Source organism: Elusimicrobiota bacterium (genome assembly GCA_026388095.1).
Classification (GTDB): Bacteria; Elusimicrobiota; Elusimicrobia; order UBA1565; family UBA9628; genus UBA9628.
On sequence record JAPLKL010000014.1, the window covers coordinates 57,672 to 141,861 of the forward strand.

Sequence of the window (84,190 nt, forward strand, 5' to 3'; positions counted from 1 at the left end):
GCCGGACTGGCGCCGCCTGCCCGGCTACAAGGACGTGTCCCAGAAGGAGTGGGAGAGCGCCCTGTGGCAGCGCCAGCACACGGTCAAGAACCTCAAGGAGCTCAAGGCCGTCCTGGGGATCTTCCTCGATGATGCTTTGCTCGCGGACCTTGAGGCGGACCAGCGCGACTGGGCCACCATGTCCATCCTCATGCCGCCCCAGATGATCAACTGCATGGACGAGCGCGACCTGCGCGCCGACCCGGTGCGCCGCTACATGCTGCCCGCGGCCAGCGACCGCCATCCCCAGTGGCCCTCCCATCCCATGGCCTCGCGCGACAGCCTGCACGAGAGCGAGATGTGGGCGGTGGAAGGCCTCACCCACCGCTACCCCACCAAGGTCCTGGCCGAGTTGGTCGCGACCTGCCCCCAGTACTGCGGCCACTGCACGCGCATGGACCTCGTCGGCCTCTCTACCGCCCAGGTCAAGAAGGGCAAGTTCCAGACCCCTCCCAAGGAGCGCTTTGAGAGTATCCTCGAGTATCTGCGCAAGACCCCCGCGGTGCGCGACGTGGTGGTCTCTGGAGGCGACATCGCCAACGTGCCCATCGCCCAGCTTGAGCCTTTCGTGTCCGCGCTCATGGACATCCCCAACATCCGCGACATACGCTTGGCCACCAAGGGCCTGCAGGGCCTGCCCCAGCACTTCCTGCAGGACGAAGTCCTGCGCGGGCTGGAGCGCTTGGCCAAGAAGGCGCGCGAGCGCAACATCGACATCGCCATGCACACGCACATCAATTGCGCCTCCCAGGTCACTCCTTTGGTGGGCAAGGCCGTGCGCAAGATCCTTGACGTCGGGTTCCGGGACGTCCGCAACCAGGGCGTGCTCATGCGGGGAGTCAACAGCTCGGTCCAGGACATGCTGGAGCTCTGTTTCATGATGATCGACCACGCCCGCATCATGCCCTACTACTTCTACATGTGCGACATCATCCCGAACTCCGAGCACTGGCGCCTCTCCGTGGCCGAGGCCCAGGCCCTGCAGCACGACATCATGGGCTATCTGCCGGGCTTCGCCACCCCTCGGGTCACCTGCGACGTCCCCTTCGTGGGCAAGCGCTGGATCCACCAGCTGGCGGACTACGACCGGGTCAAGGGCATCTCCTACTGGACCAAGAACTACCGCACCTCCATCGAGCATGACGACCCCGAGGCGCTCTCGCGGCGCTACGAGTACTACGACCCGGTCTACACCTTGCCGCCGGAAGGGGTCGCGTTCTGGCGCTCGCACAAGGCGAAGGCCCCGGCGCATCCCTGATGCCCTTCAAGTCCACGCCCTACCGGCTCCCGGGGCTGCTCCTCATCGATGGGCGCTCCTTCCCGGACGAGAGGGGCTTCTTCATGGAGAGCTCCCGCGAGGACGAGCTGCGCGGCCTGGGACTGCCCCCCTTGTTGCAGGACAACCTCTCCCGCTCCCGCCAAGGCGTGCTGCGCGGCCTGCATTTCCAGAAGCCTCCCCGCCCCCAGGGCAAGCTCGTACGCTGCCTGCGCGGGCGCATCTTCGACGTGGCCGTGGACCTGCGCCGAGGCTCCCCCTCCTACGGGAAGTGGACCTCCGTCGAGCTCTCGGACGAGGGCAACCGCATGTTCTGGATACCGGCGGGCTTCGCCCACGGCTTCTGCGCGCTCTCGGAGCAGGCGGACGTGATGTACAAGGTCACGGACTACTGGGCGGCCGAACAGGATGCCGGCATCCGCTGGGACGACCCGGCCTTGGGCATAACCTGGCCCGAGCCGCGGCCGCTGGTCTCGGCGAAGGATCGCGGCCTGCCGTTGCTCAGAGAGGCCGACCCCGGCTTCGTCTATCCCTAGCCCGGCCTAAGTCCCCGCCAAAACGAACAGCCCCCGCTTGCGCGGGGGCTGTTGTTTCGGATCTCAGGTCTTACTTGGTCGCCGGGGCGGCCGGGGTCGCGGGCGTCGCCGGGGTGGCGGGCTCAACGGCCTTCTCGTCCTTCATGCCCTTCTTGTGGTGCTTCTTGGCGGCCTTCTTGGCTTCCTTCTTGGCTTCTTTCTTGGCCTTCTTTTCAGCCTTCGGCGCGGGCTGGCTCTGGTCAACCGCCGGGGCGGCGGCCGGGGTGGCCGGGGCTTGGGCGAACGCGGCGCAGGAGAAGCCGAGCAAGGCAACGACGCTAACGAGGAGCTTGAACATTTTTACAGGTACCTCCATCATGATGTAGCCACCTCTGAGAGGGGCTGTGTTGTGCACATATATAATACGGATGACCCTTGAAAAAGTTCGAACCCGGTTCAGGGATTGGCCTGCCGCCAGTCGTTCTCTGCCAGCAGGAAAGCCACGAAGCGCTTGTTGGCGATATCCTCATCCTTCCGGATCGAGAGCAGCATCTCCCGGGCGGGGTCGTTGGCTTGGAGCTTGGCCAATTGGGCGTCGGTCTCGGCCATGAGGTCCGGCAATTCGCTGGTCTTGGTCTCCTGGGCGATGCGGTAGAGGGCCATCTCGGATTTGTTGTCGAGCCAGACCTTGAATTCCTTGGCCAGGGCCGCGTCCGCATAGCCGTCCAAAGGCTCGATGACGGGCAGGCGGGTCCTGTCGCCGCCCAGTTCGAGCCAGGAGCGGACCTCGATGGAGCGCTCCATGTAGCGCCGCTCCGCGCAGTCCATCATGTCGCCGACCATGAGCTTGGCCATCTCCCGCGCGATGAGCGGGGCCAGGACGCGGGGGTAGAGGGACACCGTGTCGCTGATGTAGAGGACGCGGGCACAGCCCTCGTGGGGGTCGACCGCGCCAGCCGGGCAGTCCATGACCGAGCTCTGGGACTGCTTGCGGAAGTCGATGAGGGTGCCCTTGTCCCTGACGGCAGCGACCACCTGGCCGCCGATCTCCGGGCCGTCGTTCATGGCGAGCAAGGCCCGGCTCACGGCGTTGATGCGCTGGACCTTCATCGGGTCCTGGATCGGGGTCTGGGCGCGCATATCGGCCAGCGCCTCGCCGATCTTGAGGCTGAACAAGGACTCCACATCCAGGTCCTTGGCTGAACCGGGGACCGTGCAGACGACGGCGGCCAGAGCGGCTAGGAGCAGCGTCTTTCTCATCCGTGACCTCCTAAGATAGCGACACCATCATTCTATCAGGATGCGCGCCATCCCCCCTGGGACCATAGGCCCAAAACCACCCTGGAAAACGGCCTATAGCGACAGGCCGTAGCGTCCTAGGACCCCAAGGAAATCCGCTCCGGGGGCAGAGCAGAGCCGGTAGGAGGCCCGGTCGAGCTCGAAGTCGAGCCGCCAGGCGTGGAGCATGAGGCGTCCGACGCCTCCCACGGGCCGGTCCTGGCCGTAGAGCGGATCTCCCAGTATGGGATGGCCGAGGCTGTGCAGGTGGACCCGGATCTGGTGGCGCCGGCCGGTCTCGGGAGCGGCCTCAAGCAGGCTGGCCTGCTCGGCGCGCCCCAGCACCCGGTAGCGCGTCAGCGACGCCTTGCCCGACCCCTTCGCGCAGAGGCCCATGCGTCCGGAACCGAAAGCCCGCAGGGGCCGGTCCACGACGCCGCCTCCTTCGAGGCGCCCCTGGACCAAGGCCAGGTAGAGCTTGCGCATGCGCCCGCCTTCGAAGAGCAGGCTGAGGTCCCGGTGCGTGGCCGCGTCCTTGGCGAAGATCACCAGGCCGCTGGCGCCTCGGTCGAGGCGGTGGACCACGAAGGCCTTGCCGCCGACAGCGCGGCTGGCCTGCAGGCTCAACGGCTCTTCCGCCAGCCCCCTCCCGGGGATGACGGCCAGGCCCGCGGGCTTGTCCACGGCCAGGATGCGGCCGTCCTCGTAGACGATGCGCAGCCGCGCTTGTTCCATCGCAGCCGCAGTCTCAGTAGCCGGTCAAAACGGTATCGGACAATCCGCCCAGGGGCTCGGGCCGGACTTCCGGCTCCTGCGCCGCGCCGAGCTCGTCGGCCGCGGCTTTGGGGACCATCCTGCGCAAATAGCCGGCGAGCTCTCCGAGCTGCACTTTGCCCTCGTGGTCCGCGTCCGCCTCGCCCTGGAGGCCCGCCAGCAGAAAATAAGTGAACAGGCCGTGGCTGGAGTCCTTCTTCTCGTTGCTGGTCTGGCTGCCGGAAGAAGCGGCCAAAAAAGCGGACCCGGGAGGCAGGGACAGCCTCTGGGCCGGGATCAAAGGCCGGCCCAAGGCCGCCAAGGATCGGCCGCCGCCGGCGAAGCACGAGTCCAAGATGACCACCGCGGCTCTGGCATGCGCCTTCTCCAAGGCCGCGAACACCCCGGCCAGCGGGAAGAGCCCCTCGCGATGCTCCGCGCCGCCTTCGAACGGCACCACCAGCTGGTAGTCTCCGCTCAAAGGGTCCGGGGTGCCGTGGCCGGCGTAGTAGACCACCACCTCGGCCCCGCCGCCCGCCGCCTTGACCATGCGCGGCAGCCAACTCTCGAAGACTTCCTTGAAATCAGTCATCAAAGCGTTCTCGTCGACGAGCACCTTGAGGTGTTCCTTGCTGACGCCCCCGGCCTCCTGCAGGTAGCGGGCCACGGTCTCGGCGTCGTGGCGCGCATTGGCCAGCGGAGCTATCCCGGCGTCGCGATGCTTGCCCACGCCGATGACCACGGCGAAGCGCTCCGGCGCCCGGAAGGCGCTGCTCGGCACCAGGTCCACGTCGACCACTCGCTGCACCGAGGTCGCGGCGCTCTTGAAGGAGAAGGAGAGCCGTTTGATCTGCGCCGGGGCGTAGCCCAGCATCTCGGAGACCCGGATATCCAGGCTCGCCTTGGCCGGCAGGACACTCGGCAATGTGCCTTTGAGGACTATCGTCTCCTCCTGTCCGGGCGCCATGTCGCCCACGGCCCGCCCGTTGCCCAGCAGTTCCACGAGAGGCTTGCTGCCGGCAAGGGCCAGGGCCACGCCCCGGGCCACGCCCGTCCCGGAGTTCTTGAGGCGGACTTTCAAGGCGAGCTCCTTGCCGCCTTCGAGTATGCCGCTGCCGTCGCTGTCCTGGCGGGAGATGTCGTATTCCAGTCTGGGCGGCTGGCGGGGACCGGCGGAGACGGTGCGCAGGGTCGCCAGCTTGGCGCCCAGGCGCAAGGGCAGGCGCACCGCCGGCTTGCTGAAGAGCGGGTGCTTCTCGCTCAACACGGCGAAGACCGGCAGGTCCAGCGAACCCTTGTAGTGCTTGCTCAACGAAAGCTGGAATGCCGCTTCGCGCGAGCCGAAGGGCGCCAAGTCGCCGAGATCCACCTGTTCGGGCGCCGCCAGGTTGATGTCCTGGTCCTGGGCCATGAGGCGGACTTTGACCTCGCGGGCTAGGCCTTCCCCTTTGTTGGCCACGCGCAGGCGCAGGCTGATGGGAACGCCCAGAGCCAGTTCCTGGGCTCCCCTGCCCAGACCGGTGTCCGAGACCTCCAGGTCCGGCGCGGGCAAGGCGGCGGTGGGGATGACCAAAAGTATGGGGTCCGCGTCGTAGCCGAGCTCTTCCTTGGCTTCGACGCGCAGAATGAGGTTTCCCCCTGACAAAGCTTCCGCCGCGGAGACCGGCACCCGCACGGAGCGCGTCCGGCCGGCGGGAAGGTCGCCGAGCTCCGGGGCCTCGCCCAATTCGACATCGAAGGGGCCGCTCTCCCTCTCCACGAAGAGCGAGACCGCATGCGCCGGGCCCGTGCCTTCGTTGCGCACGGTCAGGCGCAGGCCAGCGCTCTCCTCGGCGTCGAGCATGTTGTTGCGCTTGGCGCCTTTGGAGCCGCTGTCGTCGAACTCGGCCGACAAGACCAGTTTGGGCGGGGTCCCGGCCGCGACCTCCTTGAGTTTGGCCCGGCGCCGCTGGGCCTTGGCGATCTCGCTGTCCAGAGAGCGGCTGGCGGCCAGGGCCTCATCGCGCTCCGCGCAGCGCGGGCCTGCGTTGTAGACCGCCCGCAGCGGGAAAGCCAGGACGTCGAGCACCGCGCAGCCGGCGTAGATGGGCAAGGAGATGACGGCCATGGCGGCGCGGGCCCCGCCTTCGCCGGGCGCGGGCAGCTGGGTCATCCACCAGGCCTGGGCCTTGTTGTAGGGCTTGGGTGGCCGGCACTCGGGGACCTGCACGCCCGCGGCGCGCAAAGAGGAGGCGGCCAGCAGCAGGCCCAGGACCGCGGCCGAGCGCCTCATATAAAGAGGGACACGACCTTGAAGTTCACGGCGTCTATGATGCCGCGGTCCGTGATCTTGAGCTCGGGTATGGGCGGCAAGGTCAGGAAAGACATGGCCATGTAAGGGTCCTTGAGCCTGGAGCCCATGGAATGCGCCGCGGCGATGAGGCGGTGCAGCTTCTCGCGCACGAACTCCGAGCTGCGGTCGGACATGAGGCCGGCGATGGGCAGAGGCAGAGCCTCGATGACTTGGCCGTTGGAGGCAGCCACGATGCCGCCCTGCATCTTGACCACCTGGACCGCGGCGGTGTACATGTCCCCGTCGTGCACCCCGATGACCACGATGTTGTGCGAGTCGTGCGAGATGGACGAGGCGATGGCGCCTTTCTTGAGGCCGAAGCCTTTGACCAGGCCCTTGGCGATGCGGCCCGAGGCCATGTGCCGCTCGATGACCGCCACCTTCAGGATGTCCCTGGCCGGGTCCGCGGTGACGAAGCCTCCGTCCGTCTTCACGGGGCAGACCAGGCTCTTGGTCACGATCTGGTCCGGCACCACGCCGATGACGCGGGCCTTCTTGCCTTCCGCCTTGATGGCGAAGTCCTCGTACTCGATCCAGCGCACGTTCATGGTGCCGCGGACCTTCCCCTTATAGTCGGTGACGGCAGAAGGCTTGAGCACGCCGTTCTCGGCCACGAGCCTGCCGTCCTTGATGACCTTGGAGATCTTGAGCTTCTTGAAGTCGTCGAACACGATGAGGTCGGCGCGGTAGCCCGGCGCCACGGCGCCGAGGTCCTTGATGCCGAAGTACTCGGCCGTGTTGATGCTGGCCATCTGGATGGCGCGGATGGGTTCCACCCCCAGGCGGATGGCGCTACGCACGAGGTGGTCCATGTGGCCTTGGGCGAAGATGTCGTCGAGGTGCCGGTCGTCCGTGACAAAGAGGCACTTGCGCGAATTCTCGGAGTTGACCAAGGGCAGCAGGGCCTTGAGGTTCTTGGCCGCCGTGCCTTCCCGGATCATGATGAACATGCCGGCCCGGAGCTTCTCGCGGGCTTCCTCGACCGTGGTGCACTCGTGGTCGGACTTGATGCCGGCCGAGACGTAGGCGTTGAGGTCCTTGCCGCTGACCATGGGGGCGTGGCCGTCGATGCGCTTGCCGCGCGCGATGGAGATCTTCTCCAGGACGTCTATGGCGCCGTGGACCACGCCGGGGTAGTTCATCATCTCGGCCAGGCCCAGGACGCGCTCGTCGTTGAGCAGGAGGCTGAGGTCGTGGCCGGAGAGTTCCGCACCCGCGGTCTCCAGCGCGGTGGCGGGCACGCAGGAGGGCAGCATGATGTAGACGCCCAGCACCGAGTTGAGGCTGGAGGCGAGCATATAGCGGATGCCGTCTAGGCCGAGGACGTTGGCGATCTCGTGGGGGTCGGCGACCACGGTCGTGGTGCCGCGGGGGACGATGATGCGGCCGAACTCGGGCACCTTGACCATGGTGCTCTCGATGTGCACGTGGCCGTCGATGAAGCCGGGGGCCAGGTAGGCGCCGCGCAGGTCGAGGCTGCTCTTGGCCTTGTACTTGCCGAAGCCGACGATGCGGCCCATGTGGATGGCGACGTCGGTCTTGTGCACGTCGCCGGAAAAGGTGTTTATGACGCGGGCGTTGCGCAGGAGGAGGTCCACGCGGCGCTTGCCGCCGGCGATCTCGATGGTCTCACGGATGTCCGACATGGCCTTGTCGATGATGGGATGGAGCATTATGGTTGACCCCCGCCAGTGGATTCTATCAAATGAGGGGTCAGACCCTCACAAAGTTCACAAACCCGTGCGCGACGGGCTCGATTCCCGGCTTAATGCGGCAGCTTCTTGACGACGGCATCCAGGAACTGGCGATGGTCATCCACCTGCACCACTTCCCCCGCCGCGCCCTGCCTCACCACATCGGCATCCCGCGTCCCAAAGAAGATCCCCTGCGCCCCCGCGCCATGCGCCGCGGCCAGGTCGCCCAGCTCGTCTCCCACGTACCACACATTGCCGCCCGCCACGCCCATCGCCTTCATCGCCTCCACGATCGGCTGCGGCGAGGGCTTGAGCTCGCGCGCTTCCGTATGGCCTTGGACATAGGAAAAAGCATCCTCGAGGCCCAAAGTCTTAAGCTCCCGCACCAGCTGCTCATGCGGCTTATTGCTCACCACCGCCAGCGGCACCCCTTGCCGTTTGAGCGCCGCTAAAGTCTCCTTCACGCCCGGCAGAAGCGGATTGAGCGGCTCGCCGCTGCGCTCCTTCTCCCGGCGCACCCGTTCCATGATCGCATAGTAAGTCGAGTTCACCTTGTCCCTTGAGATCCCAGGGAAGTATCCGTCATAAAAGGCGTCCCGGTCCGTGCGCCACATCCGGTTCGCCTCTTCAAGGGTAGGCGTCGGCACGCCCAGCTCGCTGAACAGCCGCATGCGGATGGCATCCACAACGCCCCGCTCGTCGACCATAGTATTGTCCCAGTCAAAGAGGACCGCATCAGGCCTGCGGCTGGTCAGCTTGGAGATAGGGTCCGAAGCCCGGACAGCCTTCTCGGCCTCCTGCAATGACTTCCCGGCGGAGACCTGTCGGTGGAAGGCCCAGGCGTCCGCCCAGCGCCCGGTCTGAAACGCCAGCTCGTAAGCCGCACCAGCCAAGAAGCCCTTCCAGTAAAGCCCATGCCCCTCGGCCCGCTGCTCGGACCGCATCCACTTCTGCCCCTGATCGAAACCAGAGAGGACGCTCTCCGTGATGAAGCCGATCAACCCCTGCCGCAGACCCTCCAGCCCCACCAACTCGATGCCCCGCAGGATCTCCGTGCCCACAGGCGGGATCTCCATGCCCAACTTCTCGGTCACGTGACCCTCGAACTGCAGCCGGTGCGTGTACTCATGCGCGAAGAGCGCGCGGTAAAAGGCCGTGAAGGAAGGCATCTTCTCCCAGCCCTTCTTCACGTGCAGATTGATGGACAGATCCTCGCGTTGGGCCACGCCATCCGCCTCAGGATGCACGATCCCCGGCAGGAAGTGATGGTACCAGCGCACATCCTGATACGCCGTCTTGGAGGCCACATCCTCTTTTCGGGCCGCTGAAATCGCTTGATTCCGCAAGCGCGGCTCGACCAGCTCGACCTCATCGCGCACGATCAAAGCCTGCAGAGCCTTGCGCAGATGCAGGGCCTTCGGAGCCGATTTCGCGGCGTCCTCCAGCCCGGCCAGCACCGCCCCCCTCTCGTCATGGGACATCCCATCGAAGCGGGCCGGCAGCGAAGCCAGGAAGCCGCGAGTCTCCTCGGAGTCCGGAGCGGACTTGGCGCTCGCCAGGAAAGCCGAGACTTCCGAAGGGAGCTCAGCCTGGGATTGCGGAGGACCCCGGGCGGTCGGGAAAGGCATGGCCGGAGACTGCGGGATCACTGCTGCCGGGGCCGGCGCGCCCGAGATCGGGACCAGAGGCGTAGGCAAAGCCGCCGGCGCGTTGATGGCCACCACCGGCTTGAGGTCCGGATGAACCGCCGGGACCAATCCCAAGTTGCCGGAGAGAGTCGTGTTCAGGACGAGGGAAGAGGTGATCCCCTGGCCCACTCCCGGGGTCTGCATGCCGCTGACATTCCCGAGGCGCAACTCGCCTACGGGCTCCACAACGACCTTGCTCTGGACCCCGGCCGAGCTCGGCAAGGCCAAGGCCCACAGCAGGCCGAAGAGCATCTGTCTGCGCCAGCCCATGTTCATCTTTATAGTAAGCGTAGCCCCCTGCCCCGCTCCTCGGGAGGGGCCTAGGGCCCACGCCATCTAGGCCCGGGCCTAAGCCGAAAAGTCAAAAAGTTAAGAAAGTTGACCCCCGGCACCCAGCGGGCCTACCCGCCATAGGCCCCATGCCAAGACCCCCGTTCCCCAACGGCCCAGGCCGGACCAGCCGCCGCGTGCTACTCTAATCTCGTGCTCATAGCCGGATTCCTGGCCGCGGCCGTCGCCGCGGCGCCCGTTCTTGCGCAGGACGCGCTGTCCCGCGCCGGGGACGCGTCCGCCGTCAGCGTGGCAGCGGCATCGGCGCGTTCGCCGGCTGACGCCAAGGAGCTTGGAGGCACAGCCTTCCAAGGCGGCCAGGTCGCGCAGACCACGGTCAGCGCCGACGGCCGCGGCCTGCAGCGCTCCAACCTCACTCTCCAGAAGTCCGCTCCCGACACCAGGGCCAAGGCCGCCTCGGTCCCCGGGCCAATGAAGCTCGCCTCGGCCGGGCCGCCCCTGCCCGGCCCCTTGAGCTTCCTGAGCAAGACCGCGCTCGGGATCGCGGCGGGCGCGGTCACGGGCTTCGCCGCGGCCTGGCTCTTCACCAAGAAGCATTACGCGGCCGGCGCGGGCGTCGCCGTGGGCAGCATCGTGGGCGCCCTGGTCGCAGGCCCCATCGGCGCCCTCATCGGCGGGCTCCTGGGCGGCCTGCTCGGACACTCCGCGGCCCCGCTCTTCAAGAAAGGCTAGGACGGCTCGGCTTCCCCCCGATATCCCGCCAGTTCCCTTCTTTGCTATACTGCGTCCTCGATAGGATCATCTCTTTTCGGAGGACATCACATGCCTGCCAAGAGCCACAAAAAGAACATCATCATCATGGGCGCCGCCGGGCGCGACTTCCACGACTTCAACGTGTACTGGAAGCACCAATCGGATTATCGGGTCGTCGCCTTCACCGCGGCCCAGATCCCGGACATCGCCGGCCGGGTCTATCCTAAGGAGCTCACCGGCCCCGACTACCCCAAGGGCATCCCGATCGAGAACGAGAGCGACATCATCGAGCTCATCAAGAAGCACAAGGTCGACGAGGTGACCTTGGCCTACTCCGACCTCAACCACCTCGACGTCATGCACAAGGTCTCCATCGTGAACGCCGCGGGCGCGGACTTCCGCCTCATGGGCTGGAAGCAGACCATGATCAAGAGCCGGAAGCCCGTCATCGCGGTCTGCGCCGTGCGCACCGGCTGCGGCAAGAGCCAGACCACCCGCAAGGTCTGCGAGTACCTCAAGGCCCTGGGCAAGAAGGTCGCGGTCATCCGCCACCCCATGCCCTACGGCGACCTCACCAAGCAGATCTGCCAGCGCTTCGAGAAGCTTTCCGACATGGACCTGCACAAGTGCACCATCGAGGAGCGCGAGGAGTACGAACCGCACATCGCCGCGGGCAACATCCTCTACGCGGGCGTGGACTACGGCGAGATCCTGCGCCACGCCGAGGCCGAGGCGGACGTCATCCTCTGGGACGGCGGCAACAACGACCTGCCCTTCTATAAGCCCGACCTGCACATCGTGGTCACGGACCCGCACCGGCCCGGACACGAGCTGGCCTACTACCCCGGCGAGACCAACCTGCGCATGGCCGACGTGGTCATCATCAACAAGGTCGACACCGCAGAGGCCGCCAAGGTGGAGCTCGTGGAGAAGAACATCCGCGCCGCCAACCCCCAAGCCAAGATCATCCGCGCCGACTCCCCGGTCACCGTGACCGACCCCGCCTTAGTCAAGGGCAAGCGCGTGCTCGTCGTCGAGGACGGCCCGACGCTCACCCACGGCGAGATGCGCTACGGCGCCGGACATGTGGCCGCGCGCGCCGCGGGCGCCAAGGAGATCGTGGACGCCCGGCCCTACGCCGTGGGCTCGATCAAGACCACGTTCGAGAAGTACACCCACCTCACGGACATCCTGCCGGCCATGGGCTATGGGGACAGACAGATGGATGAGCTGCGCCAGACCATCGACGCCACCCCCTGCGACCTGGTCATCATCGGCACGCCCATCGACCTGACCAAGCTGCTGAAGATCAACAAGCCCTCGGTCCGGGTCACCTACGACCTCAAGGAGACCGGCGCGGGGCTGCGCGACAGCGTCGCCAAAGCCGTGCGCGCCAGCGTGGCCAAGGCCATGGCCGCCTGAACCCCCAATGGAAACGACAATGGAACCGACCACGATCACGACCGCGACGCCGGACAGCAAGACCCCCACCCAGGAGTTCATCGAGTTCTCGGAGAACTACGGCACTCCCAACTACAAGCCCCTGCCCGTGGTCATCTCCGAAGCCAAGGGCGTCTGGGTGAAGGACCCGGAGGGCTGCAAGTACCTGGACATGCTCAGCTCCTACTCGGCCCTCAACCACGGCCACCGCCACCCGGAGATCATCAAGGCCTTGATAGACCAGGCCAAGAAGGTCACGCTGGTCTCGCGCGCCTTCCACAACGACCAGCTCGGGCTCTTCCTAAAGGAACTCTCCGAGCTGACCGGCTTTCCGCGCGCCCTGCCCATGAACTCGGGCGCCGAGGCCGTGGAGACCGCCATCAAGACCGCGCGCAAGTGGGGCTGTCTCAAGAAGGGACTGCCCCAGGACAAGGCCGAGATCATCGTGGCGGCCAACAACTTCCACGGCCGCACCGTGACCATCGTGAGCTTCTCCACCGACGAGCAGTACCGCAAGGACTTCGGGCCGCTGACCCCCGGCTTCAAGGTGGTGCCCTTCGGCGATGCCGAGGCCCTGCGGGCCGCGATCACGCCCAACACCGTGGCGTTCTTGGTCGAGCCCATCCAGGCTGAGGCCGGCATACTCATCCCGCCCGCGGGCTACCTGCAGAAGGCGCGCGAGATCTGCACGCAGAACAACGTCCTGCTCATGCTCGACGAGATCCAGACCGGCATGGGCCGCACCGGCAAGACGTTCGCCTTCGAGCACGAGGGCATCCGCCCCGACGTGCTCATCCTGGGAAAGGCCCTGGGCGGGGGCGCCATGCCCGTCTCCGCGGTCTGCGCCTCCAACGAGATCCTGGGCGTGTACCAGCCCGGCGACCACGGCTCCACCTTCGGCGGCAACCCGCTGGCCTGCGCCGTGGCCCGCGCCGCCATCCGGGTCCTCAAGTCCGAGAACCTGGTCGAGCGCTCGGCCCAGAGGGGAGAGTACCTCATGGGCAAGCTGCGCACCCTCAAGAGCGGCTACATCAAGGAGGTCCGCGGCCGCGGCCTGCTGGTGGGCATCGAGCTGCACGCCGCCGCGGGCGGGGCGCGCCGTTTCTGCGAGGACCTCATGCGCCGGGGCATGCTCTGCAAGGAGACCCACGAGCACGTCATCCGCTTGGCGCCGCCGCTGATCATCACGGAGAAGGAGATCGACTGGGCCTTCTCGCGCCTCAAGAAGGTCCTGGGGACCTGAACGCCGGCAAAGCCATCATCGGAGGAATTCCATGACCAAGAGCAAGCATATGACCAAGACCCGCAAGGACCTCGCCAGCCTCTCCGACGTGACCAAGGCCGAGCTGGAAGCCTGGTTCGACCTGGCGCTCAAGCTCAAGGCGGAGCAGAAGTCGGGCAAGGCCCACCACATCCTCGCCGGCAAGAACCTGGCCATGATCTTCCAGAAGTCCTCCACCCGCACGCGGGTCTCCTTCGAGATCGCCATGCGCCAGCTGGGCGGCGGCGGGCTCTACCTTTCCGGCAACGACATGCAGTTGGGCCGCGGTGAGACCATCGCGGACACCGCCCAGGTGCTCTCGCGCTACTGCGACGGGATCATGGCCCGCGTCTTCGCCCACTCCGACATCACCACGCTCGCCAAGTACGCCAGCGTCCCGGTCATCAACGGGCTCTCCGACTACTCGCACCCCTGCCAAGCCGTGGCCGACTACCTGACCGTCCTGGAGCACAAAGGACGGCTCAGGGGCCTGACCTTAGCCTACGTGGGCGACGGCAACAACGTGGCGCACAGCCTGCTCTTCGGCGGCGCCAAGCTGGGCGTCAACGTGACCATCGTCTGCCCCAAAGGCTACGAGCCGCAGAAGTCCGTGGTGGACCAGTGCATCGTGGACGGGAGAGAGTCGGGCGCGCGCATCCTGGTCACAGATGACACCGCCGCGGTGAAGGGCGCCGACGTCGTCTACACGGACGTCTGGGCCAGCATGGGCCAGGAGAAGGAGCACGCGGACCGCGTGCGCCTGTTCAAGGATTATCAGATCAACGCCGGGCTCATGGCCAAGACCGGCAAGAAGGACACCTTGTTCATGCACTGCCTGCCCGCGCACCGCGGCGAGGAGGTGACCGACGAGGTGGTGGACAGCCCGAACTCCGTGGTCTTCGACGAGGCGGAGAACCGGCTGCACGCGCAGAAGGCCATCCTGGTCAGCCTGATGGCGAGATAGGAGGGAGGGCCCTTGAAGACCTCTCGGCTCCTTCCCGGTTTCGCTGCTGCGGCATTCCTGGGCTTGACCGGCTGCGCCGGCCTGCGCTACCAGCCCGAGGTCCCGGTCCTGCCCCGCTCTGCCGGCGAACCGGTCCCGCTCAAGGTGGGGCTGGTGGTGGAGAACACCAACCCGCAAATGGACGCGAGCGGCTTTGCGGCCATGTATGTGGCCAACCAGAGCCAGGTAGACTTCGGCCGGCTCCTAGCCGACGGCATACGCGGATCGCATCTCTTCGAGGATGTGCGCTATCCCATGCCGCACACCATGGAATCCCTGCAGAACGCGGACCTGGTCTTCAACGCGAGCTTCACGCGTTCATTCAACGCCGACCCGGCCAAGGGCCCCAAGGCCTTCCTGACTGGGTTCCTGCTCTTCCTGCCGGTGTGCTTCATCGAATACGACGACCACTACGGCGCCACAGGCCGCGTCACGGTGGATGACACGCACGGCAAATGGGTCAAGGAGTATTCCCAGACCCTGGACCTGACCGCTTCCTGGAAGCTCTTCAGCGAGGGTCGTTCCTACAAAGAAGGCCCCCCCACCGCGGCCAGCGGCCTCGTGGCCCAGCTGGTGCAGGCCATGATCGCGGACCGGACGCTGTTCGAGAAGCTGGCGCGCGACAAGACCTCGCGCCCGGCCCGCAAGGCCGCGCCGGTTCCGGCCCCGGAAGAGGCCGCGGCGCCAGCCCAGGCCGAAGCCCCGGCGCAGACCGCTCCGTCCGAGGGCCCGGCCGCCGAGCCGGCGCCGGAGCCTGTCCAACCGGCCGAGAAGCCCAAGCCGAAGAAGCCCATCACCAGCAACGACGACCAGCTCTGAGCGGATGAGATCCGAAGCCGAGCGCGAGAAGCGCGCCGTAGCCTTCCTCTCGGTGAGCGCCGCCATCCTGCTCACCGCGACCAAGCTCGCGGTCGGGCTCTGGACCAACAGCCTGGGCATACTCTCCGAAGCCGCCCATTCCGGCCTCGACCTCCTGGCCGCGGGCATGACCTTCTGGGCCGTCTCGGTCTCGGGCCGGCCCGCGGACGAGGACCATGCCTACGGACACGGCAAGGTCGAGAACCTCTCCGCGCTCTTCGAGACGCTGCTGCTGCTGCTCACCACCGTCTGGATCGTCTGGGAGGCCCTGGAGCGACTCTTCTTCCTGGACGCGCGCGTGGAGGTCAACGTCTGGTCGTTTTTGGTCATCGGACTCTCCCTCGTGGTCAACACCGTGAGCTCCCGGGCCCTCAAGCGCGCCGCGGTCAAGCACTCCAGCCAGGCCCTGGAAGCCGACGCCCTGCATTTCTCCACGGACGTCTGGTCTTCCTGGGTGGTCATCGTGGGCCTGGCCGGCGTGCTCGCGGCCCAGCGCCTCGGCCTGCCCGTCCTGGCCAAGGCGGACGCGGTGGCGGCTATGGGGGTGGCCCTCATCGTCCTGTGGGTCTGCTGGCAGTTGGGCAAGAAGTCCGTCGACGACCTGCTCGACGCCACCCCCAAGGAGCTGCATGACAAGGTGTCGGCCGCGGCCCGGGTGGAGGGCGTCTCCCAGGTCCGCCAGGTGCGCGTGCGCCGCAGCGGCCCCGCGGTCTTCGCGGACGTCATCATCACCGTGAGCCACGACACGCCCCTGGAGCGCGCCCACGAGACCGCGGACCGCTCCGAGGCGGCGGTGCGCGCCGCCCTGCCCGGCGCGGACGTGCTGGTGCACGTGGAGCCCAGCGCCGATGACGACGGTCCCCTCACCATGGCCCGGGTCCTGGCCGCGCGCCACGGCCTGGGAGCCCACGGCATCCGCGTCATCGAAGAGGACGGCCAGCTCGGCATGGAGCTCCACCTCGAGGTCCGCGACGACCTTTCCCTCGACCAGGCCCACGCGCTGGCCAGCCGCTTCGAAGCCGACCTGCGCGGCCGCGTGCCGCGGCTCTCATCCGTGGTCACCCACATCGAGCCGGCCGGCGAGTGCCGTCTCAGCCAGCCCGACCCGGAAGGGGAGAAGCGAGTGGTCGCCAGCCTGGAGCGCTTCGCGGCATCCGAAAAGTCCCCCTTCATCCCCCACGAGCTCAAGGTGAGCGTCTCGGGCGAGGAGCTCTCCCTCTCCCTGCACTGCATCATGGCCCCGCAGACCGCGATCAAGGAAGCCCACGACTTCACCGTGCGCCTGGAGAAGCACCTGCGCGCCGCGGTCCCGGAGCTGGGCCGCGTGGTCATCCACGCCGAGCCGCCCGAGGCGCCCTAGCCCTTATCCCAGGAACGACTCAACACTGGATTGATACAACGATACGTCGAGCGGCTGTCCCGGTCAACTGCACTCCTGGTGGGCTTCGCATTGGTGGGGCTGCTTTGGGTTTTTGAGTATGCCACCGGCCTGGAGATGAGCACTTCTTTCTTCTGCATCATCCCGATCGGCCTGGTGGTCTGGCGGGTCGGGGGCAGATGGACCCTTGGCATGCCTGTGGTCGCCACCATCGCTTGGTACTCAGCCGAATTCGTCGAGGGGAGGGTCTACTCTCATTTCTGGATCGAAGGCTTCACCGCGCTGACCCGGCTGGCCTTCTTTCTCATATTCGCCTACCTGCTCACCACCCTGCGCAAGAACTTCGCCATAGAGGAATCATCTCGGCGACAGGCAGAGGAGATCTCCCGCCTCAAATCGAGCATGATGGGCCTCGTCAGCCACGAATACGGCAATATGCTGACCCACTTGAAGTTGGCGACGTTCCTGCTTCAGCAATCGGAGCTGGCCCCTGTGCCGGAATCCCGAGCGGACTCTTATGAGATGATCGAGAGAGCCATCGAACATTTGAGACTTACGACCCGGAACTTCCTAAGCCTCAATCGTCTCGAATCCGGGCAGCTCCAGCTTGACCTGCGCGCCACTCCCATGGGCTCCGTGGCTTCCGAGACGCTGAGGTTCATGCAGCCGCTCATCAAAGCCAAGAAGCTGAAACTTGAGATGGACTTCCCTGCGGCCCCGGTTTCCGTAAAAGCCGATCCCGAGGCGCTCTCGATCATCGTGAGCAACCTCATGACCAACGCCATCAAGTACACGAATGCGGGCACCATCACCGTCCGGATCGCTCGGGACGAGGGGCCGCCGCCGCGAGCCTTGTTCTCGGTCCAGGATACGGGCATCGGGATCTCCGCCCAGGATCGGGAGAAGGTATTCAACGGCTTCCGTACGGATGAGGGTCAGAAGGTCGCCAAGGGCTTTGGATTAGGCCTGAGGCTCATCAAGGAGCTCGTCGAACGGCATGGCTCCCATCTGGAGGTCGAGAGCGAATCAGGAAAGGGCTCACGGTTCTTCTTCTACCTCCCCCTCGAGTCGGAGCCATGAAGACACCCGCGCCCCGCGCCGTCTCCTGGCTGCTCTTCGCGGTCCTGGCCCTGCTGGTCGTGGCCTTCCGGCTCGGGCCGGCCGTGGTGGCCGGCTTCTTCGCCTACACCATGCTCGACGTCGTCCACCGCCGGTTGGCGGCGCGCACGGGCCCGGTCCGGTCGCGCTGGCTGTCTTTGCTGGCCTTCCTCGCCGCCGCCGCCGTGATGACCTGGCTGTCCGGACGCCTGCTGCGCGAGAGCCTCACCTCCATCCCCGACATCCTGGACCGGGCCCTGCCCCGCATCAGCGAGCTGTCCCTGCGCTACGGCATAGAGCTCCCGTTCGACACCACGGAGGAACTGCACCAGTCGGCGGTCAAGTCCCTCTTCGAGAACGCCCACGCCCTCACCCGCGGCACCGGCTTGCTCACCAAGAAGGTGTTCCGTATCCTCATGGCCCTGCTCATCGCGGTCTTCTGTTTCATGAACTCCGAGGGGAACGGGGACCGGGAGAGCCTCTACGACGCCTGGGGCCTAGAGTTCAAAGAGAGGATCGCGAGTTTCGTGCGGAGCTTCGAGCTCATCCTCAAGGCGCAAGTCGTCATCTCCGCCATCAACACCTGCTTCACGGCCGTCTTCCTCGTCGTCCTGGATTTCCCGCATGCGGCCTTCCTGGTGCCGATCACCTTCGTACTCGGGATATTGCCCATCGTCGGCAACCTCTTGAGCAACACGATCATCATCGGGGCCGCGCTGGCCATTTCTCTGCGCCACGCGGCCCTGGCCCTCGCATTCCTGGTCCTCGTCCACAAAGGGGAATACTTCCTGAACAGCCGGATCGTCGGTTCGACCATCCAGGCCCCCATGTGGCAGACCTTGTTGGGCATCCTCATGGGGGAGGCCCTCCTGGGTGTGCCCGGCATCATCCTGGCCCCGGCAGTCCTGCACTACGTCCGGGTCGACATGCAGGAGATTGCCGCCGGGGGCTGAGGCCGGCTCAGTACCGGGCCTTGGCGGCGTGCGCCAGGAGGCGCACCACCGTGAAGAGCTCCTCCGGGTCAACCGGCTTGGGCAGGAATATCTGGTAGCCCGCGGTCAGGGCCCGGGCCCGGTCCTCCGCCGTGGCGTAGGCGGTCACGGCCGCGGCCGGGACCAGCCCCCCCTCCTGGGGCCGCAGGGCCCGGATGCGGCGGATGAAGGCATAGCCGTCCTCGTCGGCCATGGCGATGTCCGAGATGACCACGTCCGGCCGCGCCTGATTGAAGGCCGCGAAGCCTTCCAAGGCGGAGGCCGCGCCGCGGGCTTCGGCCCCGCCGTGCGTCAGCACCGCGGTGAGCATCTGGCGCGTGTCATCGTCGTCCTCCACCACCAGGATGCTCACCCCCTTGAGAAGCTGCAGCGGCTCATCCTCGGTCTCCGCTCCGCGCGCCGGCGCCGCGGCTGGGCGCGCGCCCGGCGGCGGCGCGGCCAGGGGCAGGACCACGGTCAGCCTCGCTCCCTTCCCGGGCGTCGGCGGGTCCACGGTGACGGAGCCGCCGTGCAGGTCGAGCAGGCGCTTGACGATGGTCAGACCCAGGCCCAGGCCCCGGTGCTCGCGCGTGAAGGTCTCCTCGTGCTGGCGGAACACGTCGAAAAGATGGGGATAGAACTCGGGGCAGATGCCCGGGCCCGTGTCCTCCACGGTCACCACGGCGCGCTCGCCTTCCCGGCGCATGAGCACCGTCACCTTGCCCCCGGCCGGGGTGAACTTGAGCGCGTTGGCGATGAGGTTCCAGAAGACCTGGCTCAGCCGCAGCGGGTCGCCCTCCACCCAAAGACCGGCCGCGGGCTGGCAGACCAAGCGCTGGTTCTTGGCCTGGGCCGGGGACAGGAAGTGGGCCACCGCGTCCGAGACCGCGCCGGCCAGGTCCACGATCTGCTTCTTGAGGGCCAGCTTGCGGCGCATGAGGCCGGAGATGTCGAGGAGTTCCTCGATGATCTGCCGTTCCGACTCCATGTTGCGCGCGATCACCTTGAGGGCGTAGTCGCGTTGGCCGGAGTTCATCTCCCCGGAGCGCAGCAGCCAAGTCCACCCCAGGACCGCGGTCAGGGGCGTGCGCAGCTCGTGAGAGACCAAAGCCAGGAACCGGTCCCGCGCCTGGTTGGCCTCCTCGGCTTCGGCCCGCGCGGCCTTCTCCATGTCCAGGCTGGCGGCGTTGCGCTGGAGGGCCTCGCGCAGGGCGTCGTCGAGGCGCTGGTGCTCGGTGATGTCCCGGCCCGCGGCGTAGATGAGCTTCTCTCCCGGCGCCGACCGGGCTTCCCACATGAGCCACCGGTAGGAGCCGTCCCGGCAGCGCCAGCGGCTCTTAAAGGACAGGGCGGCCTCGCCGTCCGCCAGTTTGCGCGCCGCGGCCATCGTGGCTTCCCGGTCCTCGGGATGAACGTACTCTATGTAGGGGGTCGCCAGGAGATCCTGGCGGGCGTGGCCCAAAGTCTCCTCCCAGGCCGGGTTGAGCTCCTTGAGATAGCCGTCGAACCCCGCGATGCAGAGCAAGTCCAGCGACAAATCGAAGAACTTCGCGTAGCGCGCCGCAGCGCCCCCCTTCATGAAACCTCCCGCTGCCTCATTGTACCCTCGCGCGGTCAACTTTGTGTCAAATCCCCCGGGCCCGGCCGGTTTGACGGGCCTTTGACAACCAGGGCGTAAAATGTTCTCCTGAAGCAAGGATCCGGAGACCCACCCAGCCCAAGGAGGCCGAATGACCTACCTACTGCCCGAACTGCCCTACGCCAAGGACGCCCTGACCCCGCACATCTCAGCCGAGACCATCGATTTCCACTACGGCAAGCACCACAAGACCTACGTGGACAACCTCAACAAATTCCTGGCTGGAAATCCCCTGGAGAAGGAGACCGCCCTGGAAGACGTGGTCCGCAAGGCGCCGCAGGGGCCGCTCTTCAACAACGCGGCCCAGGTCTGGAACCACACCTTCTACTGGAACAGCCTCAGGCCGCAGGGAGGCGGCGAGCCCAAGGGCAGGCTGGCCGAGGCCGTGGCCAAGGCCTACGGCTCATTGGCCAAGCTCCAGGAGGAGTTCACGGCCAAGGCCGTCGGCCATTTCGGCTCCGGCTGGGCCTGGCTGGTCCTCAAGGAGGGCAAGCTCTCCGTGGAGACCACGGCAAACGCGGGCACGCCTCTGACCTACGGCTGCACCCCGCTGCTGACCTGCGACGTCTGGGAGCACGCCTACTACATCGACTACCGCAACGCGCGGGCCAAGTACGTGGAGAGCTTCTGGAAGATCGCGAACTGGGAGTTCGCTGAGAAGAATCTCGAGGCCGCCTCGGTTAAGAACGGCTAGCAGCTTGCCGTCCAATGGACTTCCGGGCCCGTAGGGCCCGGAAGTCGACTCCCGAGCCGCTGCGCGGCTCGGGAGTCCATTCTACGGCAGGCAGCTATCCGTTGTAGCGCTTGAACAGCAGGCAGGCGTTCGTCCCGCCGAACCCGAAGGAATTCGACATGGCGTACTCGACCGCGGTCTCGCGGACCTTGTTGGGCACGTAGTCGAGGTCGCACTCCGGGTCCGGGTTCTCGTAGTTGATGGTGGGAGGGACCTTCCCGTGCAAGACCACCAATGCCGAGAGGCCGGCTTCCACCGAGCCGGCCGCGCCCAGCAGGTGCCCGGTCATGGACTTGGTGGAGCTGACCAGCAACCCGCTCTTGGCGTGAGCGCCGAAGACCTTCTTGATGGCCATGGTCTCCAGCTTGTCGTTGAAGGGAGTCGAGGTCCCGTGGGCGTTGATGTAGCCCACCTGCTCGGGCTTGATGCCCGCGTCGCTGATGGCGTTCTGCATGACGCGGCAGCCGCCATCGCCGTCCTCGGAAGGCGAGGTGATGTGGTAGGCGTCGCCGGACATGCCATAGCCGGCCAGCTCCGCGATGATCTTGGCGCCGCGCGCTTTGGCCTGCTCGAGCTCCTCGATGATCAGGATGCCCGACCCCTCGCCCATGACGAAGCCGTCGCGCGACTGGTCGAACGGCCGGCTGGCGCGCTGGGGCTCCTCGTTGCGCCGCGAGAGTGCCCGCATGTTGCCGAAGCCCCCCACGGCCAGCGGCGTGATGGCGGCCTCAGCCGCCCCGCAGATCATGGCGTCCGCGTAGCCGTTCTGGATGATGCGGAAGGAGTCGCCGATGGCGTGCGCGCCCGAGGAACACGCCGTGCAGGTCGCGGTGTTGGGGCCCTTGGCGCCGTGGCGGATGGAGACCTGCCCGGCGGCCAGGTTGATGATGCAGGAAGGGATGAAGAACGGCGATATCTTGCGCGGGCCGCCCTGCATGAGCTCGGTATGCTGGTTCTCGATGGTGGAGAAGCCGCCGATGCCGGAGCCGATATTGACGCCCACGCGGGGGCCGTTCTCTCCGTTGATGACCAGGCCGGAAGACTTGACCGCGAAGTCGGCGGCCGCGATCGCGTACTGGATGAAGGGGTCCATCTTCTTGACTTCCTTCTTCTCGATCCAGACCAACGGGTCGAAGCCTTTGAGCTCGGCCGCGATCTTCGTGGAAAATTGGGTGGTGTCGAACTTGGTGATGAGGCCCACGCCGCTCTGGCACTCCAGGAGCGCAGCCCAGGTCGGGTCCGTTCCGATGCCGACGGGAGTCACCAGGCCGATGCCGGTCACGACCACTCTGCGTTTCAAGATGTTGTTTCCTCCAAGATCAGGATGACGGCGGTCAGGAGATGATACCAAAATACCTCCCGGTCGCCCACCATGCTATCATTACGGCACCCCTTTCTCAGGAGGAACCATGTGGCATCTCTTCATCCCCGACATATCGCTGGCCGAGAAGCTCCTGCGCTCGTTCGTCATCTACATCGTCCTCTACCTCATCATCCGCCTGACCGGCAAGCGCCAGGTGGCGCAGATGACCCCCTTCGACCTGGTGGTCCTGCTGGTCCTGGCCAACGTGGTGCAGAACGCGGTCATCGGCCCGGACAACTCGCTGGGCGGCGGCATCATTGGCGCGGTGGCCATCGTAGGGCTCAACTGGCTCATGGCCGAGGCCGCCTTCCGCAGCAAGAAGGCCCGCCGCCTCATCGAAGGCGAGCCCGTCCTGCTCATCCACGACGGCCGCATCCTGCGCCGCAGCCTGGACGGCCAGCGCATCACCGTCGACGAGCTCATGGCGGCCCTGCGCGAGAACGGCGTGGCCGACCCCCTGCGCGTGCGCTTCGCGGTCCTGGAGGACAACGGCAAGATCAGCGTCATGGCCAAGTGAGGCGGCAGGCCCCAAAATTGGTATAAAAAAACACATGCCCCTGGCCTCCCTGCTGCTCCTGCTGGAATCGCTCGCCTTCGGACGGGCCGGCGGGGGCGGGCACTATTCCGGAGGCCACAGCTTCTCCGGTGGATCGAGTTATTCCGGCGGGCACAGCTATTCCGGCGGCAGTTCCTACAGCGGCGGCCACTACCGCTCCGGCGGGGGCGATTTCCTCTTCGACCTGCTCACGGCCTACGTCAGATGGGCCGAAGCCCATCCCCTCATCGGCATCCCCCTCACCCTCGCCATCGTGTATGTCATCTTCCGCCTCTATACCGCGGGCAACGACCGCTACGTCTCGGTCACGATAGGCCGGGGCATCGAGGCCCAGGCGGACTCCCGCCTGCAGTCCAAGCTCGCCGGCCTGCGCGCGCGCGACCCGGGCTTCAGCCCGGAGGAGTTCCTGGCCCGGGCCCAGGCCGCCTTCCTTAAGATCCAAGGGGCTTGGTGCGGCCTGGACATGGCCCCGGCGCGCGCCTTCATCTCGGACGGGGTCATGGAGCGCTTCAGCATCCAACTGGCGATGCAGAAGGCCGAAGGCAAGCACGACCGCATGGACGGCCTATCGGTCCGCGAGGCACGCCTGCTGGAGGTCGAGTCCGACCCCCAGTTCGACACCTTGCACGTCAGCCTGCGCGCTTCGGCCGTGGATGTGGAGGTCTCGCTCCAAGACGGTTCGGTGGCGGCCGGCGACGCGGAGGCGGAAGAGTTCACCGAGGTCTGGTCCTTCCTGCGGCGGCCGGGCGCCAAGACTTTGGACAAGCCGGGCCTCATCGAGGGGCAGTGCCCCAACTGCGGCTCGGCCCTGGAGATCAAGGACGCGGCCCTGTGCTCCTCCTGCAAGTCCTGGGTCAACTCCGGCCAGTACGACTGGGTGCTCGCCGAGATCACCCAGGCCTGCGAATGGTCGGTGCGCGAGGCGGGCCGCGAGGTGCCGGGCTGGGGGCTGCTGAGCGCCGACGACCCCGGCCTCAACACCCAGTTCCTGGAGGACCGCGCCTCCGTGGTGTTTTGGCGCTGGCAGTACGCCCTGCGGCGCTCCGACGCCGGGCTCATGCGCAGCGTGGCCTGCGACCGGTTCTGCGCGGAGCTGGCCGAGCAAATCCGGGCCAAGCCCGTCCGCCACGAGGACGCGGCGGTCGGGAGGGTCACGGTCCTGGCCGTGGAGCCGGGCGGGGACTTCGACCGGGCGCATGTCGGGGTCAAATGGTCCGCCGAAGGCTCCGTGCTCCAGCATGTCCTCATCCTGGGCCGCCGCAAGGGCGTCCAGACCGACGAGCGCTCCGGCCTGGTCTCCGCACGCTGCCCGGCCTGCGGCGCGCCGGCCGAGAGCCGGGAAGCGGCGGCGTGCGCCTACTGCGCGCACGCCTTCAACGACGGCAGCCGCAACTGGGTCCTGCTGGAGATGGTGCCGGCAGGCCTCTGGCAGAGACCATCCTGGCCCGAAAGCGGCGCGGCCCCGGCGCCGGCGGCTGCGGCGGATCCCGACTGGGGAGCAGCCCTGGCCCCGGCCGACGCCCTGGCCGTGCTGGTCTCGACCATCACCGCGGACGGCCGGGTCGCCGACCAGGAGATGGCCTACCTGCAGTCCTACGCCAAGTCGCGGGCGATTCCCCCGGAGGTGGCCGACCGGGTCATCGCCGCGGCCAACGCCGGGACCCTGCACGTCCCCGAACCCAAGGACCCGGCCCAGGTCCGGGCCGTTCTGCGCGGGCTCATCCGCATGAGCCTGGCCGACGGCTCCATCGCCGACGCTGAGCTCAAGCTCATCAACTCCTTCGCGGGCAGCCACGGCTTGAGCCTGGAGGATGTGCGCGCCGACATCGCGGAGCAGCGCGCCGCGATGTATCGGGAAGCCAAGAAGGCCCTGGCCGCCCGCTGACCATGCCGGCACCGGCGGTTTTCTCGTTCCTGGACAATCCCGACCCCGCGCTGGCCGCCGACGGCCTGCTCCACCAAATCTTCGCGGACAGCGCGCGGCGCCACGGCCAGCGGACGGCCCTGGAATGCGAGGGCCGCAGGCTCTCCTATGAGGAGCTCGACGCCGCCTCCAACCAGTTCGCGCGCCAACTGCGCGCCCGGGGAGTCGTTGCCGGAGACCGGGTCTGCCTCCTGCTCAACAAGTCCCCGGAGCTCTACACGGCCCTGCTGGGCATCCTCAAGGCCGGCGCGGCCTATGTCCCGCTCGACCCCTCCTATCCGCCGGAGCGGGCGCGCTTCATCGCCGCGGACTGCGGCGCCGTTCTGCTGGTCACGAGCCTGGAGTTCTTGCCCGTGGCCGGGAAGGTGGCCTGTCCGAAACTGTACTGGAACGAGGCGCGCCACGAGATCGCAGGTCAGAGTCCCTCGTCCCTGCCCTGCGCTGGCGGGCCGCAAGACGAGGCCTACGTCATCTACACCTCCGGCACCACGGGCAACCCCAAGGGCGTGGCCGTGTCCCACGGCAGCGCTTCCCATCTGGCGCGGGCCGAGGCCAAGGTCTATCAGGTCCGCGCCGAGGACCGGGTGCTGCAGGGCTTCTCCGCGGCCTTCGACGCCTCGGTGGAGGAGATGTGGGCGGCCTGGAGCGCGGGCGCGGCCTTGGTGGCGGGCACCGCGGCCGTCATGCACTCGGGGCCGGACCTGGGCCGCCGCCTCTGCGAGCTGGGAATCACCGTGTTCTCGACCGTGCCCACCTTGCTGGCCTTGCTCCCGGAGCCGGCGGCCTGCGTGCGCCTGCTCATCCTCGGCGGCGAAGCCCTGCCCGCGGAGCTGGTCCGGCCCTGGCTCTCGCCCGAGCGGCGCGTCTACAACACCTACGGACCCACGGAGACGACCGTGGTCGCCACGCTCGCCCTGTGCCGGCCGGGGGCCCCCGTCACCATCGGGCGGCCCCTGGCCAACTACACGGCCTACATCTGCGACCAGCGGGGCGGGATCGTGGAGCGGGGCCGGGAAGGCGAGCTCCTCATCGGGGGCCCCGGAGTGGCCAAGGGCTACCTCAACCGTGAGGAGCTTACGGCCGCCAAGTTCATCGGCAACCCGCACCAGGCGCTCACCGGCGATGCCAGCCCGGTCCTCTACCGCACCGGCGACCTGGCCCGCATCAACGCGGACGGAGACATCGAGTTCCTCGGCCGTGTCGACACCCAAGTCAAGATCCGCGGCTACCGCGTGGAGCTCGCCGAGATCGAATCATTGCTGCGCGAGCTTCCCGGGGTCCGCAACGCGGCCGCGCTGGTGCAGGAGAGCCCGGGCGGCAGCGTTCTGGGCGCCTACGTGGAGCTCGCGGCCGGGGCGGCCTTCGACGAGGGCGAGGCGCTCGCGGGCCTCAAGCGGCGCCTGCCGCCCTACAGCGTCCCCCTCTTCGTCGAGCCCCTCCGCGAGTTCCCGACTTTGGCCAGCGGCAAGGTGGACCGCAAGTCGTTCCCCCCGCCCAAACGGAAGGTCGTCGCCGGCCGCAGGCCGGACTTCGGCTCGCCGCTCAAGAACGCCGTATACGAGGCCTGGTCCCGGCTCTTCGAGAACGAGCAGATCTTGGAGACGGACAATTTCTTCACGGACCTCGGGGGCCATTCCCTGCTGGCCGCGCGATTCGTCTCGGAGATGAGGCGGGAACAGCGCTTCGCGGGGCTCGCGCTCAGCGACCTCTATGCCAATCCCTCCATCCGGGAACTGGGCCTCTATCTGGAGCGCCAGCCGGCGGCACGGCCCGCAGCCGCCCCCGCCGCCTTCCGCAGCCTGCCGATGTGGCAGTACCGCCTGAGCGCCGCAGCCCAAGCCGTCATGCTCTATTTCAGCAACGGCTTCTTCGCCCTGCAATGGATCACGCCCTTCATGGCCTACAGCTTTATGAGGGCCTATGAGCGGCCTTACTGGGAATCTTTGCTCATCGCCTTCCTGAGCCTGTGCTTCGTCTACCCCCTCATGCTGCTGCTGGGCATCGGCGCCAAGTGGCTCATTCTGGGCCGCGTGCGGGAAGGCGACTACCCCATCTGGGGGGCCTATTATCTCAGATGGCTCATGGTCCAGCGCCTGCTGGCCGCGGTGCCCCTGCATTTCCTGGCCGGCACGCCGCTGATGGCGCGCTACCTCAGGCTGCTCGGTTCGAAGGTAGGGAAAGACGCGTACATCGATTCCTACCTCGTCTCCGGGCTCGACCTGCTGGCCATCGGCGACCAGGCCAGCATCAACGCGGAGGCCAACATCTCGACCTACAGCCTGGAAGACGGCCTCCTCAAGCTCCGCCGCGTCGAGATCGGCGCGGGCGTCTCGGTGGGCGCGCGCTCCGTGGTGGGCCCGGACACGATGATCGGAGCCGGCACGGCCATAGGCGACCTCAGCTGCATCCGCAGCGGGGCGCGGGTCGGCCCCGGGCAGTACTGGTCAGGCTCCCCTGCCGTCCCAGGCGAGAAACCGCCCGCCCCCGGGGCCTCGCCGGCGGCCGGCCAGGGGAGCGTCCCGGACGCGTTGGCCGCGGCCTTTTACGTGGCGAGCTTCTTCCTCCTGCCCGCTCTGGGGTTGCTGCCCATCTTCCCGGGCATCATGCTGATGTATCACATGGACCTCAGGACCGAGCACTACGCCTACCTTCTGCTGGCGCCCTTGGTCGCGGTCGTCTTCGTCGCGCTCTCGGCCCTGCAGATCCTGGCCTTGAAATGGCTCATCCTGGGGCGGCTGAAGGAAGGCGTCTACCGGATCAAGAGTTTCTTCTACATGCGCAAATGGGTCCTGGACAAGCTCATGGAGAACAGCCGGGAGCTCCTGCAGACGCTCTACGCCACGCTCTACCTCAATCCCTGGTACCGCGCTTTGGGCGCAAACGTCGGCGCGGACGCCGAGATCTCCACGGCCTCCTTCATCCTGCCCGACCTCCTGCACATCGGCGCGGGGAGCTTCATTGCCGACGGCGCGGGGCTGGGCCCGGCCAAGGTCGTCGGCGGGGAGATCATCCTGCGGAAGACCGAAGTGGGAACGCGGACCTTCATCGGCAACAGCGCTTTCGTGCCGGTGGGCTCGCGGCTGGGCAGCAACTGCCTGCTGGGCTGCCAGTCCATCCCGCCCGGGGAGGACACTCCGGACGGGACCTCCTGGCTGGGATCTCCGGCCGTCAACCTCCCCCAGCGCCAGAAGCCCGCCAAGCAGTTCGCCGAGGAGAGGACCTACCATCCCACCCGGAAGCTCTATGCCCAGCGCCTGGGCATCGAGTTCTTCCGGGTGATCCTCCCCGCCACGGCCTTCGTGGTCTTCACCACTTTGATGCTATCCTTCGCCGTCCAGATGGAGGACCTGCATGGGCCCGTGCCGACCGTCCTGGCGTTCCCCGCCGTCTATATGGCCTTCGGGGTCGTCGCGATGCTGCTCACCGCGCTCATGAAGCACGCGATCGTGGGCCGCCACGTTCCGGACGAGCAGCCGCTCTGGAGCCCCTTCGTCTGGCGCACGGAGCTCATGACCGGTTTCTGCGAGAACTTCACCAACGAGTTCTTCGTCAGCCAGCTGGAGGGCACGGTGTTTTTGCCCTGGTACTACCGGCTCCTGGGCATGACCGTCGGCCGGCGCGCCTGCCTGCTGACCACGGACTTCACGGAGTTCGACCTCGTCGCCCTCGGCGACGACGTGGCGCTCAACGAGGACTGCACCATCCAGACCCACCTCTTCGAGGACCGGGTCATGAAGCTGGGCAAGGTCGAGATCGGCTCGCGCGTCTCAATCGGCAGCAACACGGTGGTCCTCTACGACAGCGCCATCGAGGACGACGTGAAGGTGGGAGACCTCTCTCTGCTGATGAAAGGCGAACGCCTGCGCGCCGGCTCGCGCTGGGCCGGCTCCCCCCTCCAGAGCGGCCTCTAGGCTCCCGAGGAGCGGCCGCCCAGCAGCTGGCCGCAGACCGCGCAGGCGATGAACGCGGGTATGGCCCAGAGGCTGACATGGTTATCGATGCGCAGGAGGATGATCAAGGGGACTGAGAAGTGGACGTAGATGAACCAGGGCACGGACCAAGTGCGGCTCCGGGAGCGCAGATAGCCCAGAGGCACGTTCAAGAGCAGAGCCGTCGCGCCGATTGCCGCGGCCGTCCAGCCGGGAGCCATGCCTACAGTATAGCAATGGTATGATATGTTTTCAGAAATGGAACTCCCCGGCCTCAGCCCCGACGAGTTGCGCCGCTACGGCCGGCAGATCGTGCTGCCCGAGCTCGGCGTCGAGGGACAGAAGAAGCTCAAGGCCGCGCGCGTGCTGGTGGTGGGTGTGGGCGGCTTGGGCGCGCCCTTGAGCCTGTACCTGACCGCGGCCGGAGTGGGGACCATCGGCCTGGCGGACCACGACGAGGTGGAACTGGCCAACCTGCAGCGCCAGGTCCTGTACTCAGGCGCCTCCGTGGGCCGTTCCAAGCTGGCCGAGGCCGAGGCCCGGCTAAAGGCCCTCAACCCCGGCGTGGCCATTCTCCGCCACGACGAGCGCCTGACTTCGCGCAACGCTCTGGACATCATCAGGGGCTACGACGTGGTGGCCGACGGCACGGACAATTTCCCGACCCGTTATCTGGTCAACGATGCCTGCGTCCTGGCCGGCAAGCCCAACGTGCACGCGGCGGTGTTCCGCTTCGAGGGCCGCCTCTCCGTCTTCGACGCTCGCAAGGGTCCCTGCTACCGCTGTCTCTTCCCCCAGCCGCCCGCGCCCGGCACGGTGCCGGACTGCGCCGCGGGCGGGGTGCTGGGCGCCCTGCCCGGGGTGATGGGCTCCTTGCAGGCCGTGGAGGTCATGAAGCTCATCCTGGGCGCGGGCGAGCCGGCCATCGGCAAGCTCGTGGTCTTCGACGCTCTGGCCTTGGAGTGGCAGAGCATCATCGTGCGCAAGGACCCGCGCTGCCCGCTCTGCGGCGAGAAGCCCTCCATCCGGGCGCTGGCGGACTACGAAGACTCCTGCAGGGTCCCCGAGGTCTCGGTCGAGGAGCTCAAGGCCAGGCTGGAGCGCCGGGACGACTTCCTGCTGCTGGACGTGCGCGAGCCGGGAGAGCGCGCCCTGGCGAGCATCCCGGGCTCCCAGCTCATCCCTCTGGGAGAGCTGCCCAGCCGCCTCAGCGAGATCGACGCCTACCGCGGCCGGCCCGTCCTGGTGCTTTGCCGCAGCGGCAACCGCTCCGCCCAGGCTGTCCGGCTGCTGCGCGAGAAGGGCTTCTCCGGCGTCCTTAACGTGGCGGGCGGAATCGCGGCCTGGTCCGAGCGCATCGACCCGTCGGTGCCCAAGTACTAGCGCGGCCGGGGGTCTTAGGGCCGGTCTTTGGGCAGCTCGTCGAGCATGTCGTGATGGTCGGCGGTCTCGTCGAGGAGCTGCCGCATCAGCTCCAGGAACTCCTGGTCCTCGGTCTGGACGATCCCGCTGAAGCGGCTCTCTATGATGGAGCTCTCGATGTCCCGAGCCACGCCGATCAATTGCCGTTGCTGGAGCTCCCCCTTGAGGGCGCGCTCCTGGCTGCACTTGACCCCTTTGATGAAGGTCCGGATGGCCACGGCGTTGAAAGGCCGGCCGGGCTGAAAGTCCTCCGGCCGGGACGCGAAGATCTCCCCCATCCTGGCCGCGATCCGCGCGTGGCGCTGCTCCTGCTGGGCCAGGTCCAGCCAGAGATCCCCGTTCCCAGGGCAGAACTTGGCGCAGGCCGTGTAGAAATCCGCCACCGCCTGCTCGGCTTCCTTCATGGCCGCCAAGGCCTCGGCAATCTGCGCCTCCTGTCTGGTATCCATAGAGCTGGGCTTCCTGGATTCTAGCGGTTTTCCGACGCTATGGCAAAGCCGCAATTTTCCAAGGATATTCTTAAGTTTTCGGTGCTATTGACTCCGCAAGCCCCGTGTGCTATCATATTTCTGCGGGGTAGAGCAGCCCGGTAGCTCGCAAGGCTCATAACCTTGAGGTCGCTGGTTCAAATCCAGCCCCCGCAACCAATTTCAGTTTCGAACCTGTAACGAGAAATGTCAGGACCTTGACCCCCGAAAGGGGGTTTCGTGTTTCTGGGGAGAACCACATGAAGATGCACCTCTTCGAGTTTCATTCCGAGAAGAAGAAGCTGAAGTGCCTCTGCGGTTGGGAGCGCACCCTCAAGACCGCCGACGTCCGCGTGGCCCATGCGAAGTTCAAGGAGCATTGCGCCGAGCACATACGCCCCACTGCCAATTAGGGCAGTCGGAATCCCGCGCAGCCGTTGACTCCCTGCGTGCTTTTGCGCTACCTTGTCCTATGAGGCGTCGCCATCTTCGCAAATGGCGGCGGGAGTCGGATGTCCGGGGTCCCGCAGCCCACAACTCGGATCGGAGGTCTGTGCGATGAAGCTCTGGACTCAAGCCGCTGCCGTTTCCATACTGGGGATGTCCGTTCTGACGGGGATCGCGACCCCCGCTGCCGCCGTGCAGACGGAAGTCAGGAAAGAGATCAGGAACGACCTGCGCAAGGCCTTGGCGGCGATGGCGAAGGAAAGCCCGGAGAAGCATCTGTTCCTGGATCAGCTCAAGAAGGCCGGGGCCTCTTATTTCGGGGAGCTCACGGCGCCCGCGGACCAGGTCTCGCGCTATCAGGACTCCGACAAGCGCCGCCAGATGGTCGGGGTCTATCTGGTCGACATGTCCTACGCCATGGTCTTCGACAAGAACAAGGACAGCCTGAGGTACGCGCAGGACATGGACGGCCTCTTGACGGAGCTCGGGTTCAACGACAAGAAGGTCGTCAAGCAATATCAGAAGGCCGTCAAGGATTTCAACGGCCCCGAGTCCAAGAAGATCTTCAAGGACCTCGACCGGCTCATCGTGAAATCCTGGTCCGACATCCTCGGCCGGCCGGGAGGGCTCCAGCTGGCCGTCGACGCGTCTTACGGATGGTGGATCGAGATGCTGTATCTGACGGGAGAGATCGCCGCCCAGAAGAACTACGACCCGAAATTCCTCGGGTTCCTATCGCAACAGAGCGACACGACCCGGACCTTCATCGGCATCCTCGACGTCTTCAAGAACGAGCCGACCCTCGCGCAGCTGGTGGGACGCGACGAGCGCCTGCTGGTCTTGCAGGAGGTCGCCGGCAAGCTGAAGAACCCCGCGCAGGTCACCCAGCAGACCGTCGACGAGATCAGGGCCATCGTGACCAAGGCCCGGACCGAAATGATGAAGTAAGGCCCGGGAGCGGCGCCCAGGCCGGGGCCGCAGCCTCGGCCTGGGGCGCCGGCCGCCCAGGCCTACGCGCCCGCTCTTGCCCGAAGGATTCCGGCTCCCCGCCCAAAGACGATGTACGAGATAATCCTCAACGGCATACTGCATTTCTTCGCGATATTCTCCGCGCTGAACCAGGAGCGGCGGGCGCAGGCCCGGGATGTCGTTGAGAAGTATCTCAGGGCCCATCTGGGACTCTCCAAGCCCGAAGTCTATCTGGACCTTTTCGACAGCTTGCTCGATCGGTACGATGGCCCCCAGATATTCGAGATCCTGGGAGGGAACATCAAGGAGCTGTGCCGGAACCTCGGCGCCAGGCTGTCCCGCTCCGAGCAGTACATCGTCATGCTGCGGGTCACGGAACTGATCCTGATATTGGAGGCCGATAGCGCGCAGTCGCGGGCGCTGATGGACCTGGCCGCGCGGTCGTTCTCCATTCCCGAGGCCGTCCTGGAGGACATCTACCGTTTCGTCTTCGAGCTCGACGAGCTTGACGAGCTCGGCAAGCTGGGCGGGAATTTCCTGGTCGTCTCCTCGTCGGCTCCCGGGGCGGCTTCTTGCCGGCGCCTGGTCAAGGCGCATTTCCAGGCGCGCTTCGTGGTGCTGCGGATCTCCGAGATCGATTCCTTCTTCATGTCGGCGCTCACCGAGGGCGTGACCCTCGACGATAATCCCGTCATATCGCGCAGCGTCCAGTGCCTCGAGTCGGGCAGCCTCATCCGGGATATCTACTCCAACGTCGTCTACTTCGCCGAGATCGAAGGGGCTTTCAGCGACCGGCCGGCGCAGCAGGCGCCCATCCTCTTCCAGGGCACGCGCCTGAACTACCGCTTCCCGCGCAGCGATGCGGGCCTGCACGATTTCAGCTTCGCGGCCCGCTCCGGGAGCCTCATCGGGGTCATGGGGGGCAGCGGCGTGGGCAAGTCCACGCTGCTCTCCATCCTCAACGGCACGCTGCCGCCCGGCTCCGGCACGGTCACGGTCAACGGCATAGACCTCTACCGGGAGCCGGAGAAGCTGGAGGGGGTCATCGGCTACGTGCCCCAGGACGATCTGCTCTTCGACGACCTCACCGTGCGCCAGAACTTGTCTTTCAGCGCGCAGCTGTGCTTGGCCCACTTGAGCGCGGGGCAGTTGCGGGAGCGCGTGGACAGGATCCTGGCCCAGCTCAACGCGCAGGAGATCCAGGACCTCAAGGTCGGCAGCCCCGTGGACAAGGTCATCAGCGGCGGGCAGCGCAAGCGCCTCAACATCGCGCTGGAGCTGATCCGAGGCCCGGAGATCCTTTTCTTGGACGAGCCCACCTCGGGGCTCTCGTCCACGGATTCCGAGAACGTGATGACCCTGCTCCGGTCCCAGGCCGCGATGGGCAAGCTCGTGATCGTCATCATCCATCAGCCCTCCTCGAACATCTTCAAGATGTTCGACGACCTGTGGATCCTCGACCAGGGCGGCTATCCCGTCTACGCGGGCAACCCCGTCGAGGCGGTCCGCTATTTCAGGGCCGCGATCGACTTGGCCGGGGCCGAGCAGAGCGGGTGTCCGAGCTGCGGGATCGTGTCCCCGGGACAGGTCTTCAGCATCATCGAGACCAAGCGCATCGACGCGGCCGGGCGCTTCACCCGCGAGCGCCGGTACTCCTCGAGGTTCTGGCATGACCTCTATCTGGAGCAGGAGCGCGCGCGGCCGCAGCCGGCCGCTCCGGAGAGCCTCGCGGCGCCGGCCCCGTCCCTGCACAAGCCCGGCCTCTGGGCCCAGTTGCGCATCTTCCTCAAGCGCAACGTCCTGGCCAAGCTCTCCAACCGGCAGTACCTGGCCATCAATTTGCTGGAAGCGCCGCTCCTGGGCCTGATCGTGGCGGGCATCGCCAGGCTGTCCCACTACGGCCCTTACAGCTTCGGGACCGGGAAATATCTCCCCATCTTCTTCTTCATGAGCGTCATCGTGGCCCTGTTCCTGGGCCTGAGCGTCAGCGCGGAGGAGATCGTGCGGGACCGGACGGCGCTCAAGCGCGAGGGCTTCCTGCGCCTGAGTTGGCTGAGCTACTGGTCGTCCAAATGCCTCTATCTGGCCGGCGTCTGCGGCCTGCAGATGCTCAGCTACGTCCTGGTGGGCGCCGCGCTCCTCCAGATCCCGGACCTGACCATCAAGATGTTCGGGGTCCTGTTCTCCTGCGCGATGTTCGCCTGCGTCTTGGGGCTCAACCTCTCCGCGTCCTTCAAGACCGCCGTGACGATCTACATCCTGATCCCCCTGCTGCTGATCCCTCAGATCCTCCTGTGCGGGCTGGTCATCCGCTTCGATGACTTGAAGTCCGCCGACGCCGGGGACAACTACGTCCCGTTCGTGGGCGAGTTGATGGCTTCGCGGTGGGGACTGGAGGCCCTGGTCACGGAGCAATACCTGTCCAACCGCTATCAGAGCCGCCTGGACGCCCCCGAACGGGAGCTCAGCCGCTGCGGCTACGCCGTAGACGAGCTCATCCCCGAGATCCAGGCCAAGCTGGATTTCCTCTTCCTCAAGACGGATCTGCCGGACAAGGAGAAGACGCGGGCCCGCTACGCCGCGATCGTGCGCAACGAGATCCGCGGCCTGGAGGAGCTCACGGGGCTGCGGCTGGGCTGGGATGACGGGCGGTTCTCGGAGAAGACCATGACGCTGCCGAGGGCGGAGGAGCTCAGAGCCTATCTGCAGAAGGCCGCCGCCTATTTCAACGAGCGCCAGGCCGCGGCCGCTGCGCAGCGGCAGAAGGCCGCCGCCGAACTCCTGGCGCAATACGGCGAGCGGGGTCTGACCGAGCTGAAGAGGAGGAACTCCAACGCGAGCGTCGCGGACCTCGTCCACAACCGCGCCGAGCTCGACGCCCTGCGCGTCTCGGGCGAGCGCCTGGTGCAGCTGTCCGACCCCATCTACCAGCCCGCCCGGTCCCGCTGGGGGCGTTCGGTCTTCCTGGCCTCGGAGAAACGGCTGGGCGGGCTGCCCCTGGGCGCCTACGTTTTCGACCTCCTGGTCATCTGGGCCATGACGGCGTTCTGCGCGCTGGCCCTGCATCTCCAGCTGCTCAAGCGGGCCTTGGACGGCTCGCGCTGACCGCAGGCCCCCTCCGCTGAGCGTGGCGGCGGACGCGTCAGCCCCTCAAAATACTAGAATGCCGTTGCCGTGAGCCCAAGGAGGTTCTTGTGACAGATGCCCAGACCACCACGATATCCAGCTATCTGCTCTACCGCCTGAAAGAGGCCGGCGTCGACCATCTCTTCGGCGTCCCGGGCGACTACGTCCTCGATTTCCTCGACGAGGTGGTCGCCAGCCAGATCCGATGGGTCGGGACCTGCAACGAGCTCAACGCCGGCTACGCCGCCGACGGCTACGCCCGGATGAAGGGCGCCGGCGCGGCCGTGGTGACCTATGGGGTCGGCGGCCTGAGCATCCTCAACGCCGTGGCCGGCGCGTATGCCGAGAGGGTCCCCCTCATCGTCATCAGCGGCGCCCCGGCGAGCCGGCGCCGCGAAGCGGGAGCCCTCGTCCACCACCTCGTGGCCGACTACTACCTCCAGCTGGAGGTCTTCAGGAAAGTCACCACCGACGCCGCCATCCTCCTGCGGCCCGAAACGGCCCCCGACGAGATCGACCGGGTGATCCGCAACGCGATCGTACGCAAGCTGCCCGTGTACCTCGAGCTGCCCGCCGACCTGGCCCACGCCCCTTGCCGCGCCCCGGCCCCGCTCTCCGCGGCCCCGGCGGTGCGCTCCGATGAGGAGAGCCTGAAGGATTGCGTCGCGGAAGCCGCCGGGCTCATCGACCGGGCGGCCGCGCCGGTCCTGCTGGCGGGAGTGGAGCTCTCGCGCTTCGGCCTGGGCCCCGACGCTCTGCGGCTGGTGGAAGGAGTGGAGCTCCCCTTCGCCACCATGCTCAGCAGCAAGAGCGTGCTTCCCGAGCTGCATCCCCAGTTCGTGGGCCTCTACCAGGGAGCGTGGAGCCGGGAAACCGTCCGCCGGCAGGTGGAATCCTCCGACTGCCTCCTGTCGCTGGGCGTGTGGATGACCGACCTCGACACCGGCCTGTTCAGCGTCAAGCTGGACAGCCGCCGGATGATCGCCGCCGCGGGCGACCGCGTCCGCGTCCAGAACCACTACTACGACAATATCCAGCTCGGCGATTTCGTCCGGGCGCTGGCTCCGGCCATACGTCCGCGGTCCTTCCTGGCTTCCCACCCGGCCGTGGCGGACCATGTCAAAAAGCCGTTCGCCACGGATCCGGACCGCCCCCTGACCGCCCCGCGGGCCTACGAGCGCCTGAACACCTTCCTCGACGACCGGATGATCCTGCTGGCCGAGCCGGGCGACGCTTTCTGCGCGGCGCCGGATTTCCAGATCGAGGAGGCGCGCAACTTCATCGTGCAGTGCTATTACTGCTCGATCGGCTACTGCACCCCCGCCGCGCTGGGGGTCGGCCTCGCGGAGCCCGGCAAGAGGCCCGTGGTGCTGACCGGCGACGGCGCTTTCCAGATGACGGCCCAGGAGCTCTCCACCTTGATCCGGGAGAAATGCCCCGCCATCGTGCTGGTGGTCAACAATGACGGCTACCTCATCGAGCGCGTCCTGCACGAGGACGGGCCGTACAACGACATCCAGAGGTGGGACTACGCGAAGCTTCCCGCGGCCTTCGGCGGCGGCCAGGCCATCGGGATCAAGGTCTCCACGGAAGGCGAGTTGGAGCGCGCCCTCGCAGTGGCGGCGAAGGAGACCGGTAAGCTGGTCCTCATCGACCTCTGCCTGGCCGGCCGCGACTGCTCCCAGGGATTGGCGCGCCTGGGCGAGTCCTTCCGCCAGGCGCAGCGCAAGGGGTGACCATGGACCGCACGATGAGCGCCCTCGCCCTCCCGGTCTGCCTCCTCCTGGCCGCCCCCCCCGCGCGCAGCGCTGCGGCCTTCAAGCCGGACTCCAACGCGCCGCGCTCCGCGGTGCCGGAGAAGTTCCGCTGGGACCTCTCCGCCTTGGTGCCCGGCGACGAAGCTTGGGAGCCCGCCTTCGCCCAGGCCACGGCCGCGCTCTCCGCTTTGGCCCCGCACAAAGGCCAGCTCAGCGCCGCCCCTGCGGTCAAGACCTGCCTGGAAGACTATTTCACGGCCCGCCAGCGCGTGGAGCACGTGGCCTCCTACGCCAACCTCAAAGCCGACGAGGACGACGGCGTGGCCAAGTACCAGGAATGGCACCAGCGCGCCTTGGACCTCGGCAATCGGCTGCGCTCCGAGTCCGCCTTCATCCGCCTGGAACTGCTGCGCCTCGACGACGCCGCGGCCCTCGCCATCCTTGCAGACCCGTCTTTGGCTCCCTACCGCGCCTACGTCACGGACCTGCGCCGACGCCGGACGCATCTGCTGGGCGACGAGGCCGAGAAGGTCCTGAGCTTGGCCGGAGACAACCTCTGGTCCGAGACCGACCTCAACGAGATCCCTTCGGACATCGAGCTCGCCTTCAAGGCCATGCAGAAGGACATCCAGCTCCCCAAGATCAAGGACGAGGCCGGCAAGCCCGTGCAGCTGACCTTGGCCAACTACGGCAAGTACCGGGCCTCCAAGGACCGCCGGGTGCGCCGAGACACGGTCGAAGGCTTCTTCGCGGCGCTCAAGAAGAACGAGGACGTGCTGGCCGCGGTTCTGGGCGGCGAGACCAAACGAGACGTGTTCCTGGCCCGGGCCCGGGGCTACCCGACCTCGGTCGCGGCCTACCTCGACCGCCAGGACGTGCCCACCGAGGTGGTGGACAAGCTGATCGCCGCGGTCCACGACAACCTCCAGCCCCTGCGCCGATACGTTGAGCTGCGCAAGAAGCTCCTGGGCCTCAAGGACCTGCACATCTACGACCTCTACCCGCCCATCGTGCCCGCGGCCAAGGCGGAGATCCCCTACGAGGACGGGCTGCGCGACGTGCTGGAGGCCCTCAAGCCCCTGGGCCCGGACTACGTCTCCGAGCTCTCGGGCCCGTCCATGCTCGGCCGGCGCATGGCGGACGTCTACCCCAACAAAGGCAAGGATTCGGGCGCCTTCTCCCACTCCATCTGGGACGCGCCGCCTTTGGTCCTGCTCAACTACCAGGACGATATCGAGGACGTCTCCACCACGGCGCACGAGCTGGGCCATGCCATGCACAGCCTCATCAACTCCAAGGCCCAGCCCTACCCGGACGCGGGCTACTCCTCGCTCACCGCCGAGATCGCCTCGACCTTCAACGAGATGCTTTTGGCCAAGCACCTGCTGGCCAAGTCCCTTTCCGACGATAAGATGCGGCTCTACCTCCTGGGCCGCCTGGTGGAGAGCATCCGCACCACCATCTACCGCCAGACCCTGTTCACGGAGTTCGAGCTCAAGCTCCACGGCTTCGCGGAGAGCGGCACGCCCATCACTCCCGAACTGCTGGACCGCACCTACGCCGACTTGGTGCGGCTCTACTACGGCCCGGGCTTCGCGCTGGGCCCCAACGACGGTGTGGAGTGGTCCTACATCCCGCACTTCTACTGGAAGCACTACGTGTTCAGCTACGCCTGCGGCCTGGCCAGCGGCATCGCGCTTTCCGAGCGGGTCGCGACCGGCGACGTCGAGGCGCGCGGCCGCTACCTGGCCATGCTGGCCCAGCCCCGGGAAGCCCACCCGGTCGAGATACTCAAGGACGCCGGCGTGGACCTGCTCAAGCCCGAGGCCGTGCAGGCCGCGGCCCGGCTCCTCGACGAGACCATCACCGAGATGGAGAGGCTGGCGGCCAGCCCGGGCCGGGTTCAGTAACACCGCCTCCCCGCCTCGGTATTACTCCCAATGGCGGCGATCGGGCGGCAGCGGTATGATGGGTCTTAGGAGCATCCCATGAAAGATCTTCCCCGCTGGCTCACAGGGACCATCATCGCCGTCTTGTCCTTTCAACTGGCCGCCTGCGGCACCATCCTGTACCCGGAACGGAAAGGCCAGAGGGACGGACGCCTGGACATCGGCGTCGTACTTTTGGACGCCATAGGCTTGTTATTCTTCATCATCCCGGGGGTCATCGCCTATGCCGTTGATTTTACCAACGGGACGATCTATCTTCCCGGCACAAAAGGGAAGTCGGGGAAAGCCGGCCTCGACCGCCGGGATATCAGGACCGTCCGGTTCGACCCGAAGAGATACACGCCGGAGCTGCTCGGGGACCTGATCCGCCGGGAGACCGGCTACGACATCGACTGGCGGGATCCGCGCCTGCAGGTCGTCAAGCTCAAGACCACGGACGAGATCCCTGGCTATTTCGCTCAAGCTGGACAGACGATGCCTATCGAACCCAGCCTGCTCAGCGGCAGATAAGGGAGGAGCTGTCGCTGGGCCCGCCGCCGGAGCGCCCGAATATGGATGACCCGTTGAGCGTCCCCCCTCCCCAGCCGGAGTCCTGGCCGCGGCTCGGGCGCGTCAAGAGGTTCTACCGGGAGCATGAGCCGATCTGCACGGCCGGCTTCTTCATCGCCGGCTACCTCTTCGACACGCTGGCCGTCGGCCGCATCGACCACGTCCGCAACATCATCCATCAGGCGGTCTACCTTTTTCTCTGCGCGCTCTTCACGAGCCTGGAACTGCGGGAATTCTACGGCGATTTTTCCGCGCCTCCGCGGCTTGCGACCGCCTGGCGCTATCACACGGTCGCCACCCATTTCATGCTGGGGACCCTGCTCAACATCTACACGCTGTTCTACTTCAAGAGCGCCTCCCTGGCCGCCTCCTTCGTCTTCCTGCTCATCCTGGCCGGGCTTCTGGCGGTCAACGAGCTCAAGCCTTTCGAGAATTCCGGCACGGCGATGCGCATGGGGCTGTTCAGCCTGTGCCTGATCTCCTACTTCACCTACCTCGTCCCCCTGCTGATCGGCTCGCTCGGGGCCCTGCCCTTCATCGGCTCGCTGGCCGCGTCCGCGGGGGTCATGGGGCTGCTGGCGTGGCGGCTGGGCCGGCGCCTGCCCGGCCATCCCCTGGCCATCCGCAGGCGCGTGCTGCTGCCATTCGCCGCCGTCCTGACGGGCTTCGCGGGGCTATATTTCGCCGGACTTATCCCGCCGGTCCCCCTCTCGATCTCCTCGATCGGGATCTACCACGACGTCCGCCGCGTCGGCGACCGATTCGCGCTGACCATGACGCGCCCGCGCTGGAAATTCTGGCAGCGCGGGGACCAGAGCTTCCTGGCGCGGCCGGGCGACAGGATCCATTGCTTCGTCAGCGTGTTCTCCCCGGCGCGCTTCAGGGAGCGCCTGCAGTTGCGCTGGCTCTTCCTGGAACCCAAGGCCGGCTGGCAGGAATCCGACGCCTTCCCGCTCGACATCGTGGGAGGACGCGACGGCGGCTGGCGCGCCGATACAGTGAAGAGCCGCTACCAGCCCGGGCGCTGGCGCGTGCGCGTCGAGACCTCCGATAAGAGGGAGCTGGGCCGCATCGACCTGACGGTCATCGAGGACAGCTCCGCCCAGGCTCCGCAAGCATGGACCGTTCTGCGTTGAGCGCGGAAGCCTGACCGCTGGCCGGCCGGACCCTGAAACAGCTACACTAGCTCCATGCTCCCGGTGCTGATGCTTTTCCTCATCCCCATCGGCGGCGGCATCCCGGCCGGCGTGCTGTTGGCGCGCAGCCATGCCATCGCCTGGCCCGTCACCATGGGGCTCTACTTCGTCTCGGACGTGATCCTGGCCTTCCTCTTCGAGCCGGTGCTCCGGCTTCTGATCGCGGCGAGCCGCAGGATCCCCCCCTTGGCCCGCTTCACCGAAGTGCTCCGGCAGGCCATGACCCGCACCGCGGCGCAGTACGGAGGAGGAGGCGCAGGGCCCTTCGCCCTCATCATGATCGCCTTCGGCGTGGACCCCATGACGGGCCGCGCCGCCGCGGCCGCCGCCGGCCACGGCTTCCTGTCGGGCTGGACCATCGCCATCACCGGCGACATGATCTACTTCACCGTCATCATGGTCGCGACTTTGAGGCTGAACTCGGTGCTCGGCGACCCCAACCGGACCATGGCTTTGATATTGGCCGCGATGTTCTTCCTGCCCATGCTGGTGCGCCGCCTGAAATCGGCCTACGCCAGCCGCGGCCTCCAGGCCCCTTAGGCCCGGGCCACGCGCCAGAGCCGCGCCGAGCGAGCGCGCGGGTTGAGGCGGACCTCTTCGGGGGACGGCCGCAGCGGCTCAGCGGGAGGCTCGCGCCAGAGCCCCGCGGCCGCCTGGGCGCGCAAAGCCTCGCCCACCAGGGCCTCCTCGCCGGAGTGGAAGGTGAGCAGGGCCGCCCGGCCGCCGCAGCGCAGCAGCCAGGGCAGGTCGCGCAGCAGCTGGGCCAGGGCTTCGTGCTCGGAGTTCACCACGATGCGCAGGGCCTGGAAGGTCCGCGCCGCGGGATGGGCGCTGAACGCATCCTTTTTGACGAAGCGCCCCGCGCCCAGCCCTTTGGCCGCGCCGACCGCGGCGGCCAGCTCGCGCGTGGTCCTGGGAGAACGGCCCTTGGCTGAGAGAGCCGCCAACGCGGCCGCGATGGCAGCGGCGTCCGGCTCGTCGCCGAAGCGGGCCAAAGCGTCCGCGATCTCGGCCTCGTCGGCGCGGGCCAGCCAGTCCGCGGCGGTCTGCCCTCGCGAGCGGTCCATGCGCATGTCCAGAGGCCCGTCCGTCTTGAAAGACATCCCGCGCTCCGGCCGGTCGAGCTGCATGGACGAGACCCCGAGGTCCGCCAGCAGGGCGTCCACACCGGCGAGCTTCAGCTCGCGCAGGACCTTGGCCGCGCCCGCGTAGTTGCCGCGGCGGACCACGACCGCCGCGCCGAGGCGGCGCAGGCGTTGCTCGGTGCGCGCCACCTCCTCGCCGTCGCGGTCGAGCCCGATGACGGTCCCAGCCGGCCCCGCGGCGCGCGCCAGCCGCTCCGCGTGCCCGCCCCAACCCAAGGTGCAGTCGAGGACCGTGGCCCCCGCCAGAGGCTCCAGAGCCGCGAGCACTTCGCCGAGCATGACCGGCAGGTGCGCGCCGGCCGGAGTCGAGCCCCGGGCCGCAGCCTTGGCCGCCTCCTCCGGGAAGCGCTCGACGTCGAGCTCCTTGTATTTCTGCTCGAAGCGGCGCGGGTGCGTGCCCGGGTAGCGCTTGCGCCTGCGGTGCGGCGGCCCTGCTGGGATCTCGGGTGGCATCGGACCTTCCGGGCAGTATATCAAAGAGGCCCGGGGATAAAGAAAATAGCGCTTGCATTCCAGAACCACTTGTGGTATTATTTTGTTGCCGCAGTTTTCGAACCTGTAACGAGAAATGTCAGGACCTTGACCCCCGAAAGGGGGTTTCGTGTTTTAGGGCCCGCCGCGCTTGGTATAATCCTCCCTATGAAGCCCCCCCTGAGCGACCGCCGCGCCGTGGAAGCGGCCGTGGCCTCCCTGCAGGAGCGGCTGGCCGACGGCGACCCCGGCGACGCGGCCTTGCGCAAGGACTGCGCGGCCGCCCTCTCGGACCTGCGCGCCGCCTACCGCGCCGACCGGGCCCTGTTCTCGCCGGAGACCATCGCGGCCCTGCAGGAGCTGCGCGAGGTGCTCAGCGAGGCCGGCCCCGCTTCGGAGCCGGCTCCGTGAGCTTGCCGGACCTGGAGATCCTGGCCTACGAGCCCACGCCCTTGGGCGCGCTCTGCCTGCGGCGGCGCCGGCTCCCCTCCGAGCCGGAGACCGCGGTGACGGAGGTCACCCTCGGAGGCGAGTTCCTCATGAGCAGCGTCAACACGGCCTCCGAGCGGGCCCTGGCCGAGACCGCCCTCAAGCTGCATCCGGGCCGAGAGCTCAAGGTCCTGGTCGGCGGGCTCGGCCTGGGCTGCACCGCGAGCGCGGCCCTGGCCTCGCCGCGCGTCAAGAGCCTGGAAGCCGTGGAGCTCCTGCCCCAGGTCATCGCCTGGCTGGAGCGCCGGCTCGTGCCGCTGGCCGACGAGCTCAAGGCCGACGCGCGCTTCCGGGCGGTCCAGGGAGATATCTTCGCGATGCTGGCCCGGCCGCCGAAGCGGCTCTGGGACCTCATCCTCATCGATGTCGACCACTCGCCCGAGGAGCGCCTGGACGAAGCCAGCGGACCTTTCTACACCGCGCAGGGCCTGGCGCGGGCCCGCAGGCACCTGGCGCCCGGCGGCGTCCTCGGGGTCTGGTCGTATTCCGAGTGCGCCCCTTTCGGCGAGGCGCTGCGCAGGACGTTCGCGGCGGTCCGCGTCGAGCCGGTGCCCTTCAAGAACAGGCTCGCGGGCACGGCCCGCACGGATTGGCTCTACTTCGGTCTCTCCTGATATCGCAGGCGGCCGTTGATGTTTCCTTGACCCCGCCGGGCTAGGCTATGGGCAAGGAGGACAGGATCATGGCGATAGAGGAGAAGAAGTACAAGACGGGATTCGTCATCGCCGCAGCGGGTTTCGGCGCCGCTCTTTGCGTCGTCACCGGCATTGTCATGGGCGTGCTCTTCGCGCCGAAATCGGGCAAGGAGACTCGGGCCCGACTCGACGAGTGGCTCAAGGAGAAGCGCGACCAGGGCTCGGACCTCCTGGCCAAGATCAAGGAGGAGAGCCTGCGCCGCAAGGAGCAGCTGGCGGCCACGATCAAGGCCGGCCGGCAAGCCTACGTCGAAACCTCCAAGCACGGCTGAGACGGCGGGCCGGGGAGCCCTGTTGCGCAATTGTGAACGGCGGCCCCCCGGCCTATTGACGCAGGCGGCGCCCGGGGGTATACTCATCGAGTAGCCGCACTTTCCGAACCTGAGACGAGCAATGTCAGGACCGAGCCCCCGAGAGGGGGTTTCGTGTTTCCGGCCGGATCGGGGACTCTCACTCCGTCGGCAGCTTGGACTCCACCCACTCCTGGATCCCGCCCTCGTAGGCTTTCACGTCGAAGCCCGCGGCGGAGAGCTTCTCCGCTGCCATGCGCGAAGCGGTGCACTTGGTGTTGGCGCAGTAGGTCACGACCTCGCGCTTCTGGTCAAGCTCGGAGAGCCTCTGGCCGAGCTGGTCCAACGGGATCTTCTTGGACCCCTTGATGAAGCCCAGCTTGTAGTACTCAGGGTCGAGCACGTTGACGATCTGCACCGACTCGCCCTTGCGCATCTTCCGGGACAACTCCTCTTTGCTGATGGTCCGCACGGTCGTGTTGGTCGCCATAGGTGATATCCTCCTGATTCTCTTAGGATAAGTGAGCCGAGAGGACGGGATGTTACAGCGGCCTGGCCCCCTGGGCTGCTGGCCTACGGCCTCACGGCCGAGGCCTTTTCCAGGCTCGCCCGCCAGGCTTTGGCCGCCTCCAGCATGAAGGCCAACCCCGCGCGCCTGAGCCTGGCGGACGTGGCCGGAATCCTCTCACGCTGCCTTTAGGCCCGCCGGATCCCATTAGAATCTCTTATGGATGGCGCTTGCACTGGCCCTTATTTTGTTACCATATGGAAGTCGCCACGAGGAGGGAGCATGCCGAACATCAAGGTGGATGAGGCCCGCTGCAAGGGCTGCGAGCTCTGCACCGCCGCCTGCGCCAAGAAGTGCATCGTGATGTCCACGACGTTCAGCGTCACCGGCTATTATCCCGCCGTCTGCTGCGCCCCGGAGCGCTGCACCGGCTGCGGCCTGTGCGCCCAAGTCTGTCCGGACCTGGCCATCGCGGTCTTCAAGGAAGAGAAGGCGAAAAAATAAGGCGTCGCAGGATTTCAGGAGGAATAGATAATGGGCGAAAAGCTTCTCATGAAGGGCAACGACGCGATGGCTGAAGGGGCCGTGCGCGCCGGCTGCCGGTTCTTCGCGGGCTACCCCATCACCCCGCAGAACGAAGTGCCGGAATACATGTCCTGGCGCCTGCCCCAGGCGGGCGGGAGCTTCGTCCAGGCCGAGTCCGAGGTGGCGGCCATCAACATGCTCTACGGGGCGGCGGCCACCGGGATCCGGTGCATGACCTCGTCCTCCTCTCCCGGCATCAGCCTCAAGCAGGAGGGCATCTCCTACGCCGCGGGCGCGGACCTGCCCATCTTCTTCGCCAACGTGGTACGCGGCGGCCCGGGCCTGGGCAACATCGCCGGCGCCCAGGGCGACTACTTCCAGTCCGTGCGCGGGGGCGGTCACGGCGACTACCGGACCTTCGTCATGGCCCCGGACTCCGTCGAGGAGATGGGGAACTTCCCCCTCCACTGCTATGAGGTCGCGGAGAAGTACCGCGTCCCGGCCATGGTCCTGGCCGACGGCGTCCTGGGGCAGATGATGGAGCCCCTGGAATTCCGGTTCCCGCAGGTCGATCCCAAGACCCTCCAGTCGCCGGACTGGGCCCTGGGCGAATGCAAAGGCCGCAAGAACCGCCTGGTGGGCTCCTACGACCTCAGCGAAGGCAAGCTGGAGGTCATGACCCTCAACCGCGGCAAGAGATACGCCGAGATCGAGGCCAAGGAGGTCATGTTCGAATCCCGACAGTGCGAGGACGCCCAGGTGGTCCTCATCGCCTACGGCATCGCGGCCCGCGCCTGCGGCGCCGCCCTCAAGATGGCCCGAGCCGAGGGCCTCAAGGTCGGACTGTTCCGGCCCATCACCCTCTGGCCGTTCCCGAAAAGCCAGCTGCGCGCCCTGGCCGACCGGGTGGACTCCTTCCTGGTCGTGGAGATGAGCATGGGGCAGATGGTCGACGACGTGCGGCTGGCGACCGAATTCCGCGCGCCGGTGCACCTGCATGCCCGCCCCTCCGGCGTCACGCCGACGGGTGAGGAGATCCTCAAGAGGATCAAGGATGCGCTGAAGGCAGGCAAGGGGGAGCGCGTATGCTGCAAGTGAACAAACGGCCGGAAAGCCTTCTCGACGTGAAGATGCACTACTGCCCGGGCTGCGGCCACGGCATCGTGCACCGGCTGGTGGCCGAGGCCATGGACGAGCTGGGCATCCGGGAGCGCACCGTGGGTGTAGCCCCGGTCGGCTGCGCGGTGTTCGCGGACCACTACTTCAACTGCGACATGATCCAGGGCCCGCACGGCCGGGGCCCGGCCATCGCCACGGGCATCAAGCGCTCCAAGCCGGGCTGCATCGTGTTCTCCTACCAGGGCGACGGGGACCTGGCCTCCATCGGCATGTGCGAGACCGTCCACTCCGCCGGGCGCGGCGAGAACATCACCATCATCTTCATCAACAACGCCATCTACGGCATGACCGGCGGCCAGATGGCGCCCACCACGCTGATAGGCCAGAAGGCCACCACCTGCCCGATGGGCCGCGACCCCCAGGTCAACGGCTACCCCATCCGGGTCTGCGAGCTCCTGGCCACTCTCGACGGCAGCCGCTACCTGGAGCGCACCTCCATCCACACGGCCGCCCACGTGATCAAGGCCAAGAAGGCCATCAAGAAGGCCTTCCAATACCAGGTGGAAGGCAAGGGCTTCTCCATGGTCGAAGTCCTCTCCACCTGTCCGACCAACATGGGGATCAGCCCCCTGGACGCCTGCAAGTTCGTCCAGGAGAAGATGCTCCCCATGTATCCGCTGGGCGTGTACAAGGACGTCCCAGGAGGCAAGGCCAATGTATCAGGGAATTAGAATCTCCGGCTTCGGCGGGCAAGGCATCATCTCCTCGGGCGTCCTCCTGGCCTACGCCGGGATGCTCGACGGCAAGCACGTCAGCTTCTTCCCCTCCTACGGGGCCGAGATGCGCGGCGGCACGGCCAACTGCTCGGTGGTCATCTCCTCGGACGAGGTCACGACCCCCGTGGTCTCCCAGCCCGACACGGTCATCGTGATGAACGAGCCCTCCCTGGCCAAGTTCGAGCCCCTGCTCAAGGCCGGCGGGCTCATGATCATCAACGAGTCCTTGGTGAAATCCCGGCCGATGCGCAAGGACATCAAGGTCGTGCTGGTGCCCTGCAACAAGATCGCCGATGAGCTCAAGGCCCCCAGGATCGCCAACATGGCGGCTTTGGGCGCCTTCTGCAAGCAGACCGGGGCCCTGTCCATCGAGGCGGTGGCCAAGGCCATGCCCAAGGTCTTCAAGCGCGCCAAGCCCGAGATGCTGGAGCTCAACGTCAAGGCCCTCAAGATGGGAGCCGGCCTCAACTAGGGCCGCTGCCGTCCTGCATTCCGCCCAGGCACGCATGTGTCTGGGCGGAATCCGAAGCGTCCCCGGAGGGACCCAATGAAAGCATCAGACATCGGATACATGCCGCCCGCCATCGGCGTCGGCGTCCAGAGCTTCGTCGCCAAGGTCTATAATTGGATGGCCATGGGCCTGGCGGTCACGGCCGGATGCGCTTGGTATATGGTCTCCCACCCCAGCATGGTGGTCAATCTCGCGCACAATCCCATCCTCTTCTACGGCCTCCTGGGCGGCGAGCTGCTCCTGGTGATCGGGCTTTCCGCCGCCATCAGCCGCATCTCGGCCGGCACCGCCACGGCCGGCTTCTTCTTCTACTCCGCCTTGAACGGCGTCACGCTGTCGCTCATCCTGCTCGTCTATACGCAGGCGTCGGTCGCCTCGGCCTTCTTGGTCGCCGCGGGCATGTTCGGCGGCATGGCCCTCTACGGCCATGCCACCAAGAAGGACTTGACCAGCGTGGGCAGTTTCGCCGCCATGGCCTTGTTAGGGGTCATCATCGCTTCTGTCGTGAACATGTTCGTGCGCAGCTCGGGCATGGACAAGATCCTGACCTACCTCTCGGTGCTCGTGTTCGTGGCCCTGACCGCTTGGGACGCGCAGAAGATCCGGCGCATGGCCGAGGGCGGCTTCGGCGACTCGGAGCTGGAGAGCAAGGCCACGGTCATGGGGGCCTTGGCTCTCTACCTGGACTTCATCAACCTATTCCTGAGCCTGCTCCGCATCCTGGGCAAGCGCCGGGAGTAAGCTTATCCCGGGATCAGGATCACGCCCCGGCCGGAAGAGCCGTCGATGCGGATGTCCAGGGGCTCGGCCAGCCGCACGTGGCGCAGCAGCTCGGTCTCGGAGACGGCGGGCTGCCGGTCGAGCCAATCCCAGCGCAGGGTCCCCCCTCCGTGCGCGCCGTGCACCGTGAAGTAGCCCAGCCCCAGCGAGGTCACGTTGTGGAAGAAGTGGGTCCCGTAGGAGGGGTCTATGACGAAGCCCTCCAAAGTGGTCTCCACGATGACGCGCGATTCTGAGATCTGGTTCCAGCGCACCGGGATGCCCAGCCAGGGGTCGGCCGAGCCCCAGCGCCCGGGCCCGATGAGCAGGCACTGCCGGCCCTCGCGCCTGAGGGCCTCGTTGACCTGGCCGATCTGGGCCGCGATGTCCACGGTCCGGGCCGGGTCGAAGCGCTCGGGCTTGACGTAGACCACGTCGGTGACGCCCGTCACGTAGCCGTTGCCCAAAGTGCGCGGGCTCTCGCAGAGGACGCGCTCCGCGGCCAGGCCGTCCAGCCTCACCTTCTGGGTGCTCCAGCGCGAGATCATGGGCCGCATCTGCAGGATGGAGAACTCCCGCAGGCCGTCCTCCCCGGGCTGCAGGTCCGCGGCGAACTCGATCTCCACGTGGGAGCCCATCGCCTCCATGCCGATGCGAATCAGATGGTTCAGGAGGGCGGGCAGAGGGAAGACGTCGTCCTTGAGGATGGGCGCGAAGGTCACCAGGCGCACCCCCGGCCGCGAGGTCCCGTCGTAGACGCAGTCGTTCTCCGCGGAATAGGTGGAGCCCAGCGGCCCCAGCGTGCCGTCCGCGTCGGCGGCCGCCAGGTCGTGCCAGACCATGCCGGGCTCGTGGTCGTAGCCCAGGTCCGCGGCGGAGCGCCCCGTGTCCAGGGCCAGGAAGTCGCGCTGGGAGTTGGTCAGGTAGTCGGCGACCTTGGAGAACTGGTGCAGATGCTGGGGATGGTTGGGCGAGAAGCGCAGGGCCCGGTAGCCGTCCATGATGGTCTTGCCCAGGCCCAGCGCGACGTAGGCCACGCCGTCGTCGGCCGCGATGGGCGGCACCGGGTAGTAGTTGTAGGACTGGACCACCCCCGAGAAGCTGGGGTAGTAGCGCCGGCCGTCGCCCCGCGGCCGGCCGACCAGGTGCTGGACGATCACCGCCATCTTCTCCTCATCGGGCAGGTGCGTGGAAAAGCGCAGATAGGAGCGGGCCTCGACCGAGAAGGTCGAGGCGTAGACCAGCTTGACCGCGCGCGCCAACTGGCGCACCCGTTCCTCGGGGTCCGGATCGTTGTTGGGGAGCATGTAGGTCTTGTAGACTCCGGCGAAGGGCTGGGCCCGGGAATCCTCCAGCATGCTCGAAGAGCGCACGGCCAGCGGCCCGCGGATCTTGCCCACCATGGTGCGCAGGTCCTCGATCACGTAGGAGGGCAGGTCGGCCTTGGTGAAGGCCTCGGCCAGCTCGGCGTTGCCGCGCTCGGCGCGCACGAAGGAGCTCAGGCCGCTGTGCTCCATGAAGAAGTCGAAGACGTCCGTGGAGATGACCGACGTGTGCGGGACCGTGATGCGCACGCCCTCGAAGCGCTGCGCCATGTCGGTCTTGGAGAGCAGGAAGTTGACGAAGGCCAGGCCGCGCGCCTTGCCGCCGATGGAGCCCTTGCCGATCTTGACGAAGGGGCTCTCCTCGTCGAAGTACCGGCCGTCGAACTGGATGATGGTCCCCAGCTGGGTCTTCTGCAGGAACCGGTGCATGGTCTCGATGAGGTAGCGGCGCAGGCCGCCGATGTCGCCGAATTCCATGGTCTTGCGCGGCCGGATGAGATAGGCGATCTCGAACTCGGTGCGGGCCATCAGCCACTTCGAGAAGTGGTTGTGGTCGGAGTGGTACTCGATGCAGGCGTCCGGAACGGTGCGCAGCCGCTCGATCATGCCGTGCAGGTCCGCGGCCCGGCCGTGCTCCCGGCCGGCGGCGTCGCGGAACACGAAGTCGCCGAAGCCGAAATAGGTGAGCATGAAGTCCTGCAACTGCCGCAGCAACGCCGGCGAGGTCTTCTGCAGGAACGAGGCGCCCACGGCCTGGGCCTCCGGGGCCTTGGACGCGTCCGAGGACTGCACCAGCACCGGCATGTCCCGGATCTGGGCCTTGATGCGCTCGGCCAGGACCAGGCCGGCGCGGGGGTCTTCCCTGCCCTCGCGCCGGAACTGGACGTCCGTGATGATGCCTAGGAGGTTCCCTCGGTACTTCTCGTAGAGGGCCCAGGCGGACTCGAAATCGTGGGCGAGCAGGATCTTGGGCCGCGCCCGCATGCGCAGCATCTTGTGGGTGAGGTTGATGCCCTCGGCCATCAGAAGCTGGGTCTGCTTCATAAGCTCCGCGTAGAGCACGGGCAGGTAGCTGGAGTAGAAGCGCACCGAGTCCTCGATGACGATGATGGCCTGCACGCTGGAGAGGGCCAGGTCATGGTCGATGTTGCGCTGGTCCTCGATAAGCTTGATGATGGACATGAAGATGCGCGGGTCGCCAAGCCAGACGAACACGAAGTCCACCGCGGCCCGGTCCGCTTCGGAGAGCTGGGCCACGTCCATCATGTTGAAGCAGAGCAGGATGACCGGCAGGCCCGAGACCAGGCCCTTGGCCTCCTGGGAGAAGGCGGCCACGTCCAGGTTGCCCACCGAGGCCATGGTGATGACCAGGTCGAAGCGCTCGGAGCCCAGGCGCTTGAGCGCCTCGGCCGCCGTGGAAACCCTGGTCACGCGCGGGGCGTAGCGCAGGTTGAGGTCGAGGTACTCGCTGAAGACCAGTTCGGTCAGGGCGTCGTCGTCGGCCAAAAGGAAAGAGTCGTAGGGGGCGGCGACCAGCAGCACCTCCCGGATGCGGAAGGGCATGAGCTTGTCGAAGCCGCCGAACTGGATGTCGTAGGTCCCGACCAGCGGTCTGGCGTGTGCCTTTTCCATGCCGGTTATGGCGCCGGCGCAGTGCTCGAGGCACTGCGCCGGCACCGTTACCGAATCCGTCCGCGACTTAGACGAGCCCCTGGTCCATCATGGAGGTCGCGACCTTCAGGAAGCCGCCGATGTTGGCGCCCATGACGTAGTTGCCGGGCTGGCCGTACTCCTTGGCGGTGTCCACGCAGGTCTTGTGGATGCTCTTCATGATGTTGTGCAGGTGCCGGTCGACTTCCTCGCGGCTCCAGTTCATGCGGATGGCGTTCTGGGACATCTCCAACCCAGAGGTGGCCACGCCGCCGGCGTTGGAGGCCTTGCCGGGCGCGAAGAGGGTCTTCTTGTTGACGAAGATCTCCACCGCTTCGGTCGTCGAGGGCATGTTGGCGCCCTCGGCCACGCAGATGCAGCCGTTCTTCAGGAGGGTCTCGGCGTCCTTGCCGCTGAGCTCGTTCTGGGTCGCGCAGGGCAGGGCCACGTCCACCTTGACGTTCCAGACCCCGGTGCCGTCGTGGTACTGGGCCTTGGGGAACTTGGCGACGTATTCCTTGATGCGGCCGCGCTTGACGTTCTTGAGGTCCAGGACGAAGGCCAGCTTCTCGGCGTTGATGCCGTCCTCATCGACGATGTAGCCGTTGGAGTCGGACAGCGTGACGACCTTGCCGCCCAGCTGGTTGACCTTCTCGACCGCGTACTGCGCGACGTTGCCGGAGCCGGAGACCGCGACTCTCTTGCCCTTGAAGCTCTCGCCGCGGGTGGCCAACTGCTCGGCGGCGAAGTACACGCAGCCGTAGCCGGTGGCTTCGGGCCGCACCAGGCTGCCGCCCCAGTTGAGGCCCTTGCCGGTCAGCACGCTGTCGAAGCGGTTGGTGAGCTTCTTGTACTGGCCGAACATGAAGCCGATCTCGCGTCCGCCCACGCCGATGTCGCCGGCCGGGACGTCCGTGTTCGGGCCGATGTGGCGGAACAGCTCGCTCATGAAGCTCTGGCAGAAGCGCATGACCTCGGCGTCGGACTTGCCCTTGGGGTCGAAGTCGCAGCCGCCCTTGCCGCCGCCCATGGGCAGCGTGGTCAGGGAGTTCTTGAAGATCTGCTCGAAGCCCAGGAACTTGAGGATGCCGAGGTTCACGCTCGGGTGGAAGCGCAGGCCGCCCTTGTACGGTCCGATGGCGCTGTTGAACTCCACGCGGTAGCCCCTCTGGATGTGGATCTCGCCCTTGTCGTCCGTCCAGGGCACGCGGAACGTGATCGTCCGCTCTGGCTCGACGATGCGCTCCAGGATCTTGGCCTTCTTGAACTCCGGATGGCGCTCCATGACCGGGACCAGGGATTCCACGACTTCCTGGACGGCCTGGTGGAATTCCTTCTCTCCCGGGTTCTTGGCGGTGAGGTCCTGCATAAATTTGGAGACAAATGCGTCCTTGCTCCCCGACTTCGGTCTGGTCAAAGTGGCCTGCATTGTGTTCGTAACCCCCTCGATATATCGACGATAAACGGCTGTATTCACAGAGTATCTCTTAAGGATACTGTTGTCAATACATTTATTAGCCCAGCTTATAGTAGGCCGCCCGCGCTCCTAGATCTTCCCGGTCAAGGGAACCGGCAGGACGAACACGCGCGTCCCGGCCTCCTGGTCCAGAAGGAACAGGGCCTTGTCGCCCTCCAGGCGCTGAGCCTTGCGCAGGATGGCCTCGGCGCTGGACTCCTCCTCCACCTGCTCCTTGACGAACCAATCCAAGGCCTGCTTGGTGGCGTGGTCGCGCAGCTCCAGGGCCAGGTCAGCGATGCCGTTGATGGAGGCGGTCACGGCCTGCTCGTGCGCCAGAACGGCCTTGAAGATGTCGGTCGTGGACTTGAACTTGGCGGGCGGGGCCGCCACCGCGCCCAGCGCGGGCCGCGCGCCCTTCTCGCAGAGGTAGTTGAAGAAGATCAGGGCGTGGCAGCTCTCCTCCTGCGCCTGCACCCGCATCCACTTGGCCATCCCCGGCAGGACCTGCTCCTCGAACCAGCCCGCCATGGCCAGATACAGATAGGCCGAATAGAACTCCTTGACCACCTGCTCGTTCAACGCCTGCTCCAGCTTCTTGTCCAGCATCTCGGGCCTCCTCGGCATTAGAGAATCTAATGAAACAGTCCGTCCCGCGGCACAATTGTGATATAATCCGATTCGTTGCGCACCACTTTAATCCTAACGAAAGGATAACAAAAAAATGAAGATAGGAATCCCGACTGAAATCCTGGAAGGCGAGCAGCGGGTGGCCGTCGCCCCCGGGACCGTGGCCGACCTCAAGAAGCTCGGGGTCGACTTCCTCGTCGAGTCCGGCGCCGGAGCCGGAGCGCACTTCTCCGACGCCGACTACAAGGCGGCCGGCGCGGAGGTCACCGCGGACACCCGGGCGGTATGGTCGGCCGACGTCGTGCTGAAGGTCCGCCCCCCGGCCCTCAACGTCAAGCTCGGGACCCACGAGGTGGACCTCCTTAAAGAAGGCGGCGCCTTGGTCAGCTTCGTCTACCCGGCCCGGCACAAGGAGCTCCTGGACCAGTTCGCGGCCCGCAAGGTCTCGGTGCTGGCCATGGACATGGTGCCCCGCATCTCCCGGGCGCAGAAGATGGACGCTTTGAGCTCCATGGCCAACATCGCCGGCTACCGGGCCATGGTCGAGGCCGCCCACCAATTCGGACGCTTCTTCACCGGCCAGATCACGGCCGCAGGCCGGGTCCAGCCGGCCAAGGTCATGGTCATCGGGGCCGGCGTGGCCGGCCTGGCCGCCCTGGGCGCGGCCAAGGGCCTGGGCGCCATCGTGCGCGCCTTCGACACCCGCCCCGACGTGAAGGACCAGGTCATCAGCATGGGCGGAGAGTTCTTGGAGGTCTCCATCAAGGAGGACGGGACCGGGTCGGGCGGCTACTCCAAGGTCATGAGCCCCGAGTTCATCAAGGCCGAGATGGAGCTGTTCATGAAGCAGGCCAAGGAGGTGGACATCATCATCACCACCGCCCTGGTCCCCGGCACCAAGGCCCCCATCCTGCTCACCAAGGAGCACGTCCACGCGATGAAGCCGGGCTCGCTGATCGTGGACATGGCCGCGGAGCAGGGCGGCAACTGCGAGCTGACCCAGCCCGGCAAGATCGTGGACGTCAACGGAGTCAAGATCGTGGGCTACACGGACCTGGCCTCCAGGCTGCCCAACCAGGCCAGCAAGCTCTACGGCACCAACCTGGCGCACCTGCTCAAGCACATGCAGGTCGGCAAGGGCTGGAAGATCGACATGGAAGACGAGATCGTGCGCGGCGCTTTGGTGGCCCACCAGGGCCAGATCACCTATCCTCCGCCCAAGCCCAAGACCATCATCAAGCCCGTGGCCTCGACTCCGGCCAAGCCCGCCCCCGGCGAGGCCAAGCCCGCCGAGCCCGAGTGCTCCTGCGCGCGCAACACCGTGCTCGGCGTCCTGGCGACCGCGGCCCTGACCGGCATCGGGCTCTACGCCCCGGCCGCCTTCATGCCGCACTTCACGGTGTTCGTGCTGGCCATCTTCATCGGCTACATGGTGGTCTGGAACGTCACCCCGGCCCTGCACACGCCCCTGATGAGCGTCACCAACGCCATCAGCGGCATCATCGTGATCGGGGCCATGCTGCAGATCTCGGGCGGCTTCGACCGCTGGACCACCTGGCTGGCGGCCTGCGCGGTCCTGCTCGCGTCCATCAACATCTTCGGCGGCTTCCTCGTCACGCGGCGCATGCTGGCGATGTTCAGGAAATAAAGGGAGAACTCTCACCATGGAACAAACCATCGCGCAGAACGGCCTCTTGGTCGTGCTCTACATCGTCGCCAGCGTCCTGTTCATCCTCAGCCTGGGCGGGCTGAGCAACCCCGAGTCCTCGCGGCGGGGCAACTGGTTCGGCATCATCGGCATGGCCCTGGCGGTGGCGGCCACGTTCTTCCACCCCCAGGTCAGCGCGCAGAGCTACGGCGCGCTCATCGCCATGATCGTGCTCGGCGGCGCCATCGGCTCGGTGGTCGCGGCCAAGATCGCCATGACCGCCATGCCCCAGCTGGTGGCGGGCTTCCACAGCTTCGTGGGCCTGGCTGCGGTCTTCGAGGGCATCAACAGCTACGCGGAAGGCGCGGGCTTGCTCGGGGCGGTCCGGACCATCCACGACACGGAGGTCTTCCTGGGCGTCTTCATCGGCGCGGTGACCTTCACCGGCTCGATCGTGGCCTTCGGCAAGCTCCAGGGCATCATCCGCAGCAAGCCGCTGCTCCTGCCGGGCCGGCACCTGCTCAACGCCGGGATGGCTTTGGTCTCGGTCTACTGCGGCTACCGATTCTTCGGCGTCGAGGACCTCATGGCCCAGGGCCTGCCCGCGCTGCTGACCATGACCGTGCTCGCCTTCCTGCTGGGCTGGCACCTGGTCATGAGCATCGGCGGGGCGGACATGCCGGTGGTGGTCTCCATGCTCAACAGCTACTCGGGCTGGGCCGCGGCCGCCACGGGCTTCTTGCTCAACAACGACCTGCTCATCATCACGGGCGCGCTGGTCGGCTCCAGCGGCGCCATCCTGAGCTACATCATGTGCAAGGCCATGAACCGCTCGCTCATCAACGTCATCTTCGGCGGCTTCGGCGCCCAGGAGGGCAAGACCGCGGCGCCGGGCGCGGCGCCCGCCGGCGAGGTGGTGGCCATGAACGTCGACGAGGTCTCCAACCTGCTCAAGGAGGCCCGCAGCGTGGTGGTCATCCCGGGCTACGGCATGGCGGTGGCCCGCGCCCAGCATCCCATCAAGGAGATCTCGGACAAGCTGCGCAGCCGCGGGGCCAACGTGCGCTTCGCCATCCACCCGGTCGCGGGGCGCCTGCCCGGCCACATGAACGTGCTGCTGGCCGAGGCCAACGTCCCCTACGACATCGTGCTGGAAATGGACGAGATCAACCCGGACTTCCCCGAGACGGACGTGGCTTTGGTCATCGGCGCCAACGACATCGTCAACCCGGGCGCGCTGGAAGACCCGTCGAGCCCCATCTACGGCATGCCGGTCCTGGAGACCTGGAAGGCCAAGACCACGGTGGTCCTCAAGCGCAGCATGGCCGCGGGCTACGCCGGCGTGGACAACCCGCTGTTCTACAAGGAGAACACCCGGATGCTCTTCGGCGACGCCAAGAAGAGCGTGGACGCCATACTCGCTCAGCTGCAGTAGCGGACGCGATCGTCCGCCTAAGCCGGGCCTGCTGACTCTTCAGCAGGCCCGGCCTCTTTTCAGGCGCCGCAGCCCGGGAATATTCATACAATAGCGGCATGTGGTCCCACCTTTCCGCCCTTCTGCCGGTCCTCCTTCTGCTCTTCCCCCGCGCGGCCTGGTGCGCCCTGCCGGACGCCGATGTGAAGAAGGTCCTGGATCGGCTCTCCAGCCGGTTCCCGGCATACGACAAGGCCCGGCTCGGGAGCGGCGTGCGTGCGGCGGCGCGGCTCTGGGAGGCGCAGGACGGCCCGGCCCAGGTCTTCGAGGATTTCTGCGCGGAGAACCTGGTCCCGGACGCGGAACGCGACGCCCTCCTGGACCGCTTCGAATCCAAGCTCGAGGCCTTGCGCGGGCATTTCACGGCCATGGGCCTGGAGCTGCGGCGCGAGATGGACGAGGACCGCGGCGAGCTCAAGCCCATAGACCGCAGCTTCGCGGCATTCGCTCCGGATGCGCATCTGACCGACGACCTGTTCAGGAGTCGGCTGGGCTTCGCCGCGCTGCTGAACTTCCCCCCGCGGACTCTGGAAGAAGCGGCGGCTCAAGGGGCGCGCTGGTCGCGCCGACAGTGGGCTGAGGCCCGCCTGGCCAAGGCCTTCGAATTCCGCGTGCCAGCCGGGGTGATCCAGGAAGCCTCGGCGCGGCGCTCCACGGCTGAGGCCTATGTCAATTCCTATAACATCTACATGGATCATGTGGTGGGCGCCGACGGCAAGCCCCTGTTCCCCGCCGGCCTGAAGCTGCAATCGCACTGGGGCCTGCGCGACCATATCCGCGCGCTCTACGCCGACCCGCGGGGGCTGGACAAGCAGAAGCTGATCCTGCTCATCATGGAGCGCATCATCCGCCAGGAGATCCCGGCGCCGATGGTCAACGGGAACCAGTACTTCTGGGACCCTGTGCGCAACATCACCCTGGGCGTGGAGCCGAGCGCTCCGCGCGAGCCGGACGTCCGCTATCAGACGCTGCTGTCGCTTCTGTTCGCGGCGCGGCTGGAAGACCCTTACTACCCGGGCTACCAGACCTTGATGGACCGCAGCTTCCGTTTGGAGCGCGAGATCCCTGAAGCGGAGGTGGAAGCTTTGCTCAAGAGCCTGCTGGAGGCCCCGGCGGGCAAGCGGGTGGCGGCGCTGGTCAAGAAGCGCCTGGGAAGAGACCTTCTGCCTTTCGACATCTGGTACGAGGGGTTCAAGCCTCCCAAGGGCATGCCGCTGGAGAAGCTCGACGCCTTGGTCCGCAGGAGATATCCGACGGCTTCGGCGTTCCAGAGGGATATCCCGAACATCCTGATGAAGCTGGGATTCTCGCCGGAGACCTCGGCCTTCCTGGCGGCGCACATCGTGGTGGACCCTGCCCGGGGCTCGGGCCATGCGGCCGGGCCGGACATGCGCTCGGATGTGGCGCATCTGCGCACGCGGGTAGGCAAGGATGGGATGGACTATCAGGGCTTCAACGTGGCGATGCACGAGCTGGGGCATAACGTGGAGCAGACTTTCTCCCTGCATCGCGTGGGCCACTATCTTCTGCACGGGGTGCCGAACAGCGCTTTCACGGAGGGCTTTGCCTTCGTGTTCCAGGCGCGGGACCTGGAAGTGCTGGGCTTGAGCCAGCCGGATGCGCAAGCGGCGGCGCTGAAGGACCTGAACGATTTCTGGGCGGCGCGGGAGATCGCGGGCGTGGCGTTGGTGGACATGAGGGTGTGGCATTGGATGTACGAGCATCAGGGGGCGGATGCGGCGCAGTTGCGCGAGGCGATGGTGGGGATCGCTCGCGATGTGTGGAATGAGTATTATGCGCCGGCCTTCGGGGTGAAGGATTCGCCGATATTGGCGATTTATGCGCACATGTTCTACTACAGCCTCTACATCCCGAACTATCCCTTAGGGCACCTGATCGCTTTCCAGGTGGAGGATTACTTCAAGACGCACTCCTTGGGGACGGAGATGGAGCGCATGTGCCGCATCGGCAGCGTGACTCCGAAGGAATGGATGCGCCAGGCGGTGGGAGGGCCCATCTCTCCCGAGCCCATGCTCAAGGCTGCGGAGAAAGCGTTGGCGGTACTCCGCTGAGCCTACATGGAAGGCAGCGTTATCTCTTCCTTCTCTAGGACCGGCGTCTGCGGCGCGGGCGCGCGGCGCGGCCGCCCGGCCGGCTTCTTCCCGCCCTGGCTGGGCTTGGGCAAGGTCACGGACGCCGGCGCGGCTTTGACGTCCTGGGGCTCGGCCTTGGCCTGCGACTGGACCAGGCCCGCGTAAAGCCGGCCCGTCACGCCGCTCTGGAAGGAGAACCGGTCTTCGATGAGCGCGCCGCCCAAGGACTTCTCGATGCGCGTCCGGTGCGGAGCCCAGGCCGCCTCGTTCAGGTCCCCGAAAGGGTAGACCGCGAAGAACAGAGCGGCCCGGCGCTTGCCCCGGCCCTTGCGCAGGCGCTTGATCAGCTTGCGCAGGTCCTTGACGTCTTCCGCCAGATCGCCCGAGGCGGCCTTGGTGTCCGCGAAAGCGTAATCCGTGGGCAGGCTCGCCGCCTCGACGAGCCAATCGCCGGCGCGGACCGCGGCGCGGCCCTTGGGGAGCCTGAAGGCCGGCTCCACCTCCCCCTTTTCCGCCAGGATGGCCGTCAACTCCACCTTGAGCCAGCCGTCGATGCGGACTCGTCCTCGCGACAGCCCCGGCATCGCCTTGTGCTCCCAGAACCGGCGCTTGAGTTCGTTTCCGACATGCGTGCGCAGTTCGTCGAATTCCATGGCTATTTCCCCTCGCTCTTGAAATATAGGACCGCCAAGGGCGGCAGGCAGATCTCCAAAGACTGCCCGTGCCCGTGCCAGCCCACGCCCTGGGCGGTCACGCCGCCCAGGTTGCCCAGGCCCGTGCCGCCGTACTCGGCCGCGTCGGAGTTGAGGATCTCGGCCCACCAGCCGCCGCGGGGCACGCCCACCCGGTAGCTCTTGCGCGGCACCGGCGTGCAGTTCATGACCACCAGGACCAAGTCGTTGGTGGACTGGCCCTTGCGCATGAAGCTCAAGACCGAGTTGTCCGCGTCGTTGCAGTCGATCCAGGAGAAGCCCGACGGGTCGAAGTCGCGCTCGTAGAGGGCCGGCTCGGCCCGGTAGACCCGGTTGCAGCGCTCCACCAGCCGGCGCACGCCTTCGTGCGGCGCGTAGTCCAGCTGGTGCCAGTCCAGGCTCGAGTTGCTGTCCCACTCCCGCCACTGGCCCCACTCGCTGCCCATGAACAGGAGCTTCTTGCCCGGCTGGGACCACATGTAGCCGTACATGAGGCGCAGGTTGGCGAACTTCTGCCAGTCGTCCCCGGACATCTGAGAGATGAGCGAGCACTTCCCGTGCACCACCTCGTCGTGGGACAGGGGCAGGATGAAATTCTCGTGGAAGGCGTAGAGCATGCGGAAGGTGATCACGTTCTGGTGGTACTTGCGGTGGATGGCGTCCTTGCGCATGTAGTTCAAGGTGTCGTGCATCCAGCCCATGTCCCACTTGAAGCCGAAGCCCAGCCCGCCCACGTAGGTCGGCTTGGACACCATGCCCCAGGACGTGGATTCCTCGGCGTAGGTCTGCACGTCCGGGAACTGCTTGTAGATCTCCTCGTTCATGCGGCGCAGGAACCAGATGGCATCGATGTTCTCGCGGCCGCCGTACTCGTTGGGAATCCACTCCCCGTTCTTGCGCGAGTAGTCCAGGTAGAGCATGGAGGCCACGGCGTCGACGCGGATGCCGTCGGCGTGGTACTTGTCGAGCCAGTACAGCGCGCTGGAGATGAGGAAGGAGCGCACCTCGTTGCGGCCGTAGTTGAAGATGAAGCTGCCCCAATCCGGATGGAAGCCCTTGCGCCGGTCGGCGTGCTCATAGAGGGACGAGCCGTCGAACTGCCCGAGGCCGTGGCCGTCGGTGGCGAAGTGTGAAGGCACCCAGTCCAGGATCACGCCGATGCCCTCCTGGTGCAGGTGATCCACCAAGTACATGAAATCCTGCGGCGTGCCGAAGCGCGAGGTGGGCGCGAAATAACCGATGGACTGATAGCCCCAGGAGCCGGAGAAGGGATATTCCATGACCGGGAGGAACTCGACGTGCGTGAAGCCCATGCGCCGCATGTGGGCCGAGAGCTTGGGCGCCAGTTCCCTGTAGGTGAGGGACCGGTTGCCTTCCTCGGGCACGCGCATCCAGGACTCCAGGTGCATCTCGTAGATGGAGACCGGCGCGTCGTGCGCGTTGCGCTTCTTGCGGTCCTTCATCCAGGCCGCGTCGTTCCATTGGTAGTCCAGGTCCCAGACCACGGAGGCGGACTTGGGCGGGACCTCGGCATGGAAGCCCACGGGGTCGGCCTTCTCGGCCTTGTGCCCGTGCAGGTGCGAGGTGATGTGGTACTTGTAGGGCATGCCTTTCTCCACGCCCGCGACGAAGCCCTCCCAGATGCCGGAGGAGCCGCGCTGATGCAGGGGGTTCTTGGTCTTGTTCCACTGGTTGAAGTCGCCGATGACCGTCACCTTCTTGGCGTTGGGCGCCCAGACCGCGAAGTAGACGCCCTTCTGGCCGTCGTACTCCATGAGATGGGCCCCGAGCTTGTCGTAGATGCGGAAGTGCGAGCCCTCGTTGTAAAGGTAGAGGTCCTGCTCGCTGAGCAGAGTCGCCGTCGGGTGATGCGTGCCTTTATCGGTGGTGTTCATTTCGTCCATCTCCTTGGGCCCCGTCCGTAAGCCCCGGTCATCAAAGCCAGCCGTCCCGCCACTTCGGCGGTGAGCGCCCCGGGAGTCAGGCGCCACTGCCAGTTGTTCTCCAGCGTCCCGGGCAGGTTCATGCGCGCCTCGGAGCCCAGCCCCAGCAGGTCCTGGGCCAGCAGGATCGCGGTGTCCGCCGGGCTCTTGAGTGCCGCGCGGACCATGTCCCAGTGTATCTCGACTCCGTTGGACTCCAGGTAGCGCAGGGCGTTCTCCCGCTCCAGCCGCGCCTGCTCCACGGTCCGGGTGCCCGGCTTCTCGCTGAGGTTGCGGAACCAGCCCGCCACCGTGTCGTTGTCGTGTGTGCCCGTGTAGGCCACGCAGCGCTTCGGGAACTTGTGCGGCTGCTGCTTCTCGTCCCAGTCCCAGAAGGAGAACTGCAGGACCCGCATGCCGGGGAACTGGAAGCGGTCGCGCAGGGCCTCCACCTCCTTGGTGAGCGTGCCCAGGTCCTCCGCGATGATCTCGATGCCCGGCGGGTCCTGTCGCCCCGGTATCCCGTCGGCGCCGACGTGCGCCGCCGGGACGCCCTCCGGGGCGCCACCCGCCTGGCCTGCCCGAGGGTCATGGAAGGCGCGCAGGACGGAGCGGAAGAGGTCCTCCCCGGGCGCCAGGACCCAGCGGCCGCGCACCGCGTCCTTGTCGCCGGCCGGGATCTCCCAGTAGTTATGGAAGCCGATGAAGTGGTCCAGGCGCACGGCGTCGAAGCGCGCCAGCGTAGCGCGGAACCGGGCTATCCACCAGGAGTAGCCGTCCGCCTTCATGGCCTCCCAGCGGTAGATGGGGTTGCCCCAGAGCTGGCCTTTCTGGCTGAAGTAGTCGGGCGGTACCCCCGCCACGACCGTGGGCCGCCCGTCCGGCCCGAGGCAGAAGAGCTCCGGATGAGACCAGACGTCCGCGCTGTCTCCCGCCACGAAGATCGGGATGTCGCCGATGAGCCCCAAACCGATTTTGGCGCAGTAGGCCTTGAGCTCGGTCCATTGCCTATGGAAGAGGTACTGCAGGAACTGATGATAGCGGATGCGCGGGGCCAGGTCCTGCCGGGCGCGCTCCAAAGCCGCCGGATGCCGGCCGCGCAGGCCCGGCTCCCACTCGACCCAGGGCAGGCCTTGGTGGACCTCTTTGGCCGCGCAGAACAGCGCGTAATCGCCGAGCCAGGCCTTCTGGCCCTCGCAGAAATCGGCGAAAGCGGCCTTGGCCCCGAAGTCGGTTCCCCGCTCGAATGCGTCGAAGGCCTTGGCGAAGCGAGATTCCTTGAAGCGCTCGACCGATGCGTAGTGGACATGGTCCCTGGCCTGGCCCCGGGCGGCCTTGAGGTCGGCCGGCTCCAGCAGCCCTTCCTGGCAGAGCCTGTCCAAAGACAGGAGCAGGGGGTTGCCGGCGAAGGCCGATGAGGAAAAATACGGGGAATGCCCGTGCCCGGTGGGGCCGATGGGGAGCATCTGCCACCAGGTCTGGCCGCAGGCGGCCAGGAAGTCCGCGAAGGCGTAGGCCTCGTGGCCGATGTCGCCGATGCCGTGGGGGCCGGGCAAGGAGGTCGGGTGCAGGAGCACGCCGGAGGACCGCCTGTGCAGCGTGGGCTTCTCAGTCATCGTTGAAGGCTTGATTCTAGCAAATGGCAGGCTAGGCCAAGCCCCATTTTTTCAGCGCCGCGGACTCCTCCTCAGGGGAGGTTACTTTCTTGAAAAGCGCGGGCTTGCCATGGACGCGGGCCTGGCACTCCGGCCAGGTCCGATGCTTTTCCAGCCTGCCGTCGAGGAGGCTCAGATACCAGCCCGCCTTCTTGAGCCCGGAGGGCCGGCTGGGAGCCACGGGAAGGGCTTCGGGCTCCGGCGGGAAGAGGTCCACGGAGTAGCCGAGCAACGGCCCGTCGTAGAGGTCAGGATGTTTCCCGCGGGAGAATGCCACCGCGACCTCGTCGCAGCGGGAGTTGGCCGGATGCCCTCGGTGTCCCCGGACATAGTTCCAGGAGAGCTTCTCCCGGCGCCGGGAGACCAGGCGGTCCAGCTCCTCCCAGAGGTCGCGGTTGAGGGTCTCGGCGCCGTCCACCCGGGTCCAGCCCCTGCGCTTCCAGATGTGCAGCCAGCGCGTGATTCCGGAGATGAGGTAGGTGGAATCCGTGTAGACGGCGACCGGGCCGGGAAGGGCTTCCAAGCAGCGCAAGGCCGCGATGGCGGCGCCCAGCTCCATGCGGTTGTTCGTGGTCCGCGGCTGGCGCCCCCCGAGCTCCCGGACCTTCCCTTCCGGAAGGAGCACGATCGCGCCCCAGCCGCCCGGGCCCGGATTGCCGGAGCACGCCCCGTCCGTATAAACGAGCAGGCCACCTTCCTTCATCCCGGAGAGTATAGCGACTTGCGGGGCTAGTCTTCCAGACGCGGGCCGGTCTGGAAGACGATGGGGTTGAGCATCAGGTAGCGCAAGGCGAAGAACTTGGACTGCCATTGACCGATGGTGAAAGTCATCTTCTTGGGGACAGCCGACTGGTTGGGCCAGCCGTCCAGGACCATGCCGGCTCTCTTCCAGTCCGCCCCCTTGGGGTAGACGATGACCGCGTGGTGCTCCATGCCCTTGCCGATCATGAGCTTCTTGACCTCCAGGGCGGAGCGGAGGCCGGCCAAAGCGGCGATGGTCTCGCTCTGGTGGGAGATGCAGCCCCTCTCAAGGTTACCCCCGGCGAAAAGCTTGAAGGAGTCCTCGATGTTGGTCATGGTGCCGCTGCCGTAGGCGTCGGCCACCGCGCTGGGGTGCTGGGCGTGGAGCTTCTGGACCGCCAGGCTGGCCAAGCGGACGGCCTCGGCCAGCGCCGGAAGGTCGCGGTCCTGCCAGCCGTGGTCCCGGAGGTCCGAGGGCGCGAGATCGGCCTCGAGGAGGGAGGAGAGGGCTCGGCGGTAGGCCTGCTCCTGGGCCAGTTGCGCCGTCCGCGCGGTCTGGGCCTGGCCTTGCTGGGATTGTTTGAGCTGGTCGGCGCCTTGACGGATGCCGGATAGGTCGGGCGCCGTGAATTCATCGGCCGCCAGGGCCGGCCCGGCGGCCGACAGAAGCAGCCACAGCGCGGTCTCAGCGGTCCTGCGGGCCATGGGCTTGCCTCAGCGACGACAACTTCAGCATAGCCCCGGCTCCTGGCCTTGTCAAGGGGAGGTGTAGGGCGTGTAGGGCGGCTTGACGATGGCCGCATTGACCTGCCTCCATGAAATACCAGACAATATGGACGTATGCCGGGTGAAACCGCCCTCTGGCTCATCTTCGGGACCGTGATCGCCGCGGCCTTGGCGGTGGATCTTGGCGTCCTGCACCGCAGGGCCCACGCCGTCTCCTTCAAGGAAGCCGCCTTCTGGAGCGCGGCATGGTTCTCCTTGGCCGCGGCCTTCGCCGGGCTCATCGCCCTGTCCAGCGGCCGGGAGAGGGCCCTGCAGTTCGCGGCGGGCTATCTGCTGGAGGAATCGTTGAGCGCGGACAACATGTTCGTGTTCCTGGTCATCTTCCATTACTTCGGCCTGCCCCCGGCCCACCAGTCCCGCGTCCTGCATTGGGGAATCCTGGGCGCTATCGTCATGCGCTTCCTCTTCATCTTCGCGGGGGTGACGCTGGTCAATACCTTCCACTGGATGATCTACATCTTCGGGGCCGTGGTGATATACACGGGCGCGAAGATGGCTCTGACCGAGGGCGCGGAGGTCCGGCCGGAGCACAATATCGCTCTCAAGGCTCTGCGGCGGGTGATGCCGTTGGCCGGGCTTGAGCACGGGCAGAGCTTCTTCGTGCGTCTGGGCGGAGTCCTGCAGGCGACGCCGCTGTTCGCCGCGCTGTTGGTGGTGGAGTTCTCAGACCTGCTTTTCGCGATGGACTCGATTCCGGCGGTGATCGCCATCACCACGGACACCTTCGTGGTCTACACCTCGAACGTCTTCGCGATCCTGGGCCTGCGCGCCCTGTTCTTCCTGCTCGCCAACCTGATGGGGATGTTCCGGTTCATGAAGGCCGGGATCTCCCTCATCCTGATCTTCGTGGGCCTGAAGATGCTGGGCGGGCACTTCTACCACGTGCCCACGGGCGTGTCCCTCTGCGTCATCGGCGGGATACTGACCGCATCGATCGCGGCGTCCCTCCTGGCCCGGCGGCAGGCCGAGCTCCCCTAGGCCCGGTTCCTCCGGAATCCCGACGGCTTGAACCCGCACTCGGCCTCGTAGTCCCGGGCGCAGCCCAGGGCCTGGGCCGCGATGTGCCCCACCTCGCAGAGGCTGCGGCCCGGGCCGACCTGGAGGCCGCCCAGGTCCGCCCCAAAGCCGATGCGCTCCACGATCAGGGGCAGCGCCTCCTTGTTGTGGTAGCCGTAGTCCTCGCGGTGCTGCATGCCGTGGTCCGCGGTGATGATTAGGAGGTCGCCTTTGCGCAGCCTGGCTTCGAAGAGCGGCAGGGCGCCGTCCACGCCTTCCAGGCAGCGGACGGCGCCGGCCACGTCCCGGGTATGCCCGTAGAGGCTGTCCGCGTCCACCAGGTTCGTGAACACGAAGGTCCCGCCCGGGCGGTACACCGCGGCCGCCTCGGCCAGGACGTTGACCGTGCCCTGGATGGTGTAGGGGTTGGTGTCCTTCTTCTTGGGATGCATGAAGCGCAGGCTCAGTCCGGGGTCCAGGAAAGCCGGCTTGGTCAGCTTGATGCGCTCATGGTAGACCGTATTGACCAGGTCGCTCGTCTTGCCCACGGCCGCGGTCCACACATCCCGGGCGTAGAGCACGTCCACCAAGGTCTTCCCGCGCATGGGCAGGACCGTGTCGTGGCGATTGGCCGTGCGCACGATCTCCCCCTCGGGCGACCGGACATAGGCCCGCGCGATCACCCGCGTGATCGGGATGCCCATCTCCCGGGCCAGCTCGAAAGCCTGGTCCGCGATGGCATGCTGTTCCTTGACCAGGATGACCGCTTCGTTCATCGCGATCTGCACCAGAGGGTCGCACTTGCTCGCGTAAACGATGGGACGGCCGGTCTTCTCGTGCTCGACGGCGTTGAGCTCGATGGCCTCCATGCCCCCCGCCATCTTGTTAAAGATCGTCTTGCGGCCGATGCGCTCTTCCAGGGCCGCGATGAAGTCAGCCCGGAAGCCGTCCGGGAAGAGCTCGTAGGTGCTGGGGTCCACGATGCCCACCATCTCCCGGTGTCCGATGACCGAGTCCGCCGAGGCCGAGGCCTGGTTCAGGCGCATGGCGCAGGTCCTCCCGCCGTCGCGGCCCAGGCGGCCGCGGTGGCGCGGGGCCACGATACGGCCCAGGCCCAGGCGCGAGAAGTTGGGCAGCTTCAGCCGGCCTGGATGGCGGTCGAGCAGGAAGTCCAGGGTCTCCGCGCCCACGGCATCCACGACCAGGAGCAGGACCGTCGCTTTGGGTTTGGCCATGTCTCAGACCTCCGAGGGCTCGGCCCTCTGCGAGAACCACGTGCGCATCCGGTCCAGGGCCGCGGCGAACGAGACCTGCGGCGCGTACCCCAGATCCTGGCGGGCCGCCGTGATGTCGAACCAATGCGCCGTGGTCAGCTGCTGGACCAAAAAGCGGGTCAGCCTCGGCTCCGCGCCCCGCTTGGCCGGATGCAGGGTCTCGCAGCCCCACGCCGCGAGCTTGGCGGCCAGGGGGCTCACCGTCTTGGTGACCGGCGGCAATCCCGCGGCGTTGAGGATGGCGTTGATGACGTCCCATACCGGCAGCGGCTCGCCTCCGGTGATGAAATAGGCCCGGCCCGAGATCAGGCCGCCCGGCGCCAGCTTCTCCAACGCCAGCCGGTGCGCCTCGGCCGCGTCCTCCAGGAAGGTCGTATCCACCTTCTTGTTGAAGCCGCCGATGCGGCGGAGCTCGCCGCTGCGGGCCTTCTCGATGAGCCGGGAGATGAGCTTGTCCTCGCCCGGCCCCCAGACCAGATGCGGCCGCAAAGCCACGGTGGCGAGGCTGGCCGTGTTGCTGGAGAGCACCATCTCCTCGGCCGTGGCCTTGGTCCGGGAATAATAGGAATCGAAGGACCGGGCATAGGACGCGGACTCGTCCCAGCCCTCCACGTCCGCTCCGGTGAACACCACGCTGGGGGAGCTGGTGTAGACCAGCCTCTGGATGCCCAGCTCCTGGCAGGCCCGCAGCACGTTGTTGGTGCCGGTGACGTTGACCTTGTAGAACTCCTCCAAAGGCCCCCAAATGCCCACCTTGGCCGCGCAATGCACCACGGCCTCGGCGCCCCGGCAGGCGGCCCGCACCGAATCCAGGTCGAGCAGGTCTCCGGGAAACTCCACCACGCCTTCCTTGGCCAGCTCCGGGTGGTCGGTGCGCGAGAGGCTGCGCACCTCATGGCCGTGGTAGCGCAGGAGCCGCGCCACCGCCCCGCCTATGAACCCGCTGCCGCCCGTCACCAGGACCTTCATGTGATCCTCCTCTTGGCCCAGACCGCCAGCTTCTCCCGGAATATCTTGGCGTTGTGCCGCACGTCCACCGGGAAGCCCGGATGGAACAGCACCGTGCGGATGCTCCTGGTGTGCGCGAAGCGTTGCGCCGTCTCCAGGAGCTCGCGGCGCACCAGGTCCCGGTCCGCGCCGGGTTCCAGCTCCACGCAGAGCACCGGGGTCTGCCCTGCGGCGGCGGCCACTCCCACCAGGGCGCTGCGCCGCACCTGGGGGTGCTGGTTGAAGACCCCCTCGCAAGGGATGGTGAAGAGGGCCTCGGGCGGGGAGCCGACGCGGTGGCTCTTGCGGCCGCAGAACCACAGCCGGCCCGCTTCGTCGAGATAGCCCAAGTCGCCCATGCGGTGGCGCAGGGAGTCCCCGTCCGGGATCTTGGCCAGGGCCGTGGCCTCGGGCCGGCGGAAATACTCTCGGGTCACCACCGGCCCCTTGACCACGATCTCTCCGATCTGCCCGGCCGGCAGGCAAAGGGAGCCGGACCAGGCGGAGATCGGCTCGTCGCTGATGCGGATGACCTTGACCTCCATCCCGGGCCAGGGGCGGCCTACGCACACGCCGCGCCCCTGCGCGGTCAGCCCCGCCGTCTCTCCGAGGACCTCCGCAGCCGTGATGCAGGCCACGGGCAGAGCTTCCGTGGCCCCGTACGGGGTGTGGATATCCGCTCCCGGCGAGAGCATGCGCGCCAGACGCTCCAGGACCTTGGCCGGCACCGGAGCTCCGGCGGAAAGGACGCGCTTGAGGCTGGGCAGGCAGACCCCGTGCCGCTCGCCGTAGCGTCCCACCGCGTCGAGCAAGGCCGGCGAGCCGAAGAGCTGGACCGCGCCGTGCTTCTGGATGGGCAGGACGATCTCCAGGGGATCGACCTTGGCCGGCCGGGTGGGGTCCATGCGCGGGATGATGGCGCTCTGCCCCAGCGCCACGTCGAAGAGCGCGAAGAGCGGGAAGGTGGCCACCGAGAAGCCTCCGGGCTCGATTCCGAAGTGCGACTGGAGCATGGCCGCCTGGTGCGCGAATATGCCGTGCGTGTAGACCGCGCCCTTGGGCGCCCCCGTGCTGCCCGAGGTGAACAGGATCGCCGCCGTGCCGTTCTCTTGAAATTCGGCGCCGAAGGCGCCGAATCCGCGAGCCCCCCCACGGGGGGGGAGCGCTCCGTCGGGGGACAATGCCGTCTTTATAGTTCTCTTCCCCCAGCCTCCGATCAGCCTCGCCGCATGCGCCTTCGCCGACCCGATGAACGCCTCCGGCGCCGCCTCGTCCAGGCAGCGCCCCATGTTGCGCCAGCCGATCCCCGGGTCCACGAGCACCGGCACCGCGCCGCAGCGGAAGAGAGCGAAGGCGAGCGAGACGAACTCGATGCCGGGCGGGACCAGCAGGGCTGCGCGCACTCCCGGCCCCACGCCGCGCCCCGTCAGGCCCTCGGCCAGCCTGGAGCATCGCTCGTCGAGCTCCCGGAAGGTGACGCTCCGGCCGCCGCAGAGCACGGCGGGACGCTCCGGCACCGCGGCCGCGGCCGCCGTGAGCAGCTCGGATACGCTTTGGAGCCTTACCGACGTCGTCATATCACGCTTTGAGGGGATGCCTCGCCAGGAAATCCTTCACCAGCGGGATGATCTGCTCGCCGGCGTCCTCCAGGACGTAGTGCCCGGCGTCGCGGAAGCTGTGCACTTCGGCCTTGGGGAAGCGGCGCACCCATTCCGCGAGGAAATGCCGGTCGAACACGAAATCCTTCTCCCCCCAGCAGATGAGCATGGGATGGTCCTGGAAGCGCGCCAGGCTCCCGGCGGTCTGCGCCACCAGGCCGTAGGACCGGTCCGCCGGCCCCAGCGGTATGTCCTGCACGAAGCGGTGGACCGCGATGCGATTCGCCCAGGAATCGTAGGGCTCCAGATAGATGCGCCTGAGCTCCCGGCTCATGGGCTTGCGCGTGCAGCACATGCGCGCAGCGGCCACGGCGAAGGCGTTGGCCCCGCGCACGAGCAGCGCGCCCAGGGGGCTGCGGCAGACCCTCAGGAGCCAGGGGAAGCGCTTGCCGGCAGGCAGAGGGAAAGCCGCGGTGTTGAGGATGACCAGCCGGTGGACGCGCTCGGGATGGCGGCAGGCGTAGGCCATGCCGATCATCCCCCCCCAATCGTGCACGACCAAGGTGATGCGGTCCTTGACGCCGATGGAATCCAGCAGCGACTCCAGGTCGTCCACGCGGCTCTTCAGGGAGTAATCGTAGTCTGCGTCGCCGGGCTTGCTGGAGAGCCCGCAGCCGATGTGGTCGGGGACGATGACCCGGAAGGAATCGCTCAAGGCCTTGGCCAGATCCCGGTAGTAGACGGCCCAGCTCGGGTTGCCGTGCACCATGACCACCGGGTCGCCCGAGCCGGCGTCGAGGTAATGCTGGCGCAGAGCGCCGCGGTCGAGGAAACGGCTCTCGAAAGGCAGGGCCGGATGCTTCACCACTCCCACCCCAGCATGAGGCAGTTGAGCCCGCTGCCGATCCCCAGGAAAGCCACCTTGTCCCCCTTGCGCAGGAACTCCCGCTCTTCGGCGATGGCCGCGGTCATGGGCAAGGACACGGTCCCCATGTTGCCCAGGGACTCGTAGGTCTGGAAATCCTTGTCCTCGGACATGCCGAGCTCGGCTAGGACCTGGCTGCGGTGCGGGGCCCCGACCTGGTGGCAGATGGTCCGGTCCACCCCGGCCGAGGTCCAGCCCAGCTCAGTCATCAAAGCGGCCCAGGTGCCGCGGCCCAGGCCCACGCCGTGCTTTAGCACCGCGGCCGCGTCCGTGGACATGGAATCGCGCTGCCAGAGGCAGAGGCCGTGGTGCTGGGGGGCCGTGCGCAGGACTCCTCCGAGCAGACGGTGCCCGGGATTGCCGAAGGAGCCGTCGGTGAGCAGCACACCCACCGCTCCGGAGCCGCCGGTCAAGGTGGCCATGGATAGACGGAAATGGTCCAGGCTTGGGTCTTTCAGCATGCTCGCGATCATGCTGTCGTTGATCTCGCGGGCGGACTCGCAGGACACCACCAGGCCGGCGCGCATCGCGCCGAGCTCTATGGCGTTGGCGACCTCGAAGATGCCGTTCATCACGCCCAGACAGGCGTTGGAGATGTCGTAGACCGCGCAGTCAGGCCGCACGCCCAGCCCGGCCGCGACGGCGCAGGCCGTGGCCGGCTCGCTGGCCTCGCGGCAGACGCCCGCGTAGATGAGGGCGCCGAGGTCCGAGGCCGCCGCGCCGCCCGCGGCCAAGGCCTTGCGCCCGGCCCGGACCGCCCCTGCGGAGAGCTTGAAGCCGGGGTCCCACCAGCGCCGCTCGCGGATGCCGGTCAGGGCTTCGAGCTGGCCCGCCTGCATGCCCAAACCGCGGTAGACCGGGGCGATGCGCTCCTCCAAGGCCGAGGAGGCGACCACGTTGGGCGCGAGCTCGTAGCCGATGGCGTCGAGGAAGACCTTCTTGTAGCGCATGTCCCCGGATCAATCCTCGATGGCTCGGGAGACGGCTGCGACCAAGGCGCCCGCGGCTTGCGCGGCCGCATTCTGAGCGGCCTTCTCGCAGGCTTCAGCCGGGGTGCGGCCGAACGCGGTGGCGTCCTTGGGGGCCAGGCCCGCGACCAGCCTCTCTCCGGGGCTGCCCTGAGCGACCACGGCCTCGGGCCGGAGCGTCGCCCTGCAGGAGAAGCCCACGTCCACGCCCAGGGGCCGTGCGGCTCCGAGCTCCTCGGTCTTGAGCTCTCCCGAGACCGCGATGCGCGCCGAGCCGGCCTGCGCCGCGGGCAGGACCATGAAGCCCTCATCGTCGAAACGACGCGTGAACTCGCTCTGGGCGAGCTTGAGCAGGCCCGACGCGAGCCCCGAAAGCCGGAGGCTCACGCTCTTCCGACTGCGCCGGCGCTCTGCCGCGGCCAGCGCCTCTTTGAGGGCCGCTGCAGCCTCTTCCCGGCTCATGGAGCAGAGCACCCAATACTCCCGGCGGCGCTCGTCTCGGTACTCCTCGAAGCGCTTGCGCCCGAGCACGGCGTCGAACATGCTGCCGGTCATGCTCTCCACGCTCTCGCTGGAAACCTCGGAGCCGTTGCGGGCCTCGGCCTGGAGCGTGGTCTTGACTTCGCCGCGCACCACGGCACGCAGCTTCAAGCTCAGCTTCTGCAGCGCGTCGCTGTAGGCCATGTCGCGCGCCTTCTTGACGCCGCCCGGGTCGGAAGCCTGGTAGGCGCCGAACCCGACCCCGTCGATGCCGGTCCCCTCGGCTCCCGCGGAGCTCACCCAGGCAGGCCGGAGCAAGGCCGGGCCGCCGCAGGAGGCCAACGCGGCGGCCGCCAGGAGCGCGGCTGTGGCGCGCGTCAAAAAGGCTTTTCTCATCAGGATATTCCTCTCGGAACCTCGGCCGGGCTTTGGTGTCAAAAAGGATAGCATTTCACTGCTGTCATCGTTTACGGTACTATGTTACAATCGCAGCCACCCGCAGGAGGCTTGATGAAGAACATGCCCAGACTCGCCGCCATCCTCGCCCTATTGGCATTCCTGGCCGCTTCCGCGTCGGCGGAGCCTCTTGAGAAGCTCGCCCGCAAGCTGGAGACCGGCCTGAAAGGCCAGACGGTCAAGCAGATGGCCGTGCTCAGCTTCCCCTATCACGACGGGACCATGAGCAGCGGCTCCACCATCGTGCAGGAGCGCTTGACCACATTCCTGGTCGAGGGCGGCAAGGTGCAGGTCGTGGAGCGCAGCCTGCTCAAGAAGGCGCTGGAGGAGATGAAGCTGGAGACCTCGGGCCTGATGGACCCGCAGACCACCAAGGAACTGGGCAAGGTCCTGGGCGTGGACGCGGTCTTGATCGGCACGCTCAACGACCTCTCCAAGAAGAAGACCGAGATCAACGCCCGCATCATCCAGACCGAGACCGGCAAGATCCTGACCGCGGGCCAGGCCAGCTTCTCGCGGACCTGGACGGACGAGCCGCGTCAGATATCAGGAGGAACCACCCTGCCGCCGGTGACAGGCCCGGTCACGCCCACGACCCCGGCCAACCCGCCGACGGGACAGTACCTCGGCAAGGCCTTGGTCCAGCTCGCCATCCTCCTCGACACCTCCAACAGCATGGACGGGCTCATCAGCCAGGCCAAGAACCAGCTCTGGCACATCGTCAACGAGTTCGGCGCGGCCGAGAAGGGCGGCAACAACCCCACCGTGCAGGTGGCGCTCTACGAGTACGGCAACGACAACCTCTCCGCGGGTGAGGGCTACATCCGCCAGGTCCTTCCTTTCACCACGGACCTGGACAAGGTCTCGGAGCAACTCTTCGCCCTCAAGACCCGCGGCGGCCAGGAGTACTGCGGCTGGGTCATCCGCGACGCGGTCAACGGCTTGCAATGGGACCCCCATGCCGACGTCTACAAAGCCATCTTCGACGCGGGCAACGAGCCCTTCACCCAGGGTCCGGTGGATTTCCACGAGTCGGTCGCGGCAGCGGCCAAAAAGGGCATCACGGTGAACACGATCTTCTGTGGGCCCCGGCAGGAAGGCGTGGCCATGCAGTGGCAGGCCGGGGCCGAGGCTGGGGGCGGCGACTACGCCAACATCGACCAGGGAGCCCAGGTGGTCTCCGTGCAGGCTCCCCAGGATGCGGAGATCCAGCGCCTTTCCGGCCAGCTCAACGACACCTTCATCGCTTACGGCTCGGCGGGAAAGAAGGCCCAAAAGCGCCAGGAGGCCATGGACAACGCCGCCGCCGCGGCCCCGGCCGCGGCCGGCGTGGCGACCCAGCGCGCCTTGGCCAAGGGCAGCGCCCAATACTCGCAGTCCGCGCAAGACTGGGATGCGGTCAGCGCCATGGAAAGCGGGAAGCTCACAGCAGGAGAACTGCGCAAGGAAGAGCTTCCCTCCGAGATGCAGGCCATGGACGCCAAGGAGAGGGCGGCCTACATTAAGAGAAAGGCTGCCGAGCGCAAAGACATCCAGGCCAAGATCAACCGCCTCAACGAGGAGCGGCGCAAGTACGTGTCCGCGGAGGAGAAGAAACTCGCGGCCCAGGGCGCCAGCCAGACCTTGGGCCAGGCCGTCATCAAGACGGTCCGCACCCAGGCCGCCAAGAAAGGCTTTAAGTTCAAATAGCCGGATCCGAGGAAGGGAATCAGGCCAGCCGCAAGGCGAAATCGGTCATCTTGTAGATGACCAGGCCGTCCACCTTGAGGAAGCCGTCGGCCTTGATGAGCCGGCGCGTTTCGTCCACGGCGGTGACGCAAGCCTCGACGGTGACGAGCTTGTTGGCGGGAATGACCTGGCCGCGGTAAAGCCAGGTATGCTTCTGCCCCAAGGCCATGGACTCGAACCGCTCCGAGGACCCCTTCCAGCGTTCGCGCGCCGCGACCTTCATCAGCTGGACGAAGGACTCCAGGCCCAAGGAGCCCGGGCAGACCGGGTCCTGGCAGAAATGCGCCTTGAAGAACCACTCGGACGGGTCGACCTTCTTCGTGCCGCGGATGAAGCCCAGGCCCTTCGGCCCGCCGTCCGGAACGAAGAAGTCGACCGTGTCCACCATCATGAGCATCTTCTCCGGCATGCCCGACTGCCACAGGGCGGGCAGCAGGCCCCGCGCCAATTCGGCCTGGGGTGCAGCATAAGGCGCCGCGCCGCGCACGCCGACCTGCTCCGAGAGCGCCTTCTTCGAGAAGAAGCCGAACTCGGTGATGCCCTCGTAGACTAGGCGTCCGTTGCAGCGCACGGCCATGTCGTAATCCTGGATGAGCATGCCCGCTGACTGCACGTTCTTGGTCATCTTGACCGTGGTGACCAGCGTCCCGGCCTCAGGGCCGATCTCCTCATACTGCGTCGCGGTCCCGCCCAGGTTCCGGAAAGAAAGGTCGCTTTGGCTCGACAGAGCCGAGCCCACATAAGCGGCCAGCCAGCCGCAGGGCTGCAGGGCCACTTCCAACAGCACGCCGAAAGGCATGAAGGGTTGGCCGTTGGCTTTGAAGTACCAGGCGTCCTTCGGCACGTCGTACTCCGCATCCACCACGCCGCCGGCCGCCAGCTTGAAAGCCTCGCAGCCCTCTATCCTTGTGATGCGGTCTAGAACCTGATAGGGCGGGCCGGGCAGGCGGGCGATCACACGACCGGTGTCGAAAATCTCATAGGGCTTTCCGAAAGCCTCCGAAGGTTTTCCTATGGCAAAGGCCAAGATGCTGTCCGTATCGAAAAGGATCTTCTTCTCGGCTTCTTTCCTCCCAATGACTTTTCCACCCCAGATCCTCTGCAGTTCCGCCCTGTCCGTGCCCCCCATCCTCACGCACATGTCCGTGATGCGCACGATGGGCTTGCCGTCCGCGTACATCAAGGCGTCCGCGATGGCGAAGGGCGCGGGGTCGAAGCCCAGCTCCTTGACCTCGACCTGATAGTGGACCTTCTTGGTCGATGCGATGACCTGCCCGCGGCAGTGCAGGCCGCTGGTGACTCCAGGCACCGGCTCGTACCAGACCTTGGATTTCTCCCCCACCCAGCCCTGCCGCATGAGCAGGATGCGCAAGGTGTGCAGGCAGCACTCGTACATCAAGGTACCGGGCATCACGTTGTCGTCCGAGAAATGGCAGGTCAGATGCCAGTCGTCCGGCCGGATGTCCGCTTCGCCCTTGATGATGCCCAGGGCCCAGCGTCCCCCCTTGGGGTCGAGCTCCACCACCCGGTCGACAAGCTCCATCTTCCCGACAGGCAAGCCCACAGGCTCCTGCAGAGGCAGTCCGGAGAAAGCCGCGCCGAAGCAGGCTGCCAGATCGCCCCGGCGCAGAGCCAGCACCTGTTCGTCAGAGTACGTTTCGCGGCCGAAATCCGGCACCAGCGGAGCCCAATCGGCGGGCTTCTTGCCCGGTTTTGACGCCAGCTCCTCCGGCTTGAACACCACGCCCTTGCCCGCGGCGAGCTCCTCGGATGTGAAGAAGCCGGCGCAGCCTTTGCGCATGCTCAGCAGAGGCTCGCCGTTGACCGTGCTCTCGTAGTTGAAGAAGAAGAACCAGGCCTCGTTGTGCTTCACGAAGCGCTCGATCCTGATGTCGTATCGGATCACATCGCCTGGGACCGGCAGCCCGCGATGGAAGGTCACCTCAGCGTCGAGCAAACGGTAGACGCGCAAGCCCTTGGTCTCGAAGTCTATGCCCAGATAGCCGGAGAGGAACAGGTCGGCCTGTCCGGCCTCCACCGCGATGCAGGTCGGGATGCGGCCGCAGTCCAGGTACCAGGCGCCGGCCTTCACGTCGTGCTCGGTCACCACCCCGCCCGACTTCAGGGACCGCGGCTCGCCCGTGACGCTGACGATGCGGTCCACCAGCATCAGCGGCTCGTCAGGAAGGCGCACCCTGGTCGGATAGGAGTCCGCCTCGGCGAAGAGCGGGCCCAAGGCCTTGCCTATGGAGCCGACGGCGAACTCCATGCACTTGTCCCGGTCCATGAAGCATTGAGTCCCGACACCCCTGGGGGTGTCGGGACCATTCTCGTCGGCTGGCCGATACGCGGGGGGCAGTCCACCTCCCCCCCCACCTTGCATCAGCGCCGTCTGCACCGCGATGTTCTTGAGCTGCGCCTGCGCAAAGCTCTGCGAGAGCCTTAGAAAGACCTCATGAGCCTTCACACCGGCCTCGTGCGCCGCGAGCAACTGCCTCTGCAGAGCCGTCGGAGCGGCCAGGGCGACGGGGACGGGGACACCCAAGACAGCCGGTCGTGCCGGCGCGGCGGGCGGGAAGGCATCCGCCAGGGATGGCGCCACCAAAGCCAGGGCCGGCGCCGCGCTCTTGGCGGCGGGCCTCCAGGTCAGAGGCTTGGGCGCGGGCATGCCCATAGGCACGCTCACCCGGGGCCGCGCCGGGGGCGGCTCCTGGTGGTCGGCCGCGCAGGAAGGCAGGCCGTAAAGAGGCTTCAAGTCCAGCGGGATGCGCTCAGCGATGAGCTGGGCCAGCAGGCGCAGCACCGTGGAGACCTCGTCGGACCCCCGCATGCAGGCGGACCGGGCCGCGTGCGGCAAGGGGCCCAGGATCTTGTCGATCATCCGCGTGGCCGAGGCCTGGGGGCCCAGCTCGATGAAGAGCCGCGCCCCGTCGTCATAGGCCTGGCGCACCAGCCCGGGGAAGTCCAGAGGCCGCGTGGCCTGCGCCGTGATGGAGTCGGCCGCGCTCTCTTTGGTGACCTCGTAGGCCTTGCCCCAGGCCCCGCTGTAGAAACGCATGCCGGAGGGCGCTTGAGTGGGCAGCAGATGCAACTCCCGGTACTGCCGCTCCACGAGCTCCGCGGCCGGGAAATGCACGGTGGAGACGCCCTGCAGGGGCAGGAAGACGCAGCCCAGGCCGTCGACCAGGTTGTCCACGGCCTTGCGGTAGCCTCCGACCACGCACTCGAACGGGGCGTTGACGATCAGGAGCGCCGCCCGCTCCATCCCCTTCAAGGCCATCTTGACGGTGTCGGCGGGGCGGTCTATGACCCCCAGGACCCAGTCCATGCGCTCGTCCGTGGGCAGGTTCCAGAAGCGCCGCGCCGCGTCGCAGGGGCCGGCCAGGTCGCTGACGAACAGGCTCGACTGCTTCATGCGGCGCAGCATCTCGTCGCGGCCGGTCCAGGCGCGCAGGGCGAAGAGCCCGGCGGTCTCGCCCAGGCTGTAGCCCACCACGAACCGAGGCTCGACGCCGAAGCCGCGCACCAGGTCGCTCAAGGCCGCGGCGTGGGCGACCGAGCCGAAGATCATGGCGTGAAAATCCGTCACCACCGAGGCCTCCGCCTTCGCCTCCCAGCCCTCTTCCCAGGAGAAGCGCCACGGCACGAAGCGCTCGGGCACGGACTGGCCGCGCAGGTAGCCGTTCTCCGCGTCCAGCCGCCGCAGGACCTCGGGCCATTGCACGCCCAAGCCTACGCCCATGCCCAGGTACTGGTTGCCCGAGCCCGGGAACACGAAAGCCAGCGCCCCGGCGCCGAAAGGAGCGCGCGTGGTCATCTGGATGCGGTCGCCGGAGATGGGCCGCTCCGGGTTGTCGCGGACGGATTCCTCCGCTGCGGTCATCAGTTCGGCGAGGTCAGCGGCGCCGCGCGCCACGAAGGCCAAGCCGAGCTTGCGCTCCGGATGACTGCTCCGGGCCGCCCACCAGCGGCGGGCCAGGCTCTCCACGTTCGCCCCGGCGTCCTGCTGGGCCAGCCAGGAACGCAGGGCGGCCAGCCCGTCCAAGAGCCCCGCCGAGTCGTCCGCTTCGATGGCGAAGAGGGCCTCGTCCCGCGCACCCAAAGGCTGGCGCCGCTCCGCGGCGCAGCGGCCTGCCTCCGCCGCCTGCGGAGCGGCCTCCAGGACCGCATGGCCGCAGTTGCCGTCCGTGGCCATGGAACTCACGCCGGCCCGGCGCGGCCCTTCGGCGCGGTTGCGCAGCCAGTACTGGGGCCGCAGGGGGACATGGAACCGCTTGGCCGCGGCCGCGAGCTCCGGCAGGGCCTGGAAGGGCCGCATGGGCGGCAGGATCTCCTGGTATAGGGCCAAGGCCGCCTTGACCAGGCCCGCCAAGGCCGAGGCGGCCCCCGCGTGCCCAAGCTGAGACTTGAGGCTGCCCAGAGCGCAGGGCAAGCCCGCCTCGGCCGTGCCGTAGAAATCAGCCAGGGCCTCGGCCTCGACCCGGTCCTCGGCCGGCGCGCCGCTGCCGTGAGTCTCCAGGTAGCCCACGGTGGTGGGATCCACGCCGGCGTCGGAGTAGGCGCGGCCCAGCGCCATCCGGTAGGCGGAGGCGCTGGGCGCGGGCCGGTCGACCCCGCCGGCCGAAGCGAAGCCCAGGCCCTTGATGACCGCGTAGACCCGGTCCCCGTCACGCAGCGCGTCGTCGAGACGCTTCAAGACCACCGCGGCCGCCCCCTCGCCCGGCACGGACCCGTCCGCCGACACATCGAAGGGCCTGGCCGAGCCGGAGACGCTGAAAGGCCGCAGGGCGGCGCTGCCCAGCACAGCGCGCAGGTCGCCGGAGAGGTCCACGGCGCCCGCGATGGCGACCTCGAGCTCGCCTTGCTGCAGAGCCCGGACCGCGGCCTCCACGGCGCGCAGGCCGGAGTTCTCCTCCGAGGCGATGGCGAGGCTCGGGCCGCCGACTTGGAACTCGCGCGCCACGCGGCTGGCCACGATGCCGCCCAAAGCGCCCATGGTCCGGTTGGCCGAAAGGGCCGGGCCCGCGGCCTCGCGCAGCAGGCGGACCCACTCGGCTTCCTCCTCGGGGGATAGGTCCCAGCCCAACTCTTTAGCCCAGCGCCGGCCGGTCTCGGCCAAGGCCCAGCGCAGGTCGAAATTGGTGGCGTTTAGGTCCAGGCCCAGGCCGATGAAGACCCCGGCCGACTCGCCCGGGAAGGACTTCAAGGCCGCGTCCTTGACCGCTTTGGCCGCGGTGTCGAGCATGAGGAGCTGCTGGGGGAGCATCTCCTCCATCTCCTTGGGAGGGATGCGGTAGTCCGCGGCCGCCACGCTCACCTCCGGGAGATAGTGTCCGGGGTAGCGAGGCGCCTCGCCGCTGCCCCACCAGCGCTTCTCAGGCGAGGAGAGGGCGGCCTGCGATCGCCCGCCCAGGACATGCTCCTGGAACCGACGCAGGCCCGAACAAGCCCCGAAGTTCGCCTCCATGCCCACGATGGCTACTGGTATGGCCGCGGCCTCCTTGGCCGGCGAGACCGGGACGCTCGTCCCGTGGTGCTTGCGCGGCAAGGATAGGTGCTCTTCGATCAAGACATGCGCGTTGATCCCGCCGAAGCCGAAGGCGCTGACCGCGGCGCGGCGCGGGGTCTTGGCGTCCCGGCTATCCCAGTCCGAGCACTCGACGGGGACCCGGAAAGGGCTCTCCTCCAGGGCCAGCGCCGCGCCGGCCCGGCAGAAGTTGGCGCTGGGAGGCAGGAGCCGGCGCTGCAGGGCCAGGAGTGTCTTCATCAGGCCCGCGGCGCCTGCGGCCGTGAGCAGGTGGCCGACGTTGGACTTGACCGAGCCGATAGGGCACTGACCCGCGCTCCACCCCCGCTCGCCCCAGAGGGCTTTGAGGCTGGCGACCTCGATGGGGTCTCCGGTGGGGGTGCCGGGCGCGTGGCATTCGACCAGGTCCACCTGGGACGGCGCCCACCGCGCCTCCTGATAAGCGGCGCGCATGGCGCGCAGCTGCCCGGGCGTGTTGGGCGCCAGGAGACTGCCGCCCACGTCGTTGGAAAGGCCGATGCCAGCGATGACGCCGTAGACCCGGTCGCCCGCGCGCAGGGCGTCTTCCAGGCGTTTGAGCACGAACATGCCCGCGCCCTCGCCCACGACCAGGCCGTCGGCGGACTCGTCGAAGGGCGCGGGCCGGCCCGAGGCGGACAGGGCGCGCAGCTGGGAGAAGCCCATCTGGGTGTAGAGGCTCTCCGGCCGGGAAACGCCGCCGGTCAGCATGGCGTCGGCGCGGCCCGCGCGCAGCTCGTCGCAGGCGAGCTTCAAGGCGTAGAGGGAGGAGGCGCAGGCCGCGTCCAAGGCGAAGCTCCCCCCGCCCAGGCCCAGGCCGCGCGCCACGACCCCGGCGGGCAGGCCGGCCACGAAGCGGTTGAGGGGGTCGGTCTTCCTGGCGACCGGCAGACGGCGGCCCAGGAGCTTCTCCGAGATGACCGGCAGCAGGAGTTCCCGGGTCAATGCGGAGGCCGAATCCGTGGGCAGGACGATATTGCCCATGATGACGCCCACGCGCGAGCGGTCCACGCCTTCAGTGCGCGCGTCGCGCCAGGCTGAACGCGCGGCGTGCAGAGCCAGGTGGAAGACGGGGTCGAGCCTGGACAAGAAGCCGGCTTCAAGCTCAAGCCCGTCGTAGTCGAGCCGGAAGCCTTCGATGAGGCAGGCCTTGGCGCAGTAGACCTTGTCCGCGGCGGGCCGGGCCGGGTCGAAGGCCTCGGAGGGCGGCAGGATCCAACGCCCCGAAGGGACCTCGCGGCTCGCGCAGCGGCGCTGCGCGATGTTGTCCCAGAAGCGGCCCAGCTCCGGGGCATCCGGGAAGATGCCGCCGATGCCGACGACCGCGATGGGGACTCTCTCTGTCATTTCCCCTTGGCGGGATAGATCGTGAAGGCCGAGGCATCCTCCGCCCAATCGAAGGCGGAAGCGTTGAGCTTCTGCATGACGCCCAGGTAGCCGCCGCGGGCCGGGTCATAATAGCTGGCCTGCAGCGGGACCTTGGTCGCCACCAGGCGTATGACCTCGGCGGAGACCGGGGGACGCCCCTCGGGCAACTGGGCTGCCACATAGACTCCACGATTGACGGTCTGCTCGTCCGGATAAGTCCAGGTCTGCCCGGCCCGGATCCGGGCCTCCGGGACGAACTCGTTGGGCACCAGCAAGGAGGTCTCGGAGTTCATGCCCACGTCGTAGAGATAAAGATAAGCGTCGCGGGTCGAGGTCACCGTGATCACGGCCCGGTCGCTCTCCACGAAGTGGTCCTGGGAGAGGGAGAGCCCGACCTGGAAGTCCTGGTCGGCGTCGGCGGGACGGTCCTTGATGCAGGCGCGCAGCGCGACCGCATAGCCGCATTGACGGCAGTCGCCCAGGTCGCAGTATTGGTCCAGCGCGACCTTCTCGTTGATGATGCGACCGCGGCGGGTGGTGCGCAGGATGCTCTCGATGAGATTGGTCTGCCCGCGCAGCCCTTCCTGCTGGAAATCCAGGGAACGCGAGTTCACGTCCACGCCCAGGAGGTCGTGCATGGCGGCGTTGCGCGCCTTCTCCATGGCCGCGGCGCGGACCTGGCTGCGGCTCTGGTCCTCGTTGACCGTCACCTTGGCCTCGGCTCGGACCCAGGTGCAGCCGAGCTTGGGGTCCTTCTCTCCGATCTGCGAGGAAGGCGCGGGCGACTCCGGCACGGCCGCAACGGCGGCGGGAGCCGGGGCGGTCTTGGCCTTCTTGGCTTCGCCAAGACCCGGCTCGACCTCGTTGAGGGACTTCTCTGCCCTGGCCTTGACCGCCTCATAGTCCGGCTTGGTCGCCGTCGGCTTGGCCTTGGCGCCCGCGCAAGCGGTCGCCCCCAGGATGAGAGGAAGGAGCAGAAGGCATCGCCTCATGTCATCCCCCCACCGCCACGGTGTTGCGCCGGAAGGCTTCGCCCAGCGACTTGTCCACCGTGCACTCGCAGCCGTCCAGCCGGGCCAGCAAGACGCCGTCCTGTCCCAGGAAATCCATGTCGGCGCTGACCAATCCGTCCGTGGACTTCGTGATCCGGGCCCGGATGACGCAGCCCGGCTCGGGCAGGCGCCGGTACTGCCGGTAGCGCCCGACGCGGCAAGGCAAGCACGGCGCCCCCAGCTTCTCGCAGGTCCACAGGATCATGGCCTGGAAGGCGGCGTCGAGCGCCGCCGGGTCCGCGAGCCAGGCGTCGCGCCAAGGCTGCCGCATCCAGTTCTTCGGCGGCAGAGCCTGTCCCGCATGGACCACGATCCCCGACTGGGAGCACCCGGCCACGGAGCGGATGAACCTCATGTCCGGGCCATGGAAGAGGATATCCCGGTACGCCCTCTCCACCGTCCGAGCATAGGGTTGGAGCGCGAAATCAGGCATCGCGGCCGGAGCGGCCGGGAGCTTCCCCGCCAAGACCACGTCCGCGCTCGCATGCAGGACCGCGCCCGGGCCGCGCAGTTCCGCTCTCACGATGTAGCCGCCGTCGGTCTTGACCGCCCGGCCCGCCCACAGCGTCACCGGATACTCCGGCTGCTTGAGCAGCACGCCCTTGTAGACGCGCATGCCGTCCAAACCGTGGAAACGCAGTCCCGGCTGGCCGTGCAAGGCCGTGTGCGCCAGCCACTCCGCGATGAAGGCGAAGGGCAGGACCGGCGCGCCGTTGATCACGTGCGAGGACAGGAAGGGGAAGTCCGCGACCGACACCATGCGCTCGAACACGGCAGAGAGGTCCAAGGCCCGGACCTTGCCCGCGGGCAAGGCCGCGGCCGGCCTGGCGATGGCAACCACCTCGACCGCGCGGCCTTCACCTGAGAGTTCGCGCACCAGGAACCGTCCCCCCTCCTCCAGGCCGATCACGCCCACGCCCTCGGAAGCGAAGAGCTTCTTCAACGGCTCGTTGACCATGCCCCCGTCCCACGGACCCCAGTCGAAGGCAGCGACCCGGCAGCCGGCCAGCCGCCGCGAGAGCAGGCGCGCCGTCTTATTGAGGACTTCGTTGGCCATGGCGTAGTCGGACTGCCCCGAGCGGCCGAAGCGCGCCGTGGACGACGAGAACAACGCCAGGACCTTGAGCTGGGCGAGGTCCAGCGCCTGGAGCAGGTGGCGCAGGCCCGCCACCTTGGTCAAGAACACCGAGTCGAACTGCTCGGGCGTCTTGTCAGCGATGAGCTTGTCCGCCAGGACCCCGGCGCCGAAGACCAGTCCCCGGATAGGGCCGTGCTCTTTCTTGATTCGGGCCAGAGCCTCGGCCAAGCCATCGCAGTCGCGCACATCGGCCTGCACATAGACCGTACGGCTGCCCAAGGCTTCCAGGGCCGCCATATGGGAGCGGATCTCCCGGCCGGCCAGCACCGCGCGGCAGAGTTCGCCGGCCTCCTTTGGGGTCTTGTCCTTGAAGCGGCCCAGGATCGACTTCTTGAGCTCGGCCTCGCCGCGGCAGGCCTTGAGCCAGTCCTCCTCCGCGCCAGGCAGGGGACTGCGGCCCATGAGCACCACCATAGGCCGGCAGGCCTTGGCCAAGGCCAAGCCCGCCTGCGCGGTCACGCCGCGCGCGCCGCCGACCACGAGCACCACGTCCGAGCTCTTGAGGGGCAGGACCCCGGGTTCCGGACTGGCCTTATCCTCGAGCTCCAACTCCTTGCGCCCGGAGGAGGAGAGGCCCACCTCGAGCGTCCCGCGGCAGAAGAGCTCGGCGGCCACGGCCTCGGCGGCGGAAACCGCGTCGTCCCAGCCGGAGGCCAGGTCGAGAGCCTTGCAGCAGACCTCGGGCCACTCGTGCGCGGCGGTCTTGGTCAGGCCGGCCAAGCCGCCCTGCACCGGGTCCTGCTCGGATCTGAGGCCCGAAAGTCCGAAGACTCCGTCGAGACGGGCGACCGTAGCGAAGACCGCGCCGCCGTCATGAGCCGCGCGGCGCAGGGCCGGCAGGGCCAGGCGGGCCAGGCTGAAGGCGCGGCGCAGCAGGTCCTCGGATGCGGGCTGCCAGAGCTGGTCGGGCTCCAGCCTGGAGACCGGGGCCAGGATCACCAAGCCGGCCAAGGCCGGCGGGACTTGCAGAGAGCCCAGCTGCTCCAGGGAGACGATCTCGGCCTTATGGCCGCGGGCCTTAAGGTTGTCGGCCAAGGCCTTGGCCAGGCCGTTGCTCTCGTTGGCGATCCAGATAGGGAGCTTGGCGTCGAGCCGCAGGGACGGCCCCTGGGCCTTGCGCTCCACCGCGTGCAGCACGGAACGGGTGAGCACGCTCGCTGGGGCTGCTTGGGCCGAAGGGACCGGGTCAGCCGCAGGCTTGGGCAGCTCCACCGTCTGGGAGAGGTAAGCCGTGATCTGCCGCAAAGTGCGCAGTGTGCCCAGGTGCTCGGGCTTGACCTTGGGGGCGGCAGGCAGCTTCTCCTGGATCGCGGAGAGGATCTCCACGCGCTTGATGGAATCGATGCCCAGGTCGGACTCCAGGTCCATGTCCGGATTCAGCGACTCCGGCGGATAGCCGGTCTTCTCCGAGACCACGGCGAGGAGAACGGCCTCCACGCCGGGAGCCGCGGCCGCTGTCGGCGCCGGGGCCGGAGCTCCGGCCGAGAGGAACTCGGCGATCTTGCGCAAGGTCCGCAAGGTGCCCAGGTGCTCGGGCTTGACCTTGGGCGCGGCAGGCAGCTTCTCCTGGATCGCGGAGAGGATCTCCACGCGCTTGATGGAATCGATGCCCAGGTCGGACTCCAGGTCCATGTCCGGATTCAGCGACTCCGGCGGATAGC

At 67.2% G+C, this 84,190-nt stretch carries 65 protein-coding genes and 1 tRNA gene (1 of these 66 running past the window's edge); 37 read left to right on the forward strand and 29 right to left on the reverse strand.

The genetic code is table 11. The features are described 5' to 3' along the window. Both NTY77_03655 and rfbC read left to right on the forward strand, forming a co-directional pair. Positions 1-1,297, forward strand: partial view of a lysine 2,3-aminomutase gene (locus tag NTY77_03655; GenBank protein ID MCX5794575.1) — the 3' portion only. 80 nt of this gene lie to the left of the window's left edge; the window shows 1,297 of its 1,377 coding nt (coding positions 81-1,377); its start codon lies beyond the left edge, outside the window; its stop codon occupies positions 1,295-1,297. After that, positions 1,297-1,851, forward strand: a complete 555-nt coding sequence (gene rfbC, locus NTY77_03660) for a dTDP-4-dehydrorhamnose 3,5-epimerase (protein MCX5794576.1) — start codon at positions 1,297-1,299, stop codon at positions 1,849-1,851. The genes NTY77_03655 and rfbC overlap by 1 nt, the downstream gene beginning before the upstream one ends. A 70-nt stretch (positions 1,852-1,921) precedes the next feature. Here the strand turns inward: rfbC and NTY77_03665 are convergent, their stop codons facing one another. The 6 genes from NTY77_03665 to NTY77_03690 form a co-directional block, all read right to left on the reverse strand. After that, on the reverse strand, positions 1,922-2,209 hold the full coding sequence (locus NTY77_03665) for a hypothetical protein (GenBank protein ID MCX5794577.1): 288 nt from the start codon (positions 2,207-2,209) through the stop codon (positions 1,922-1,924). 77 nt (positions 2,210-2,286) lie between these two features. Further along, the gene (locus NTY77_03670) at positions 2,287-3,090 is read right to left on the reverse strand and encodes a hypothetical protein (GenBank protein MCX5794578.1); all 804 of its coding nucleotides are present in this window, start codon (positions 3,088-3,090) and stop codon (positions 2,287-2,289) included. 93 nt (positions 3,091-3,183) lie between these two features. After that, a complete protein-coding gene (locus NTY77_03675) occupies positions 3,184-3,843 on the reverse strand; it encodes an RluA family pseudouridine synthase (protein MCX5794579.1) in 660 nt (219 codons plus the stop codon). A 13-nt stretch (positions 3,844-3,856) separates the two neighbouring features. After that, a complete protein-coding gene (locus NTY77_03680) occupies positions 3,857-6,133 on the reverse strand; it encodes a caspase family protein (protein ID MCX5794580.1) in 2,277 nt (758 codons plus the stop codon). Next, positions 6,130-7,866 carry an adenine deaminase gene (gene ade / locus NTY77_03685; protein ID MCX5794581.1) on the reverse strand — a complete coding sequence of 579 codons (1,737 nt, stop codon included), beginning with the start codon at positions 7,864-7,866 and terminating at the stop codon, positions 6,130-6,132. Before ade ends, NTY77_03680 begins: the two co-directional genes overlap by 4 nt. A 92-nt stretch (positions 7,867-7,958) precedes the next feature. Beyond that, on the reverse strand, positions 7,959-9,845 hold the full coding sequence (locus NTY77_03690; GenBank protein ID MCX5794582.1) for an HAD-IA family hydrolase: 1,887 nt from the start codon (positions 9,843-9,845) through the stop codon (positions 7,959-7,961). A gap of 213 nt (positions 9,846-10,058) precedes the next feature. Here NTY77_03690 and NTY77_03695 point away from each other — a divergent pair, with 213 nt between their 5' ends. The 8 genes from NTY77_03695 (at position 10,059) to NTY77_03730 (ending at position 18,610) form a co-directional block, all read left to right on the forward strand. Beyond that, complete coding sequence (locus tag NTY77_03695; GenBank protein MCX5794583.1) at positions 10,059-10,598, forward strand: hypothetical protein; 540 nt, start codon at positions 10,059-10,061, stop codon at positions 10,596-10,598. A gap of 90 nt (positions 10,599-10,688) precedes the next feature. Next, positions 10,689-12,041, forward strand: coding sequence for a cyclic 2,3-diphosphoglycerate synthase (locus NTY77_03700; protein MCX5794584.1), 1,353 nt, complete (start codon positions 10,689-10,691; stop codon positions 12,039-12,041). Positions 12,042-12,060: 19 nt separating this feature from the next. After that, a complete protein-coding gene (gene rocD / locus NTY77_03705; protein MCX5794585.1) occupies positions 12,061-13,302 on the forward strand; it encodes an ornithine--oxo-acid transaminase in 1,242 nt (413 codons plus the stop codon). 31 nt (positions 13,303-13,333) lie between these two features. Further along, on the forward strand, positions 13,334-14,284 hold the full coding sequence (argF, locus tag NTY77_03710) for an ornithine carbamoyltransferase (protein MCX5794586.1): 951 nt from the start codon (positions 13,334-13,336) through the stop codon (positions 14,282-14,284). A gap of 12 nt (positions 14,285-14,296) precedes the next feature. Next, positions 14,297-15,142: a hypothetical protein gene (locus NTY77_03715; protein MCX5794587.1), complete on the forward strand. Its 846-nt coding sequence runs from the start codon at positions 14,297-14,299 to the stop codon at positions 15,140-15,142. 4 nt (positions 15,143-15,146) lie between these two features. Next, on the forward strand, positions 15,147-16,541 hold the full coding sequence (locus NTY77_03720) for a cation diffusion facilitator family transporter (GenBank protein ID MCX5794588.1): 1,395 nt from the start codon (positions 15,147-15,149) through the stop codon (positions 16,539-16,541). A 135-nt stretch (positions 16,542-16,676) separates the two neighbouring features. After that, positions 16,677-17,639, forward strand: a complete 963-nt coding sequence (locus NTY77_03725; protein MCX5794589.1) for a HAMP domain-containing sensor histidine kinase — start codon at positions 16,677-16,679, stop codon at positions 17,637-17,639. After that, complete coding sequence (locus NTY77_03730) at positions 17,636-18,610, forward strand: AI-2E family transporter (protein ID MCX5794590.1); 975 nt, start codon at positions 17,636-17,638, stop codon at positions 18,608-18,610. The genes NTY77_03725 and NTY77_03730 overlap by 4 nt, the downstream gene beginning before the upstream one ends. Before the next feature lie 7 nt (positions 18,611-18,617). Here NTY77_03730 and NTY77_03735 read toward each other — a convergent pair whose 3' ends face one another. Beyond that, entirely contained in the window at positions 18,618-20,207 is a 1,590-nt protein-coding gene (locus tag NTY77_03735; protein ID MCX5794591.1) for an ATP-binding protein, read from the reverse strand. A 151-nt stretch (positions 20,208-20,358) separates the two neighbouring features. Between NTY77_03735 and NTY77_03740 the strand changes: the two genes are divergently transcribed. Beyond that, on the forward strand, positions 20,359-20,961 hold the full coding sequence (locus NTY77_03740) for a superoxide dismutase (protein ID MCX5794592.1): 603 nt from the start codon (positions 20,359-20,361) through the stop codon (positions 20,959-20,961). A 94-nt stretch (positions 20,962-21,055) separates the two neighbouring features. Here NTY77_03740 and fabF read toward each other — a convergent pair whose 3' ends face one another. Beyond that, positions 21,056-22,300, reverse strand: coding sequence for a beta-ketoacyl-ACP synthase II (gene fabF, locus NTY77_03745; GenBank protein ID MCX5794593.1), 1,245 nt, complete (start codon positions 22,298-22,300; stop codon positions 21,056-21,058). A 109-nt stretch (positions 22,301-22,409) separates the two neighbouring features. Between fabF and NTY77_03750 the strand changes: the two genes are divergently transcribed. Genes NTY77_03750 through NTY77_03760 form a run of 3 tightly spaced genes read left to right on the forward strand, consistent with a single transcriptional unit; the run spans position 22,410 to position 28,754 of the window. Further along, entirely contained in the window at positions 22,410-22,880 is a 471-nt protein-coding gene (locus NTY77_03750) for a DUF421 domain-containing protein (protein MCX5794594.1), read from the forward strand. Between the two features lie 34 nt (positions 22,881-22,914). Beyond that, complete coding sequence (locus tag NTY77_03755) at positions 22,915-24,804, forward strand: TIM44-like domain-containing protein (protein MCX5794595.1); 1,890 nt, start codon at positions 22,915-22,917, stop codon at positions 24,802-24,804. 2 nt (positions 24,805-24,806) lie between these two features. Beyond that, on the forward strand, positions 24,807-28,754 hold the full coding sequence (locus NTY77_03760) for an amino acid adenylation domain-containing protein (GenBank protein ID MCX5794596.1): 3,948 nt from the start codon (positions 24,807-24,809) through the stop codon (positions 28,752-28,754). Here the strand turns inward: NTY77_03760 and NTY77_03765 are convergent. Further along, the gene (locus NTY77_03765; GenBank protein MCX5794597.1) at positions 28,751-28,993 is read right to left on the reverse strand and encodes a hypothetical protein; all 243 of its coding nucleotides are present in this window, start codon (positions 28,991-28,993) and stop codon (positions 28,751-28,753) included. The two genes, NTY77_03760 and NTY77_03765, sit on opposite strands and share 4 nt — an antisense overlap. A 37-nt stretch (positions 28,994-29,030) precedes the next feature. Between NTY77_03765 and moeB the strand changes: the two genes are divergently transcribed. Beyond that, positions 29,031-30,155: a molybdopterin-synthase adenylyltransferase MoeB gene (gene moeB / locus NTY77_03770; GenBank protein MCX5794598.1), complete on the forward strand. Its 1,125-nt coding sequence runs from the start codon at positions 29,031-29,033 to the stop codon at positions 30,153-30,155. A gap of 14 nt (positions 30,156-30,169) precedes the next feature. Here the strand turns inward: moeB and NTY77_03775 are convergent, their stop codons facing one another. Beyond that, the gene (locus NTY77_03775; GenBank protein MCX5794599.1) at positions 30,170-30,643 is read right to left on the reverse strand and encodes a hypothetical protein; all 474 of its coding nucleotides are present in this window, start codon (positions 30,641-30,643) and stop codon (positions 30,170-30,172) included. Positions 30,644-30,764: 121 nt separating this feature from the next. Between NTY77_03775 and NTY77_03780 the strand changes: the two genes are divergently transcribed. From NTY77_03780 to NTY77_03820, 9 genes are all read left to right on the forward strand, one after another. Next, positions 30,765-30,841: transfer RNA gene (locus tag NTY77_03780), tRNA-Met, on the forward strand. Positions 30,842-30,921: 80 nt separating this feature from the next. Further along, positions 30,922-31,074 (forward strand): hypothetical protein, encoded by a 153-nt coding sequence (locus tag NTY77_03785; protein ID MCX5794600.1) that lies wholly within the window; start codon positions 30,922-30,924, stop codon positions 31,072-31,074. Between the two features lie 145 nt (positions 31,075-31,219). Beyond that, a complete protein-coding gene (locus NTY77_03790) occupies positions 31,220-32,056 on the forward strand; it encodes a hypothetical protein (protein MCX5794601.1) in 837 nt (278 codons plus the stop codon). Between the two features lie 111 nt (positions 32,057-32,167). Continuing rightward, a complete protein-coding gene (locus tag NTY77_03795; GenBank protein ID MCX5794602.1) occupies positions 32,168-35,182 on the forward strand; it encodes an ATP-binding cassette domain-containing protein in 3,015 nt (1,004 codons plus the stop codon). An 89-nt stretch (positions 35,183-35,271) separates the two neighbouring features. Then, entirely contained in the window at positions 35,272-36,939 is a 1,668-nt protein-coding gene (locus NTY77_03800) for a thiamine pyrophosphate-binding protein (protein ID MCX5794603.1), read from the forward strand. Positions 36,940-36,941: 2 nt separating this feature from the next. Further along, positions 36,942-38,870 carry an oligoendopeptidase F family protein gene (locus tag NTY77_03805; GenBank protein ID MCX5794604.1) on the forward strand — a complete coding sequence of 643 codons (1,929 nt, stop codon included), beginning with the start codon at positions 36,942-36,944 and terminating at the stop codon, positions 38,868-38,870. Between the two features lie 78 nt (positions 38,871-38,948). After that, positions 38,949-39,419 carry a hypothetical protein gene (locus NTY77_03810; protein ID MCX5794605.1) on the forward strand — a complete coding sequence of 157 codons (471 nt, stop codon included), beginning with the start codon at positions 38,949-38,951 and terminating at the stop codon, positions 39,417-39,419. Between the two features lie 41 nt (positions 39,420-39,460). Further along, positions 39,461-40,594 (forward strand): DUF2914 domain-containing protein, encoded by a 1,134-nt coding sequence (locus NTY77_03815; protein ID MCX5794606.1) that lies wholly within the window; start codon positions 39,461-39,463, stop codon positions 40,592-40,594. Positions 40,595-40,648: 54 nt separating this feature from the next. After that, positions 40,649-41,194, forward strand: a complete 546-nt coding sequence (locus NTY77_03820; protein MCX5794607.1) for a hypothetical protein — start codon at positions 40,649-40,651, stop codon at positions 41,192-41,194. On the opposite strand, the gene rsmH is transcribed toward NTY77_03820, so the two are convergent. After that, positions 41,191-42,252 (reverse strand): 16S rRNA (cytosine(1402)-N(4))-methyltransferase RsmH, encoded by a 1,062-nt coding sequence (gene rsmH, locus NTY77_03825; GenBank protein ID MCX5794608.1) that lies wholly within the window; start codon positions 42,250-42,252, stop codon positions 41,191-41,193. The genes NTY77_03820 and rsmH overlap by 4 nt on opposite strands. Before the next feature lie 186 nt (positions 42,253-42,438). Between rsmH and NTY77_03830 the strand changes: the two genes are divergently transcribed. The 3 genes from NTY77_03830 to NTY77_03840 all read left to right on the forward strand — a co-directional run bounded on the left by NTY77_03830 (position 42,439) and on the right by NTY77_03840 (position 43,726). Beyond that, complete coding sequence (locus NTY77_03830; GenBank protein ID MCX5794609.1) at positions 42,439-42,681, forward strand: hypothetical protein; 243 nt, start codon at positions 42,439-42,441, stop codon at positions 42,679-42,681. Next, a complete protein-coding gene (locus NTY77_03835; GenBank protein ID MCX5794610.1) occupies positions 42,678-43,373 on the forward strand; it encodes a spermidine synthase in 696 nt (231 codons plus the stop codon). Before NTY77_03830 ends, NTY77_03835 begins: the two co-directional genes overlap by 4 nt. Before the next feature lie 68 nt (positions 43,374-43,441). After that, positions 43,442-43,726 carry a YtxH domain-containing protein gene (locus tag NTY77_03840; protein MCX5794611.1) on the forward strand — a complete coding sequence of 95 codons (285 nt, stop codon included), beginning with the start codon at positions 43,442-43,444 and terminating at the stop codon, positions 43,724-43,726. Between the two features lie 178 nt (positions 43,727-43,904). Here NTY77_03840 and NTY77_03845 read toward each other — a convergent pair whose 3' ends face one another. Beyond that, a complete protein-coding gene (locus NTY77_03845) occupies positions 43,905-44,234 on the reverse strand; it encodes a rhodanese-like domain-containing protein (protein ID MCX5794612.1) in 330 nt (109 codons plus the stop codon). Between the two features lie 300 nt (positions 44,235-44,534). Between NTY77_03845 and NTY77_03850 the strand changes: the two genes are divergently transcribed. The 5 genes from NTY77_03850 (at position 44,535) to NTY77_03870 (ending at position 47,924) form a co-directional block, all read left to right on the forward strand. Further along, positions 44,535-44,756 (forward strand): 4Fe-4S binding protein, encoded by a 222-nt coding sequence (locus NTY77_03850; GenBank protein ID MCX5794613.1) that lies wholly within the window; start codon positions 44,535-44,537, stop codon positions 44,754-44,756. 30 nt (positions 44,757-44,786) lie between these two features. Then, positions 44,787-45,875, forward strand: coding sequence for a 3-methyl-2-oxobutanoate dehydrogenase subunit VorB (gene vorB, locus NTY77_03855; GenBank protein MCX5794614.1), 1,089 nt, complete (start codon positions 44,787-44,789; stop codon positions 45,873-45,875). Continuing rightward, positions 45,863-46,627, forward strand: coding sequence for a thiamine pyrophosphate-dependent enzyme (locus NTY77_03860; protein MCX5794615.1), 765 nt, complete (start codon positions 45,863-45,865; stop codon positions 46,625-46,627). Before vorB ends, NTY77_03860 begins: the two co-directional genes overlap by 13 nt. Continuing rightward, complete coding sequence (locus NTY77_03865) at positions 46,611-47,144, forward strand: 2-oxoacid:acceptor oxidoreductase family protein (GenBank protein ID MCX5794616.1); 534 nt, start codon at positions 46,611-46,613, stop codon at positions 47,142-47,144. Before NTY77_03860 ends, NTY77_03865 begins: the two co-directional genes overlap by 17 nt. A gap of 75 nt (positions 47,145-47,219) precedes the next feature. Beyond that, on the forward strand, positions 47,220-47,924 hold the full coding sequence (locus NTY77_03870; protein ID MCX5794617.1) for a Bax inhibitor-1/YccA family protein: 705 nt from the start codon (positions 47,220-47,222) through the stop codon (positions 47,922-47,924). Positions 47,925-47,926: 2 nt separating this feature from the next. Here NTY77_03870 and NTY77_03875 read toward each other — a convergent pair whose 3' ends face one another. The 3 genes from NTY77_03875 to NTY77_03885 all read right to left on the reverse strand — a co-directional run bounded on the left by NTY77_03875 (position 47,927) and on the right by NTY77_03885 (position 52,982). After that, the gene (locus tag NTY77_03875) at positions 47,927-50,899 is read right to left on the reverse strand and encodes a histidine kinase (protein MCX5794618.1); all 2,973 of its coding nucleotides are present in this window, start codon (positions 50,897-50,899) and stop codon (positions 47,927-47,929) included. Between the two features lie 67 nt (positions 50,900-50,966). Then, positions 50,967-52,346: an NADP-specific glutamate dehydrogenase gene (gene gdhA / locus NTY77_03880; protein MCX5794619.1), complete on the reverse strand. Its 1,380-nt coding sequence runs from the start codon at positions 52,344-52,346 to the stop codon at positions 50,967-50,969. Between the two features lie 117 nt (positions 52,347-52,463). Then, a complete protein-coding gene (locus tag NTY77_03885) occupies positions 52,464-52,982 on the reverse strand; it encodes a ferritin (protein ID MCX5794620.1) in 519 nt (172 codons plus the stop codon). 115 nt (positions 52,983-53,097) lie between these two features. Here NTY77_03885 and NTY77_03890 point away from each other — a divergent pair, with 115 nt between their 5' ends. The 3 genes from NTY77_03890 (at position 53,098) to NTY77_03900 (ending at position 58,197) form a co-directional block, all read left to right on the forward strand. Further along, entirely contained in the window at positions 53,098-54,651 is a 1,554-nt protein-coding gene (locus NTY77_03890; protein ID MCX5794621.1) for a Re/Si-specific NAD(P)(+) transhydrogenase subunit alpha, read from the forward strand. A gap of 16 nt (positions 54,652-54,667) precedes the next feature. Further along, a complete protein-coding gene (gene pntB, locus NTY77_03895; protein MCX5794622.1) occupies positions 54,668-56,086 on the forward strand; it encodes a Re/Si-specific NAD(P)(+) transhydrogenase subunit beta in 1,419 nt (472 codons plus the stop codon). A gap of 98 nt (positions 56,087-56,184) precedes the next feature. Continuing rightward, positions 56,185-58,197: a hypothetical protein gene (locus NTY77_03900; protein ID MCX5794623.1), complete on the forward strand. Its 2,013-nt coding sequence runs from the start codon at positions 56,185-56,187 to the stop codon at positions 58,195-58,197. A 2-nt stretch (positions 58,198-58,199) separates the two neighbouring features. Here the strand turns inward: NTY77_03900 and NTY77_03905 are convergent, their stop codons facing one another. The 5 genes from NTY77_03905 to NTY77_03925 are packed head-to-tail and all read right to left on the reverse strand — an operon-like array spanning position 58,200 to position 63,933. Further along, the gene (locus tag NTY77_03905; GenBank protein ID MCX5794624.1) at positions 58,200-58,871 is read right to left on the reverse strand and encodes a hypothetical protein; all 672 of its coding nucleotides are present in this window, start codon (positions 58,869-58,871) and stop codon (positions 58,200-58,202) included. A 2-nt stretch (positions 58,872-58,873) separates the two neighbouring features. After that, complete coding sequence (gene glgB / locus NTY77_03910) at positions 58,874-60,805, reverse strand: 1,4-alpha-glucan branching protein GlgB (GenBank protein MCX5794625.1); 1,932 nt, start codon at positions 60,803-60,805, stop codon at positions 58,874-58,876. After that, positions 60,802-62,448, reverse strand: a complete 1,647-nt coding sequence (gene malQ / locus NTY77_03915; protein ID MCX5794626.1) for a 4-alpha-glucanotransferase — start codon at positions 62,446-62,448, stop codon at positions 60,802-60,804. The genes glgB and malQ overlap by 4 nt, the downstream gene beginning before the upstream one ends. Positions 62,449-62,479: 31 nt before the next feature. Beyond that, the gene (gene rnhA, locus NTY77_03920; protein MCX5794627.1) at positions 62,480-63,190 is read right to left on the reverse strand and encodes a ribonuclease HI; all 711 of its coding nucleotides are present in this window, start codon (positions 63,188-63,190) and stop codon (positions 62,480-62,482) included. A gap of 26 nt (positions 63,191-63,216) precedes the next feature. Then, on the reverse strand, positions 63,217-63,933 hold the full coding sequence (locus tag NTY77_03925) for a hypothetical protein (protein MCX5794628.1): 717 nt from the start codon (positions 63,931-63,933) through the stop codon (positions 63,217-63,219). Between the two features lie 135 nt (positions 63,934-64,068). Between NTY77_03925 and NTY77_03930 the strand changes: the two genes are divergently transcribed. Next, positions 64,069-64,992, forward strand: a complete 924-nt coding sequence (locus NTY77_03930; GenBank protein ID MCX5794629.1) for a TerC family protein — start codon at positions 64,069-64,071, stop codon at positions 64,990-64,992. Here the strand turns inward: NTY77_03930 and NTY77_03935 are convergent. From NTY77_03935 to NTY77_03960, 6 genes are read right to left on the reverse strand one after another with little or no spacing between them, the layout of a single operon-like run. After that, on the reverse strand, positions 64,989-66,245 hold the full coding sequence (locus NTY77_03935) for a hypothetical protein (protein MCX5794630.1): 1,257 nt from the start codon (positions 66,243-66,245) through the stop codon (positions 64,989-64,991). The genes NTY77_03930 and NTY77_03935 overlap by 4 nt on opposite strands. 3 nt (positions 66,246-66,248) lie before the next feature. After that, the gene (locus tag NTY77_03940; protein ID MCX5794631.1) at positions 66,249-67,253 is read right to left on the reverse strand and encodes an NAD-dependent epimerase/dehydratase family protein; all 1,005 of its coding nucleotides are present in this window, start codon (positions 67,251-67,253) and stop codon (positions 66,249-66,251) included. Next, positions 67,250-68,848 (reverse strand): fatty acid CoA ligase family protein, encoded by a 1,599-nt coding sequence (locus NTY77_03945; GenBank protein MCX5794632.1) that lies wholly within the window; start codon positions 68,846-68,848, stop codon positions 67,250-67,252. Before NTY77_03945 ends, NTY77_03940 begins: the two co-directional genes overlap by 4 nt. Before the next feature lies 1 nt (position 68,849). Next, entirely contained in the window at positions 68,850-69,734 is an 885-nt protein-coding gene (locus NTY77_03950) for an alpha/beta fold hydrolase (protein ID MCX5794633.1), read from the reverse strand. Beyond that, positions 69,731-70,744 carry a 3-oxoacyl-ACP synthase III gene (locus NTY77_03955; protein MCX5794634.1) on the reverse strand — a complete coding sequence of 338 codons (1,014 nt, stop codon included), beginning with the start codon at positions 70,742-70,744 and terminating at the stop codon, positions 69,731-69,733. The genes NTY77_03950 and NTY77_03955 overlap by 4 nt, the downstream gene beginning before the upstream one ends. A gap of 9 nt (positions 70,745-70,753) precedes the next feature. Further along, complete coding sequence (locus NTY77_03960) at positions 70,754-71,638, reverse strand: hypothetical protein (GenBank protein MCX5794635.1); 885 nt, start codon at positions 71,636-71,638, stop codon at positions 70,754-70,756. Positions 71,639-71,752: 114 nt separating this feature from the next. On the opposite strand from NTY77_03960, the gene NTY77_03965 reads away from it, so the two are divergent. Beyond that, positions 71,753-73,387, forward strand: a complete 1,635-nt coding sequence (locus NTY77_03965; protein ID MCX5794636.1) for a FlgO family outer membrane protein — start codon at positions 71,753-71,755, stop codon at positions 73,385-73,387. Between the two features lie 19 nt (positions 73,388-73,406). On the opposite strand, the gene NTY77_03970 is transcribed toward NTY77_03965, so the two are convergent. From NTY77_03970 to NTY77_03980, 3 genes are all read right to left on the reverse strand, one after another. Continuing rightward, complete coding sequence (locus tag NTY77_03970) at positions 73,407-80,318, reverse strand: beta-ketoacyl synthase N-terminal-like domain-containing protein (GenBank protein ID MCX5794637.1); 6,912 nt, start codon at positions 80,316-80,318, stop codon at positions 73,407-73,409. Beyond that, on the reverse strand, positions 80,315-81,331 hold the full coding sequence (locus tag NTY77_03975; GenBank protein ID MCX5794638.1) for a DUF4384 domain-containing protein: 1,017 nt from the start codon (positions 81,329-81,331) through the stop codon (positions 80,315-80,317). Before NTY77_03975 ends, NTY77_03970 begins: the two co-directional genes overlap by 4 nt. Position 81,332: 1 nt before the next feature. Then, positions 81,333-84,190: SDR family NAD(P)-dependent oxidoreductase (locus NTY77_03980; GenBank protein MCX5794639.1), on the reverse strand; the 2,858-nt coding region annotated here is incomplete at its 5' end.

What these genes read in the sequence shown, in the direction of transcription:
- NTY77_03925 (MCX5794628.1), bottom strand. Translation starts at nt 63,933, where the DNA reads ATGGCCCGCAGGACCGCTGAGACCGCGCTGTGGCTGCTTCTGTCGGCC.
- NTY77_03830 (MCX5794609.1), top strand. Translation starts at nt 42,439, where the DNA reads ATGAAGCCCCCCCTGAGCGACCGCCGCGCCGTGGAAGCGGCCGTGGCC.
- NTY77_03805 (MCX5794604.1), top strand. Translation starts at nt 36,942, where the DNA reads ATGGACCGCACGATGAGCGCCCTCGCCCTCCCGGTCTGCCTCCTCCTG.
- NTY77_03890 (MCX5794621.1), top strand. Translation starts at nt 53,098, where the DNA reads ATGAAGATAGGAATCCCGACTGAAATCCTGGAAGGCGAGCAGCGGGTG.
- NTY77_03765 (MCX5794597.1), bottom strand. Translation starts at nt 28,993, where the DNA reads ATGGCTCCCGGCTGGACGGCCGCGGCAATCGGCGCGACGGCTCTGCTC.
- rfbC (MCX5794576.1), top strand. Translation starts at nt 1,297, where the DNA reads ATGCCCTTCAAGTCCACGCCCTACCGGCTCCCGGGGCTGCTCCTCATC.
- NTY77_03750 (MCX5794594.1), top strand. Translation starts at nt 22,410, where the DNA reads ATGTGGCATCTCTTCATCCCCGACATATCGCTGGCCGAGAAGCTCCTG.
- NTY77_03795 (MCX5794602.1), top strand. Translation starts at nt 32,168, where the DNA reads ATGTACGAGATAATCCTCAACGGCATACTGCATTTCTTCGCGATATTC.
- rocD (MCX5794585.1), top strand. Translation starts at nt 12,061, where the DNA reads ATGGAACCGACCACGATCACGACCGCGACGCCGGACAGCAAGACCCCC.
- NTY77_03885 (MCX5794620.1), bottom strand. Translation starts at nt 52,982, where the DNA reads ATGCTGGACAAGAAGCTGGAGCAGGCGTTGAACGAGCAGGTGGTCAAG.
- ade (MCX5794581.1), bottom strand. Translation starts at nt 7,866, where the DNA reads ATGCTCCATCCCATCATCGACAAGGCCATGTCGGACATCCGTGAGACC.
- NTY77_03810 (MCX5794605.1), top strand. Translation starts at nt 38,949, where the DNA reads ATGAAAGATCTTCCCCGCTGGCTCACAGGGACCATCATCGCCGTCTTG.
- rnhA (MCX5794627.1), bottom strand. Translation starts at nt 63,190, where the DNA reads ATGAAGGAAGGTGGCCTGCTCGTTTATACGGACGGGGCGTGCTCCGGC.
- NTY77_03725 (MCX5794589.1), top strand. Translation starts at nt 16,677, where the DNA reads ATGAGCACTTCTTTCTTCTGCATCATCCCGATCGGCCTGGTGGTCTGG.
- NTY77_03940 (MCX5794631.1), bottom strand. Translation starts at nt 67,253, where the DNA reads ATGAAGGTCCTGGTGACGGGCGGCAGCGGGTTCATAGGCGGGGCGGTG.
- argF (MCX5794586.1), top strand. Translation starts at nt 13,334, where the DNA reads ATGACCAAGAGCAAGCATATGACCAAGACCCGCAAGGACCTCGCCAGC.
- NTY77_03675 (MCX5794579.1), bottom strand. Translation starts at nt 3,843, where the DNA reads ATGGAACAAGCGCGGCTGCGCATCGTCTACGAGGACGGCCGCATCCTG.
- NTY77_03900 (MCX5794623.1), top strand. Translation starts at nt 56,185, where the DNA reads ATGTGGTCCCACCTTTCCGCCCTTCTGCCGGTCCTCCTTCTGCTCTTC.
- rsmH (MCX5794608.1), bottom strand. Translation starts at nt 42,252, where the DNA reads ATGCCACCCGAGATCCCAGCAGGGCCGCCGCACCGCAGGCGCAAGCGC.
- NTY77_03905 (MCX5794624.1), bottom strand. Translation starts at nt 58,871, where the DNA reads ATGGAATTCGACGAACTGCGCACGCATGTCGGAAACGAACTCAAGCGC.
- NTY77_03755 (MCX5794595.1), top strand. Translation starts at nt 22,915, where the DNA reads ATGCCCCTGGCCTCCCTGCTGCTCCTGCTGGAATCGCTCGCCTTCGGA.
- NTY77_03865 (MCX5794616.1), top strand. Translation starts at nt 46,611, where the DNA reads ATGTATCAGGGAATTAGAATCTCCGGCTTCGGCGGGCAAGGCATCATC.
- NTY77_03720 (MCX5794588.1), top strand. Translation starts at nt 15,147, where the DNA reads ATGAGATCCGAAGCCGAGCGCGAGAAGCGCGCCGTAGCCTTCCTCTCG.
- NTY77_03760 (MCX5794596.1), top strand. Translation starts at nt 24,807, where the DNA reads ATGCCGGCACCGGCGGTTTTCTCGTTCCTGGACAATCCCGACCCCGCG.
- NTY77_03815 (MCX5794606.1), top strand. Translation starts at nt 39,461, where the DNA reads ATGGATGACCCGTTGAGCGTCCCCCCTCCCCAGCCGGAGTCCTGGCCG.
- NTY77_03960 (MCX5794635.1), bottom strand. Translation starts at nt 71,638, where the DNA reads ATGAGAAAAGCCTTTTTGACGCGCGCCACAGCCGCGCTCCTGGCGGCC.
- NTY77_03935 (MCX5794630.1), bottom strand. Translation starts at nt 66,245, where the DNA reads ATGGCCAAACCCAAAGCGACGGTCCTGCTCCTGGTCGTGGATGCCGTG.
- malQ (MCX5794626.1), bottom strand. Translation starts at nt 62,448, where the DNA reads ATGACTGAGAAGCCCACGCTGCACAGGCGGTCCTCCGGCGTGCTCCTG.
- NTY77_03930 (MCX5794629.1), top strand. Translation starts at nt 64,069, where the DNA reads ATGCCGGGTGAAACCGCCCTCTGGCTCATCTTCGGGACCGTGATCGCC.
- NTY77_03700 (MCX5794584.1), top strand. Translation starts at nt 10,689, where the DNA reads ATGCCTGCCAAGAGCCACAAAAAGAACATCATCATCATGGGCGCCGCC.
- NTY77_03965 (MCX5794636.1), top strand. Translation starts at nt 71,753, where the DNA reads ATGAAGAACATGCCCAGACTCGCCGCCATCCTCGCCCTATTGGCATTC.
- NTY77_03730 (MCX5794590.1), top strand. Translation starts at nt 17,636, where the DNA reads ATGAAGACACCCGCGCCCCGCGCCGTCTCCTGGCTGCTCTTCGCGGTC.
- NTY77_03945 (MCX5794632.1), bottom strand. Translation starts at nt 68,848, where the DNA reads ATGACGACGTCGGTAAGGCTCCAAAGCGTATCCGAGCTGCTCACGGCG.
- NTY77_03665 (MCX5794577.1), bottom strand. Translation starts at nt 2,209, where the DNA reads ATGATGGAGGTACCTGTAAAAATGTTCAAGCTCCTCGTTAGCGTCGTT.
- NTY77_03690 (MCX5794582.1), bottom strand. Translation starts at nt 9,845, where the DNA reads ATGGGCTGGCGCAGACAGATGCTCTTCGGCCTGCTGTGGGCCTTGGCC.
- NTY77_03670 (MCX5794578.1), bottom strand. Translation starts at nt 3,090, where the DNA reads ATGAGAAAGACGCTGCTCCTAGCCGCTCTGGCCGCCGTCGTCTGCACG.
- NTY77_03845 (MCX5794612.1), bottom strand. Translation starts at nt 44,234, where the DNA reads ATGGCGACCAACACGACCGTGCGGACCATCAGCAAAGAGGAGTTGTCC.
- glgB (MCX5794625.1), bottom strand. Translation starts at nt 60,805, where the DNA reads ATGAACACCACCGATAAAGGCACGCATCACCCGACGGCGACTCTGCTC.
- NTY77_03850 (MCX5794613.1), top strand. Translation starts at nt 44,535, where the DNA reads ATGCCGAACATCAAGGTGGATGAGGCCCGCTGCAAGGGCTGCGAGCTC.
- NTY77_03870 (MCX5794617.1), top strand. Translation starts at nt 47,220, where the DNA reads ATGAAAGCATCAGACATCGGATACATGCCGCCCGCCATCGGCGTCGGC.
- NTY77_03740 (MCX5794592.1), top strand. Translation starts at nt 20,359, where the DNA reads ATGACCTACCTACTGCCCGAACTGCCCTACGCCAAGGACGCCCTGACC.
- NTY77_03735 (MCX5794591.1), bottom strand. Translation starts at nt 20,207, where the DNA reads ATGAAGGGGGGCGCTGCGGCGCGCTACGCGAAGTTCTTCGATTTGTCG.
- NTY77_03790 (MCX5794601.1), top strand. Translation starts at nt 31,220, where the DNA reads ATGAAGCTCTGGACTCAAGCCGCTGCCGTTTCCATACTGGGGATGTCC.
- NTY77_03680 (MCX5794580.1), bottom strand. Translation starts at nt 6,133, where the DNA reads ATGAGGCGCTCGGCCGCGGTCCTGGGCCTGCTGCTGGCCGCCTCCTCT.
- NTY77_03860 (MCX5794615.1), top strand. Translation starts at nt 45,863, where the DNA reads ATGCTGCAAGTGAACAAACGGCCGGAAAGCCTTCTCGACGTGAAGATG.
- moeB (MCX5794598.1), top strand. Translation starts at nt 29,031, where the DNA reads ATGGAACTCCCCGGCCTCAGCCCCGACGAGTTGCGCCGCTACGGCCGG.
- NTY77_03785 (MCX5794600.1), top strand. Translation starts at nt 30,922, where the DNA reads ATGAAGATGCACCTCTTCGAGTTTCATTCCGAGAAGAAGAAGCTGAAG.
- NTY77_03970 (MCX5794637.1), bottom strand. Translation starts at nt 80,318, where the DNA reads ATGACAGAGAGAGTCCCCATCGCGGTCGTCGGCATCGGCGGCATCTTC.
- NTY77_03955 (MCX5794634.1), bottom strand. Translation starts at nt 70,744, where the DNA reads ATGCGCTACAAGAAGGTCTTCCTCGACGCCATCGGCTACGAGCTCGCG.
- NTY77_03875 (MCX5794618.1), bottom strand. Translation starts at nt 50,899, where the DNA reads ATGGAAAAGGCACACGCCAGACCGCTGGTCGGGACCTACGACATCCAG.
- gdhA (MCX5794619.1), bottom strand. Translation starts at nt 52,346, where the DNA reads ATGCAGGCCACTTTGACCAGACCGAAGTCGGGGAGCAAGGACGCATTT.
- pntB (MCX5794622.1), top strand. Translation starts at nt 54,668, where the DNA reads ATGGAACAAACCATCGCGCAGAACGGCCTCTTGGTCGTGCTCTACATC.
- NTY77_03820 (MCX5794607.1), top strand. Translation starts at nt 40,649, where the DNA reads ATGCTCCCGGTGCTGATGCTTTTCCTCATCCCCATCGGCGGCGGCATC.
- NTY77_03975 (MCX5794638.1), bottom strand. Translation starts at nt 81,331, where the DNA reads ATGAGGCGATGCCTTCTGCTCCTTCCTCTCATCCTGGGGGCGACCGCT.
- NTY77_03775 (MCX5794599.1), bottom strand. Translation starts at nt 30,643, where the DNA reads ATGGATACCAGACAGGAGGCGCAGATTGCCGAGGCCTTGGCGGCCATG.
- NTY77_03840 (MCX5794611.1), top strand. Translation starts at nt 43,442, where the DNA reads ATGGCGATAGAGGAGAAGAAGTACAAGACGGGATTCGTCATCGCCGCA.
- vorB (MCX5794614.1), top strand. Translation starts at nt 44,787, where the DNA reads ATGGGCGAAAAGCTTCTCATGAAGGGCAACGACGCGATGGCTGAAGGG.